This is a genomic window from Pseudomonas nitroreducens TX1 (assembly GCF_000313755.1).
In the GTDB taxonomy this organism is placed as follows: Bacteria; Pseudomonadota; Gammaproteobacteria; order Pseudomonadales; family Pseudomonadaceae; genus Pseudomonas; species Pseudomonas nitroreducens_A.
On the sequence record NZ_AMZB01000126.1, the window covers coordinates 1 to 111,981 of the forward strand.

The following is a 111,981-nucleotide window of genomic DNA, read 5'->3' on the forward strand; positions in this document are numbered from 1 at the left end:
CCTCTTCCTAAAGGTAGAGGGGACCCTTCGGTGCAGTGTTGAAACCGAAGTGCCAGCCGGTACAGACAGCTCCCTCTCCCTAAAGGGAGAGGGGACCCTTCGGTGCAGATTGAAACCGAATTGCTAGCCGGTACAGACAGCTCCCTCTCCCTTCAGGGAGAGGGCGGGGGAGAGGGGCGACCCGGCAGACCCGGAGCGATCAGGACAAAACCCAAAAGACACCGATGAGGACACCATGGATCAAGCCCACGACAACGACCAGGCCATCACCCGCGACAGCCTTTACGGCACCGCTGCCGAATCCACCTACGCCGGCATCACCAGCTTCATGCGCCGCCGCTATAGCCGCGACCTGCGCGGCGTCGACCTGGTGGTCAGCGGCGTACCCTTCGATACCGCCACCACCAACCGCCCCGGCAGCCGCTTCGGGCCGCGGGCGATCCGCGCCGCCTCGGTGCAGATGGCCTGGGCGCGGCATTTCCCCTGGGAGTTCGACCCCTTCGATCACCTGGCGGTGATCGACTACGGCGACTGCTCCTTCGACCACGGCGTGCCGCAGGAAACCCCGGACGTCATCGAAGCCCACGCCGCGCACATCCTCGATGCCGGTTGCGCGCTGCTGACGCTGGGCGGCGACCACTTCATCAGCTATCCACTGCTCAAGGCCCATGCCAGGAAGCACGGGCCACTGTCGCTGATCCACTTCGACGCCCACAGCGACACCTGGCCGGACGAGGACTGCCAGCGCATCGACCACGGCACCATGTTCTATCACGCCGCCCGCGAGGGGCTGGTCGACCCGTCGCGCTCGGTACAGGTCGGCCTGCGCACCACCAACGACGACGTGATGGGTTTCCAGGTACTCGATGCCCGCGAGGTGCACCGCCATACGCCGCAGGCCATCGCCGAGCGTATTCGCGCGCGGGTGGGCGACCACCCGGTATACCTGACCTTCGACATCGACTGCCTCGACCCGGCCTTCGCCCCGGGCACCGGCACGCCGGTCTGTGGCGGGCTGAGTTCGCACCAGGCGCTGGAGATCCTCCGCGCGCTGCGCGGCATCAACCTGGTGGGGATGGACGTGGTGGAAGTCGCGCCGCCCTACGACAGCGCCGAGATCACCGCCCTGGCCGGCGCGACCCTGGCGATGGAGATGATTTGCCTGTACGCGGCGCGGCACAAGCTGGGCGAGCGCTGAGCGCCGCCTGAACGGCGTTCGCGAGCGAGCTCGCTCCTACAATCCGAGCACCCTGTAGGGGCGAGGGGGACGCCATCGTTGTTGCTCGAGAATTGCTCCTGCACGGAATTGGCATTGTGCCGGGGCATGCCCTCACCCCAGCCCTCTCCCAGAGGGACAAGGAGTCGTCCGTGCCGGCTGAGGCTGAGGTGTCGTCCTGCACCGCACGGTCTTCTCTCCCGCTTGCGGGAGAGGGTTAGGGTGAGGGGCTCTTGATCTTCAAGGACGGGGCATGGCCCTGTTCGCGCAGGGAGCGCTCCTACAGGTTGGGTCCGTCACACCCGAAACGCCCGCACGGCGGTGTGCAACGCGCCGCCCAGCTCCTGCAGTTGCTCGCCCTGGCTACGCCCCTGGCCGATCAGGCGCAGGTTCTGGCTGCCCAGTTCATGGATGCGCTCGCTGTGGCAGCGGATCTCGCTGACTGCGCCGCTCTGCTGAGCGGAGCTCTCGGCGATGCGCTGGGCCATGCTGGCGATGGTGCGGATGGCACCGACCACCTCGTCCAGCGCACCCTCGGCGGCGCCGGCCTGGTTGGCGGTGACTTCGGCGTGCTCGACCTGGCTGCGCATCGCCTCCACGGACTGCCGCGCCGCTTGCTGCAGGCGCGCGGTGAGCTGCTGGATTTCCTCGGTGGCGCCGGCGGTGCGCAGGGCCAGCGAGCGCACCTCCTCGGCAACCACGGCAAACCCGCGGCCTTGCTCGCCGGCTCGTGCGGCCTCGATGGCGGCGTTGAGCGCCAGCAGATTGGTCTGCTCGGCGATGGAGCGGATCACCCCCAGTACGTTGGCGATGGTGGCCGACTCTTCCGCCAGGTTCTCGATGGCCTGGGCGTTGCTCTGCACTTCGTCCACCAGCGCGCGCATGCCGCTCAAGCTGTTGCCGATCACCTGCTGGCCCTGCTCGACGGCCATGCCGGCGGCGTGGCTGGCCGAAGCCGCCTGGCTGGCATCGCCGGCCACTTGCTGGATCGCCGCTTCCATATGGCCCAGCGCGTCGCGGATTTCCCCGGTATCGCTGGCCTGGCGTTCCGCACCGGCGTGCAGGCCCCCGCTCAACTCGGCCAGGGCGCGGCTGCTGCCGGCCACTTCCTCGGCGCGCTGGTGGATGGTGCCGACCAGGGTTCCGAGGAAGTCGCGCAGGCGATTCAGGGATTCCTGCAGTTCCAGCAGATCGCGGGTGCGGGTGGCCAGGGCAATGGGTTGGGCGAAATCGCCACGGGCCCAGGTCGAGAGCGCCGGGACCAGTTGGCCGAGCACGCGCGCCAGGCGGCGCTGCAGGGTGTCGATAAGCAGCGCGGTAGCCAGGATCAGGGCGATCAGCGCGCCCTGGATGACGCGCACCTGCGCCTGGATCTTCGAACGCTCCTCGCGCACCTGTGGCTCCAGGGTCGCCAGTGCCTGCTGCACGGCGCCCACGCGCTGGGCAGTGGCGCTGGCCAGTTGCTGGCGCTGGGCGATCAACTGGCGGGTGCGATCGAGTTCGTCCGGATAGCGGCGCAGCACGCTGGCGAGATCGCGCTTGAGGGTGACGCCGCGGTCCTCGCTCTGGGCCTCGGCGGTTGGCTGGGATTCCAGGCCCATCATCGCGGCGAAGTCATCGGAGGCGGAGGCCTGTTGTTCGAGTACGCCGAGCAGTGGCAGGGCATCGATGCGTACGGCCAGCTGGCGCAGGGTTTCCAGCTCGCGCTGGATGTCTTCGGCCAATGCCGGATTGCCACTTTCCACCAGCTTGGCGCGGGCATGGGCCAGGCGCGTCAGGTGCAGGCCGGCTTGCAGCAGCGGGGGGCGGTACGCGGTGGCGGCGGGATTCTGGCTGGAGTCGGCATAGGCGCCGAGCTGGTCCAGCGCGGCCAGCAGCTCGCGCTCGGCCTGCAGCAGCAGGCCTTGCGGGTCGCCAGCCAGCTTGCCGGCGGCGAGCAACTGGTTGCCGCTGAACTGGTGCAGTTCGTCGAGACTCTGGCCGAGCAGCTGGCTGAGGCTGTCCGGCAGTTGCGGCAGCTCCCGGGCGAGTTCGTCCAGGCCTTGCTGGGCGGCCTTCTGCTTGAGCGCGTCACCGCTGGCGAGGTAGGCCTGGATGTTCTGCGCGACCTGTCGCTCGAAGCCCTGGGAGAGTTCCAGGTAGCGATCCATCAGGGTGAAGGGACGCTCCAGGGCGCGCTGCGACCACCACAGGGTGGCGCCCAGCGCGAGACACACGAGCAGGAGCAGGACGGTATTGAGGTTGGTGAGCAGCTTGAGGCGCATGGCAGGTCTCGACCGACAGCGAAAATACGGCGAGCCCTGAACCTATTGCAGTTTCGTTACTGCCTGATGACACGGTGCCAGCATTCGGTCGGAAAATCGCGCGGCAGAGCGCCGCGCCAGACCGGCGGCGGGTGTTACCTGTAGACCTCGACGCGGTTGCGGCCGCCGTGCTTGGCGGTGTACAGCGCCTCGTCCGCCTGCTTGGCGAGGGTCTTGATGTCCATGTCATCGCCCAGCTCGGCGATGCCGCAGCTGAAGGTGCAGGAAAGGTCATGGGGTTGCGCCGGATAGCGGATTTCGGCGAAGCGCTGACGAATTTCCTCGAGCACCTTGTGTGCCGAGGCGGCGTCGGTGTCCGGCAGTACCACGGCGAACTCCTCGCCCCCGTAACGGCCGATGTGGTCGGTCTTGCGCAGGCGCTGCTTGAGGAACAGCGCCAGGCTCTTGATCACCCGGTCGCCCATGGGATGGCCGTAGGTGTCGTTGACCCGCTTGAAGTGGTCGATATCGAGCATCGCGAAGGTCAGCGGGCGCTCCTCGCGGCGCGCACGGAAGCGGGCATCGTCGAGCAGTTGCAAGGTGTGGGTGTGGTTGTACAGGCCGGTAAGGCTGTCGCGCACCATCCGCGCCTTCAGGCTGCGGGCGCGGGCGGCGCGGTTGCGCACAGTGGCGATCAGGTGGCGCGGCTTGATCGGCTTGGTGAGGAAGTCGTCGCCGCCTTCGCTCATCGCGTCGAGTTGCTTGTCCAGGTCGTCCTCGGCGGACAGGTAGATGATCGGCACGCTCACATGGCGCTCGTGCTGGCGGATCACCTTGGCCAGCTCCGTGCCCAGGCACTCGGGCATGTACATGTCGAGGATGATCAGGTCCGGCTGGAACTCGGCCAGTTCGGCCATGACCGACAGCGGCGCGGTGAGCGCGCGGGTGACGATGCCGGCGCTGTTGAGGACCATCTCGGTGTGCGCAGCCTGGGCGCGGGAGTCGTCGACGATCAGCACGCGGAAAGGCTCGTAATGGGCCACGCGGGTCAGCGTTTCGATCTTCTCCAGAAGGCCGGAGGCGTCCAGTGCGCCGCTGAAGAAGTCCTGGCCACCGGCGCGGGCAGCGGCCAGGCGGGTCGGGGTGTCAGTTTCCTCATGGCTGAAGAACAGGACCGGCAGCTTGTGCTTGAGGCCGGCCTGGGCCTCGTCGGCCAGCGCCAGGCCCTGGCCGCCGGCGAAGTCGATTTCCATGACGATGGCCGCCGGATGGCGGTCGGCCATGGCGGCGCGAAAAGCGTTGGCGTGTTCGCACGGCTGCGCAGCCATGCCGAAGAATTCCAGCTGCTGGGCCAGGCGTTCGGCGCGTTCGAGATCCTGCAGGGCGAGATAAACCGGCTTGCGCAGTGGCGGCAGGTGGGTCTGTTCGAACTGGTCGCCGTGGCGCAGGCCGGTGCGCGAAAGGCGTTGCATCAGGCGGTTGAGTTCGGTGATCAGCTCGCTGGAGAGGCGCCCGCGGTTATCCTGCACGGCGCGCAGGCAGTGGTCGATGGCCTTGGCCAGGTCCGCGTGCTCGGCCTGCTCGAAGCGTTCGGCGTAGCGCTGCAGGCGCAGGCAGGCCTCGGCAAGCTCAGCCATCCCCGCGCTGTTCCATTCCGAGCGCGACAGGCGTTGCCAGACTTCCAGCAGGTGACGGGCCTGGTGGATTACCCGCTGGGCGAAGTGATGCTTGAGGCGGTCGAGGGATGGATCATCGAGCTCGGTCATCGCGCGCTTCTTCATGGAGCCGTACCGGCGGCCTGCGGGGCGAAGATGTTTCCGCCGTGATACACAGTGATGGCCCTATGCTACCAATCCTTGATGGCAATAACAGTGCCTTCGGTCAAACATCCGAAGCTTTGTAATTCGCAGCATTACCTAGCACCATGCGCAGGGTAGGCTGCGCTGACCCGCCTGCGTGCGGCATGCTTGCGCAGCGGGGCCTAAAATCCCGGCACCCTGGGGCCGGTTGTGGGTCCAAGCTATCTTCGAATTCGGGACATCAAGGAACTTGCCATGTGGAACTGGAAGAAACGCGGCTCCGTGCGTGATCGCGTGAACGACTCGGTGGACGACGCCCGCGCCTACTTCAGCGGCCCCTGGCTGGGCCGCGTGCTGGGCGGTCTGCTGGGCGTCTACCTGGTGGTCTGCGGGGCGATCGGCTGGTACTGGAGCCAGGAGCCGGACCTCTTCCCCGTGCAGCAGAACGCCCAGGCCGCCGCCGAGCGCGCCGGCCGCCAGATGGTGGTGGGCTACACCACCGTGGAAACCCTCAAGGAAGTGGTTGCCACGCTGCTCAACAAGCCGGGCGGCTACCTGTCCAACGACATCTTCCCGCCGGGCGTCTGGCTGGACAACATGCCCAGCTGGGAATACGGCGCCCTGGTCCAGGTGCGCGACCTGTCCCGCGCGCTGCGCAAGGACTTCGCCCGCTCGCAGTCGCAGTCCACCGAGGACGCCGACCTTGCACGCGCCGAGCCGCGCTTCAACTTCGACAACAAGAGCTGGGCGCTGCCGTCCTCCGAATCGGAGTATGCCGAGGGCATCAAGTCGCTGGACCGCTACCTTGCCCGTCTCTCCGCCGACCCGGCCGGCGCGCAGTTCTATGCTCGCGCCGACAGCCTGAACAACTGGCTGGGCGACGTTTCCACGCGCCTGGGCTCGCTGTCCCAGCGCCTCTCGGCCAGCGTCGGCCGGGTCAAGCTGAACACCAACATCACCCCGCTCAAGCCGGTCACCCCGGGCCAGGCGCCGGAAGTCGAGGAAGTGATCCAGGAAACCCCCTGGATGCAGATCGACAACGTGTTCTACGAAGCCCGCGGCCAGGCCTGGGCGCTGTCGCACATCCTGCGCGCCATCGAGGTGGACTTCGCCGACGTGCTGGCGAAGAAGAACGCCACCGTCAGCGTGCGCCAGATCATCCGTGAGCTGGAGGCCGCCGAGGCGCCGCTGTGGAGCCCGATGGTCCTCAACGGCAGTGGTTTCGGCGTACTGGCCAACCACTCGCTGGTGATGGCCAACTACATTTCCCGCGCCAACGCCGCGATCATCGATCTGCGCCAACTGCTGGCCCAGGGCTGATGGACGGCATCAGCGACAAGGAAGCCGCCCACCGGGCGGCTTCGGACGCCGAACTGGTCGCCTGGGTGAACCGCGACGACCAGCTCAAGGGCAGCCTGCCGCGTGCGCAATTGCGCGAGCGCGGGCTGATCGGCCGGGGCACCTTCGTCCTGCTGTTCAACTCTGCCGGCGAGCTGTGCGTGCACCGCCGCACGCTGAGCAAGGCGATCTACCCCGGCTACTGGGACCCGGCCGCCGGTGGCATGGTGCAGGCGGACGAGAGCTACGCCCAATCCGCCGCCCGTGAGCTGGAAGAAGAGCTGGGCATTTTTGGCGTCGAGTTGCGCGAGCACGGTTCGTTCTTCTTCGACCAGCCGGACAACCGCCTGTGGTGCGCAGTGTTCTCCGCCGTGTCCGATGCGCCGCTGAAGTTGCAACCCGAAGAAGTCATGGAAGCGCGCTTCATCGATCCGCATCAGGTGCTGGCCGAGGCCAGGGCGGGCACGCCGTACTGTCCGGATTCGCTGGCGGCGCTGCGCAAGTACCTGGTCAGCTTCTGACCCCGGCCTCGGGCTGGGCAGCTCTTCTGTAGGAGCGAGCTTGCTCGCGAACCGACTCCGCAGCGGGCCCGTTCGCGAGCAAGCTCGCTCCTACAACCGCCCTGCCGCGCAGGCATGTCGCCAAACCGCCGATCAATGACGCATTTTCGCTCTTAGCATTTGCCTCCAATGCTGCTAAATTGCGCGACCTTTCCGGCAGGGTCCTCCGCCGGGATTTGCGCAGCCCCTGCCTGAGTGGGGCGTCGCGGTCGGCGCCAGCCGGCCATTCGTTGACCTGGCCCGAAGAGGCCAATCCTGGGGATAAGCCCGGTGGTCAAGAAAGCCTCCTCCCTGTCCGCCCTCGGCGGGCTCGTCTACTCCACTGATACCGGCCGGCACTGCCCGGACTGCAATCAGCCCATTGGCGCGTGCATCTGCAAGCAGGCCGAGATTCCGGCCGGCGATGGCATCGCTCGCGTGCGTCGGGAAACCAAGGGCCGCGGTGGAAAGACCGTGACCACGGTGACCGGCGTGCCGCTGGCGGCCGATGCGCTGAAGGACCTGGCTACCGCGCTGAAGAAGCGCTGCGGTACAGGTGGCGCTTTGAAGGACGGCATCATCGAGATCCAGGGCGACCATGTCGACCTGCTGCTCGAGGAGCTGCAGAAGCGCGGCCTCAAGGCGAAGAAATCCGGCGGCTGAGCCGCCCTGCTGCTTGTCTGAAGGGGCAAGCGACTCTCCCCTGTCGAGAACGGGTTCCAGGCGATGTGCCTCCGCACATGGCCGGCAAGCCCTTTCCCTAGATGGGAGATTTATCGGCGCGCCCTGGGCGTGTCGTCGGATTTTCCTAAACTTACCGCCAAAGCCGGCGGTCAACACGGCAACGTCACGAGGCCCGGCTAGGTTTAACCACCAGGCTTGACGACTCACCCGCACGCCGGGCGGGCGCCTGCACACATTCGCGCAATCTGAGGAGACCACCCCGCATGGCCGCTAGACGGACCCGCAAAGACGACGGCAGCAACTGGACCGTGGCTGACAGCCGCAGCATCTACGGAATTCGCCACTGGGGCGCTGGCTACTACGCCATCAACGACGCCGGTAACGTGGAAGTTCGCCCGCAGGGCGCCGATGCCCAGCCGATCGATCTGCACGTGGTGGTCGAGCAGCTGCGCGAGGCGGGCCTGTCTCTGCCGCTGCTGGTGCGCTTCCCGGACATCCTCCAGGACCGCGTGCGCAAACTCACCGGCGCCTTCGACGCCAACATCGCGCGCCTGGAATACACCAGCCGCTACACCGCGCTGTACCCGATCAAGGTCAACCAGCAGGAAGCGGTGGTGGAAAGCATCATCGCCACCCAGAACGTTTCCATCGGCCTGGAAGCCGGCTCCAAGCCCGAGCTGATGGCCGTGCTGGCGCTGGCGCCCAAGGGCGGCACCATCGTCTGCAACGGCTACAAGGACCGCGAGTTCATCAAGCTGGCGCTGATGGGGCAGAAGCTCGGCCACAACGTGTTCATCGTGATCGAGAAGGAATCCGAGGTGCAGCTGGTGATCGAGGAGGCCGCCGTGATCGGCGTGCTGCCCCAGGTCGGCCTGCGCGTGCGCCTGTCCTCGCTGGCCTCCTCCAAGTGGGCCGATACCGGTGGCGAGAAGGCCAAGTTCGGCCTGTCCGCCGCGCAGCTGCTGTCGGTGGTCGAGCGCTTCCGCGCCGCCGGCCTGGACCAGGGCGTGCGCCTGCTGCACTTCCACATGGGGTCGCAGATCGCCAACCTGGCCGACTACCAGCACGGCTTCAAGGAAGCCATCCGCTACTACGGCGAACTGCGCGCCCTCGGCCTGCCGGTGGACCACGTGGACGTCGGCGGTGGCCTGGGCGTGGACTACGACGGCACCCACTCGCGCAACGCCAGCTCGATCAACTACGACATCGACGACTACGCCGGTGTGGTGGTGGGCATGCTGAAAGAGTTCTGCGACGCGCAGGGCCTGCCGCATCCGCACATCTTCTCCGAGAGCGGCCGCGCGCTGACCGCGCACCACGCGGTGCTGATCACCCAGGTCACCGACGTCGAGCGCCACAACGACGAAGTGCCGAAGATCACCGACCTGGCCGAACAGCCGGAAATCGTCCAGTGGCTGGCCGACCTGCTCGGCCCGACCGACGCCGAGATGGTCACCGAGACCTACTGGCGCGCCACCCACTACATGAGCGACGCCGCCGCGCAGTACGCCGAGGGCAAGATCAGCCTGGCGCAGAAGGCCCTGGCCGAGCAGTGCTACTTCGCCATCTGCCGCCGCCTGCACAACCAGCTCAAGGCGCACCAGCGCTCGCACCGCCAGGTGCTCGACGAGCTCAACGACAAGCTGGCCGACAAGTACATCTGCAACTTCTCGGTGTTCCAGAGCCTGCCCGACACCTGGGCCATCGGCCAGGTGCTGCCGATCCTGCCGATCCACCGCCTGGGCGAGGAACCGACCCGCCGCGCGGTGCTGCAGGACCTGACCTGCGATTCCGACGGCAAGATCACCCAGTACGTCGACGAGCAGAGCATCGAGACCAGCATGCCGGTGCACGACGTGAAGGAAGGCGAGGACTACCTGATCGGCACCTTCCTGGTCGGCGCCTACCAGGAGATCCTCGGCGACATGCACAACCTGTTCGGCGACACCGACTCGGTGAACGTCTACCAGAACGCCGACGGCAGCTACTACCACGCCGGCATCGAGACCCATGACACCATCGAGGACATGCTGCGCTATGTGCACCTGTCGCCCGAGGAGCTGATGACCCACTACCGCGACAAGGTCGCCGGGGCCAAGCTCACCGTGCGCGAGCGTACCCAGTATCTCGACGCGCTGCGCCTGGGACTGACCCGTTCGGCCTACCTGTCGTCCTGATGGATCGGCTGTCCGTGTGACGAAAGCCCCGCTTCGGCGGGGCTTTTTCATGCTCGCTCCTTCAGGGATACCCGGTGATGGTCAGATCGTAGGGCGGATAACGCGCCAGCGTTATCCGCCGTGAGGCAATCGGCGGATAACCCGTTCCGGGTTATGCGCCCTACGCTCCTGGTGTTCAGGCATCACGCAGTGCGAAGGATGGAAACAGCACATAAAGCTCCCGCCAGAGATCAGGTGCGCCATGGGGCGCCGGCGTGGCGATCAGCTCGGGATCGAGTTGCCGACCGCTGCGGGCCAGTTGCACGACGAAGTTATCCACACCCCTGTCGCGCAACCGCGTCGCCAGTCGGCGCAGGCGTTCCAGGTCGAACAACTGCCAGTGCACCGTGGTCCGGCACTCGTACTCCACGCCGCTGTCCAGTAACAGTTCCAGGCTGCGCCAGTTGGCCAGCCCGCTGCGTTTCACGCCGGTAATGGCATCCATGTCCTCGGCCAGCCCCTTCACGTCGAAGCCGATCCAGTCGGCATGGGGCAGCGCGCGGGCGAAGGCCTCCGGGCGGATGCCGGCACTGTGCAGCCCGGCGCGAAAACCCATCTCGCGCACGCTGGCCATGGCCTCCGGCAGCGCGTTCTGCAGCGTCGCCTCGCCGCCGCTGAACACCACCGCCTGTAGCAGGCCCTGGCGGCGTCGGAGGAAGTCGAGGATGGCGTCCCAGTGGATCTCGGCGTCGCCGCGCGGCGGAATCAGTTCCGGATTGTGGCAGTAGCGGCAGCGCCAGGCGCAGCCCTGGCAGAACAGCACGCAGGCGAGCAGGCCGGGATAGTCGAGGGTGGTCAGGGGCACCAGGCCCCCGACCCTGAGCGCGCTGCTCATCGCGTCTCGCGGAAGTGGCGGCGCTCGCGGTGCTCGGATTGCTTGCCGGCGTTGAACGCCGTCACCGGGCGGTGATAGCCCATTACGCGGGTCCACACCTCGCAGCGCTGGCGCTGGCTTTCGGGCAGTTGGTTCGCGGTCATCGGTGGTGCTCCTTTTTTGCGGGGATGAATTGGCGGGAATGAAGTGAATGAGCCTCAGCTGCCGCAGCAGCTCGTGGTCGCGGCTTTCTGCAACGCAGCTTCGTCGCACCGCGGGCAGAACTCATGCTCGCCGGCGAGGTAGCCGTGCACCGGGCAGATGGAGAAGGTCGGCGTCACCGTCAGGTAGGGCAGGCGGAAGCGCCCCAGGGCGGTGCGTACCAGGGTCTTGCAGGCCTCGGCGCTGGAGATGCGCTCGGCCATGTACAGGTGCAGCACGGTGCCGCCGGTGTATTTGCACTGCAGGCCGTCCTGCAGTTCCAGCGCCTCGAACGGATCGTCGGTGAGGCCCACCGGCAGCTGCGACGAGTTGGTGTAGTAGGGCGCTTCCGGCGTGCCGGCCTGGAGGATGCCCGGGTGGCGTTTCTGGTCCTCGCGGGCGAAGCGGTAGGTGGTGCCTTCGGCTGGCGTGGCTTCCAGGTTGTAGAGGTGCCCGCTGTCTTCCTGGAAGCGCACCAGCCGCGCCCGTACATGGTCCAGCAGCTCCAGCGCCATCTGCCGGCCGACCTCGGTGTGCAGGCCTTCGCGGTCATCGGTGAAGTTGCGCAGCATCTCGTGCAGGCCGTTCACGCCGATGGTGGAGAAGTGGTTGCGCAGGGTGCCCAGGTAGCGCTTGGTGTAGGGGTACAGCCCGGCGTCCATGTGCTGCTGGATGACCTTGCGCTTGACCTCCAGGCTGTCGAAGGCCAGCTCCAGCAGGTAGTCGAGTCGGGCGTAGAGGGCGGCAGCGTCGCCGCGATGACGGTAGCCCAGGCGTGCGCAGTTGATCGTCACCACGCCCAGCGAACCCGTCTGCTCCGCCGAGCCGAACAGGCCGTTGCCGCGCTTGAGCAGCTCGCGCACGTCCAGTTGCAGGCGGCAGCACATGGAGCGCACCTGGTTGGGCTGCATGTCCGAGTTGAGGAAGTTCTGGAAGTACGGCAGGCCGTAGCGCGCGGTCATCTCGAAGAGGCGCGTGGCGTTGTCGCTGTCCCAGGGGAAGTCGTGGGTGATGTTGTAGGTCGGGATCGGGAAGGTGAACACCCGGCCGTGGGCATCGCCGGCCTGCATCACCTCGATGTAGGCGCGGTTGATCAGGTCCATCTCGACCTGCAGCTCGCCGTAGGCGAAGGGCATTTCCACGCCGCCGACGTAGGGAACCTGCTCGCGCAGGTCTTCCGGACAGACCCAGTCGAAGGTCAGGTTGGTGAAGGGCGTCTGGGTGCCCCAGCGCGACGGTACGTTGAGGTTGTAGATGAACTCCTGCAGCGCCTGGCGCACCTGTTGATAGCTCAGGTTGTCCTTGCGTACGTAGGGCGCCAGGTAGGTGTCGAAGGAGCTGAAGGCCTGGGCGCCGGCCCACTCGTTCTGAAGGGTGCCGAGGAAGTTGACCATCTGCCCCAGCGCGCTGGACAGGTGCTTCGGCGGCCCGGCTTCGACGCGGCCCGGCACGCCGTTAAGGCCCTCGCTGAGTAGCGTGCGCAGCGACCAGCCGGCGCAGTAGCCGGCGAGCATGTCGAGGTCGTGGATATGCAGGTCGGCCTCGCGGTGGGCGACGGCGATGCCTTCGCTGTAGACCTCGTCCAGCCAGTAGTTGGCGGTGACCTTGCCGGACACATTGAGGATCAGCCCGCCCAGGGAATAGCCCTGGTTGGCGTTGGCGCGCACCCGCCAGTCTTCGCGCGAGAGGTATTCGTTCATCGACGCGGCGACGTCCACCAGCGTCTTGCGCTCGCGGCGCAAGCGCCCGTGGCGTTCGCGGTAGACGATGTAGGCGCGGGCGGTGGGGTAATGGCCGGCTTCCATCAGCGCGCGCTCGACCACGTCCTGCACGCGCTCCACGTCCAGGTCGTTCTGTGCCGGCAGGCGGGCCAGTACGCGACGGGTCAGCTCCTGCGCATGCGGCGCGGTGAACTCGCCGCAGGCTTCGCCGGCAGCGGCGATGGCACGTTCGATCTTGCTCGGGTCAAAGGCGGCGAAGCTGCCGTTACGCTTGCGCAGGCTGGTGGGAAGAGCGGCGGTTCGTGTCGGAGGCATTGGCTTTATTCCACTACATGCTGTGTCTCGATTGATTCGTGACAACAAGATGTTGTGGGAATCTAGCGGCTTCGTCTGTAGGAAAATTGACCTCGGTCAACGTCACCTGTCAGTCAATTTTTGTCATCGGAGGTATTGACCGCTGCACGCCCCGGCATCGGCTGACCCTGGGTGCGAGCCGCGTCGAACACGGCCCTGGGTGCGCGAGCAAGCTCGCTGCTACGGGGAGCATGTCGGCCCGGGCAGTAGGAGCGAGCTTGCTCGCGAACGGGACTGCGCACCGAACGTGCGCAGACTTCAGCCCAGCAGCGGTGCCAGCCGTTCTGCCAGGCGCCCGGCGAGTTGCTCGTCGCTGACATTGGTGAAACTCATGATCAGTGCCGGCTCGCGTCGGGCCTCCACACACCAGGCGTTCAGCGCTTGCAGGCCGAGGCCCTCGGCGTGGGCGCGGCGGGCGACGGCGAGGTCGTCCTGGTCCAGCGCGCCGATCAGGTGCAGTCCGCCGGGCGTGTCGGCGAAGCGCAGGCGCTCGCCGAGGCGTTCTTCCAGCGCGCTGCGCAACCACTGGCGGCGCTGGGCATAGAGCGTGCGGGTGCGCTTGAGGTGGCGGGCGAAGTGGCCGTCCTGCATGAAATCGCAGAGGGTCGCCTGCAGCAGCTCCGCGCACCCGGAGGAGAACACCTGCTGGGCGCGCACGAAGTCTTCCACCAACTCCGCCGGCACCACGAGATAGCCCAGGCGCAAGGCAGGAAAGAGCACCTTGCTGAAGGTGCCGGTGTAGAGCACGCGGCCGGCGCGGTCCAGGCTTTTCAGTGCCGGCAGCGGGAAGCCGGCGTAGCGGTATTCGCTGTCGTAGTCGTCCTCGACTATCCACGCGCCGCTGCCCGCCGCCCAGTCCAGCAGGGCCAGGCGGCGCGGCAGGCTCAAGGCAACGCCGGTGGGGCTCTGCTGCGACGGGGTGACCAGTGCGAAGCGGGCATCCGGCGCACGGGCGATACCGTCCTCCACGCACAGGCCATCGGCGTCCACCGCGACGGGTACCGGCACGCCGCCGGCACGGCGCAGCAGTTCGCGGCCGCGCGGGTAGCCAGGGTCCTCGTGCCAGAAGCGCTGGCCGGGTTCGAGCAGGGTGCGGCTGATGAGGTCCAGCGCGCCCTGGTAACCCGCGCAGATGAACACTTGCGCGGGGTCGCAGACGATGCCGCGCGAGATGCCCAGGTAAGCGGCGACCGCTTCGCGCAGCGGCCCATAACCGCAGGGTTCCGGATAAGCCAGCATGGACGCGCTCTGCTGGCGCAGCCGCCGCGCGCACAGGCGTGCCCAGAGTGCGCGAGGAAATGCGTCCAGCGCCGGTACGCCAAGCTGGAACGGCCGCAGGCTCGGGCCATGGGCTATCAGGCCGGGCAGGGTGCGCTCGACGGTATCCGGCGCGGCCGCCACGGCCGGCGCGCTGGCCGTGCGCCCCGCCAGCTGCGGAGAGACGACGGTGCCCGCCGGTCCGCGCGCCAGCAAATAGCCTTCGCTGGTCAGCAGTTGGTAGGCCAGCTCCACGGTGCCGCGCGCCACGCCCAGTTCGCCCGCCAGCCCGCGCACCGGCGGCACGCGCTCGCCCGGGCGCAGCGCGCCACGGGTGATGGCATCGCGGATGCGCTCGTAGAGCTGCCGGTAGATCGGCAACTCCTGGCTTGGGTCCAGCGGTTGGCGGAACGAATCGACGGGTGTGGTCATGGCCTATCCAGGGCGGGAAAAGTCCCGGAAGACGACTATGCCATGACCGGCATCAAGTCGTCCCGGCGGCCGCGATGCAGGATCAGCGTCTAGGCTTGCAGGCAGTGTTGAAAAGCAGGGCTCGCGACTCCATCTGTTGTTGCAGAACCCGCTTTTTTCCACCTGTTCGCCTCGCAGCGCGCGCAGCAGTTCCGGCTGCCCGCGCGAATCCCCGTGTCCCAGGCGCCGACAGGTCCAACGCATGTGAGGAGTGACCGCTACCGATGGAATTCAAGGACTATTACGCCGCGCTCGGGGTCGAGCCCGATGCCGACGAGAAGGCGATCAAGACCGCCTACCGCAAGCTCGCGCGCAAGTACCATCCGGACGTCAGCAAGGAGCCGGACGCCGAGGCAAAATTCAAGGACGTTTCCGAAGCCTACGAAGTGCTGAAAAGCCCGGAGAAGCGCGCTGAATATGACGAACTGCGCCGCTATGGCTCACAGGGGCCGCAGTTCGAGGCGCCGCCCGGCTGGCAGCCGCGTGGTGGTTTCGACGGCCCGTCGCCGGGGCACGAACAGGACTTCAGCGACTTCTTCGAGCAGATCTTCGGCAGCCGTGCCGGCGGCGCTCACGCAGGCTTCGGCGGTGCGCGCCAGCCGCAGGCCCATCGTGGCCAGGACGTGGAGATGGAGGTCCCGTTGTTCCTCGAGGAAACCCTCTCCGGCGACAGCCGGCCCATCAGCTTCAGCCTGCCCAGCTACGACGAATACGGCCGCAAGCTGCCGCCACAGAACAAGACGCTGAACGTGAAGATTCCCGTGGGCACCGCCGACGGCGAACGCATCCGCCTCAAGGGGCAGGGCGCACCGGGCATCAACGGCGGGCCGGCGGGCGACCTGTACCTGGCGATCCGCCTGGTGCCGCACCCGGTCTTCGACGTCGAGGGCCGCGACCTGATCGTCACCGTGCCGGTGGCGCCCTGGGAAGCGGCGCTCGGCGCCAAGGTGGAAGTGCCCACGCTGAGCGGGCGGATCAACCTCGGCATCCCGGCCAACAGCCAGGCCGGCCAGCGCCTGCGCATCAAGGGCAAGGGCCTGCCGAACAAGGGCGAGGCCGCTGCCGGCGACCTCTACGCGGTGCTCAAGGTGGTGATGCCGAAGACGGCGGACGAAGCGACCCGCAAACTCTGGGAAGAACTGGCTGCCAAGGCGGCCTTCGACCCCCGTGCCGATTGGGGTAAACGCGCATGACGACGACAGTGATGGTGGTGGACCTCGACGAGCTCTGCCAGTCGGTGAACCTCCCCCGCGACGTGCTCGTCGAGATCGTCGAGGTGGGGATCGTGGAACCTCGCGAGCAACGCGCAGGCCTATGGGTCTTCGATTACCAGGCGGTCAGCGTGGTGCGCCGTGCGGTGCGCCTGCGCCGCGAGTTCGAGCTGGACTGGCCGGGCATCGCCCTCGCGCTGCGCCTGCTGGACGAGGTGGATGAGCTGCGCGCGGAGAACCGTTACCTGCGCCAGCGCCTGGCGCGATTGCTGGAGGATTAACGGTTTACTGGGCGCTGGTCGCTGCGCTGGCTGCATCGAGCGGGATGAACTGCATCAGGCCCAGCAGCGGCGCGGCGAGAAGGCCCTGTACGTAGTTGATTCCGCTGCGCCGCAGGCTTTCATGGTTCATCTGCGCCAGCAGCTCCAGGCGGCCGATCATGCGGCCGAACTCCCGCTCGAACGACAGGTTGCGTCCGCTGCTGCTGATCTCATTGGAGAGCAGTAGCGGCTGGCCGTGGCTGTCGGTGCGACTGGCCAGCAGCCAGGCGGCCACCTCGATGTTCCAGGCCGCGTTGGCGGTCATCTGCGCGTTCAATCCACTGAGCAGATGCTGCGTGTCGGTTCCGCCGTAAAGCTCGAAGAGCATGCTGCCCATCCCGTAGATCAGCGTGCCGGCCCGGTCCCCCTGGAAGTCGGGGGCGAAGGCCAGGGGAAGCACGTCCACCGACTGCCTGCCGTCCAGCCCCGGCAGCGGCTGTTGATTGCGGATGGCGTCCATGACCCGTTGGTGAGCCTGTTCACGCGAAGTCGCGCCTGTTTTCTTCCATTGGCCGGGATTGCGCTTGTAGAGCTTGTCGAGCAGCAGTGACAGGCTATCGAGGTTGTCGCGCATCGCCAGGTTGGCGGCGCGGTTGGCGTCGTTCTGCAACATCTGCCCGGAGCTGAAGCCTTCGCCGTCGACATCCTTCTTTACCGGTGGCGAAGAGCAACCGGCGAGCAGGGTCAGAGCAAGCACACAGGATGAAATAGGGCGCAGCAGCATCGGAGGTCCGGGCGCGGGAGTCAGGCCTGAACCTTGGCTTTTGGGAGGATGTGGAGCCAGCCGGAAAGATGGCGAATGCCAGGCGCCGCAGCGACCTGCCAACGGTTACTCAGAATGACGGGGGAAGGGAACGCGCCGGCGGGCCGGCGCTACGGGAAATCAGCGGGGCTGGTTCTGTTCGATCCAGCCGGCGAAGGCGTCGATGATGCTTTGCAGGAAGGGCTGGGTTTTCTCCGACAGCTTGCCGGCTTCGTCGAAGAAGCCGCCGGCGCCACCCAGGTAGGCTTCGGGCTGTTGCAATACCGGCATGTTGAGGAATACCAGCGACTGGCGCAGGTGATGGTTGGCACCGAAGCCGCCGATGGCGCCCGGCGATGCGCTGACCACGGCGCAGGGCTTGGCATTCCACGCGCTCTTGCCATAGGGGCGCGAGCCGACGTCGATGGCGTTCTTCAGCACGCCGGGCACCGAGCGGTTGTATTCGGGGGTGACGAAAAGCACCGCGTCAGCGCGGGCGATGCGCTCGCGAAAGGCAGTGTAGCTGGCGGGTGGCGCACCGACGTCGAGCTCTTCGTTGTACAGCGGCAGGTCGCCGATCTCCACGATTTCCAGTTTAAGGTTGGCCGGCGCCAGGTTGGCAAATGCCTTGGCGATCTTGCGGTTCAGGGATTCCTTGCGCAGGCTGCCGACGACCACGGCAACATCGAAGACTTGGCTCATGACGACTCCTCTTGATCGGGGTATTGAGCCGTTTGTTATAGACGATGGACGTGACATTGCGTGGACATGGATCAAGCTTCGACCATCATGTCCCAGTCGTTCTGCATGATCTTGGCTCTGTGGGGTGGGGCATCGCGTGGCTAGAGTGGCGACAAGTTCCGCACTGTCCGATTCGAGGTCTCCATGTGCATGAAAGTCTTCTTCGCCGGCGCCAGTGGCGCCATCGGTCAGCGCCTGCTGCCGATGCTGCTGGAGCGCGGTTACCAGGTGCTGGCGATCAGTCGCTCCGCACAGCGGGCCGCCGTACTGGAGGCCGCCGGGGCGCGCGCGAAGGTACTGGACGTCTATGACGCGCCGGCCCTGCAGGCCGCCATGCTGGAGTTCCAGCCGCGCTGGGTGATTCACCAGCTCACCGATCTGCCAGCCGGTCTCGACCCGGTCCTGATGCCTGCCGCCCAGCCGCGCAATGCGCGTCTGCGTCGTGAGGGCACGGCCAACCTGGTTGCGGCAGCTCGTGCGGCCGGCGTGGAGCGCATGGTGGCGCAGAGCATCGCCTGGGCCTATGCGCCGGGGGAGTTGCCGCTGCACGAGGAGCAACCGCTGGACCTTGGCGCCGAAGGTCCGCGCGCCGTCAGTGTCGGCGGCGTGGCGGCGCTGGAAGAGGCGGTGCTCGGTGCCCGGCCGGTGGAGGGCATCGTGTTGCGCTACGGTCGGCTCTATGGGCCCGGTACGGGCGCAGATGCGGCTGATCCGCGGCTGGCCGTGCATGTCGACGATGCCGCCCGCGCCGCGCTGCTGGCGCTGGAGTGGGGCGCGCCCGGTGCCTACAACATCGCCGAACAGGACATCGAAGTCAGCTCGGCCAGGGCGCGCCATCGCCTGGGCTGGCAACCGGGGTTTCGCCTGGTGGGAGTACCGGCATGAACTTCGCGCTGACGCGAGAAGCGCGTACCGGCGTGGCGCTGGCTGCTGCCGTGGCCGCTGGCGCACTGCTATGGCAGCCTGGGGCGCGGCCGGTGCTGAGTCTTGCCCAGAGCCATGCCGGGCACACAGCTAGCACGCGCCCGGCCACGCAGGTGACGACCCTGTCCTGCGAGCCGCTGGCCGATATGCCCGGCAAGGTCGTGACCACGCTGCAGGTGGATTTCCCGCCCAACGGCTACACCCCGGCGCACCGCCATCCCGGCGCGGTGACCGCCATCGTGCTCAGCGGCCAGGTGCGCTCGCGGATGCAGGGCCTTCCGGCGCAGACCTACGGCGCGGGCCAGACCTGGTTCGAGCCCAGCCGCGAACTGCACCTGTTCGCTGAGAATCCCAGTGCCAGTGAGCCCGCGCGATTGCTGGCGGTCATCGTCAACGACGACGGCTGTGGTCCGCTGGTGATCCCCGAGCCGCCCCTTGAGCACCACTCTTGACCACTATCCTTGATACATCGCGAAAGGAGATTCGCATGACCCCGCTCACGCCCTTCAGTGCTGCCCAGCTCGATGCGACCCTGGCGCGCCTCGGCATGCCTGCGGAGCGCCCCGCGCCGACGCTGGCGAACCTCGACCTGCTGATCGTCGCGGCGCTGCATCACCTGCCTTTCGAGAACCTCGACGTGCTGCTGGACAAGCCCATCCGGATCGAGCCGGACGCGGTGTTCGCCAAGGTCGTCGAGCGTCAGCGCGGCGGCTACTGCTTCGAGCTGAACAGCCTGTTCGCCCGCCTGCTCGCCAGCCTGGATTACCGCGTGACGCTGCTGGTGGCGCGGGTACGCTGGGGATTGCCGGCGGATGCGCCGCTGACGCCGCAGACCCATCTGCTGCTGCGGGTCGATCTGGCCGAAGGGCCGCATCTGGTTGATATCGGCTTCGGCGGTCCGGCCTCGCCGCACGCGCTGCCTTTGCGGGTGAACCAGGAATTGGCCGGCGGCTGGCGCATTGCCGGTTCTCTCGACGGCGAGCTGGAGATGGCGACGCGCTCAACGTCGTCCTGGCAGACGCTGTATCGCTTCACCCTGGAGCCGCAAGAGTGGGCCGACTACACCATGCGCAACTGGTACACCTCGACCTACCCGCAGAGCGTGTTCCGCAACTCCCTGCGCGTGGCATTCAGCCAGGCGGGGGCGCGGCTGTCGCTGTTGAACGGGCACTTCACGCGACGCAACACAGACGGTTCGGTCGAGCAGCGCGCCATCGACAGCATCGATGAATTGTTGGACGTGCTGGACAGGCAGTTCCTTCTGAAAGCCGGCGATCTCGATGGCGGAGCGCTGCGCAGCCGGCTGGCTCAGTTGCTCGACTCCACGGCGCTCAGGGTCTGATCGTTGTCCCGCCCGGCGCTGGCAGGGACATCCGGCGCGACACCGATGGCCAGGCGCACGGTGCGGCCGGGCAGCTCGTCGCGCTGCAGCTCGCCTCCGGGCTTGCCGACGAACCAGCTGCCATTGATGTCCGAGGCGTGACATTGCAACTGGCGCTCGCCGCTCGTTGCGTCCGGCAGCAGCCAGCGGCAGCGGCCATCGAAGATGCGCGTTCCCTTTTTCGGCATCCCGCGGACGCCGGCGGGGAGGCGGTCGCGGATGGACAGGTGGGCGAAGCTGATGTCGGGCGCCACGGCGTCCTGGGGATGGGTGGCCGATTCGCCGTCCATCTCCAGACGGATATGGCTCAGCACACGTGTGCAACCTTCGCTGCGCAGGCTCAGGGGCACCGCGTAGCTGACCCGGTAGGGTCGTTCGCTGTGTCCAGGCGTGGCGAAGATGCGCCGGTTGAGGTCGTCGCCTGCGGAAGCGTCGCAGTGGTGGCCTTCGGGAGGGGAGTAGCGCGCGTCACCCACCAGGCTGAAATCACCGGGAAGGTCGGCTTCCAGGGTGAACTCGTTGCTGGCGCAACCGCCCAGGGCAAGGGCCGCCAGCGCGGGAAGCAGGCGCCGGGCAATGCGGCGGAGGGGGCGGGAAGGCATGGAGTGTCCTGCGGCAGCCGAAACTGCGCGGGAGCATCCGTCGATCGGTCAAGCAGCTGAATCGGATTACCCTGCTCTGGATGTAGGAATGCGGTCAGCCGGACGGGCGTTACGCAGTCGTTCAGCCGATCATCCCAAAGCCGCGCGCCATCAAGCTCGCCAGCAGCGGCAGGATCATCAGCGCCAGCAGCTCCACGCGGAGGGTCATGATCACCAGCTTCGCCTGGCGTTCGCTGGGCACCGGGACGCGCCCTGCCTTGAGCTCGTTGCGCCAGTTGAGGAAGGTCATGGTCGGCAGGATCGACAGCAATGCCACCAGCACGAACAGGCCGATCTTGGCGTGGAACAGGCTGTTGTGCAGGTAGTAATCCGCGCCTTTGGCGAACCAGACCACCCGCGCCGCGCCGGTCAGCAGCACGACGCCGGCGCAGGCGCCGTAGGCCAGGTCGACAATCACCAGGCTGCGCGCCCGCGACAAGTCCAGCGGCAGGCGGAACAGTTGGTGCTCCAGCACCAGCAGGGCGAACAGGATGAAGATCGACAGGTAGTGCAGGTACGCGGCGATGGCTTGGGCCATGGTTGGGTCCTCTGCTGGGGCCTTTGCGGATCAGGCTGAAGCTGGCGGCGAGCTGAAACTCACCCGGTCACGCCCGGCCTGCTTGGCACTGTAGAGCGCGGCATCGGCGCGTTCCAGTGCCTGGTCGACCTGTTCGTCCCCTGCCAGCAGCGTGCAACCGATACTCAGGCTGACCGGCAGCGGGCCGTCGGCCAATGCCACGGGTTCATTGGCGATCAGCTGGCGCACGCGCTCGGCGATCCGTTGCAGCTCCTTACTGTCCTTCACCCGCAACAGGGCGACGAATTCCTCGCCGCCCTGGCGCACCAGCAGGTCGTCCGGGCGCAAGGCGGCGCGCAGGCGCCGGGCGCATTCGCGCAGCACCTGGTCGCCGGCCGCATGGCCGTGCCTGTCATTGATGGATTTGAAATGGTCGAGGTCGGCGTAGATCACTCCGAGCTCGGCCTGATGCTCCCGCGCCAGGCGGCATTCGCGGTCCTGGAAAGTGTCCAGCGCGCCACGGTTCCACAACTGGGTCAGCGGGTCGAGCAGGGCCTTGCGCTGTTCGCGGTCCACTTCCACGCGCAGGTCGCGGTTGCTCTGGATCAGGCTGCGCAGTTGCAGGTAACCCTCGGCGAGCGTGGCGAGATCGCGGAAGTTCGCCTGCTGTGCGGCGCTGAGGGTGCGCGGCCGAGGGTCGACCATGCACAGTGTGCCGATGGCCTGGCCATTGCCGGCGCGCAGCGGGCGGCCGGCGTAGAAGCGGATATAGGGCGGGCCGAGCACCAGCGGATTGTCGGCAAAACGCGGGTCGCGCTTGGCGTCGGGCACCAGCAGGGTGCCTTCGCTGAGAATGGCGTAGCCGCAGAAGGAGACGTCACGCTTGGTCTCGCTGGCGTCCAGCCCGACCTTGGCCTTGAACCACTGACGGTCCTGGTCGATCAGGCTGATCAGTACGGTGTCGACCTGAGCCAGGTCCTGGGTGAGCTGCACCAGCGTATCCAGGTAATGCTCGGCCGGGGTGTCGAGCAGGTTCATCGCATCCAGAGTCTGCTGACGCAGGGACTCGTCAGTGGGAATGGGACAAGCCGGCATGGATTCTCCTCGAAAGATTCAGGGGCTGGCGGGCGCCTGCCAGGCGTCCTGACGCGTCAGTCGCCAGGCATAGGCTGCGAGGATCAGTCCGCGCAGCAACATGAAGCATAGGAAGGTTAGCCACAAACCGTGATTTCCCCAGCCCTGCAGCGCAAGGCCGAGCGGCAGGCTGGCGGCACAGGCGAGCAGCATGGCGTTGCGCATCTCGCGAGCCCGCGTGGCGCCAATGAACAGACCATCGAGCAGGTAACTCCACATGCCGACGAGCGGCAGGCAGGCGAGGTAGGGCAGGTAGTGGTCGGCGGTGGCGCGCACTTCCGGGATGTCGCTCTGCAGGGCGATGAACAGGTGGCCGAAGACGGAGAAGAAGACGACGAACAGCAGGCTGGCGATCAGCGACCAGCCACACGCGACCACCAGCGAGCGGCGCAGCGCGGTGCGGTCGCGACCGCCGATGGCGTGGCCGCACAGCGCCTCGACGGCGTGGGCCAGGCCGTCGAGGGCATAGGCCGTGACCATCAGGCCGTTGAGCAGCAGCGCGTTGGCCGCCACCGTGGCGTCGCCCAGACGTGTGCCCTGCACCGTTAGCAGGAAGAACACGCCCTGGAGCGCCAGGCTGCGGATGAAGATGTCGCGGTTGACCATCAGCAGCGGCCGCCAGCTGGCCCAGGCGCGCAGGCGCGACCAGTCCGGCTGGCCGGGGTAACGCCTGAGCGAGCCACGGGTCAGCGCCAGACCCAGCAGCGCGCCGCCCCATTCGGCGGTTACCGCGGCCTTTGCCGCGCCGGCGACCCCCCAGCCCAGGCCCATCACGAACCACAGGCTGAGCACGATGTTGATGAGGTTGGTGGTCAGCAGGATCGCCAGCGGCGCGCGGGCGTTCTGCGTGCCGAGGAACCAGCCGACCAGCGCATAGGTGGCCAGCGCTGCGGGCAGGCCGAACAGGCGGGTGTGGAAGAACTCGCGGGCCAGCACATCCAGCTCGGGGGACGGGCGCATCAGCTCCAGCGCGGGGCCGGTCAGCGGCACCGCCAGCAGGCCGAGCAGCAAGGCGAGGCCGAGAGCCAGCAGCAGGCCCTGGCCGAGAATGCGCCGCAGCGCTCCACCCTCTTCACGCCCGGCAGCCTGGGCGGCGAACCCGGTGGTGCCCATGCGCAGGAAACCCAGCACACCCACCAGCAGGGTGTAGAGCCCGCCACCGACCGCCACGGCGCCAAGCTGGTGCGCGTGCGGCAGGTGGCCGATCACCGCGCTGTCCACTAGGGTGACCAGCGGCACGGAAACGTTGGAGAGGATCATCGGCGCGGCCAGCGCCCAGACGCGGCGGTGGGTCGGCGAATGCCGCCAGGCTTCGAGTAGGAGGTTCATGAGGATATGAAAGGACGAATGGAATTAAATGTGTAGGAAGTTGCTGATGTTGTGCAGGGAAACTCCCTAAGGACAGGGTTGGGAGATGAGTCGTGCAGGTACATCTCGTAAAGTGCCGCCCCCAATATTTCCATATGCATCCAGGGCTCCCATGTCTCGCTACATAGACTCGGCAAGTAATCAAGGTGTGCTGTTTCGGGTTGTGCTGGGACTTGTGCTTGCGCTGTTCGCGCGGTCGGTCTGGGCGCAGTGTTCCTTCGACAGTGGTTACTCGTTGAATAACGCCACGGTGACACTGCCTAGCACCCTGACCGCCAGGCGTGACATGCCGGTGGGCACGATTCTGTTCGATTCTGGATGGGTCAATGGCGGCAGCACGCACATTCATTGCAATGCGGCGGATACAATCAGTTACGGCTATGCGAGCGCGGTCGCTCCCGTCAGCGGCATGTAGGCTGTCTACGAAACCGGTGTCCCGGGCATTGGTATCAAGGCCGCATACTCCAACAGCTACGCCTCCCAGCCGGCGAACATTGATAGCGTGAATCTTACTGCGGGTTCTGTACTGCTGGTATGGCCACGTGCGGTGAACTCCGATGTAAAAAATGCTGGGTACACTCCGGCAGGGCTGTACCGCATCCAATTGGTAGTAACGGGGCCGCTGGTGTCGGGGAGTCGTACCATGACATTGCCTAATCCGACAGCGCAGACGATCTACGGCAGTTTGCTGACTAACCAGGCCAGCTTCTCCACCCCAACGGTCATTGTGGAAACGCTCTCCTGCACGGTAAACACGCCGACCGTCGCAGTACCGTTGAAAGATGTTCTGGTCCGGCAGTTCCAGGGCGTTGGCAGTACGCTGGGGACTAAACCGTTCACCGTCGATGTCACGTGCCCTGGTGGAGTGGCGGTTGCCTATCAGCTTGATGGTACGAGCCCGTCCGGCGGAGGCGCAATGGGACTGATCCAGAACAGTTCTGGGACGGGTATGGCTACCGGTGTGGCAGTGCAAGTGCTGAAGTCTGATGGCAGTACACCGCTGCCGCTGGCCACTCAAACGAGTCTGGGCACTTCCGTCAGCGAGAACCAGGCGATGCCCATTTCACTCAATGCGCGGTATTACCAGACGGAGAGTAGCGTCTCACCGGGGCAGGTGAGCGCGACCGCCTATGTCACGATGTACTACCAGTAAGCGAGCAACTGAGTACCTGGCCGATGTGCGATCAACCCATTTTCTTGCGGTACGCGCAATAGCCGGGACGCGGGCCGACCTGGGGGTGGTTGCGGCAGGTGTCCGGGCGCTTGGCGTAGACGCTGCACAGGCGCGTCTTGCGGTCGAGGAAGTAGCAGTCGCCATTGCTGGTGCGGGTCAGGGTGAAGATGCCGCTCTTCTGGTTGAAGCGCTCGACGACGCCTTCCTTCAGCAGGCGCTTGGCGATGTTCTTCGCCGGCTCGTCGCGCTCGAACTCATCGACGACGCCGATGCGGATCAGGTCGTTGACGTTCACTTCCGCCGGCATGGTGCAGCAGGTGGCGTTGCAGTCCTTGCACAGGCCCGAGGTGTACTTGGCCCAGGTTTCCAGGCGGTCCAGTTCGGCGTTGGCAATCAGCGGCGGTTTTCTCATGGCGGCATTCGGCAGGGTGGAGCGAGGCGCGCATCATAGTGGCCGGCGCGCAGATTTGCTCGGGCTTTCGACGAACAGGGCGGCGACGAACAGTACGGCGCTCTACAGAACGGCGATTGCGCCGTTCTCGCGCAGGTACTCCTTGAAGGTCGGGTAGCAGATGAGGAACCAGGGCGTGAAATGCGCCGGGTGGGCAGCCATCTCGGCTTCCAGTTCGGGCAGGGCGACGTAGCGGAAGGCGTCGGCTTCTGCGGGATCGGGGCGCGGCGGCTGCTCGTCGACGGCGCCGAACAGGTGGCCGTATTCGTTCTCGACCATGCCGTTGGCCAGCTCCAGGCGGTAGCTGAACTCGAAAAGTTTGCGCAGCTCGACCTCCATGCCCATCTCTTCGCGCAGCCTGCGCTCGGCGGCGTGCTTCGCCGATTCATCAGGATAGGGATGGCCGCAGCAGGTGTTGCTCCACAGGCCGCCGCAATGGTATTTGCCTGCCGCGCGGCGCTGCAGCAGCAGCTCGCCGGCGCGGTTGAAGACGTAGACCGAGATGGCGCGGTGGCGTAGCCCGCGCCGATGGGCTTCGAGCTTCTCCATGGTGCCAGTCGGAGTGTCGTGTTCGTCGACCAGAATTACCTGGATCTCGGTCATCAAGTGCTCCCGCGAGAGTGCCTTCCATGCTCAGCGTAGACGGACGGACATCAGCCCTTGCGGATCATCCAGATACCGACGGCGATGGCGGCCATGCCGGCGATCTTCAGGGCGCTCACCGGGGCTTCCTTGAAACCGGCCCAGCCGAAGTGGTCCAGCGCCAGCGCCATGCCCAGCTGGCCGGCAAGCACCAGCACCATGAACATCAGCGCGCCGACGCGCGGTGCGGCGAAGGCGGCGATGAAGATGAAGAACATCCCCAGGAAGCCGCCACACCACTGCCACCAGGGCATCCCGCGCATTGCCGCGAGGCTGGGGAATTCGCGGTTGGCCAGGGTCAGCGCGAGCAGGCCGAGCATGCCGACGAAGAAGGAAATCAGCGCGGCGGCCAGCACGCTGGACACCTGCTTGGCCAACTGGCCGTTGATGCCGGCCTGAAGTGGCAGGCAGGCGCCGGCGATCAGCGGCAGAACGAACAACCACCAGGGCGGCGTAGGCATGGGAAACTCCGAAAAAGGTCTGAAGGCCGAGCCGCGATGTGCTGGCCCGCGGTCGATCGAGAATAGACAGCCGCGTAGTATGCACCAGACCGGCGCATCGCTCCCGCCCCGATGGAGACCCCGACCATGGCCACCCGCGCGTCCCGTACCCTGAGCGTCCGTATCGAGCGGCCTCGGGACATCGCCTACGACTTCCTCGCCGACCCGAAGAACTTCCCTTACTGGGCCTCCGGCCTGTGCAGCGCCATCGAGCCGCTGGAAGGCCAGCTCTGGCTCGCGCAGACACCCCAGGGGCCGATGCGGGTGCGCTTCTCCCCGCGCAATACCTTCGGCGTGCTCGACCACGACGTCCTGCCCGAGCAGGCGCCCGCCATCCACATTCCGCTGCGGCTGATCGCCAACGGCGACGGCTGCGAACTGCAACTCACCCTGCTGCGCCAGCCACAGATGGACGACGCCACCTTCGAGCGCGATGCGCAATGGGTGGAGCGCGATCTGCAGGCGATCAAGGTGTTGCTGGAGTCGTGATATTGCGCCGTTCCTACAGGTTTACAGAGGAATCGACCCTATAGGAGCGAGCTTGCTCGCGAACGAGTCAGCCTGCGGCTTCGGTGTCTGGCGGTTCGCGAGCAAGCTCGCTCCTACAAAAAGCCTCACAACCGGGCGGCGAGTTCCGCGCCTTCGCGGATCGCCTGTTTGGCATCCAGTTCGCGTGCCACGCTGGCGCCGCCGATGACGTGGTAGCGCAGGTTCTGCGCCGCCAGGGTCGGCTGCAGTTCCAGCAGCGGTTCCTGGCCGGCGCAGATCACCACGTTATCCACCGCCAGGCATTGTTCCTGGCCGTCGATGCGCACGTGCAGGCCGTCGTCGTCGATGCGCAGGTATTCCACGCCGCCGATCATCCGCACGCCGTGATGCTTGAGGTGCGCGCGGTGCACCCAGCCGCTCGTCTTGCCCAGCCCGGCGCCGGGTTGGCCTGCCTTGCGTTGCAGCAGCCAGAGTTGCCGGCGGGGTGCCGCGGCGACCGGCGGGATCAATCCGCCACCCGTGGCGTTGTCCAGGTCTATGCCCCACTGCCCGAGCCATTCCCCCAACGGTTGCGGACCTTCGCGCTCGGTCAGCAGAAAGGTGGCGACGTCGAAGCCGATCCCGCCGGCGCCGACCAGCGCGACCTTCTCGCCTACCTGCGCGCCGCGCAGTACTTCGAGGTAGCTGAGCACCTTGGCGTGGCCGATTCCGGGAATCGACGGCGTGCGCGGCTGGATGCCGGTGGCGACTATCACCTCGTCGTACTCGCCGGATAGTTCGCCGCGCCTGATCCGCCGGCCCAGTTGCACCTCGACGCCCAACTCGCCCAGGCGCGCAGCGAAGTAGCGCAGCGTTTCGTGGAACTCCTCCTTGCCAGGCACCCGCTTGGCCAGGTTGAACTGCCCGCCGATCTCGTCGGCGGCTTCGAACAGCGTCACCCGGTGGCCGCGCTCGGCGGCGACACAGGCGGCGGACAGCCCGGCCGGCCCGGCGCCGATCACCGCGATGCGCTTGTGCACGCGTGCCTTGCGGTAGCGCAGTTCGGTCTCGAATCCCGCACGGGGATTGACCAGGCAACTGGCGCGGCGGTTGGCGAAAGCGTGGTCCAGGCAGGCCTGGTTGCAGGCGATGCAGGTGTTGATCGATTCCGCGCGGCCGGCGGCGGCCTTTTCCACGAACTGTGGGTCGGCCAGCAGCGGCCGGGCCATGGAAACGAGATCGGCGTGGCCTTCGGCGAGCAACTGCTCGGCGACTTCCGGCGCGTTGATGCGGTTACTGGCTATCACCGGCACGCGCAGTTCGCCGCGTAGGCGTGCGGTGACGTCGACGAAGGCCGCGCGCGGTACCGAGGTGACGATGGTCGGCACCCGTGATTCGTGCCAGCCGACGCCGGTGTTGAGCAGGTCGATGCCGGCGCCTTCGAGGGCTCGCGCAACGGTGCGCACCTCGTCCCAGCTGTTGCCGCCTTCCACCAGGTCGAGCAGCGACAGGCGGTAGCTGATGAGGAAGCGCTCGCCCAGCGCGCGGCGGATGCGGCGGACGATCTCCAGCGGCAGGCGCATGCGGTTGCCCAGATCGCCCCCCCAGCGGTCTTCGCGCTGGTTGGTGCGCGGGCAGAGGAACTGGTTCAGCAGGTAGCCTTCGCTGCCCATGATCTCCACGCCGTCGTAACCGGCGGCGTGGGCGAGCCTCGCGCAGCGCACGAAGGCGGCAAGGGTGCGCAGGATGCCGCGTTCGGACAACTCGCGCGGGGTGAACCAGCTGATCGGCGATTTCACCGGCGAGGCCGAGACCACCAGCGGATGATAGCCGTAGCGCCCGGCGTGGAGAATTTGCAGCAGTATGCGCCCGCCCTCGCGGTGCACCGCCTGGGTCAGGCGCCGGTGTGCCGGCACCTGCAGGCCGCTGGTCAGGCTGCTGCCCAGCGGCAGCAGCCAGCCTTCGCGGTTGGGCGCAAAGCCGCCGGTGATGATCAGCCCGACGCCGCCGCGCGCCCGTTCGCGGTAATAAGCAGCGAGCTTGCCGAAATCCCACAGGCGGTCTTCCAGCCCGGTGTGCATCGAGCCCATCACCACGCGGTTGCGCAGTTGGAGGTGGCCCAGGTCGAGCGGAGCGAGCAGGTGAGGGTAGGGCGAGGCGGCAGACGACATGGCAACGCTCTTGGCAATCGGGTCATGCCACCCTAATAGGTAACGCGCGCCTCGGTTAACGGCCCGGCTGCCGGGCCGTTCGGGCATTTCGGTCAAGCGCATCGGGTTGACAGCTGCGCCACAGGTTCCAGACTGACTCCCATGGCAGGGCCTCGTGGCCCGAACGCTGGCTGAAGTGACGGAGGTCGTCATGAAAGCGATAAGAAAAAGACATGCGCGCCATTACCTGCTCGCTGCCCTCATCGGCGTGGCCCTGCTCGGGCTGCACGAATCCCTCCAGCCGGACCGCGCGCAATCCGCCTGCCGCAGGGACGGCCAGAGTATCTCCTGCGCCTACCCGCCCGTTGCCCATTTGGGGGTACTCGGCAGCACGTTCTGAGTGACGCACTGACGCGCGTCAATGCGCCGCAAAGCCTCCGCGTGCAAGGTCTGCCCCGCTCAAAGCTGGCGCATTGCGCCCGCTTGGCTATCTTTTAAGCGGCAAGGGTCCGGCCATGTACCGGACGTACGCTGCCTGATCAGGAGACGCACGATGGATATGAACCGTCGGCAATTTTTCAAGGTCTGCGCCGTGGGCCTTGGAGGATCGAGCCTGGCGGCACTCGGGGTTGCGCCCCCGGATGCCTTCGCCGACCAGATCCGCCACTTCAAGCTTGCGCGCACCGTCGAGACCCGCAACACCTGCCCCTACTGCTCGGTGGGCTGCGGCATCCTCATGTACAGCCAGGGTGATGCGGCGAAGAACGTCGCGCAGAACATCATCCACATCGAGGGTGACTCCGATCACCCGGTCAACCGTGGCACCCTCTGCCCCAAAGGCGCTGGTCTGCTCGACTTCGTACACAGCCCCAACCGCTTGAAGTATCCGGAAGTTCGCGAAGCCGGCTCTTCTGAGTGGAAGCGCGTCGGCTGGGACGAGGCGCTGGACCGCATCGCCAAGCTGGTGAAGGAAGACCGCGACGCCAACTTCATCGAGAAGAACGGCCAGGGCCAGACCGTGAACCGCTGGCTGACCACCGGCTTCCTGGCCGCATCGGCGTCTTCCAACGAAGCGGGCTACATCACCCACAAGGTGATGCGTTCCCTGGGACTGCTGGCGTTCGACAACCAAGCGCGTGTCTGACACGGCCCGACGGTGGCAAGTCTTGCCCCGACGTTTGGCCGTGGAGCCATGACCAACCACTGGACCGACATCAAGAATGCCGATCTGATCCTGATCATGGGCGGAAACGCCGCTGAAGCGCACCCGTGCGGCTTCAAGTGGGTGACCGAGGCCAAGGCGCACAACAAGGCGCGCCTGCTGGTGGTCGACCCGAGGTTCACCCGTTCCGCTTCGGTGGCCGACTACTACGCGCCCATCCGCACCGGCACGGACATCGCCTTCCTCGGCGGCCTGATCAACTACCTGCTGGAAAACGACAAGTACCAGAAGGAATACGTGCACAACTACACCGACGTCTCCTTCATCGTGAAGGAAGGCTTCGGCTTCGACGATGGGCTGTTCAACGGCTACGACGCCGAGAAACGCACCTACCCGGACAAATCCTCCTGGCAGTACGAACTGGGCGAGGACGGTTTCGCCAAGGTCGACCCGACCCTGACGCACCCACGCTGCGTGTTCAACCTGATGAAGCAGCACTACAGCCGCTATACGCCGGACGTGGTGAGCAACATCTGCGGCACGCCCAAGGACATGATGCTCAAGGTGTGGGAGGAAATTTCCACCACCGCGGCGCCGACCAAGGTCATGACCATCATGTACGCCCTGGGCTGGACGCAGCACTCGGTAGGCGCGCAGATGATCCGCACCGGTGCGATGGTCCAGCTGCTGCTGGGCAATATCGGCATGCCCGGCGGCGGCATGAACGCCCTGCGCGGCCACTCCAACATCCAGGGCCTGACCGACCTGGGATTGCTGTCCAACTCGCTGCCCGGTTACCTGACCTTGGCTGGCGATGGCGAACAGGACTACAACGCCTACATCACCAAGCGCACCAGCAAACCGCTGCGCCCGGGGCAGTTGTCCTACTGGCAGAACTACCCGAAGTTCCACGTCAGCCTGATGAAGGCGTGGTTCGGCAAGTCGGCCACCAAGGAGAACAACTGGTGCTACGACTGGCTGCCCAAGCTGGATATGCCCGGCGCCGGCTACGACGTGCTGCGCTACTTCGACATGATGTACCAGGGCAAGGTCAACGGTTACTTCTGCCAGGGCTTCAACCCCATCGCCTCCTTCCCCAACAAGGCCAAGGTCAGCGCCGCGCTGGCCAAGCTGAAGTGGATGGTGGTGATGGACCCGCTGGCGACCGAAACCTCCGAGTTCTGGCGCAATGCCGGCGAGCACAACGACGTCGACACCCAGGCCATCCAGACCACGGTGTTCCGCCTGCCCACCAGTTGCTTCGCCGAGGAAGACGGCTCCATCGTCAACTCCGGCCGCTGGCTGCAATGGCACTGGAAGGGTGCCGAGCCACCGGGCGAGGCACGCACCGACATCGCCATCATGAGCGGCCTGTTGCACCGCCTGCGCGAGGCCTATCGCAAGGACGGCGGCAAGTTCCCCGACCCGATCCTCGGGCTCGACTGGCCGTACCTGACGCCCGATGAGCCGACCCCCGAGGAAATCGCCAAGGAGTACAACGGCAAGGCGCTGGCGGACCTGGTCGACCCGAACAATGGCATGGTCCTGGCGAAAGCCGGCGAGCAGTTGCCCGGCTTCGCGCTGCTGCGCGACGACGGCAGCACCGCCAGCGGCTGCTGGATCTTCGCTGGCTCCTGGACGCAGACGGGCAACCAGATGGCCCGCCGCGACAACAGCGACCCCTACGCCATGGGCCAGACCCTGGGTTGGGCCTGGGCGTGGCCGGCCAACCGGCGCATCCTCTACAACCGCGCCTCGGCGGACGTCAGCGGCAAGCCGTGGGACCCGGTGAAGAAGCGCCTGGTGTGGTGGAACGGCAAGGCCTGGGGCGGCACCGACGTGCCCGACTACAAGGTCGACGTACCGCCGGAAGCCGGGATGAACCCCTTCATCATGAACCCCGAGGGCGTGGCGCGTTTCTTTGCCGTCGACAAGATGGCCGAAGGCCCGTTCCCCGAGCACTACGAGCCGTTCGAGACGCCGATCGGCGTCAACCCGCTGCACAAGAATCCGCAGGCGATCAGCAGCCCGGCGGCGCGGGTGTTCAAGAACGACATGGAGCTGTTCGGCACGGCGAAGGAGTTCCCCTATGCCGCGACCACCTACCGGCTCACCGAGCACTTCCACTTCTGGACCAAGCATTGCCGCCTGAATGCCATCGTCCAGCCGGAACAGTTCGTCGAGATCGGCGAGGCGCTGGCCAAGGAAATCGGCATCAAGGCCGGCGACCGCGTGAAGGTCTCCTCCAACCGCGGCTTCATCAAGGCGGTGGCGGTGGTGACCAAGCGCATTCGCCCGCTGCAGGTCAACGGCCAGACCGTGCACCACGTGGGCATCCCCTTGCACTGGGGATTCTCCGGGGTCGCCCGCAACGGCTACCTGACCAACACCCTGACCCCCTTCGTGGGCGACGGGAATACGCAGACGCCGGAGTTCAAGTCCTTCCTCGTCAACGTGGAAAAGGCGTGAGGTGAAGCATGAGTAGTCAAGACATCTACGCCCGCTCCGCCACGACCTTGCCGTCCCCCTCGGTGCGGCACGAGCAGGAAGTGGCCAAGCTGATCGACGTGTCCAAGTGCATCGGCTGCAAGGCCTGCCAGGTCGCCTGCTCGGAATGGAACGAGCTGCGCGACGAGGTGGGCCACAACCACGGCACCTACGATAACCCGATCGACCTCACGGACCAGTCCTGGACGGTCATGCGCTTCACCGAGCATGAGAACCCGGCCGGCAACCTGGAGTGGCTGATCCGCAAGGACGGCTGCATGCACTGCGAGGAGCCCGGCTGCCTCAAGGCCTGCCCGAGCCCCGGGGCGATCGTGAAGTACGCCAACGGCATCGTCGACTTCAATCAGGACCACTGCATCGGCTGCGGCTACTGCATCACCGGCTGCCCCTTCAACATCCCGCGCATCTCGCAGAAGGACCACAAGGCGTACAAGTGCACCCTGTGTTCCGACCGCGTGGCGGTGGGCATGGAGCCGGCCTGCGTGAAGACCTGCCCGACCGGCGCCATCGTCTTCGGCACCAAGGAGGACATGAAGGAGCACGCCGCCGAGCGCATCGAGGACCTGAAGTCCCGCGGCTTCGAGAATGCTGGTCTTTACGACCCTGAAGGGGTGGGCGGTACGCACGTCATGTACGTACTGCACCACAACGACCAGCCCTCGCTGTACGCCGGCCTGCCGGACAAGCCGGCCATCAGCCCGATGGTCAGCCTGTGGAAAGGCCTCACCAAGCCGCTGGGCCTGCTGGCCATGGCGGGTGTGGTGCTGGCCGGGTTCTTCCACTACACCCGCGTCGGCCCCAACCGGGTCGAAGAGAACGAGGAAGACGGGCCCGACCCGCAGGCGCCGGTGCACAAGGTCGACCCCTCGGTACATGACTATGATCCGCGTACTCCACGCTGACCTTTCTGCCCGAACTGCCCCCTCTCCCTTCGGAGCGGGGCGCGCAGCCAGGGTTGGGGAGAGGGCGCTTCCAAGCTCTCCCAGGAGCCCGACGACATGAAAAAAGATATCCAGCGATACAACGCCAACGAACGGAGCAACCACTGGATGGTGGCCATTCTGTTCATCCTTGCCGGCCTCTCGGGGCTGGCGCTGTTCCATCCGGCCATGTTCTGGCTGACCAACCTGTTCGGCGGCGGCCCGTGGACGCGCATCCTGCATCCCTTCCTCGGGGTGGCGATGTTCCTGTTCTTCCTTGGCCTGGTGATCCGCTTCGCCCACCATAACCGGGTGGAAAAGCGCGACGTGCAGTGGCTCAAGCAATGGCGCGACGTGGTGACCAACCGCGAGGAAAACCTCCCGGAAGTCGGCCGCTACAACGCCGGGCAGAAGCTGCTGTTCTGGACTCTGCTGCTGTGCATGCTGGTGCTGCTGGTGACCGGTTTCGTGATGTGGCGCGCCTACTTCAGCCATTTCTTCGGTATCGACCTCATCCGGATCGCCTCGCTGCTGCATGCATTCGCCGCCTTCGTGCTCATCTGCAGCATCCTGGTGCACATCTATGCCGGTATCTGGGTGAAGGGCTCGATGGGCGCCATGCTCTATGGCTGGGTCAGCCGTGGCTGGGCGCGCAAGCACCACTCCGCATGGCTCAAGGACGTGGACAAGGGCAAGGGCCACTGACCCACGCCGTCACCGCCGGCTGGCATTGAATCGCCAGCCGGCACGAATCATCCCCTCTCCCTTCAGGGAGAGGGTCAGGGAGAGGGGCTTTCACAGCCTCGCTCCGAACCCAACAAGGAGTCCTGCGTGTCAGGCCGAATTCTCGAACCCGGGCAGATCGAAGCTGCCGCCAACATCCCGCCGCTGTTCAACCTGCCGCCTCATGATCTGTTCTCCCGCCGCGCCGCACGCCTGCGCGAGCTGGCACCGGCTAATCCCCTGCAGGGCTACCTCGAACTGATCGCCGGCGTCTGCGAATCACAGCAAGCGCTGCTGGACCGCAAGCTGTTCCTGCCCTCGCCGGATGTCGCCGCACTGGCCCGCAGCCGCGAACACCGCATGCCGCCGCTGGCGTACGAGGTGCTGGTGCGCGAAGGGGCGTGGCTGCCGTTGCTGGACGCCTTCCTCGACGCATACGAACTCACCGCCAACCCTGCCGTGGTCGAGGCATTGAAGACCCTACGCAACGCCGACTCCGGCCAGCGCAAGGCCTGGGCCCTGGGCCTGCTCAACGGCCAGTTCGACCTGTTGCCGCCAGCATTGGTGCCCTTCCTCGGTGCCGTGTTGCAGGTCGCCTTCAGCCAGTGGCTGCTGCAGCTGCCCGACGACAGCCTGGCGGAAACCGACAGCCAAACCCTCTGCCCGGCCTGTGGCGCACCGCCGGTGGCGGGGATGATCCGTCAGGAAGGCAAGTTCGCCGGCCTGCGCTACCTGTCCTGCTCGCTGTGCTCCTGCGAATGGCATTACGTACGCGTGAAGTGCAGCCACTGCGCCGAGAGCAAGGGCCTGGCCTACTACTCGCTGCAGCGCGATGGCGTGGCCAGCGACCAGGCACCGCTCAAGGCCGAGACCTGCCCCGGCTGCCAGTCCTACCTCAAGCAGTTCTACCTGCAGCACGACAAGCACGCCGAGGCCCAGGCGGACGACCTGGCCAGCCTCGCGCTGGATATCCGCCTCGCCGAGGACGGCTACCTGCGCACTGCACCGAACCTCCTGCTCGCACCAGGCGGCTCTTCGTAGGATGTGGTGGAGCGCAGCGATACCCATGCTGTCGCGACACTGGGCTTGATGGGTATCGCTGCGCTCCACCCATCCTACAAAGGCCTAACCACGTAGGGCGTATAACGCGGAACGCGTTATTCCGCCGCCGCCTTTGCGTCGAGGCAGCCGGCGGATAACCGCGAGCGGTTATTCGCCCTACACTGATTCCAGCCATCGTCCCCCGCACAAGGCCCGTCCATGACCTCGGTACGTTTGCCCTCCATCGACCGCCTGTTGCGCAGCCCGGCCTGCCAGCCGCTGCAGCAACGCTATGGCCGCGAGGCCCTGCTCAAGACCCTGCGCGACCTGCTCGACGAGCTTCGCGATCCCGCACGCCACGGCCAACTGGCTGCCGTCGAGCTGGAAGAGTCCGTGCTCGCCGGCCGCGCCGGCGAGCGTCTCGCCGCGCATCACGCCAGCCGCGTGCGCCGGGTGTTCAACCTCACCGGCACCGTGTTGCACACCAATCTCGGCCGCGCCTTGCTGCCGGAGGAAGCCATCGAAGCGATCACGCTGGCCGCGCGCTACCCGCTCAATCTCGAATTCGACCTCGCCACCGGCAAGCGTGGCGACCGCGACGACCTCATCACCGGGCTGATCCGCGAGCTCACTGGCGCCGAGGCCGTCACCGTGGTCAACAACAACGCCGCCGCCGTGCTGCTGGCGCTCAACAGCCTGGGCGCGCGCAAGGAAGGCATCATTTCCCGTGGCGAGCTGATCGAGATCGGCGGCGCTTTTCGCATCCCCGACATCATGTCCCGCGCCGGCGTGAAGCTGGTCGAGGTCGGCACCACCAACCGCACCCACGCCAAGGACTACGAAGCCGTGATCGGCCCGCGTTCCGGCCTGCTGATGCGCGTGCACACCAGCAACTACAGCGTGCAGGGCTTCACCGCCAGCGTCGCCACCCCACAGCTGGCGCAGATCGCCCACGCCCACGGCCTGCCGCTGCTGGAGGACCTGGGCAGCGGCACCCTGGTCGACCTGACCCGCTGGGGCCTGCCCAAGGAACCTACCGTGCAGGAAGCCCTGCGCGACGGCGCCGACATCGTCACCTTCAGCGGCGACAAGCTGCTCGGCGGCCCACAGGCCGGCCTGATTCTCGGCAGCAAGGAACTGATCGGGCGGATCAAGAAGAACCCGCTCAAGCGAGCCCTGCGAGTGGACAAGCTGACCCTTGCCGCACTGGAGGCCGTGCTCAACCTTTACCGCGATCCCGATCGCCTCGCCGATCGTCTCACCAGCCTGCGCCTGCTCAGCCGCCCACAGGCCGACATCCGTGTCCAGGCCCAGCGCCTGGCTCCGGCCCTGGCAACGCTGCTGGGCGGGAGCTGGAGCGCCAGCGCCGTGGATGCCTTGGGAATGATCGGCAGCGGCGCCCAGCCGGTCGCGCGCCTGCCCAGTGCCGCGCTGTGCCTGCGCCCGAACCAGCCCAAGCGCCAGCGTGGCCGCGCGCTGCTGGACCTGGAAGAACGCCTGCGCTGCCTGCCGATCCCGGTGCTCGGCCGCATTGATGACGACGCGCTGTGGCTCGACCTGCGCCAGCTCGACGACGAGCCCGGCTTTGTCGCGCAACTGCCGCTGCTGGCCGAGGACGACGCGTGATAGTCGGAACCGCCGGCCACATCGACCACGGCAAGACCTCGCTGCTACGCGCCCTTACCGGTATCGAGGGCGACCGTCGCCCGGCCGAACGCGAGCGCGGCATCACTATCGACCTGGGCTACGTCTACGCCGATTTGGGAGACGGCGCGCTCACCGGCTTCATCGATGTGCCGGGCCACGAGCGTTTCGTCCACAACATGCTCGCCGGCGCCAGCGGCATCGACCTGCTGCTGCTGGTGGTGGCCGCCGACGACGGCGTTATGCCGCAGACCCGCGAGCATCTCGCCATCGTCGAGTTGCTCGGCATCCGCCGCGCCATGGTCGTGCTGACCAAGGCCGACCGCGTTGCCAGCGAACGGGTGGAACAGGTCGCCGTTGAAGTGCGTGAGCTGCTGGCGAACGGCCCACTGACCGGCGCGCCGACTTTTCCGGTTTCCAACGTCAGCGGCGAGGGAATCGATGCGCTGCGTAAAGCCCTCGCCGATGCCGCCGGTAAGACCCATCAGCGCGCCGCAACCGGTGGCTTCCGCCTGGCGGTGGACCGCGCTTTCAGCGTCAGCGGCGCAGGCGTCGTCGTCACCGGAACGGCATTTGCCGGCACCGTGAGCGTTGGCGATGAGCTGCTGCTGGGGCATGCCGGCCGCCGCGTTCGCGTGCGCGGCCTGCACGCGCAGAACCGCGAAGCGCAGCAGGCTCTCGCTGGGCAGCGCGTGGCGGTGAACATCGCTGGCGAGCGGCTGAACCTCGACCAGATTCACCGGGGCGACTGGCTGATTGCTGGCGAACTGCATGCGCCCACCACGCGCATCGATATCGATCTGAACCTGCTGCCCAGCGAAACCCGCGCCTTCGCCCACTGGACGCCGGTGCATGTGCACCTCGGCGCGCAGGACGTCACCGGCCGCGTCGCGCTGCTCGAAGGCGAGCGTCTGCAACCCGGCGAGCGTGCCTTCGCGCAGCTGGTGCTGAATGCGCCCAGCCACGCCGTGCATGGCGATCACCTGGTGCTGCGTGACCAGTCCGCGCAACGCACCCTCGGCGGCGGCCGCGTACTCGACCCATTCGCCCCGGCGCGCAACCGGCGTAGCCCGGAGCGTCTGGAGCAGCTCCGCGCCCTGCAGGGCGATAGCCTCGAAAGCGCCTTGGCGACCCTGCTGGCCCACGCCAGCAACGGCCTCGAACCCGCGCTGCTGGCGCGCCAGTTCAACCGCCCGCGCGAAGGCTGGCAGTTGCCTGGCGAGCTGGTCGAAATCCACACCCGGCTCGGCGCACGGCTGTTCGCCGCTGAACGCTGGTCCGCACTGCAACGGCACCTGCTCGATGCCCTGCAACGCTTCCACACCGAAGCCCCCGACGAACTCGGTCCCGACCGCGACCGCCTGCGCCGCTACGCCTTTTCGCCGCTCGAACGGCCGGTCTTCATCGCCTTGCTGGAAAGCCTGCTGGCGACTGGACTAGTCGATAGCAGCGGCCCCTGGCTGCACCTGCCCGATCATCGCGTACAGCTGGGCGAAGCCGACAAGCAATTGCGCGAGCGCCTGTGGCCATTGCTGGCGGCCGGCGCCTTCGACCCGCCCTGGGTGCGTGACCTCGCCCGTGAATTGAAGGCCGAGGAGGGCGACGTGCGCCTGCTGTTGCGCAAACTCGCCCGCCTGGGCCAACTGCACCAGGTAGTGAAAGACCTGTTCTACCCTGAACGGACGCTGCGCCAACTCGCCGGCCACGCCCTGCACCTGCGTGACGAAGCCGGCATCATCCGCGCCGCCGCCTTCCGCGACCGCATCGGCATAGGCCGCAAGCGCTGCATCCAGTTGTTGGAGTACTTCGACCGCATCGGCTTCACCCGCCGCTTCGGCAATGAGCGGCGGATCAGGGAGGATTCCGCGTTGGCCATTACCACCAGCGAGACGGATTACGATGATTACCGGCGGGCGAAAGTGGAGGCTGCCAGGGCTTCTGTGAATTCCGGGGAAGGGCGGCCGGCCGAGGACATCGAAGCGGAGTTTGCCGCTCGTCGAGCCGAGGCAACTCGCAAGCAATGAAAGAAAACGGCGGTGCTGAATGGCATCGCTGGCGACAGCACATCACTTGGCCGGAGCTTCGCTGTCGCCCGACCCGTCGCACCACTCAAGAAATTTTCTGAACTCCCCGCCCCCACGTCCCTCGATAGCCCTGTTCACTACCGGGGAGTGGGTCCAATGAGTTCCTGGCTGATTCTGCTGTTCATCGCCATCACCCTGATCGCCGTCGTGCTGGATCTGGGCAAGCGCTAACGCTCTGGTAATACCTGATCGACCCGTTGCACGAGGTAGTCGTAGAACGGGTTGGAGGTCACCCGCTGGAAGAGGTCCAGCCCGACGATCAGTACGCCGCGCTCGCCGCGGGGCGTCAGTGTGCCCAGGCGGATGCCGTAGTCTTCCAGGCTGTTCGGGTACTGCCCATAGAGCGCGTCGGTGGGCGGAAAGGGCAGCGCCACGTGGGAAAGGGAGAACAGGTCCGGCGGATAGCTGGCTGCCAGCGGCTGGCTCTCCTGCTGCTGGCTGTGGGCCGGCGTATGCAGCGCGGCGGTCTGGCTGCTCTGCGGACTGTTGGAGATCACCGTCAGGTCGTAGTTGCGCTCGCGCTCCGGCAGCAGACGATCGCCGAGCGTGGCCATTTCCGGGCGCAGCAGCGGGCCGTAATTCAGCGAGCGATTGAGGTCGAACAGCACCAGTTCGCTGCCGTTGGCCGGTAGTCGGTCGTAGAGGTTGCTGATCACCGCCGGGGTGCTGACGGTGCTGTCGGCAAGGGACTGGAAGGTGAGGACAGGCGGCAGGCGAGCGAGGCTGCCGCTGCGGCTTGCGCTCTCCAGGCTGGCCTGCACGGCGTCCGTCAGCTCCACCGTCTGGCGCGCCGCCGCGATGGGGAAGGAGTTGTACTTGAACGGGTTGAACTCCGGCAGCACGCTCAGCCAGGCTGCCTTGGCGAAGGCCGGCAGCAGCGCCGGAAGACCCGCCAGGCCGGCGAATTGCGCATAGCGGGTGACGCCGATCATCGGCGAGATCAGCACCAGCTGTTTCGGCATCGTCAGGCTCGTATCGCCCAGTGCATCCAGGCTGTACTTCATCGCCAGCGCGCCGCCGTTGGAAAAGCCCACCATCAGCAGCGGTGCACCCTTGGGCAGTTGCGCGGTGGCCTCGCGTACAGCCAGCCGGGTGGCGGCCATCCAGTCTTCCCAGTCCGCATCGGTGAGCCCGGCCGGCACAGTGCCGTGGCCCGGCATGCGGATCGCGATCACCACGAAGCCCCGCTGCCGCAGGTGCTCGCCCAGGTGGCGCAGGCTGTAGGGCGAATCGGTCAGCCCGTGCAGCAGCACCGCCGCGCCGCGCACGTCACCGGCCGGGCGCATCTCGTAGGAGCGATTCCAGTCGGTGGAGAAGTGGCCGGGGTAGACCTGGCTCTGGTCGAAGTAGCGGTTGTAGGCGACGCGCTCGAAGGGTTGCAGGCTGGCCGCCATTTCCTTGCGCATGGCTTGCATCAACCGGTCCTCGGCGGCCAGGTAGCCGGCCCAGTCGGTGCGGTCGATGGCGTCGCTGTGCAGGTCCTCGGGCACCCAGGTATGCCAGGGCTCCAGCGGTGGAATGTTGCGCAGCGCGGCGACCCGCAGCCCCAACGCCAGCACGGCGATGGCGAGAATGACAATGACCAGCCAGAGTAGCGCCCTGGTGAGTTTTGCGTTCAGCATGGAATTCCCTTGTCAGCGTGCGGGACAAGCATAGAGCCCCGGCGCCACAAAGTTCGCCTGTGGATCAAAGAGCCGAGACTGCCTCGACATAACGGGCGTTGCCGATACCCACTTGAGCCCAGACCGGACGCGTCTCGTTGCCTTGCCGGTCGTACTGCTCGTCCGCGCCCCACAGCGTGATGATCTGCCCCGGAAACAGGTATTCGCTGTCGTTGAACTCGTGTGCGCCGGAGCCGTCCGCCGAGGCGATCAGTGAAAACAACTCGCCGGCCGGCAGCGCAAACACATCCACGCCCCGGTAGCGGGCAAGGTAACGCTCACTCTGGGACAGGCCGATGAACCAGATGAACCCCTGTTCGTCGCACTCGGTCTGGATCGCGGCCTGACAGAAGTAATCCGTCGGCCCGTTGTACGACTCCAGCGGGAAACCAACCGCGGCCAGCGCATCCCGCGCCATGGCTCGCGTGTCGCCGAGACAGATCGGACCAATACACTGGTGAGGAGAAATTTCGAGGATGGGTAGAGTGGGCTTCATGCCGTGGTGCTCCCTGGGAGACTGCTAGCGAGGTTAGAGCACGGACCGACAATTTGCCGTCTTTACCTGGCCAATAAAGGGCATTGAGATAGTGTTTGGCCATGGTGACATTGTCGCGCTGTGTGGGGTTCATCGAGTGACCCGGTGCCCACTGCAGCGTGTGAACAATAAGCCTGTTCCTTTTTTGCTCCACACGACCATCGCCCGCATCAGAAGCATTTCCCCTGCATTGATGTTCATTACCGTGCGTCACCCCGACATTTCAGTGCATAGGACCAAAGCTCTTTATTTCGTAGGAAACAAGGGTTAAAAAGTACATAACCTTCCAAAGGTGCGCACACATAATCCCAGCTAATTAGCTGGGATTTTTTTTGCTCCTTTTCCAGGTGAAGGAAAACAAAACTGAACCGACCATGGAGATCCTCATCCATGAATACACTTAAATTTAACACCATATTGAAAACCGGATTCTCTACAGCAGCTCTATTCACTGCGACGTTAATTCCAACTGCGCAGAGCGCGGACTACTACTGGCAATCCTATACTTCAACAATACTCATCGCCAATAGCGGAAACATCCAATTAGTCAGTGTCCCATACCCTGACGCTGACTCTAATTGTGCTGCCATTGCAGATGCGTATAGGTATAACTCCAAGGAAATAGCATGGAGAGTAATAGGATATGAGGTCAAATTCACGAAACCTACTGCAGCAGATTGCAGAGTAAAATTAGCTAGCGTTAACGCACCACACCCCTCTACGTCGTCTGTACTTTATGCGCTGGGGCGTACTGGCAACTCCTGCCCAGATGGGCGTTCTTACGACACCACCGTAGGCGGCTGTGCCATGGGCGAGGATAAGGGCAACGCAGAAGCAACAAACTGTAGTGGCAGCGCAGGCCCCAGCCCAAGTGTGCTCAATCCGATCAATGCCGCCAACGGAAACAAACATCAAACTGAATTCGATCTCAAAGCCACCGGCAAATCGAGACTGAACTTCTACAGAACCTACAACAGCAAAGATGGCTACTGGACACACAACTACTCCAGCCACCTACGAATCAACGCTACATCGGTTGTAGTGGTGCAATCGGACGGCCGCGAATCACTTTTCACCATTGAAGGGAGTTCACTCACAAAACTTCCGACCGAGCTTGGCGAGCTGACTAAAATCGGCGAACTTTGGATTTACACGAAATCGACAAATGAAAAATACAGCTTTGACGCTACTGGCAAACTAATAAGCTGGTCTGACGGAGGTAGCTATGGCTACAGCCTGACCTACTCGGCCGATCAGATCACAGCCGAGAGCACGCTGGGGGAAAGGCTAACTTTTACTGAGGATTATCACCACCAACCTCTCACTGTGATATCGGGTAACACCTCCATCACCTATGAGTACAACGGATTCAAACGGCTCAGCAAAGTAAATCGCACTGTTTTGTCCCAGACAGACGTACGACAATATCATTATGAAGCAGCTAATAAGCTTACGCTGCTAACTGGCATCAGCGATGGCAACAACGTACGTATTGCCACTTGGGGGTATGACAGCCAAGGACGGGCGATCTCCAGCGAGCATGCTGGCGGTACCGAGCGGGGTGAAGTCACCTACAACGCAGATGGCAGCACCACCGTTAAGAATGAATACGGAAAGACAACCAAGCTCCGCTTCCAGGCGATACAAGGAGTTAAGCGCGTCACTTCTATTGAAGGCGAAGCCTCGCCAAATTGCCCATACAGTAATTCGAGCTTCACCTACAACGCCCAAGGCCTGCTGAAGACCCGTACCGACGCCAAAGGCAACGTTACCACCTACGACTAAAACGACCGCGGTCTTGAAACCAGCCGCACCGAAGCCTCCGGCACTCCGCAGGCTCGCACCGTCACCACCGAGTGGCACCCAACGCTGTTCCTGAAAACCAAGGTCACCGAACCGGACCGCATCACCGACTACCAGTATGACGCCCAGGGCCGCCAGACCGGCCAAACCGTCACGCCTCGCTAACGCCAAGAAAGTCATCATACAGGTAAATACATATACAGGCAGGGCGTACTCGCCTCTGTCTAAGGCATCACTTTATTCGCTAAGCGGGTAAACATTATTGGAGTTACATCTAAATCGTTACGGCTGCACTTGAAGCGAAGACCTCTCATATCCAACAAGAACAAGGACATTCTATGCGCAATTTATCCTATACAGTAGTAGCACTTGCCGTGCTCTACTCCCTCTCCGTACCGGCAGCTCAGACTCCTGGTTGGATATATGCAACATCCATCGTCAGCTTTTCTCCAGGTCCAAATACCACTGGTGAATACGCAAACCCCGCCAACGCACTGGGAGCTCCTGATTACAAGGTTGGCGGCGCACCTGAATACGTGTCACTCGGCAATGGCGGGACGCTTATCCTGAAGCTGGCTGAACCTGGTATTGCAGCATCTGGGGAGGCTTTTCCAGACATTAGGGTCGTTGAGATCGGCGAGCAGGGAGAACCCGTCGACGTTTACATCAGCCAGAACGGTGCTGATTGGATTCTCGTGGGGTCGACCATTTCCGCCAACAGCCTCGATATCGACCAGCCCACCAATGCCAACACCGAGACTTACTACAAGTATGTGAAGCTTATCGATCTGCCACCAGTACAAAGCGGAGCACCCTATGCCGGCGCGGACATCGACGCAGTTGTGGCCATACCCAGAACAGGTATGGAGCAGAAAGGTCCGCCTTCCAATTCCTGCTCTACACCGGGTCAATTGGAGCCCGAATCCTATGCAGGGAACCCGGTTAACTTCTCCATCGGTAACAAATCCCAAAGAGAAGTGGACTACACATTCCCCCATGGATCTCTTCAGTTTGCGCGCACATACAACAGCTTGGATGGGCTATGGAGGCATAATCACTCCACCTACCTTAGCTTTTCCCAGAATGATGTACGTCTTACGATGGCAGACGGGCGCGAACTGTTCTTTTCCGTCAGTGGCAGCATAGTTACTTCTGCTTCAAAGGATCTTGGTGTATTGACGAAGAGCGGAACAGGCTGGGAGTTTCTCTCAACCAGCAATGAACGTTTTACCTTCAACAGCACCGGCCGGCTGACCAAATGGTCTACACCTCAAGGGGCCATCCAGCAATTGGCTTATTCGGGAACGAAAGTCACAGTTACCGACAACCTCGGGAACACCCTTTCGTTCACGGAGGATGCGGCACATCAGCCTCTGACGCTCACCGCTTCTGGCGTAACGTTCACCTACACATATGATTCTGAAAAGCGCTTGCTATCTGTTACCCGAAGCGCGTCGGGAAAAAGCAGCCAGCGCATATATCACTACGAGTACACCAACAACAATGCATTGCTGAGTGGTGTCACAGATGAGCGTGGCGTGAGGTTTTCGACCTGGGGCTACGATGACCAGGGGCGCCCGACTTCCAGCGAGCATACAAACGGCGCTGACCGGGTGACGATAAAGTATGACAACGATGGCTCTGTGGCGGTGACCAATGAATTTGGCAGGGTCACGAAGTACAGCTTTCAGACCATCAGGGGAGTGAGGCTCATCTCCTCTATCGACGGCGAGCCCACGCCCAACTGCCCCAATAGCAATTCCACATTTACGTACGATGCCCGAGGCCTGCTAAAGACGAGAACCGACGCCAAGGGAAACCTCACTACATACGACTATAACGACCGCGGCCTAGAAACCAGTCGCACCGAAGCCTCCGGCACCCCTCAGGCTCGCATCGTCACCACCGAGTGGCACCCAACGCTGTTCCTGAAAACCAAAGTCACCGAACCCGATCGCATCACCACCTACCAGTACGACGCCCAAGGCCGGCAGACCAGCCAGATCGTCACCCCCCGCTAAATACCAAGGAAGTCATCATGCAGGTACATCTCATGTACAGGCTGGGCGCGCTCGCCCTTGCCTGCGGCATCGCTATGTCCGCGACAGCGGCAGAGCGTAGCTGGAACTACACCTATACCGCTCAGGGACTGATCGAAACAGCCGACGGCCCACGTACTGACGTGCAGGACGTCACCCACTACACCTACGACGCCAAGGGCAACGTCACCAAGGTCACCAACGCCCTTGGGCAGGAAACCCTGCTGGGTAATTACGATGATCGTGGCAACCCCGGCACCATCACCGATGCCAACGGAGTAGTCAGCACCCTGACCTACAGCGGCGTCGATCCCAAGCTCGCGAGCATCACCACCGCTGGCAGCACCACCAGCTTCGAGCACGACGCGGTCGGGCAGCTGACCAAGATCACCCGAGCTGACGGTAGCTGGCTGCAATACACCTACGACCCGGCACGTCGACTGACCGCGATCACCAACAACCTTGGCGAGCGTGTGGAGTATGACGTCGACGTGGCCGGCAAGCGCACTGCGCAGCGCCTGAAAGACGCCACCGGCACGCTGAAGCAGCAACAAAGCTGGGTCTACGACGAACTGGGCCGCCTGCTGCGTTCGGTCGGTGCCAGCGCGCAAACCGATCATTACCAGTACGACCTGAACGACAACCCTACTGGTCATACCAACCCGCGCCAGTTCAGCAGCTCCAGCAGCTTCGATGCTCTGGATCGAATGGTCAGCCAGACCGACGCCCTGAATGGCGTCACCCAACTGGGCTACGACGCACAGGACAACCTGACCAAGGTGCAGGATCCGCGCGGCGTCACCACGCGCTACGAATATGACGGCCTGGGTAACCTGATCAAGCTGATCAGCCCGGACAGCGGCACCAGCACCTTCGAGTACGATGCCGCCGGCAACATCGCCAAACAGACAGATGCTCGTGGTGTAGTCGTGACCTTCAGCTACGACGCGCTGAACCGACTGACAGCCCGTCACTATCCGGCCACACCGGCACTGGACGCCACCTACAGCTACGACGCCACAGCGGGTGGCAACGCTGGTATCGGCCGCTTGACCGCGATCCAGGACGGCAGCGGCACCCTCGCCTATCGCTATGACGCTCGCGGCAATTTGATCGAGCAGGCACGCAGCCTGAGCATCAACGGCCAGACGCTGGCAGACACCGTGACCTTCCAGTACGACTCTGCAGACCAACTGGTGGGCATCGGGTATCCGGGCGCTGTGCAGGTGGGTTATCCGCGCAATTCCGGCGGCCAGGTCGGCAGTGTGACCCTGGCTCTCGAAGGCGGCAGCGCTAGCAACCTTGCCAGCGGCATCAGCTACCTACCCTTCGGCCCGCTGCAGCAACTGACCTGGGCCAATGGTATCCAACTGAGCCGCACCTACGACCAGGACTATCAACTCACCCGCCAGGATGTCGGCCCGTGGCGCAACGACTACCAACGCGACGCCAACGGCAACATCACCGAACTGGCGAACAACCTCTGGGGCACGCTGAACTACGGCTACGACGCACTGGACCGCCTGACCAGTGAGAACGCCACCGGCAAGCAGGGCAGCTACAGCTATGACGCGGTGGACAACCGCACGCAGCGGCAAGTCACCGAGAACGGCACCACGGCGACCACCACTTATCAGTACGCCAGCGCCAGTAATCGCCTGACTGCCATCGACGGGCAAACAGTCACTGCTGACGCCGCTGGCAACCTTACCCAAGACCGCGCCAGCCGACTGCTCGGCTACGACGCGCAGAACCGCCTGGCCAACGTGAAGATCAACGGCCAGCAGGTGGCAGAGTATCGCTACAACAGCCTCGGCCAGCGTATCGCCAAGCTCACCGGCCAAGGCTTCACCACCTACCTGTACGGACCGGACGACCAATTGCTGGCGGAGACCGACTACAACAGTGCCGGCATTCAGCAGCGCCGCCAGGCGTACCTCTGGCTCGACAGCATGCCGCTGGCCAGCGTGGAGACCCAGGGCAACAACTCACCACGGGTGATCTACCTGCACAGCGACCACCTGAACACGCCGCGCTTGGCAACCTCAGCGACGCAGCAGATCGTCTGGCAGTGGCAGTCGGATGCCTTTGGCAATGGCGCGCCGAATCAGGATCCGCACGGGAGCGGGTTGCAGACGGTGCTGAATCTGCGGTTCCCGGGACAGTATTTTGATGGGGAGAGTGGGCTGCATTACAACTACTTCAGGGACTATGATCCAGAAATTGGACGGTACGCGGAAGGTGATCCTGTCGGGCTTAGGGGTGGTCTAAACACTTATGGATATGTCGAAGGAAATCCATTAAGGAAAATAGACATCTACGGTCTTGAACCTAACACTCCATATGAAACTTACAGTATTGCCGAACAAGAAATGCACATTGATCTTCGTGCCCGAGGCATTGCTACAGGATTTGAGTGGACCGCATACATTTACAAGCTCAAGGAAGACTGCTATACATTTTGGGCTTATACAGAACCTACAACCGACTTTAGCCCAGACAGTGTCAGAGTTCAAAAACCAATGGGCCCCGAATATCCTCCATACCAACATGCACACAACCACCCAAATAATACTCCACCTTCAGATGCAGATAGGGAACTTTCAGAAAATCGCAGAACCCCTATTTCTGTAGTAACTCACGACGGTAAGATCTACATTTACCAGCCACAGTCCGCTAACAAGGGATTTCATGGGACTCGAAATGGCCGTAGCCTTCCATAGGAAAAGCAATGAAAATAGTTAAATTCACCATTCCATTCATGGTACTGCTTGCCTTATCACTTCAAACTGCTTCTGCAGACACTGAGGAGAAACATGGAGAGAATACCCACATCCTGAATATACTTAAGAACCAGCCAGAAGGTGCAAGAGTTTACATGCTGCGTCGAATTGAAGGCGAAAGCAAAAAATTTTCAACCTTCACCTTAATACTAAATAACGGTAATTATGAGTCTTACCTAAACGTTCGTGAAAACTCATCTGGAGTGGAGAAAAATTATAAACTCAATCCTGGACAAGTTTCCAACCTGAAAAGATTTGAAGCATCCTCTCAATTTTGGCGTCTTCCTGAATATGCAGGGGAAAATGGGCTAGATGGCTCGAAGTGGCAGTTGGAGGGGGCGAAACTTAACGAATATCACAAAACCATAAGATGGTCGCCCCTGCCTCCATATTACAGCGGCATCATGGACAAAGGCGGAAATGTCGTTAAAGACCCCAACACGCCACCTGGCTCAGACGTTAAACAATCAGACGAGGTTGGTCTTGATATGTTCTGCATTCTTATCATGCTAACTCAGCCAAACTTTTCTGAAAGTCTTTTTTGAGGCCTCTTAACTTTTCGAACCAAGCCCGGGTGAGCCCGGGCTTCATCCTTCCGGCGATCTCTGGCCACGGCAAATCGTCGTTGCGACGGCGAGCTGCACGGATCCAAGCTTCGACTGATGCTCTCGTCTGAGCGGTGATTTCGAGCTGCACCGTGCGCTGGGTCTTCTGTTGCATCACGATCGCGCGCGTCGAAACGTGGTCACCATGGCTATGTCCCTGATGCGCAGCTTCGTTAAATCGCAGGCTCGAAGCTTGCTGTCGATGGCAAGGTTGAACAGTGCCAGATCACGATCCTTGTTTGCGATCTTAAGTCGCACTCTGATAGCCCAAATGTCCCGAAGTCGCAGCGGTGCTTTTTGACCGACCAGTTTGCCCTTGTTCCAAGGTTCGCGAGCTTTCGATGTGAGTGTGGCCATGATATGTCCTCCACATTTTATCTTTATATTGGAATCGCGACTCTCATATGTAGCCAATATTAGATTTGGGCTTTCTATGTTGGCAGGAAGGTCTGATATGGAAGTATTCATCCATCCGTTCTTGCCGTATTTGAAAGTCACGTACGAGGGGATTTGGTCTCTTCCATTCATTATATGAACCACAGCTTGTCCCTGTTGCCACTATGTAAGGAATTTTCTCTACAATATAAACCCCTATCGGCCTTAGGGCCACTTGCCCTGCGGCCTCTGAGTAGTCGCTCTTCCATGTAATATCTTCATTTTTATCCGGCATCACGAACTGTATCTTTTGACTTTTTACAGGAAGTTCCTGCCCAACCGCATGTCTCCCGCCTCTTACCTGGCTTCTTTCGACGACCATGCGCCGGCCATCGGGAAAAAGGACTTCCTCTTTCCACTCAACACCTCCACTTCCAGGGAGCCCCACACAAGAAATCGCAGCGGTGCATAGAGCAAACAGCACACCAAGTCTGGGTATCAGATTTGTAAGGCTCTTCATGACTCGTTTCCTTCCTGGATAACGATTGCTATTAGCTTAAGACGGCTTTGAGCATAGACATGGCGCCACCCTGACGCATCGGTACTGGTGGAGCGTCATTCGACTGGACAGTCAGCTTTGGGTCGGTAGCAGCCTGAGGCGGCAGACCGCTTAGGGGTTAGGTGGACCTTCCGGACAGGGGGAGTAGAACTCTTGAAATTACGACTCCGGAGCATCGCGATGTACTCGGTGAGCGGGTTTTCGCGGATGGAAAGCTAGTTCTGTTCTTGTCTGGACCTTTGTATTCGACAGGGAAAAGAAGCCCTCGTCGAAGGTGGATACCTTGGGAGTGCACTCGATCCTAAAGGATGACGGGCTCTTAGCGCGGCGTTACTGATGCGCATCGGCCGGCAGCAGTTCCTCGCGCAAAACTCGAATACAAGGCGGCGCGGCGATGACAAGTCTCACTTGTTTCTCCCAGACTCCGCCGATTCTGATCACCAGCTTTTGGCTGCGAAGTTGGCGGATGAGTTCTTCGTCGGAGCACTCCGGGTCGGCGAAGAGATGGATGGCTTCAAGGATATTGCGGCTCAACAACAGGTTGCCCATGGGGACTCCCGTGCTCGGTGGATGGTGGGGACTGGCTGTTTCATCGGCTGCTGCGGCATCACCGCGCTGGCATCCGTCACGGCAATAGTGGCAACATCCTGGCTCCCGCTTTCGCCGCTGCGCTCGCGCAGCTGGCTTCTGTCCAGGGAAGGCAATCACGCCCGGTGGCGTGGCCGGGCTTCAAACCCTCTAAATCGGTGCTTTGGTGCGTTGCTATACGTTCCAATGCCTCTGTTTTCGCCGTTCGGGCGTCTCACTCCGTAGCTTTTCGTGCCATTGATTTCGACACATTTTCGACAGGTGTCTGCTGTCTTCTAATTCAAGCGTCCCCTCAGTCGGGTTATAGGCCAATTCAAACAATCCAGGCAGCGAGCTCTCGCCATGAACCAATCCCCAAGCACACTGCTGAAAAAAGCTCGAGATAAGCAACTCCCTCATCCTGCTATGTTGAAGGAGTTCAAGTTATCGAGCTGGATTCAGGCATATGAATGGACTAGGGGCCAGGGAAGCGATGAGCGCGGATTCCTCAATGGTGTTGCCTGGCTCAATGACCACTTTCAGCGCGTAGAAAAAACACGTCAGCAATTCACTTTCTGTCGTGACAACCCGTTGAGTGCGAACGAACTGATCCAGGCGCATCTGGGGGCCGCTAATCACGCATTCCACCAGATGGCCTCTGAGCAGATGGAAATCATAGCCGGGCAGCCCGATGCGTCGATGGAGCAGTTCCTGGCTCTTAAGTCCACCCTGACTTATGGCGGAGTTGAGATCGATCCCAATGCTTTGAATATGTATCGACTGGACAGCTTGTGCGGGCCTTTTTGGGAATTGCTTCAGCCCCAGGGTGACCTCGACCGGCTCTTTCCTGAAGATCGTCCTCATCAAATGGACAAGCTTTCGTTCCTTCTGAATGAAAGCTCAATGGCGCAGCTCTATCACAACTTCTCGCGCATCTGGCAGGCGTTGCTCTATGGTGAAGCTCAGTTTTTCCCGCACCCACAGGGCATGGTTTTAGCCTCGACCACACCGGATCCGCATCTGCTCAAGGCTGTTTCCGAATATCGCCGGGACCACCACAATAGTACAAACGCAATGCAGATCATTCGAGATATGAGAAACGTGCGTTTGGTCTTTGAAACACTACTGGCCCCTAATCATTACCTGCACTATCAGGGCCCAGGTAGCAGCTTGTCTAGCGTTCCGTGGGGGGAGCTGTCGGAGCAGGTACAGTGGTCGGCTTTCTACCATCGCGCCGCGCCGCATTACATGATCGATCAACACTTGCACCCCATCTTGGACTCGGCATCCACCGACGCCAAAGACCAAGAGATGCGCAATGTATTGAAAGTCTGGTTTCATCTGGTAGTTCTTGCTGCCCAAGTGAAAGAGGCTACCGGACCCAATCCTAAGCCGGTGGAGTGGAGCGAGTTACTCGCCTTTGCTCCGAGGTTCCGATTGGACGAACTGGTCGAGCACCTAGCGCGCTGTGCGAATATGATTTCTGACGACGTGATGAAAATTATCAAGATGCTCTCCTATGGGGCTAGCAGCCATCAGCACGATCTTTGGACTCAGCCCCTACTGGTGCTCGATGAACATGTATGTTTCCCAATAAGTGCTCTGCTGACCGCTAGCATAAGTCGTAATTTCGATACTTGGCTTAATCGTATTGACAGAGACTCCAAGCGCCGTGGGGATTTGTTTGAGCGTGATATCGAAAATGTCTTAAAGGAGTGCCGATCAAATAACCCTATCCTAGCAGAGTACCTCAGCTGGACAGGGGGTATAAAGTTCAAGCACGAACCCAAGAGCTTTGAGCAAATCGACTTAACATTCGCTTTCGGTAACTTGATTGTTATCGCTGAGCTTAGGAGTCGCCGCGCGCCCATCACTGCATTGGATTACCACAACGATATATTTGATAAAAATGGTATAGAAAATAAAGTCGCCCAGGCCAGTAGAAAAGCAGATAGAGTTCGCGAGCGCCTGCAAGAGTTTTGCATGGAGTACTACCCGTCACTCGCTGGGCGCGAAGGTCTTACGGTGCTACCCCTTGTGATCGTAAATGGGCAATTTCACGCGGGCTACCCTCGGAATGGGGTGCCCGTACTGGACATTCATTTGCTCAAGCACTTTCTCAAGGATGCAGAAGGACGATTTTTCGGAAGTGTGGAAGAAAACACCGGAAATAGATATAGCATCCCCTTGTACGGCTCTTTAGAAGAGGCTGTTCGAGAGTTTCCTAAATACGCTGCCTGCCCCACGCTTATCAAGTTGTACAATGCTCTAATAACCCAGGTCTCCCAAAGGCACGATATTCCAGGAAAAGATTTACCTCCTCTTTACATGGCTGTACTTGAAATTCCTAAAGTAACGCCAGAACGTTATATCCAGGTCTTGGAGGAGATCGCCGAAGGTAGGCTTCGGAAAAACTTTTGAGTTCTATTGGCTAGCGATTCTCAGAGCGGGGAACTTTCGCCGGTCATCATCGGTGTCTAGGCAACCTATAGCACCTGTGAGCGACTTCTGTTGATGCGTAGGTATATTCAAGCTGCCGACAACCTATAGCGGAATGCCAGCCACGGCCGATTTGAGACAACAGCTCCACCGTCTATTGATAGCCATCAACGGACATGCACTCAGAACGTTGTTTCTGTGCGCTGCTATATGTTTAGGAGCGGAGGAAATAGAGTATGGAGTTGTCGTCTCTCATGCGTATTCGCCGTGCTCGGAGTTCATATTCAATTATCTGTCCGCCTCGCCGTTCGAGGTCGTACGTATTAGATCTGGCTCTACGGCAGATTGATCTCGATGCCAATTACGCCAAACTTCTTGTTCGCGCTTGAAAGTGTTTGCACATACAGTTCTAGGTCTCACCTCCGCTATATCGCCTTCGTTCACCGAAAATATGTAGCGATCTGCATGGTCAATGATCATTCTCCGGATCTGTTGGGCGGATACAGCGTCTAGCTCAAATCCCCTATATGGTGGGCGCCGCCCCATCCTGGTGTAGAGTAGATGTTTGGGGCTGAGTGGTAATAAAATCTCACCATCCTCAACACCCCATCCCCCGCGAAAGTCGTAGCTTCCCTCTCCATAATAATTAAGCCGGATTAGGGGGTTGTCAGAGGTAGGCCAAGTGTAGCCCCGAGGCGCATGAAGAATAGTCCATTTATGCTTTGGCAACTTCTTCAATGTACTCGATAAAATGTGTTTTATGTTCCAGAGCCACATCTGGCGGCCAATGAACGTTTCTGCCCGAACCCTCCCGCTACCGTCTGGTTGTCGCTCTACCATAACTCGTGCTGGAAAGTCATTTATTGCCACTTGCTTTGTCTGTGGCAATGGCCGATTCTCTCTCACTGCTCTCTCGAGACGACTTACTGACTTTTCTACGGTGTCGTTGAGTAGGTCGGGCAAGGTATCTTCCTGTCGTTTTATGAACTCTTTCATACGTGCAGGAGTGCGCACATCTTGAGCTACGGCAAAGCGCACCAGGTTTTTCCAGTGCTCCGGTGTCAGCGGCAGCTCTCGCACTACTCGGTCTATCGCGTCAGCAGCAGGCGACTCGAAATCGCGATCAAGCCAGCGCTCTAGTTCGTCTGTCTCACCTTGCGTTGCGATATAAGTGTAGAGATGCTGATGGAAACAGATACTCTTTAAAGAGTGTGTTTTCCATTTTGGGTAATTTTCGTTTGGGACCAGCAGTCGATAAGTTGGAATTTTTCCATTGGTTGCCCACTGTTTAAGATAAAGCTGTGGAATGTAGTGGTTGTCCTTCCTAAATTGCATGGTTAATCATGTCCGGGTCTGATGTTTTGCTATGAATAACAGTGAGCGTTGAAGTTCTGTCTTATATGCTATTGTCCTAGAATTCTTAAAGAGGTTAATGGATTTTTTTTCGTATATTAAATAGCATTCCGACAGGGGATTTTTTTACCCTGTTGTTTTCGTCCGCTAATTCGCGAATTGATTTTGGGATGTCCTTGAGCTTTGGAACGTCTAGGAGCTGATCGGCAGCAATAGTTGCCATACCCCATACAGGAAGACCAGTCACAGCTGCTGCGACCTCAAGAGAGCCGACTACAAGCCATGAGCCTATATCCTTTCCAGCAAATTTCCAGTTCTTTCCTCTTAGCTCATTTATTTTCTTCTGGTGCTCTTTGAAAGCTAGTTCGATGTTGTCGAATATTCTGTCCTTGCTTCTATGGAAATTCTTAGGATTGGACTCGATGATTTCAGTTATCCCGCTTCCCAGTATTTCTCGAATCTCGTCCATTGCTCCCTGACGACGAATTTCAATTAAAGCGTCAGGCGGGATGTTTCCTATCCATTCCATATCGCTGCGAGCAAGTTCAGATAACCCTTTGATGATATGAAGGTCTTGCGATTTTAGTGCGGACTCTGCTCTGTTTGCGTCATACTCCATTTTCCAAACTAAATACTGCCAGGACGTTGGTGCATCAATTATAGGAGTCCCATTTAAGCGGCGAGCCTTAATTAGAATTTCATTGCTGACGGACATTCTTCCTACTGATTGTGTTGCTAGGGCAAAACCAGGTGTTATTTGGCCGAGTGGCTTCATATGGTCGCTTTTCATTGCTCGCTCTATTTGCGATGCGACGTCATCATCCCAGTCGGTATCGAATAAGACTCTAGTCTTGTCAGCTATCTCAGCTACTGCTCTTTCTATGGTGTCTAGGCTGTTACAGAAATCCAGCAACTCTTCGAATGACTCGAAGTTTCGGCCAAATAATCTTCCCGAATGTATTAGTGAGTCTTCCTTTCCTAGTGTTTGGAAGAACTTGTGTTCCTCCTCTTGTAGCATGGAGAGGTCAGGTAATACTATAACTATAGGTGTTTCTGTGTCAGCGCAAACGAGGTCTTTATACTGCAGCAGATTCATTGCGTGTTTTACTAGGTAGTAAGCCTTATCTGCTTGGCTGTAGTGTTGGAATATGTGGTTTGATCTTAAAAAAGGGTCGGGGAGGATGATTGTGTCTGTATAAATTCCACATTTTGAAGCAATGTTCTCTTTGTGGGAGGGAAATAAATCGCCTCCAAAAACTCCTTTGATATTGCCATGCATATCTTCTGCATGTATGTGCGCAATTTCGCCGACGCCTTCCCAGAACTGATCTATCACATTAAGGAATTGATCTAGATTTCCGGTGATTTCTTGGGTGGCTGCTTCGGTGTTCGATACTGCCTTACCAACATCGTGAGGGGACAGGTTCTTCTGGATCATTATTTTGAAGAAATGCCCAAAGTTTTCCTCGATGAATCTGAAATACATCTCTTGTATTTCGCGTAGCGATGCCTCTTTTTTTAGCTCTTCTCGATCGTGCATGGCAGTTACGGCGAGAGCCATTGATCTTACAAGTCCATCGACTGTGTTGAGATCAATCTCCCCATCAGGACCTGTTCGAACAGCTAGTAGGCTATCCTCTACAGCTAGCCCTTCAGCGATATGCACTTTTCCAGCTTTAAATTGTTCTTGAAGAATTTTCAGTCTTCGACGAAGCCTCTTTTCGTATGCTTGTTGTTCATCCATATTTTCTTCAGTCATTTGAAATTCTCCATTTTCAGTTTGCTATTCGAAAATAATGTCTGAAAGTTAATTTCGATCTCGATGGTTCAAGCCTACCCAGGACTTACAATTTCGACGCTCTACGCTTCCTTCTTTATAAGGCCAGCAGATTCTATCCTTCAAACTTCGATTCTCGCCGACGATTGTGATTCTGGTGCGCTGTGGCTCGGATGGATTTGTAGGCTCTTGGGGGAGTGGATAAGGATGCAGTGGAACTACATTATCTACTCCCCGCGGAACGTAGTTTTGGTCGTGGTAGTCGGTTTGCTTCGGAACGGAGGGGGGGGCGGATTTGGTTGTAGCCCATATTGCAGCTGGAGGATTGTCTTGGCGAAACCGCTCTTCAACTAGTCGGTCCCACTTGTCTTGACCATTTTTCGAAGCTGGTTGGCTAATCTGGGCGAGAGGTGGACTTTGGTGCGGCTGTCGATTCGCTGTGCCATTTAATGCACTGGGGAGAAGTAATGAGCTGGTTAAATATAAGATGCCAAATACAACAGCGGTGCTTGCGAAAGCGGGAACCATCCACTTCCTGGCAGCGTACAGCCAGCCCTTTTGTCGGAGGTATACCGGTGCGTCGTCTCTATCGGCCCTCAATTCTTGCCTCCCATCCGTTGGGCGTACCAGCGCAGTGCTATTTTTTTAGTGATCGCTATCCCGCGTTTTGATTGGGCAATTTTGAATGGGCTTGATCGTAATCCGGGCTGGTTTGTCCTACCTCCGGCATCACTTCCCCGGTAATTAACCACCAACGATATTGGGGGTAAACCTCAGCAATCGCTAAGATTTCTTCTTCTTTGATTTCTCGATTACGCGCTGGGTTCTTCAGATTATTCCACGTGTAGCGGCTGATTCCTGTGCGCGCCTCAAGCTCAGGCAAACGAATGCCAGAGCTTTTCAGAATCTCTATAACGCGAGCCTTTATCATAATCAAATGATCTATAAGTGATCTATCCAAAATGGATAAATCCATTCACTATCCGCCTTGAGTCGATCCGATTTGGATTGCGTAACGACGAATCGCTTTATTGGAACGAATAGTGACGGAACGAGCATGGAACTGGAAGAGCTGAGCCCCAGCGCCCTGGTAGGGCCGCAGCAAGATTTGGAGCGCATCGAGAAGTGGGCTGACCGAAACGGCATCAGCTACGGCATTGCCCGAGCGTGGGTATATCGAGGCGTCCTGCCTTCGGTGAAGCTCGGCAAGCTGCGCGTAGTGAACAGCGCATTGCTCCGCGCTTGGCTGCTGGAACAGGAGTGGACGGCATGAACGACGGAATGGGAGAGCGACTGTGAGCAAGGAGAAATGGAATCTGGACCTGTGCGGCATCGCCCTCTTCGCGGAGATGTGTGGCGTGACATACGACGAAGCGGACCAGTGGGCGGAAGACGGCACAGTCCCCAGCATCCAGATGGGGAGTTTCCGCATGATCAACCTCGCCCGTTTCCGCGACGATATGGATCGCGGCAAAACCATCTTCAGAGCAGGGGGTTACGGCGATGACTAACTCTCCCATCACCCTGGATGCTCAGAGCGCAGTGCGCTACCTGGGGCAGACTGTACTGATGGAAATGGTGTGGGACGAGGAACCTGAACCCATCTGGCGTTGGGTCCGCGTTGTCGGTGTCGTTCTCCCTGCGGAGGGCCTTCGCGGCGGTCCGCACTTCCTCACTCTGAAGCTCGGCGCAGACAAAGCATTCGCGGATGAAGCCTTCTGGGAAAACATCCGCACGATTCGGGTGATGCGGTACCGCGACCGGCACGGTTCCGGCAACGTACTGGGTCGTGTCACCCACCCTGACGACTCGCGCTCAAGGGCCGCGCTCCCGGCTCGTCGGAACAGCCCCACCGTTCCGGCGAACGGAAGCACGGGCGGAGCGAACCCTTGAACGCGTGCTCCTCATCAGCCTCGGCCGGTGAGTGTGGGGCAGCTTCTCCGCCCCGCGCTCCCGAGCCCTCGGCGGCAAGAGCGGGATGACAAGGGCAGCGCCCTTGGTGTGTTGGTGGCGTCAGCCATCAACGGAATTGATGGCTCGGAACGTCTGCTTCTGACCTTGAATGTCGTTCCGTCACTATTCGTTCCAATACGTCTAGACCGGGCTTCTAGCCATCAAATCAAACAATTGGTCGCGCCGCCGGCTGTTTGATTCAATACCCATATCCCACTGCAAAACCTCAATAGCGCAGATGAACTGGCGAGCGCGCCTGTTTATCCGTGCCGGGCCAACTCACGCCTGCGAAAAGGCAAAGGAGGCAGCCAGATGCAACTACCCGATTGGACTTATGACCTTGTGCTGGTGGCGCTGGCCTACCTGCTGGGCGCGCTCGCGGCCCTGGGTTCTTCCTCGCCTGCGGTGGCGTTTCCTTACTGAGGAGCATGAGCCGGGCGTGGGCCGCGACGCCGGCCGGGAGCGCAAGGCACGAGCGGTAGGCCGAAGGCGCGGCCGACGCCCCTGTAACACGTCGGATAACCCACTGATCACTGTTTCATTACGTAGCTATTTGGAGCACTTCAATGACCAAGCCAAAGCATCAAGTCCGTGTCACGGTTAAGTCCGCTGGCGAGATTTACGAGTCGCCCGAGGGGCGCCTGTTCTTCGACGACAAGCTGGCCAAGTTCACTGATCTGTCCGGCGTGCGCCTGCTGCGCTGTGGCGTGGATACGGTCCGCCAGCTGTACAACGGCATGATCCGTCTCGAAGTGATGGCGCTGTTCGATGAGCCGGAAGACATCGTGGAGTTCGCTGGCTATCAGTGGGTCAAGGGCAGGGTAGGGCGCGACTCTGGCTACCAGTATCGCCTGCAGAACGCCGACACGGGCCTCATCCTGCTGATCAAGAATCACAACGTGAAGCTGGAGAACATCGGGCCGCACCTCAAGATCGAGGTGTCCCCACACGCCCTGGATGGTGCTGATCCTGCGATCCTGCAAGGCATGCTCGATGACCTGGCTAGTGCCGTGCTCGCTCACTGCGAAACGAACCAGTGCGCCGTGCATCTCGCGCTGGATGTGCAGGGCTGGACGCCGTCTGCGGACATCGTAGAGCGCATGCGCTGTCGTTCCACTCGCGTGCGGCAGATCAGCGGCATCGACCGTATCGAGTTCCATGGCAACGCCTCGGTGTATGGGCGTGGTGAGACCTTCATGTTCGGCTCGGCCAACGGCATGCAGCTCTGCATCTACAACAAGACGCTCCAGGCGCGCGCCACCGACAAGCTCGATTACTGGAGCAACGTATGGGCGTCACTGAATGGCGATCCCTTCGGTGATGGGGAACCCGCCTACAACCCAGAGGAAACGGTGTGGCGTATCGAGTTCCGCTTCCATCACTCGATAGTCCAGCAGTTCTCCGAAGGCTCCAAATTGTCCTCTGGAGAGGTGATCGGCTGCCGCACCTATGCCGGCCTATGCCCGCACCTGCAAGGCCTGTGGGAGTACGCCTGCGACAGCTTCCGCCTTCTGCTGAAAGACCCGAAGTGGTACGACCCGTTCTGGTCGCTGATCACCTTGGATACCAAGGTCCAGGTAGAGGCCGATCCGCTGATTGAGCGCACCGAGTATCGCCGCTACTACAAGACCGCACAGGGCTTCTCCGGCAAGAACTGCGAGATGTTCCTGGGCCAGTTCGCCAGCCTGATCGCGCGGGAGCGCATCCCCTCAAAAAAGGCACTTGAGGTCGGGAGAACGCTCCCTTTTTGGCATGTGATTGAGGACCACTACACGGCCAAGGGCTACAGCACTCGCGACCTCGAAAAGCACATCTGCGGGTTGATCAATGATCGGTACTTGAGACGGGGATACGCCATCTGATGAGCATCACCAAGCTCCCCGATGGCCGCTGGTTCGTCGATGTCGAGCCGATCAAGGGTAAGCGCTTTCGGAAGCGGTTTAGCACCAAAGGAGAGGCTCAGCCCTTCGAGGCTACAGTGCGTCAGAAGTGCATCGATAGCCCTGGTTGGAACCCCACTCCGAAGGATCAACGCCGGTTGTTGGAATTGCTCAATCGCTGGGGCGTTCTGCATGGTCATGCGCTAAGTGATTACGACGGGCGCGAGCTGCTGATGCGGCGAATGATCGAACGGCTCAAGAACCCTATTGGGCGGGCCTTCACGGCCATTCGGTTTGCGGAGTATCGAGCCAAGCGCCTTGCCGATGGTTACAGCCGAAAGACTCTCAACAATGAACTGTCGTACCTGCGCGCGATGTTCAATTGCCTGATCCAGTTTGGTGAGGTGGATTACCCGAACCCACTGGCCACTCTGAAGCCGCTGAAGCTGCAAGAGAATGAGTTGGCCTATCTGGATCATGACCAGATCGCGGTGTTGTTCGACACGTTGCGCCAGATGCCGCACGTCCACGTCGAGCTGATATCAGCCATTTGCCTTGCCACGGGTTGCCGATGGGGAGAGGCGCAGGGGCTGGTGCCATCCAGGGTGAAGGGGGCGGCCGTGCACTTCATCAACACCAAATCCAAGCGCAGACGGTCGATACCGATTTCACCCGAACTGGAGAGCCGGATCCTCGACCACTTCAAACGCTTCGGACCGTTCACCAACTGTCGCAATGCGTTTGATGAAGCTGTCACCAAGGCTGGTCTAGAGTTACCGCCAGGTCAGAAAGCACATGTCCTGCGACATACCTTCGCTAGCCACTTCATGGCGAACGGTGGCAACATCCTGTCCCTGCAAAAGATACTCGGCCATTCGACCCTGGCGATGACCATGCGCTATGCGCACCTCGCTCCAGGGCACATGCAGGACGTGCTAGCGTTCGGTCCCAGCAGAGATTTTCGACACTTCTTCGACACCCCACCGGAGTCGGTCACGGAAGCTGGAGAAAAAGCCTTGTAAATCAATATGGAAGGCAATCACGCCCGGTGGCGTGGCCGGGCTTCAAACCCGGTGGGGGACGGCAGCCGTTCCTGGGTGAGTTCGACTCTCACTGCCTTCCGCCAACTCTCCTTCAGCAGATCATGATCCCGTCCTGGGGAATCAGGTCCTTGCTGGCTCCCACTTCTTCCGGAGCGAGCACCTTCAGCGACTGGATGTTGTGCCAGAACATCTCCTGTGGATAAGGCCGGCGAAGCATCTGGTCCATGACCAGGAAGTACGGGCGGCTGATGATCTGATCCAGCGGAGGCACAACACCGACGATCTGGATGCAGTGCAGTTCCGGAGTCGGGTCGGCGTCGCAGGTGGTGGATACCAAGGCGTATTGGCCGAGCAGGGATACGGGGTTTTCCGATCCATATCGGGTCATGTCGACTCTCCTAAGAGCAAGTCGCTGGTTTTCAGTGTGTGAAATTGCCGAACTTCAACTGGTCCATTTCTGTGTCAGTAGCCAGCGCCTCAGGAGAGTGCTGTTGATCATGCGTCGATCACCAATGCGCACAGTGGGTAGTTGACCATTCACTGCCCACGCCAGGGCGAGCTGAAAATCGATACCGTTTCGTTCCGACCAGTGCTCGATGGTTTCCAGGTCCTGGCGAATGTTCGGAGGTGCGTTGGAGTGGTTGTGATCCGGTTCCATGAGGCTCTCCGGAGGTCTTTGTGGACCACCGTGATCCGTTTGATTTTGATGGGATCACGGTGGTTCCATTGTTGTCAAGACCACCGTGGTCCATCATCCGGCGATGAGCAGAGATGACCCCCAATTCAAACTTCGGATGCCGATTGAGCTGCGCTCGCAGGTCGATCAGGCTGCGCTCGCTTCTGGGCGATCTTTAAACGCAGAACTGGTTGCCCGGCTGGAAGCGAGCTTCCTCACTACAACTCCCGGCGACTCGTTGGTTTCCGCTGCGAGGGCTCGGGAGCTGATGGCGCTTGCTCGTGAAGGGCTTCCAACGATCATCAGGAATCGAGCTATCAGCGCGATAAATCGAGCCGTGTCATTGGGACATAGCGTGGCCAGTGTTTCTCTTCACGATCTCTCGCTGGCAGAAGGGCTGACGGAAAAAGAGCGTTCAGAGCTGGCCCTGCCGTTAACCCAGGAGCTTGAAGCTGAGGGATACGAGGTTGCATGGGATGGGGCTTCGGCGATTTTGATCCGCTTCTGAGGCAGGCCGTCCCGTGGGTGCAGAACCATCAAACACCCCATTCGTGAATTGGGGCAGGCATTCCCGAAAGGTCGAGACAAGCCATGGTCAGGCTGGATCACTTCACCGAAGAGCATCTGGAACTGAGCGACCTGTGGCGCTGGCAGGAAGGCGTTCGCGAGGATGCCTTTCTGGTGCCGCTGGCGACGGCAGCGGAGGTGCTGCCCGGTGTGTCGTTGCTGCTGGTGAGGGCGCTGTTCCGGCTGCCGGTGGGCATCGAGTTGCAAGGCCTGCTGGCCTACGATCCGGTCGGGCAGGACGTCTATGCGCTGCAGGTGCTGATCGGCCGCCACAGCTATTCCTTCAACAAGTACCTGCCGGAGGCTTCCTTCGAGGAGGTGCTGGCGCTGGCGGATCACTTGAAGGTCAGCACCGGCGGTGTGCTGCCGATGCGCTATAGCGTGGTGCGACAGGCGATGCCGATTCCCGATGGCAGCTTCACACTATGGCTGGGAGCTGGAGTCAACGCTGGGAACCGTTGAGACCGCGCACATTGGGTCCAATTGGCTGCCGCCGGAGTAGTTCAGAAATTCTCGCATGGCAGGAGTCAGCGTCTCCTCAGAAGCGATGCGCCAGAACGTCTTTTCCCCCAGGACCGCCGTGGCGCGCTGAATAAGAACTTGGGCTGCATTGTGGTGACCGGTACGGAGCCAATGTCGGACCAGTTGCCTGTTCTCATTGGCAGGAAGCTGTGCGGCCTGGAACAGCTCGAGAGCGTAGCGGTAGTTCAGCGGCCAGAGTTTCTTGAGGAAATCAACCCTTTCGGTAATGGGCACGCTGATGAGCCACTGGCGGACGTTCCTGTCCTGTTTCCCTTTGCCGGTACGACTGCATACCTGTTCGGCAGTGAATGTCGGTCGTTGCATTCACTGCGCCTTTCTATGGTCCATGGCGCGGCGCTTCCACTCATCCACCAGCGCCCCCATGTCCGCTGGTGCGCCGCTGCGTACCCAGGCCATGAAGGCGCGGTCGAAGTGGAAGCCGTCACCGCAATGCTGGGTCATGAAGCGGCGGACGTTCTGGGTGTTGCGGTAGTGGGCATCCAGCGGGGTTTGCCGGGTAATCGGGTCGCTGGGCCAGTCGAAGGCCATGGCGTCCATTCCTGTGGCTTGGGGAGCGCCCGTTATAGCGCAATCGGCAGCCGCTGGCGCGGCCTGCCGAGGGGCGGCGTCACTGGCCCCACATCATCCGCTGTTGCTGCGCGGAGTAGTCGTCGCTTTGCAGGCGCACACGGGTGGGCTGACGTTCGAGGTTGTCTTCGCCGAAGGATTCGCGCACAGGCGATTCGATGGCGCCGAAGTGGTTGTAGTGCGGGGCATCGGCACAGCCGACCAGGGTGACGCAGGCGAAGGTGACCACGGAGAGTTTGAGCATGGGACTTCCTCCTGAGAGTGAGCCCCGAGCTTCTGCCGGGTGGATTAACGGCGGATTAACGCGGACTGTCCGGGCCCTGGATTTCACCACCCTGGGGCGCATCGCCCGAACTGTCGCGGTGGTGTTCAGGTGGGTTGAGCGCACGTCCCAGTATCTGCGCAACCACCTCGTCCTTGCCCTCGGTGTAGGCGTCGCGGTCGGTGGGGAAGCGCCGGGCCATTTCGTGCTTCACCCGCGCATAGAGCCGGGCGTCTTCGGGGTGGCCGCGCAGCCAGTCGCGGAACAGCAGACGGCGCGAGGCTTCGTTCAGGTCCATGACGTGGACGTGGTGGGTGCGCCCTCTGCCCAGCGGCGGCATGCCTTTGACGAAGAACATCCGCGAAGTGTCGGGATTCTCGGCCCAGTACTGGTAGCCCAGGCCCTGCAGCGGTTCGATCAGGCGGTGCGGGTCGCTGCCCGGCGGCGGCAGCAGGAGGATGTCGATGATCGGCTTGGCGTCCAGCCCCGGTACGGCGGTGCTGCCGATGTGTTCGATGCCCAGGCCGGGAAGGTCGGCTGCCCGGGCGATGGCCTCGGCTTCTTCGGCAAAGCGCTGCGGCCAGTGGGGATCGGCGGTCACGACTTCGACGCGGTCTTCGTCGGCGTTGCTCCAGCGCTGGCCGTCGAATTCGGGGGTTTGCGGGGTCATGCGGAAACTCCAGCGGCAAGGCGATGGGGGCGAAGGTTGGAGGGGGATCGCAAGGGCGGAGTTCCAGGTAAAACCTGTAGGAGCGACCCGCTCCTACAGGTCAGGAAGGGTCAATCCAGCACGTTATGCAGCACTTCGTAGATGACGCCGGTGGCGATGGTCACCAGCAGCAGGTCGGTGCCGGCCTGTTGCCATTCGTAGCCGTCGTAGTGGGGCAGGCGGCCGACCAGGCGGCCGTCGAGCTTCTTGGCGATACCGGGAGGCAGTGGCTTGCCGCGTGCGAGGTTCTTCTGGATGCCCGGCGGCAGCGATGCGCCTGGGTTCCAGTAGTTGCGGTTGTCATTGAGGATGACCTGCACGCCGCCGATATCGATGCTCGGGCCGCCGCCCTGCCAGTTGTTGCCCTGATTGCCCTGATTGCCGTGTTGGCCGCTGTTACCATGCCCCTTGTTCTTGCCCGGATCGGCCAGCAAAAGGGGGCTGGCGCTTACCAAGGTCAGGCCGAGAGCGGCCGCGAGCAGCAGGTTGGGTCTGGACATATCCGTATAGCCTCCGAGGGAAAACTGCCGTTTCGCTCAGCTTAGCCGCTGCAGGCGTTTCGGCAGCAGGCATTTTGGCACCGGCGTGCTGGCATTTCGTCGGCAGGCCGCGAACCACGGGGGCTGTAGCGAGTCATAGTGATAATCTCAACCCCCGCCCATGGAGGCGATAACAAGATGAAAAAGTCCCTGGTTGTTGCAGTAGCCTGTGCATTCGCACTCGGCACGACAGCCTTGCTGCCTGCTGATCTTTCGCCGATCGGTTCGGTGTATGCCAAAGGTAACGGCGGCGGTGGCGGTGGTGGCAATGGCGGCGGTAACGGCGGCGGTCATGGTGGTGGCAATGCCGGCGGCAACGGTGGTGGCCATGGTGGTGGCAAGGGTGGCGCCGGTGGCAATCACGGCAGCAACAGCAACGGCGCCAACGACGGCGGCGAGCACGCCGGCAAGGCCACTCGCGATCATGGCCTGAGTGGCAACCATTACGGCAGCGAGAAGAACGACAGCAAGGGCCACGGCCAGACGACTTCTGCCGTGGCGAACTCCAAGGACACCCGTGGTCTGTCCAAGGCGACGGCGATTTCCGGCACGACTCGAGGCACCCACAACACCAAGGGCCTGGACAACGCCGGCGACAATTCGACGAAGAACGACGACTGATCCATCCTGCGGCCAGGGACGGCCGCGACGCTTTCACTGCACCGGGAAGTCGAAGTAGGTCTTGGGATAGGGCTCGGCTTTCAGGGTGTAGTGCCACCACTCGGCAGCGTAGGGTTCGAAGCCGTGCCGGAGCATGGCTTGGCGCAGGGTTTCGCGGTTGCGCGTCTGCTGTACGCTGACCAGCGCGGTGCCGTGATGGGAGATGGGCCCGAAGAAATCGAACGGGCTGCCCATGTCCAACTCTTTCCCGCTTTTCGCATCCACCAGCGTGAGGTCGACGGTGCTGCCGCGCGAGTGCCCGGAGTGCTTGGCGATGTAGCCGTCGCGGAACAGCGCGGGCTTGTCCAGTTGCGGGTAGTAGCGGGCCTTCTGGCGGATATCCTGCGAGTCGGCAGCCCAGCGGCGGAAGTCATCCACGGCGCGCTGCGGGCGATAGCCGTCGAAGAGTTTCAGCGCCAGGCCGCTCAGGGCGACGTCCTTTTCCACCGCTGCCAATGCGACGGCGGCGTCGCGGGTGAGGATGATCCGGGCTTTCTGATAGCCATCGATGGGCTGGCCGACGAAGTTGTCGGCGCCGGCGTAGCGCACGTCGTAGCGTGCGGACTTCAAAACCTGATCGAGATAGACGAAGCCGTCCTGCGTCGGTTGGTCGGCGCGCAGCGCCGGGCTGGTCAGCAGGCCGAGCAGCAGCGCGAGGCTCAGGCCTGCCCGGCTCATGGACGCAGGGCCTGGACCCCATCGTCGTCGGGATCGAAATTGTCCAGATGCATGCGTTGGGCGAAGGCCTCCAGTGCGGCGTCGCCCTGCAGGAAGTGGCCACGGGCAGCGGTCCAGTCATCGGGCTTCAGACGCACCATCCAGCCTTCGCCGTAGCAGTCCTGATTGATCAGGCCCGGTCGACGCACCACGGCTTCGTTGCTGGCGAGAACCGTGCCGTCCAGCGGGCTGCGTGCAGACGACGCGGCCTTGGCGAACTCCACCACGCCGAAGCTGCGGTCGCAGTCGATGTGCCAGCCGTCGCGCTTGGGAGTGAAGGCGAAGATCTGTCCGTAGACCGCGCAGCCGTAGGCGGTGAGCCCGAGGGTGACAGCGCCGCCTTGCTCCTCGCGCAGCCAGAGGTTGTAGTCGGGGGCATAGAGCAGGTCGTCGGGGAACTCCAGGCCGTGCAGCTTCACAGCGTCAGCACCCGGTCGTATTCGAGGATCATGCGGGCCAGCTCGCCGCCGCTGGCGATCTCGTCGACTTCCTCGATCAGCCGGCTTTCGTCGATGGCCACGCCCGGTGCGCGGCACATCAGCAGGCGTGCGCCGGCTTCCTTGGCCTGCTGGATGAAGTGGCTGATGGGCTCGCCACCCTCGGCGGCGTAGAGGTGGTCGGCGATGTCCTGGAAGGCCAGGCGCGTGCCTTCGCCGCTGAGGAACAGGGTGACCTTGGCGTCCATGCACGCCAGCAGTGTGGCGGTGTAGAAGGGCGCGGCGCAGCGCGCCGGGGTGCTCGGGCCGCTGCTGACGACGATCAGCACCCGCTGGGGCTCAGGCGAGGACAAGGGTTTTCTCCAGTTGGACCAGGGCAATGCGCCGGCCCTGCGGATCGGCGCGCTCGACTATGCCCTGCGGCTCGTAGCCCAGGCGTGCGTAAAGCAGCAGGCCGGCGGCGTTGGCGTTGAAGCAGGACACTTTCATGACCTGCGCCTTGTACTGGTCGCGGGCGAGATTCTCCATGACCTCGATCAGGTACTGCGCCACGCCATGCCGACGCGCCCAGGGCGCGACCATCATGTTGCCCAGCGCGCAGAACTCGTTGGGCTGCCACTGGTAGAAGTTGGCGAAACCGGCGAGGCGGCCATCGAGCAGCGCTACCGTGCTGCCGCGCCTTTCGGCGATGGCGGCGGCGAGTTGGCCGGTGGTCAGTGGCCAGCTCGCCTTGGGGTAGCAATAGAAGAGTTCGTCGGCATCCTGGGGAAAGCCGACCAGCTCGCCGAGGTCGTCGGCGAGGGCGGGGCGGTGTTGCAGGGCAGGCTGGTTCACGCGTTCTCCGATGTCTTTGCGGCGGTCAGTGCGGCGGGTATTGGGCGATGATCTTCTGCACCGTCTCGCGGATCGCCGCTTCGCGCTCGGCGGGCGTCGGCGGGCTGCTGCGCATGATCTGCTCGCCACTGCCACGCCAGACCAGCTTGCCGTCCTTGCCATCGAACATGTCGACCTGGATGGTGGCGACCTTGTAGGTCACGGTGCGGCTCTCGGCCATGGGCGGCGGGCCCCAGTAGCCACCCCAGTAACCGCCCCAGTAGCCGCCGCTGTAAGTGGTGACCTGGTCCTGGCGCTGATCGACGATCAGGTAGGCGCGCAGCTTCACGTCGCCGGGGTTGCCGCCCTGTGCCTGGCGCAGCCCGCGCTGGTCGAATTCGCCGGCGATGGCGTCGCTGATGCGCTGTTCGGTGAGGTCGCTCTTGATGCGCGGGTCGTCCGGGCGGTACTCGAAGGCCGGCTGCGCCCAGCTCCAGGTCAGGTAGCGGGAGAAGTCGCGGGTGGTGTCGTAGTCGCGACTGACGCTGGTGGTTTCGCAGGCGGCGAGGCCAAGCATCAGGCCCAGTAACAGTAAGCGGCGGATCATGGTTGGATTACTCCTGACAGAGCTTTCATCCAAGCGCAGAGTCCGCGCAAAGGCAAGCGGCAGACGGGCTGCGCAGCGTCGCAGCGGATAAATGCCTGGCAGGATTTCCCGCCAGCGGGCAGTCAGCCCGGCGGGTAACCGTCCATGGCCTTGCGTGCGGCTTCGCGCAACGCGCGGGCCTGGTCGCTCTGGTTGCTGCCGGCCTCATACTCGGCGCTACCGCTCCAGACCTGCTGGTTATTGCGCGCGTCGAACAGGGTGATGTGCACCACGCTGACGGTGACGACGTAGGTGCGGGTGACCGGGTAGGACGCGCCGTAGCCGCCATACCAGGGATCGTTCCAGCGGCTGTAGCCACCGTAGTAGCCGCCGTTGTAGTAATCGGTGGTTTGTCGTGTGCGCTGTTCGCTGGAGAGCTGTGCACTGACCGTCAGGTCTGCCGGTGCATTCGAGCGCGCGGGGCGCAGGCCGCGCTGGTCGAGGGCTTCGCTGACGGCGTCCTGCAAGGGGCCGCCGAAGCTGGCACCGTTGGCCCAGTTCCACGAACGGTACTGGCCGTAGTCCAGCGGCGGCGCGGGATAGCTGCCAGGATCGAGTCCCGGGTTGGCAGCCTGCGCGGGGGCGGGTGGGATCGGCAGCGAGGTATTGCTGTAGGGATTCGGGCTCTGGCACGCGGCCAGGGTGGCGAACAGCGGCAGAATCAGCAGGTAACGCGGCATGACGGACTCCCGCACGCTCACTTCAATTGGCGTGCGCTGACAAGACTATGCACCTGATCCTGCGGCCGGCACAGCCAGTGCAGGTAGCGGCCGAGACCGGCGAAGGCGGGGTGGCGACGGTATTGCAGTTCCATCTCCACCAGGTCCAGCGGTTCGGCCTTGTGCTGGAACTCCACCGGCATGTAGTCGTGGAACACCCGAACGCCACTGCGCGCGGCGATGTTCCAGTGGCCGGCCATCGCTGCTTCGAGTACGCGCGGGTCGAGCGGTTCCTGCGGAGTCAGGCTCTGTCCCTCGCCGGAGAAGCGGTTCTTGCGCAGTTTGCGGAAATGGCCCTTGAGCAGGTTGCGATAGATCAGTGCGTCGCGGTTGTAGAAGGCCAGGGACAGCCAGCCATCGGCACGGGTCAGTTGGTGCAGTACCGGCAGGATCGCCAGTGGCTCGGCCAGCCATTCCAGTACGGCGTGGCAGATCACCAGGTCATAGGGTTCGTTGAGCTGGCCGAGCAGGTCCTGCCAGGGCGCCTCGATGAAGGTGGCTGCAAGGCCGGCTTCCTCGAAGCGCTGGCGTGCGCCTTCGAGCATCGGCGCAGCGGGTTCGGCGAGGGTGACGTCGTGGCCGCGCCCGGCCAGCCACAGTGACATGTGCCCCAGGCCCGCGCCGATATCCAGCACGCGCAGCGGGCGGTCGGGCAGGGCTTCGGCAAGGTCGGCCTGGAGCACGGCGAGGCGGATGGCACCCTTGGCGCCGCCGTAGATCTTCTCGGCGAAGCGCGTGGCCAGTTCGTCGAAATGGCGGTCGCCGGTCTTCGGGGAATCGCTCACTTGGCGCCCCCTTCGATGAAGCGCCTTTCGCTGTCGGCCAGCTTGGCGAGCACCGCCTGGTCCATGTCGATGCCCAGTTCCGCGCACATCAGCAGCAGGTAAAGGACGATGTCACCGACTTCCTGCCCGGCGTGGGCGAGTTTCTCCGGGGGCAGCTGGCGCGATTCGTCCTCGCGCAGCCACTGGAAGATTTCCACCAGCTCGGCCATTTCCACGCTGGCCGCCATGGCCAGGTTCTTCGGGCTGTGGAAGCGGCTCCAGTCGTTGTGGTCGCGGATGGCGTGCAGGCGCGCGGTGATGGCTTCGAGGTTCATGCAGATGGGGCTCCAACGTGAGCCCCATAGCTTCAAGCCTGGCGCGTCAAACGTCCAGCGGGCTCCAACTGCCGGCCATGTGCGGCAGGCCGTCCTTGCCGCGCAGGCTGAACTGCCCGGAGGGCGCCGGCTCGCTGGCCAGCAGGTTGACCTGGGACGGCAGCAGCACCGGCTTCTGGAAGCGCACGTCGACCCGATAGCCGGACATCGGCAGGCGCTCGCCCAGGGCGGCCAGGCTGCGCGCCTTGTTCCACAGGCCGTGGGCAATGGCGCGGGGGAAGCCGAACAGCTTGGCGCTGGCGGCCGACAGGTGGATCGGGTTGTAGTCGCCGGCCACGCGGGCGTAGCGCCGGCCGATGTCCGCCGGGCAGTTCCAGGCGTCGATCTGTTCCAGCGGGAGCTCGGCCATTTCTTCGCGCGCAGGCGGTGTGCCGTCGAGGCGCATGCCGCGGAACAGGATGCGGCTGTCGCCTTCCCAGAGCAGCCCGAGCTGGTCGTGGAGCTGGGTGATGATGCTGAAGGTCACGCCCTTTTCGTGGGGTTGCAGGTCCTGCACTCGCACACTGACGTTGAACGGCCCCAGGCCGCCCAGCGGGCGCAACACGCTGATACGGTTTTCCAGGTGCACCAGGCCCAGTAGCGGGAAGGGGAAGCTCGGGTCGGTGAGCAGGCCCATCTGCAGGCCGAAGGCGAGGATGTGCGGATACGTCGGCGGCAACAGGTGGTTGTCGGTAAAGCCGCAGACCTTGCGGTAGCGCTCCAGGTGCTTCGGGTCCACCGTGACCGGGCAGCGTAGCCCGCGCGTCGGCAGGCTGCGGCCACGCACGCCGCGGCGCACGGCGGCGCGGGCGAACAGGCCGGTGAGGGCGGGTGGTGCGGACAGGTCAAGCCAATCGCGGGGCATCGGGAATCTCCTTGCGGTATTCAATCAGCTTAGCCGCCGCTCAGGCGCGGGCATTGGCCGTGGCAACGCGGCGCGCGGCAGGCAAGTCAATGTGACCGTTCGATTGCCCGGATATTTCCCTCAACCTGCTTCCTGATTCTCTTGAGGGGGGATGGGAAAGCTGCCTAAGATGGGCCCGCCCCATGGATAACTAGAAAAAACACCATGCGTGATCTGACCGACGATGTGGCGCTGATGCGCCCGGTGATCGACGCCCTGCGCGCCAGCGGCACCGACCCCGACCGTGTGCTGGCTCGCGTCGGCCTGCCTGCCGGCAGCCTGCCTGCCGGACGATTCCCCCACAGTGCGCAGAACCTGTTCTGGAAAGCGGCCGCCGAAGAATGTGGCGAAGAGCACGTCGGCCTGTACCTGGCTGGCCACCTGCCGGCGTTCCATGGCCTGCTGCTGGAGTACCTGTTCCTTTCCAGTGCCACCTTTGGCGAAGGCTTGCGCCACGCCCTGCGCTACGTGCGCCTGCTCTCCGACACCCTCAACGCCCGCCTGGAGGTGGAGGGCGAGAAGGCCGTGCTGTTGCTCGGCCATACTGCCGGGACCAATCGTCATTTCCCCGAGATGCTCGCCGGCGCGGTGGTGCGCCTGTTCCACGCGCTCACCGAGGGCGACTTCAAGCCCCATGAAGTGCAGCTGATGCACGAGGAAGGCGCGCCCGCCGCGCGTTACCGGGAAGTTTATGGCTGCCCTGCGGTGCTGGGCGCCGAGCGCTATGCGCTGGTGTTCGATGCCCGAGTGCTGGAGAAACCCTCGCGCCACGCCGCGCCGGAACTGCTGCGCATGCACGAGTCCCTGGCGCGCCGGCAACTGGCGGAGGTGGAGCGCCTGGACCTGGTGCGCAAGGTGCGCGAGCTGATCGGCGTGTTGCTGGTGGATGGCGGTGCGACGCTGGAGCAGGTCGCGGCCCGTCTCGACATGCCGGCCCGCCGGTTGCGCGAGCGCCTGGCCATGGCCGGGGTGCGCTTCAACGACCTGGTCACCGACTACCGTTGCCGCCTGGCCAAGGAGCTGCTGCTCAAGACCGACGAGCGAATCGAGGTCATCGTCGAGCGCACCGGCTTTTCCGAGCCGAGTACCTTCTACCGTGCCTTCAAGCGCTGGGTCGGCGAGACTCCGGTGGAGTTCCGCCGCCGCGGCCGGCCGCAACCGCCGGCGGAGTGATCGAACCGTTTCGAGTCCGACTCTGGATAGGCTTTGTCGGTCAATTCCCGCCAAGGTACGCCCGATGCAAAGCCGAATCCGCCAGACCCTGCTGCTGTCCACCGTCCTGCTGCTGAGCGCTCAGCAAGCCGTGGCGGGCGAAATGGGCGAGACGGCGTTTTCCCGACTGGACCGCGATGGCAGCGGCTTCATCGAGGCCGATGACCTGTCTGCCATGCGCGTGCGCATGTTCCACCGGCTGGACCGGAACCAGGATGGCCTGCTCACCCGCGAAGAAGTGACCCCGCCCAATCCCAGTGTGCAGGTCTCGCCCAACGCCATCGCCTGGCCGGACCAGGATGGCGACGGCAAGGTCAGCCAAGCGGAATTCCTGACCCAGGAGCCTGCGCTGATCGTGCGCGCCGACCGCAATGGCGATCACCGGGTGAGCGCGGAGGAGTTCCGCGAGCTGATCGCGGCGCGAAGCTGATCTTTTTCCCCGTTTCTGCGCCAACGCTACAGGGGAGTCCAGTCACGCCCTACGATGCTGTAGGGGCGCCCCATGGGCGCGATCGCGGGCATGGCCCGCTCCTACAGGGGAATGCGGTCAGGCGCCCAGCAGGCTCTGCCCGCAGACCCGTAGCACCTGCCCGCTCACCGCGCCCGAACCTGGCTGGGCGAACCAGGCCACGGTCTCGGCGACGTCCTGCGGCAAACCGCCCTGGCCCATGGAATTCATGCGCCGGCCGGCTTCGCGGATGGTCAGCGGGATGGCAGCGGTCATCTGGGTCTCGATGAAGCCCGGCGCCACCGCATTGATGCTGATGCCCTTCTTGCCCAGCGCCGGCGCCCAGGCCTGCGCCAGGCCGATCAGGCCTGCCTTGCTCACCGCATAGTTGGTCTGGCCCATGTTGCCGGCGATACCACTGATGGAGGCGAGCAGCACCACGCGGCCGTCGTCGTGCAGCTTGCCGGCGTCCAGTAGCGCCTGGGTCAGCACCTGCGGGGCCTGCAGGTTGACGTCGATGACCGAGGTCCAGAACGCTTCGCTCATCTTGGCGACCGTCTTGTCGCGGGTGATGCCGGCGTTGTGCACCACGATGTCGACGCCATCGGGTAGCGCCTCGACCAGTTGCGTACCGGCATCGGCGGCGCAGATGTCCAGCGCCACGCCACGTCCACCCAGGCGCGCGGCCAGCGCATCCAGGGCTTCCTTGGCTGGCGGCACGTCCAGCAGCACCACGTCGGCCCCGTCACGGGCGAGGGTCTCGGCGATGGCCGCGCCGATGCCGCGGGCGGCGCCAGTCACCAGCGCGCGCTTGCCCACCAGCGGACGACTCCAGTCCTGAACCTGCTTGTCGTAGGCGGCGAGGCGCACGACCTGTCCGGACACATAGGCGCTCTTGGGCGAGAGGAAGAAGCGCAGCGCGCCTTCGAGCTGGTCCTCGGCGCCCTTGCCGACGTAGACCAGTTGCACGTTACCGCCGCGACGGATTTCCTTGCCCAGGGAACGACTGAAGCCTTCCAGGCTGCGCTGAACGCTGGCGGCAATGGGGTCCTTGAGCGATTCCGGCGCGCGGCCGAGGATCACCACATGCGGGCATTTATCCAGGCCCTTGAGGGCACCCTGGAAGAAGGTGCGCAGCTCGAGGGTCTGCTCGAAGCGGGTCAGGCCGCTGGCGTCGAAGACGATGGCCTTGAGCTTGGGGCCATGCTCGGCGGTCCAACGCGGCAGGCCGTACTGGCCTTCGCTGAAGGAGAACACCGCATCGGTCAGGCGCTCGGCGAACGGCAGCACTGCCTCGTTCAGGTTGCCCTCGCCACCGAGCAGCAGCGCTCCGTCGACCGGCCGCGTGCGCCCGGCGCTCCAGCGCTCCAGGCGGACCGGCGCGGGCAGGCCGAGGGCTCCGACCAGGCGGCGGCCGACGTTGGAGTTGGCGAAGGCGATGTAGCGATCGGTCATGGAACGGGCTCCTGCACGGGTTCTCTAAAGTGCTGACCACTCTACGCAGCGGCGGGTTCGGCGCAATTGACCGCGCTGACCTGCGCAACGGCGGGGCGGCCAATGCGACACAAGCGGCTAAGGTTAGCCTTGACCGCACTTCAACGCTCACCCTTGTAGGAGCTCTGCATGACCCAACTGCGCCGGGTCGCCATCGTCGGCGGCAACCGAATTCCCTTCGCCCGCTCCAACACCGTGTATGCCACGGCGAGCAACCAGGAGATGCTGACCTGTGCGCTGGACGGCCTGATCGAGCGCTACAAGCTGCACGGCGAGCGCCTGGGCGAGGTGGTTGCCGGCGCCGTGCTCAAGCATTCGCGCGACTTCAACCTGACCCGCGAGTGCGTGCTGGGCACGCGCCTGGCGCCGGAAACCCAGGCCTACGACATCCAGCAGGCGTGCGGCACCGGTCTGGAGGCAGCGATCCTGGTGGCCAACAAGATCGCCCTCGGGCAGATCGACTGCGGCATCGCCGGCGGCGTGGATACCACCTCCGACGCGCCCATCGGCGTCAACGAGGGGCTGCGCAAGATTCTGCTGGAAGCCAACCGGGGCAAGTCCAACGGCGAGAAGATCAGGAGCCTGCTGAAGATCCGCCCGCGCCACCTGATGCCGCACATCCCGAAGAACGGCGAGCCGCGTACCGGGCTGTCGATGGGCGAGCACTGCGAGCTGATGGCGCAGACCTGGGCCATCCCGCGCGACGACCAGGACAAGCTGGCCTTCGAGAGTCACCACAAGCTGGCCGCCGCCTACGACGAAGGCTGGCAGAACGACCTGATGACGCCGTTCCGCGGCCTGGTGCGCGACCAGAACCTGCGCCCGGATATCAACCTGGAGAAGATCGGCACCCTCAAGCCGGTGTTCGAGAAGGGGCCGCGCGGCACCCTGACGGCGGCCAACTCCACGCCGCTGACCGATGGCGCCTCGGTGGTGCTGCTGGCCAGCGAAGAATGGGCGAAGGAGCGCGGCCTGCCGATCCTGGCGTATTTCAAGGATGGCGAAGCGGCGGCGGTGGATTTCGTTGGCGGCCACGAGGGCCTGCTGATGGCGCCGGTCTACGCGGTGCCGCGTCTGCTGGCACGCAACGGCCTGACCCTGCAGGACTTCGACTTCTACGAGATCCACGAAGCCTTCGCCGCCCAGGTGCTCTGCACCCTCAAGGCCTGGGAGGACGCGGACTACTGCAAGACCCGCCTCGGCCTCGACGCACCCCTGGGCTCCATCGACCGTAGCAAGCTCAATGTGAAAGGCAGCTCGCTGGCTGCCGGCCATCCGTTCGCCGCCACTGGCGGGCGCATCGTCGCCAACCTGGCCAAGCTGCTGGACGGTGCCGGCAAGGGGCGCGGATTGATCTCGATCTGTGCGGCAGGCGGCCAAGGTGTGACCGCGATCGTAGAACGGTAATCCAATACAGCGGGACGGATGTTTTCCTCCCCGATGTAAGCAACTCCGTGACTTCAGGCGGCACCGCGCGAGCGGCGCCGCCTTTTTTTATCCCCGCGTCGGGCGGGCGTTACCGGTAGGAGCGAGCTTGCTCGCGAACCGCCCCAGCGTCGGAGCCGACCGGTGTTCGCGAGCAAGCTCGCTCCTACAGCAAACCGGCAAGCGCGGGATTTACCGGTCGGAGCGCAATTTCCTTCTAGAAAGGCAACTCAACCGCCCTGCAACATCCCCGGATGGATTCGCTGCGAGAACGGCGTCGAGAGCACCAGCGAGGTCCTGCTGGTACCGAACTGGGCGAGGCGGTCGATCAGCTCTTCCAACTCCTGGGTGCAACTGACCGCCACCTTGAGCATCACGCAGGCCTCGCCGGTGATGCGAAAGCAGTCGATGATCTGCGGAATCTCCAGCAGCGGGTCGAGCATGCTCTTGCTGCGGTGGTCGTTCAGGCGCATCTCGATCAGGCACTGGATCGAGCGGCCCATCTTCGACAGGTCTACGCTGGCGTGGTAACCGGTGATCACCCCGTCCGCCTCCAGGCGCGCCACCCGGTCGGCCACCGCCGGCGGCGACAGGTTGATGCGCCGGGCCAGTTCGGCGAAGGACAGGCGGCCGTCTTCGAGCAGGGCGGCGAGCAGGGCGCGGTCGTATTTGTCCATGGTCCATCTCCGGTTTTCTGATTCAACGGAAAGGCGGCTGAAAATCCGTCGAATGAAAAGTGTTATGCCCGTATTGGCGTTGTCTGTGCCTTATCCCGGGCGATTGACCTACATAAAATGAAGCGCTCTGACTGCCTTGTCGAGCCCCTCCCATGACTACCCTGCCCATGCCCAGAGCCCGCATTTCACTGACCCTGATCGCCGCCTTCTTCGCCCTCTACTTCATCTGGGGTTCGACCTATCTGGTGATCCGCATCGGCGTCGAGTCCTGGCCGCCGATGCTGATGGCCGGCTGCCGCTTCATCATCGCCGGGGCCATCCTGTTCGGCTGGATGCTCTGGCGCGGGGCGCCGCTGCCGACGTTCCGGCAATGCCTGTCGGCGGGCGCCATCGGCATCCTCCTGCTCAGCTGCGGCAACGGCGGGGTCACGGTGGCCGAACACTGGGGCGTGGCCTCGGGCGTGGCGGCGCTGGCGGTGGCGACCGTGCCGCTGTTCACCCTGGTGTTCGGGCGCTTCTTCGGCAACCGCACCAATGCGCTGGAGTGGGCCGGCATCGCCCTGGGCCTGTTCGGTATCGTGCTGCTCAACCTCGGCTCGAACCTGCAGGGCAGCCCGGCGGGCGCGGCGCTGATTCTCTTCGCCGCGGCCACCTGGGCCTTCGGCTCGGTGTGGAGCCGGCGCCTGGATCTGCCCGCCGGCGCCATGGCCAGCGCAGTGGAGATGCTGGTGGGCGGCGGCGTGCTGCTGCTGGGCAGCTTCCTCAGCGGCGAGCGCATGGAACAGATGCCCACCGCCGCCGGTTGGGGCGCGCTGGCTTACCTGGTGGTGTTCGGTTCGATCATCGCCTTCAGTGCCTACATGTACCTACTGGCCAATGTGCGCCCGGCGGCGGCGACCAGCTACGCCTACGTCAACCCGGCAGTGGCGGTGATGCTCGGCGTGGTGTTCGCCGGCGAGCACATCGGCCTGGCGGAGTCCCTGGCGATGGCGGTGATCATCAGCGCCGTGGTGCTGATCGGCCTGCCGCAGTGGCGGCGCAAGGAAGCCGTCTGATCCGCGGCATGAGCTAAGCCCGAAAGGTTATTTCGCGCCCTTCGCGCGATTCGCTAGGGTATGAAACGGCCTCCATTCGGGGGCCGTTCTTCTTTCCCTTCAGTACACCCGCGCGCCATACGCCCAGGCCACTGATCCACCCTTCGAGCCGAGGTGTGCATGAGCCTGGTGGTACCGCTTTCCTCTCTGTCCCAACTCTCACCCACCCAGCGCTGGAGCGATGCCCTGCGCGCCTCCAGTCTGCTGGACCTGTCGGTGCCGCGCGAATATGGCGGGCGCGGTGCCGGCTGGGGCGAGGTGTTGCAGACCCTGCGCGATCTCTCCGAGCGCGACGGCACCCTGGCGCGGTTGTTCGCCCTGCATCACCTGCAACTGGCCAGCGTGTTGCTGCTGGGCAGCTCCGAGCAGCGCGAGCGCCTGCTGCCGCTCAGCGTGGAGCGCGAATGGCTGTGGGGCGAAGCGGTGGATCATCAGGAAAGCCGCCTGCTGGCGCGCGAGCATCGGCGCGGCGGTTTCCTGCTGCAGGGCGGGCGCCACGACTGCTTCGGGGCGGAGGCGGTGGACTGGCTGCTGATCTCGGCGCGCCATGCGCCCAGCGAAGGCCTGCTGATCGCCGCGCTGCCGGCGGACCGTGACGGGCTGGATCGCTTCGAGCCCAACGGCGGGGGGCTGCTGCGCTGCCATGAGGTGCGCCTGCATCCGGAAGATATCCTGCAGCCGCCCGGCCTGCCGTGGACGCCCCGTGCGCAGCTGCGCGGCAGCCTCGCCGGGCTGCTGCAGGCGAACATCGCCCTGGGCCTGGCCGTGCAGGCCTTCGAGAACCTGCCGGCGCGGGCGGCGGCGGGGGAGTTGCAGCGGCTGTTGGGGCTGGGGCTGCGGCTGTCGGAACAGTCGGCGGTGGCCTTCGAATCGGCCCAGGCGGCGGGCAGCGCCCTGAGCTTCAGCCGCAGCGCGGCGCTGGCGACCCTGGTGGCGGAAACCGCTGCCGTGGCGCAACACGCGGTGCAGGTTGGCTTGCGCCAGGAAGGCACCCGCGCCCGGTTGCTTGCCGGTGCCACCTGAGGCGCCGAACCACGCGGCCTGTAGCCGAATCGAGACAAGCGCTGGCGCTCATAAGTTAAGAACTAAAAAGTATTTATTCGAAGTTTTTTATATCGGTAATCTAGCTCTACCGGACCGCCGGACACCTGTTTCAACCCATCGAATCCCGTCCCGTGGTCCGTCCCCTCTGTGAGGCCGGCACCGCCGTCATCTTCAGAGGAACCACCATGAACAAGCCTCGTTTCGTACGCCGTGCCCTCGCCGGCGTCGCTGTTGCGGCTGCCCTGTCCTTCCAGGGCGCCGCGTTCGCCGACATCGTCCTGGGCTACCAGACCGGCATCGACCCGACCAAGGTCCCGCAAGCCGATGGCACCTACGAGAAAGTCATCGGCGAGAAACTCGACTGGCGCCGCTTCAACAGCGGCCCGGAAGTGGTCGCCGCCATTGCCTCGGGCGACGTGCAGCTGGGCAACCTCGGTTCCAGCCCGCTGGCCGCCGCCACTTCGCGCGGCCTGCCGATCGTCGCCTTCATCGTCTCCGCGCAGATCAACGCCGCCGAGGCCCTGGTGGTGCGTAACGGCAGCAAGATCGAAAAGCCCGAAGACCTCGTCGGCAAGACCATTGCCACGCCCTTCGTCTCCACCTCGCACTACAGCCTGCTGGGCGCACTCAAGCACTGGCAGATCGACCCGGCGAAGGTAAAGATCGTCAACCTCAACCCCACCGAGATCGCCGCCGCCTGGCGCCGTGGCGACATCGATGGCGCCTTCGTCTGGTCCCCCGCCCTGGGTGAGATCAAGAAGTCCGGCAAGGTGCTGACCGACGCCGCCGAAGTGGGCCAGTGGGGCGCACCGACCTTCGAGGTCTGGGTAGCCCGCAAGGACTTTGCCGAGAAGCACCCGGAAATCATCGCCAAGTTCGCCAAGGTGAGCCTGGATTCCTTCGCCGACTACAACGCCCACAAGGCCCAGTGGACCGCCGATTCCGAGCAGGTGAAGAAGATCGCCAAGCTGACCGGCGCCGATCCGCAGGACGTGCCTGAACTGCTGGCCGGCTCCGCCTTCCCCGAAGCCCAGGCCCAACTGTCGTCTGCCCTGCTGGGCGGCGGCACCGCCAAGGACATCGCCGGCACCGCCGCCTTCCTCAAGGAGCAGAAACGCGTGCCGTCGGTGCTCAAGGACTACTCGCCCTACGTCAGCGCCGACTACGTGCGCCAGGCGGAGAGCGTGCAGGTGGGGCAGCGCTAAGGGGTTGCTTTTCGTAGGAGCGAGCTTGCTCGCGAACACCGGCTGGATCTGAATCTCTAGTCGGTTCGCGAGCAAGCTCGCTCCTACGGAGGGCACCACGCATTTCTTCTCACCCTACGGAGGGCAGAACATGAGCCGTTTGACGGCCGAGGCGGTCAGCCTCACCTTCCAGCAGCGCGGACGCGAGCGCGTCGTGCTGCAGGACCTCACTCTCAGCCTGGCCAAGGGCGAATCCCTGGTGGTGCTCGGCCCGTCCGGCTGCGGCAAGTCCAGCCTGCTCAACGTGCTGGCGGGCTTCCAGGCGCCGGACAGCGGCCGCGTGCAGATCGACGGCCGCACCCTCAGCGGCCCCGGCGGCGAGCGCGGCGTGGTGTTCCAGGACGACGCGCTGATGCCCTGGCTGAGCGCGCTGGACAACGTCGCCCTGGGCCTGCGCATCCGTGGCGTCGGCGCTGCCGAGCGCAGCGCCCGCGCCCATGAAGTCCTCAAGCTGGTAGGCCTGGGCGAGCACGCGGACTACCGCATCTCGCAACTGTCCGGCGGCCAGCGGCAACGCCTGGGCCTGGCCCGCGCACTGGCGGTGGAGCCGGACTTCCTGCTGCTCGACGAGCCCTTCGGCGCCCTCGACGCGCTGACCCGCGAGCGCATGCAGGTGCTGACCCTCGACCTGTGGCGCAAGACCGGCAAGGGCCTGTTCCTGATCACCCACAGCGTCGATGAAGCGCTGTTCCTGGCCACCGACCTGGTGGTGATGGACGGCCCGCCGGCGCGCATCGTCAAGCGCCTGCCACTGGACTTCGCGCGCCGCTACGCCGCCGGCGAGCCGGTGCGTTCGATCAAGTCCGACCCGGAATTCGCGCGTCTGCGCCAACTGCTGCTGGATGAGTTCCTTGAGGAACCGGAGGCCGAGCATGCCCACTGATACCCTCGCCGCCAAACTTCCGGCCGCCGCGCCGCAATCCCGCAGTGTGCCGCGCGACTACCGACGCTGGGCCGCCGCCGGCAGCGTCGGCGGAATCTTCCTGCTCTGGTGGCTGGCCACGCACCTGGGCTGGGTCGACACCCTGTTCCTGCCGGCACCGGAGCAACTGGTGGAAGCCTTCCAGCGCCTGCTTGCCGAGGGCTACGTCGATGCATCGCTCTGGCAGCACATCGGCACCAGCCTGCTGCGTGTGCTGCTGGCGCTGGGCGCGGCGGTGCTGACGGCGATTCCGCTGGGCATCCTGATGGGCCTCAACCCGCTGGTGGGCGCAGCCTTCGATCCGCTGGTGGAGTTCTACCGCCCGGTGCCGCCGCTGGCCTACCTGCCGCTGATCGTCATCTGGTTCGGCATCGGCGAGCTGTCCAAGGTGCTGCTGATCTACCTCGCGCTGTTCGCCCCGCTGCTGATCGCCACCGCCGCCGGCGTGCGCCGTGTGGACAAGTCGCGCATCCAGGCCGTGCGCTGCCTGGGCGCCAACCGGCTGCAAGTGGTGCGCCACGTGATCCTGCCCAGCGCCCTGCCGGAGGTCCTCACCGGCCTGCGCATTGCCCTGGGCGTGGGCTGGTCGACTCTGGTCGCCGCCGAGCTGATCGCCGCCAACCGTGGCCTGGGCTTCATGGTGCAGTCCGCCGCGCAGTTTCTCGCCACCGATGTCGTGGTGCTGGGGATCCTGCTGATCGCCGCCATCGCGCTGGGCTTCGAGCTTGGGCTGCGCTGGCTGCAGAAGCGATTTGCTTCCTGGGAGTGACGCTCTGCCGGGCGGGGTAAAAGCCCCTCTCCCTAATCCTCTCCCGCAAGCGGGAGAGGGGACTGTCCTGAGGGGCTTCGATACCTCCGCCTCATGGATGAGTCTGCGCGGCTGAAGGGGTTGACCGTCCTTTGCGAATACACCGAACAAGCCCCCTCTCCCTTCAGGGGGGGACGCCTAGTCAGAAGGTTGGGGAGAGGGCGCCTTTCCCCGTGAACCTCACGAGAGAACACGAACATGACCACCCTGAGCATCGAACCCATCAGCCCGGCCCTCGGCGCCATCGTTTCCGGCGTGCGTCTGGCCGACCCGCTGGACGACGCGGCGCAGCGCCAGATCGAGCAGGCCCTGCTCGACCATCACGTGCTGTTCTTCCGCGACCAGCCGCTGACGCCGACCCAGCAGGCAAACTTCGCCACGCGCTTCGGCGACCTGCATATCCATCCGATCTACCCCAGCTCGCCCGAACAGCGCGAGGTCATCGTCCTCGACACCGCCGTCACCGACGTGCGCGACAACGCCATCTGGCACACCGATGTGACCTTCCTGGAAACCCCGGCGCTGGGCGCCGTGCTGGCTGCCAAACAGCTGCCGCCCTACGGTGGCGACACCCTGTGGGCCAGCGGCATCGCGGCTTTCGAGGCGCTGTCGAAACCGCTGCAGCGGTTGCTCGACGGACTCACCGCGACCCACGACATCAGCAAGTCCTTCCCCCAGGAACGCTTCGGCGCCACCGATGCCGACCTCGCGCGATTGGAGGAAGCTCGCAAGAAGAATCCGCCGCGCAGCCATCCGGTGATCCGTACCCACCCGGTCACCGGGCGCAAGGCGCTGTTCGTCAGCGATGGCTTCACCACTCGTATCAACGAGCTGGAGCCGGCGGAAAGCCGCGCCATCCTCGACCTGCTGTTCGCCCACTTCAGCCGCCCGGAATTCACCGTGCGCTGGCGTTGGAGGGAGAACGACGTGGCCTTCTGGGACAACCGCGTGACCCAGCACTATGCGGTGGACGACTACCGCCCGCAGCGGCGGGTGATGCACCGGGCGACGATCCTGGGCGACAAGCCGTTCTGACTTGATGGGCGGCACCTGTAGGACGCATAACCCGGAACGGGTTATCCGCCGCCGGGGCGGATAACGCCATAGGCGTTATGCGCCCTACGGAATTTTTGTGTAGGCGCGAGCTTGCTCGCGAAGCGCATAACGCCCAACCCGTCGGGGAATCCGTTCGCGAGCAAGCTCGCTCCTACAAGGCGGCAACAGCCTGGAATATCCCGTCATCCCCGTGACTTGCGGCAACAAAGCCGCACCGCAGACCGCATTCGTCGCCATTCTAGGTCGCGGCGGATGGCTCACTGTCCTACGCTTTGGCAGTTCCGCTTTATGAAGAGACTGCCTACATGCAAGAAAGGATTCCCGACGAGTCCAACCTCGCCGAGCTGACGGTTCGCGGCCTGATTCTCGGCGCGCTGATCACCGTGGTGTTCACCGCTTCCAACGTGTACCTCGGCCTCAAGGTCGGCCTGACCTTCGCATCGTCGATCCCCGCGGCGGTCATCTCCATGGCCGTGCTGCGCTACTTCTCCGGCTCCAACATCCTCGAGAACAACATGGTGCAGACCCAGGCTTCGGCCGCCGGCACCCTGTCCTCGATCATCTTCATCCTGCCCGGCCTCTTGATGATCGGCTACTGGAGCGGCTTCCCGTTCTGGCAGACCGCGGCGATCTGCTCCATCGGCGGCATCCTCGGCGTGCTGTACACCATTCCGCTGCGCCGGGTGATGGTGGTGCAGAGCAACTTGCCGTACCCCGAAGGCGTGGCGGCGGCGGAAATCCTGCGCGTCGGCAGCCAGGACGAAGAGGAAGAGAAGGCCGGCAAGCCCGCGAAAGCCGGTGGCCCGGGCCTGCGCGACATCCTCGCCGGTGGTGTGGTCGCCGCCGCCTTCAGCCTGCTCAGCAGCGGTTTCAAGGTGCTCGCCGAAGGCTTCAGCTTCTGGCTCACCGCCGGGCAAGCGGCGTTCCGCCTGTCCACCGGCTTCTCCCTGGCGCTGGTGGGTGCCGGTTACCTGATGGGCATCACCGCCGGCATCGCCATCCTGATCGGCGTGGTCATCGCCTGGGGCGTGGCGGTGCCGCTGCTCTCGGTCAACAGCGTGCTGGCCGCCGGGCAGAGCCTGCCGGAGCTGGCAAACAAGCTTTGGAGCAGCCAGGTGCGCTTCCTCGGCGCCGGCACCATCGGTATCGCCGCACTGTGGACCTTGGCCACTCTGTTCAAACCCATGGTGCAGGGCGTCTGGTCATCGCTCAGCGCCGTCAGCGGCCGTGGTGAAAGCAGCGACCTGCGCACCGAGCAGGACCTGTCGGCGAAGTGGATCGTCACCATTGCCGGCGTTCTCTTGCTGGCGCTGTTCGTGGTGTTCTCCTATTTCCTCGGTGAGGCCGCGCCGGACCTCCATGGCTTCGGCTTCTGGGGCCTGGTGGCGGTCTGCGTGATCTTTGCTTTCTTCTTCGGCTTCCTGATCGCCGCCGCCTGCGGCTACATGGCCGGCCTGGTCGGTTCGTCGAGCAGCCCGATCTCCGGTATCGGCATCATCGCGGTGATCCTGGTGTCGCTGCTGATCCTGGGCGTCGGCTCGCTGGAGGCCGGCTTCCTCGACCAGCAGGGCGGCAAGCTGGCCATCGCCCTGGCGTTGTTCACCACCTCGGTGGTGATCGCCATCGCGGCGATTTCCAACGACAACCTGCAGGACCTGAAGACCGGCTACCTGGTCGGCGCGACCCCGTGGCGCCAGCAGCTGGCGCTGATCGTCGGCTGCCTGGTGGGCGCCCTGGTGATCCCGCCGGTGCTGGAGTTGCTGTTCAACGCCTATGGCTTCACCGGTGCGCTGCCGCGCGAGGGCATGGACCCGAACGCCGCGCTGGCCGCACCGCAGGCGACGCTGATGACGGCGATTGCCAGTGGGATTTTCCACAACGCGCTGAACTGGAACATGATCCTGATCGGCGTGGCGCTGGGGATCGCGCTGATCCTCGTGGACGTGCTGCTGCGCCGCACCGGCAAGGCCAGCCTGCCGGTACTGGCAGTCGGCCTGGGCATCTACCTGCCGCCGACAATCGGCATGACCCTGGTGGTTGGCGCGGTGATCGGCTGGCTGCTGGAAACCGCCCTGGCCAAGCGCGCGGCGGCGGCTGGCAAGGATGTGGAGAAGTTCTCCGACGAGCCCAGGCGCCGGGGCGTGCTGCTGGCTTCCGGCCTGATTGTCGGCGAGAGCCTGATGGGCATCCTGCTCGCCGCCATCATCGGCGCCACCGGTTCCGCTACGCCTTTGGCACTGGTCGGCGAATCTTTCGAGGACACCGCGCAGTGGCTGGGGCTGGTGGTGTTCGTGGCAATCTGCGTGCTGTTCTACCGCAAGGTGCTGACCGGCACCCGCGCCTGATCCCTGGCCGTGATGCGAAAAAGGCGCCTGCGGGCGCCTTTTTCGTGGGGGTACGGGCTCAGCGCACCAGATGCAGGAACTGCAGGTGGCGCTCGTACTGGTCGAGCATGTCGTTGATGATCTGCTCCTTGCTGTAGCCCATCAGGTCATAGTCCTGGCTGCCTTCGGAGAGGTGCACCTCGGCGCGGAAGTAGCGGCGGTTCTTCAGGTGCAGGCCGCCCATGCCGGCACGGGCGAAGGAGGGGGTGAAGTAGCCGCGCATCGAGACCTGGTAGAGGAACGGATGCTGCGCGCCGTGGCCGATCTCCAGGCCGATCTCCAGGTTGCTCAGGTCCAGGTCGGAATCCACCTGCAGGCCCTTCTCGCGAAACACCTCGCAGACCTCGGTGATCGCCGGGGTGACCACGTCGACCATGTAGCGGTACACCTCGTCGCGGGTGGGGAAGTGCACCGCCTGGGAGATGCGCCGCTTCCAGCCGCCGGGCTTGGCCGAGGGCGGCGCCAGTGAATGGGTGCGCGCGCGCTGGCGCTGGGACTCCAGGTAGAAGGCCTTGTGCAGGCCCCACATCATCAGCAGCAGGATGAGCGAGAAGGGCAGCGAGGTCAGCACCACGGCTGACTTCAGCGCATCGATGCTGCCGGCGAACAGCAGGCCGCCGGTGACCAGTGCGGTGGCCACGCCCCAGAACACCCGCAGCCACTTAGGGCCATCGTCGTCGGCGCTGCCGCCTTGGGCGGAGAGGGTGGAGAGCACCACGGTGCCGGAGTCCGCCGAAGTGACGAAGAAGACGAAGCTCACCAGCACCGTCACCGCGATCACCACGCGGCTGGCCGGGTAGTTCTGCAGCATCTGGTAGAGCGCCATCGACGGGTCGGCGATGGCCACGCGGCCCAGCTCGCTGAAGCCGTGATTGAGCACCTGGTCCAGGGCGCTGTTGCCGAAGATCGACATCCAGGCGAGGGTGAAGCCGAGCGGGATGAACAGCACGCCGAAGACGAATTCCCGGATCGTTCGCCCGCGCGAGATGCGCGCGATGAACAGGCCGACGAAGGGCGCCCAGGCGATCCACCAGGCCCAGTAGAACACCGTCCAGCCGCCCAGCCAGTCACTGCCTTCCTGGCCGTAGGCATAGAGGTCGAAACTCTTGGTGGGCAGGGCGCCGAGGTAGTCGCCGATGTTCTGCACCAGGGTGTTGAGCAGGTGCTGGGTGGGGCCGGCGAACAGCACGAAGAGCAGCAGCGCGCAGGCCAGCAGCATGTTGATGTCCGACAGCAGGCGGATGCCCTTGTCGACGCCGGACACGGCGACCAGGATGGCCGCGCCCATCATCAGCGCGATCAGGGTCATCTGCACCGGATGGCTATGGGCGACGCCGAAGAGGAAGTCCAGCCCGGCGTTGAGCTGCAGCACGCCGAAGCCCATGTCCGCGCCCAGGCCGAACACCGTGGCGATGATGCCGAAGCAGTCCACCGTGTAGCCAATGGGGCCGTTGATGCGCTTGCCGATCAGCGGGTAGAGCGCCGAGCGCAGCGCCAGCGGCAGGTTATGGCGGTAGGCGAAATAGGCCAGCGCCATCGCCACCAGGGCGAACACGCCCCAGCCGTGCAGGCCCCAGTGTAGGAACAGCAGCTGCATGGCCTGGCGCGCCGCTTCCGGAGTCCCGGCTTCACCTTGCGGTGGCTGGGCGAAGTGGGTCAGTGGCTCGGACACGCAGAAAAAGAACAGGGTGATGCTGATGCCCGCGGCGAACAGCATGCCGGCCCAGGACAGGTAGCTGAATTCCGGCTCGTCGTGGTCGGCACCGAGCTTGATCTTTCCGTAGCCGGAAAGCGCGGTGACCACCACGAAGATCAGGTACAGCGTCATCGCCATCAGGTAGTACCAGCCGACAGTGTCGGCGGCCCAGGACTGTGCGGCGAGCAGCCATTCACCGGCCTGTTGCGGCTGGGCGATGACGATCAGGGCGAAGAGCAGGATCAGCGCGGCCGCACCGTAGAAGACCGGCGGGTTCATGCGCATGGCGGGGGAGGGTGATACGGACGGGGAGGATTGTGCAACGGACAAAACGGGCGGGGTCCCTCGAAATTTTCCTTGAACAAGCATTCAATGAAAACACGATTGAGCCCGAAAAGGCCAATCCGCGGGACCGATGGTCCCGCCGCCGGCCCTGTGTGAGGGCCGAGCGGAGCGGGTACTGCTTTACTTGCGACGGTTCTTTTTCGCCTCACGGATCTCACGGCGTTCCGGGTCGGCCTTCACGGGCGCGGTCAGGAAAGCGGTGGCGGCGAAGAAGTTGGCAAGAGCGGCAAAGCTGGTCACGGTAGTCTCCAATGGCGCCGGGGAAAATGGGTCCCGACCGCCTGTTAGCCATTTTCCCTGAAGATTGTGACAAAAAGAAGTGAATGGTCTTGATGGAAGGTATTGAGGCGGTCGATGAGACTGCTTTCATGTTGTTTTGCGGTAAATAGTCCTGTTTTTGACTTGTTGCTCAGGATTCCCTCTCGCAAACCTTCAGGTCGACGAAGCCTTTCACTGCGACCATTCGTCGCCAAAGGTGAAACGGTTCAGCGCCACGTCTGACTTCGACGCGATAAACGGCTGTCACCCGCGCGAAACAGGTTGCTGCATAGCACAGTTCCCGAACTAGAGCGTCCTCGAGTCTTAAAACTTGAACGGATGTGCAATATTTCGTGAAAAACATGTGAAATGACTATGGCGATTGACTCGCCGATTCCGTTAGTCTCCCCCGGCAGGACAAAAAACCACCAACAGGGAGCATCTCGAGATGGACTTCAAACGCATCGCCATTGCCACTGCACTCTTCGCTTCGCTGGCCGGTTGCCAGACCATGACCACCAACCAGGCCATCGTTCCGCTGCAGGCCGCTACCGCTCAGATGATCGGTCTGGCCTCCTCCGACGAGCTGGTAGTCAGCGACGTCAAAGCCGGCCAGCCGGATGCCCTGGGTGGCCAGGAACTCTCCTACGTCGCCACCACCACCAAAGGCCGTGTGTTCAACTGCACCTCGCGCATGATGCCGGGCCTGCTGACCGATCCGGCCAAGCTGACCAACCCGTCGTGCACTCCGGTGGTTGCTCACTCGAACACCGCTACCAAGTAAGCCCCAGCAGCATGCTGTCGCCCGTGCGCGCCCTTCGGGGCGCGCTGGCGACTACAGCGCGGCGACTCAGCCGCGCTCGTGCTCCAGGCGTTGCAGCAGCGCACGCAGCTGCGCCTCGACGCCGGGCTGGCGTGCCAGGCGCTCCAGCGTTTCCTCGCTGACTCCCGTTACGCCGCCTGACCCCGCCACTCCACCTGAAAAGTTAAGGTGCTCCGGGCGAATCTCCTCGTCCGGGCTGACCAGCAGGGCGAAGTGGATGACGTTTTCCAATTCGCGAATATTGCCCGGCCACGGATAGCCCTCCAGCGCGCGCTGGGTATCATTGGCGATCTGCGGCACCGGCAGTTCCAGGCGCTGCGCATGCACGCCGAGGAAGTACTCGGCCAGTGGCTGGATATCGCCGATGCGCTCGCGCAGCGGTGGTAGCGTAAGGTTGCCGTCGTGCAGGTACTGCTGCAGCCCTTCGAGGAATTTCCCTGCTTTCACTGCCTGCCCCAGGTCGATGCTGGTGGCGGCGACCAGGCGCACGTCCACCGGCACCGGCTCTCGGGCGCCGACGCGCAGTACCTCGCGCTCCTGCAGCACGCGCAGCAGCTTCTGTTGCAGCGACAGCGGCAGGTCGGCGATCTCGTCCAGATACAATGTCCCGCCGTTGGCCGAGCCGAACCAGCCGGCGCGGCTGCCTACCGGGCCGTTGTGCGCGCCCGGGGCATAGCCGAACAGCTCGGCCTCGGCGTAGTTGCGGCTCAGGGCGCTGCAGCTCACCGCGACGAACAGGCCCGGGCGTTCGCTGGCGCGGTGGATGTGACGGGCCAGCAGTTCCTTGCCGGTGCCCGTCTCGCCGTGGATCAGCACCGGTTGCGGCAGCGGCGCCAGGCGTTCCACTTCGTCGCGCACTTCGTGGGAGCGCGGATCGAAGAACACCAGCGCCTTGGCGCGGATGCTCAGCGGGCTCTTGTCGGCGTCGGGGAAGGTCAGCAGCGGCAGCGGCCCGTGGGGTGCGTTCATGGTGTTTCTCCTTCTGCTTCTACAGCGCGTCCAGCGCCTGCAGGAAATCCTGGACGATATCTTGGCTGTCCTCGATGCCCACCGAGACGCGAATGGTGCCGTCGTGGATGTCCAGCGCGGTCAGGGCCTCGGCGGATAGCGCGCGGTGCGAGGTCTTGCCGGGGTGGGTGATGCTGCTGGCGACGCCGGCCAGCGATGGAGCGAAAGCGGCCAATTGCAGCTCGCCGATCAGCGTGTCGACCTGATCAAGACCACCCTTCAAGGTGAAGCTCAACATGCCCGAATGGCCCTTGCGGAACAGCCGCTGCGCCAACTCGAAGTCCGGATGCGAAGGCAGGCCGGGGTAGAACACGCGGGCCACCTGCGGATGTGCTTCGAGGGCTTCGGCCAGCGCCTGGGCGTTCTGCGAGTGGGCCTTCATGCGCAGGGCCAGGGTCTTCGCGCCGCGGAAATTCAGCCAGCTCTCGAAGGGGCTGGCGCTGCCGCCGGCATTGATCTGGAAGCGTCGCGCGGCGGCAATCCACTGGGCGTCGCCCACCAGCGCGCCGCCCATGGCGTCGCTATGGCCGTTGAGGTACTTGGTGGTGCTGTGGACCACCAGGTCGGCGCCGTCGCGCAGCGGCTGGTAGAGCACCGGCGAGAGGAAGGTGTTGTCCACCAGCAGCTTGAGACCGTGGCGATGGGTGAGGGCGGCCAGCGCCGGCACGTCGCTCACGCGCACCAGCGGGTTGGAGGCGGTCTCGGTGTAGATCAGCTTGGTGCTCGGGGTGATCGCGGCTTCCACCGCCGCCAGGTCGTTGAGGTCGAGCAGGGTGGAGGCGATGCCGAAGCGGGTCAGCTCCCTCTCGATCAGGCTTTGGGTGGTGCCGTACAGCTCGCGGCTGGCGATCAGGTGGTCGCCGGCGCCCAGTACACCCAGCAGCGCAGCGGAAATGGCCGCCATGCCGGAGGCGGAGAACAGTGCGTCCTCGCCGCCCTCCAGTTCGCGCAGCAGCTCCTCCACGGCGCTGTGGTTGGGGTTGCCGATGCGCGTGTACATGTAGTTGTCGGGGTTGCCGGCAAGGAAGTCATCGACCTGTTCCAGGGAGTCGTAGACGAACACCGAGCTCTGGTAGATCGGCTGGCTCTTGGCGCGGGTGATCATGCGCCGGTCGGCATCGTGGCCGGCATGCACGGAGCGGGTGGAGGGGCCTTTGGCGTGGTCGCTCATGGCAGGTCCTTGGGAAAGAAAAACGCCGGTGGAACCTGCCCACCGGCGTCGAAGCGGGTGCGCCCAAGGCGCGCCCAGCGTGGGAGTCGTTGCGCCCGACAGTCGGCCGGGCGACGGATCAGAAGGCGGGCACCACGGCGCCGTTGTACTTCTTCTCGATGAAGGCTTTGACTTCCGGGCTGGTCAGGGCGGCGGAGAGCTTCTTCAGCGCATCGCTGTCCTTGTTGTCCGGGCGCGCCACCAGGTAGTTCACGTAGGGCGAGTTGCGGTCTTCGAGGACCAGCGCGTCCTTCACGGGGTTGAGCTTGGCTTCCAGCGCATAGTTGGTGTTGATCAGGTCCAGGTCGACCTGGTCCAGCACGCGTGGCAGCAGGGCCGATTCCAGCTCCTTGAACTTCAGGTGCTTGGGGTTCTCGGCGATGTCTTTGGGGGTGGCCAGGGCGTTGCTCGGGTCCTTGAGCTTGATCACGCCGGCCTTCTGCAGCAGGAGCAGCGCGCGGCCGCTGTTGCTGCCTTCGTTGGGGATGGCAACGGTGGCGCCGTCAGGCAGCTGGTCGATGGACTTGTACTTCTTCGAGTAGCCGCCGAAGGGCTCGACGTGCACGCCGGTCACGGTGACCAGGTGGGTGCCCTTGCCGGCATTGAAGTTGTCCAGGTACGGCTTGGTCTGGAAGTAGTTGGCGTCCAGGCGCTTCTCGGCGACCTGCACGTTGGGCTGCACGTAGTCGGTGAAGACCTTGATCTGAAGGTCCACGCCTTCCTTGGCCAGGGTCGGCTTGATCAGCTCGAGGATCTCGGCGTGGGGAATCGGGGTGGCAGCGACGACCAGCTTTTCGTTGGCGAAAGCGGAAGTGGTGAAGGCAGCGGCGAGGGCGGTCAGAAGCAGCAGCTTTTTCATTGCGGATGTCCTTGTGGGGCAGATGACCGCTGGCGTCCGGGCCGGCCGGGATGGGGCCTTCGTACGGGCGGTGGATTCTTTTCCGCGGCTCATTCGGCAGCGGTTGCAGTGAAAGCTACCCGGTCTTGTTATTCCAATAAAATATTAATTTTTCATTTTCATATTCGATTTTGTTCATATGGCGGCCAGTGTGCGTCCTGGGACAAGCTGTCGCGCGACACCCCGTCGCGCGGCAACCCACCACGCCGGATTGCGCGGGGCTGCGGCGTAATATCTCTTTGCTTCATTGAGCGGCGTCAATGCGCAATGCAGGCCATTCTGTCTGTAGCGAAATGAAGTCGAACCGGCAGCAGACCGGCGGGCTCGAAAACACGTCACGCAAGAACGCCCTGCGCATGCGCAAGGTACGGTGCCCGGCCCTTTACGTGAGGCCGGCGTCAGCCTGAAAGAGGAATCGTCATGTTCGGATTGGAGGCGCTCGACCTGGCTCGGATCCAGTTCGCCTTTACCGTGTCCTTCCACATCATCTTCCCGGCCATCACCATCGGCCTCGCCAGCTACCTGGCGGTGCTCGAAGGCTTGTGGCTGAAGACCGGCGATGAGGTCTACCGCGATCTCTATCACTTCTGGTCGAAGATATTCGCCGTCAACTTCGGCATGGGCGTGGTCTCCGGCCTCGTCATGGCCTACCAGTTCGGCACCAACTGGAGCGCATTCTCGGCGTTCGCCGGGAGCGTTACCGGCCCGCTGCTGACCTACGAAGTGCTCACGGCATTCTTCCTCGAAGCCGGCTTCCTCGGCGTCATGCTCTTCGGCTGGCACCGCGTCGGCCCGGGCCTGCATTTCTTCGCCACCGTCATGGTGGCGATCGGCACGCTGATCTCGACCTTCTGGATTCTCGCCTCCAACAGCTGGATGCAGACCCCGCAGGGCCACGAGATCATCAACGGCATCGTGGTGCCGGTGGACTGGCTGGCAATCATCTTCAACCCGTCCTTCCCCTATCGCCTGCTGCACATGGCGATCGCCTCGTTCGTTGCCACCGCCTTCTTCGTCGGCGCCTCGGCGGCCTGGCACCTGTTGCGCGGCCGCGACAACCCGGCGATCCGCAAGATGCTCTCGATGGCCATGTGGATGGCGCTGATCGTCGCGCCCATCCAGGCCATGGTGGGCGACGCCCATGGTTTGAACACGCTCCAGCACCAGCCGGCGAAGATCGCCGCCATCGAAGGCCACTGGGACAACAGTGAAGGCGGCCCGACGCCGCTGATCCTGGTCGGCTGGCCTGACATGGAGCGCGAGGAAACCCGCTTCAAGATCGAGATCCCGGTACTGGGCAGCCTGATCCTGAACCACAGCCTGACCGAGCCGATCCCGGCACTGAAAGACTTCCCGAAGGCTGACCGGCCCAACTCCACCATCATCTTCTGGTCGTTCCGCGTCATGGTCGGCCTGGGGCTGCTGATGATCCTGATCGGCGTGTGGAGCGTCTGGCTGCGCTGGCGCAAGCGGCTCTACGCGAACCGCGCGTTCCTGCACCTGGTGCTGTGGATGGGGCCGTCCGGCCTGATCGCGATCCTCGCCGGCTGGTTCACCACCGAGATCGGTCGCCAACCCTGGGTGGTGTACGGGCTGATGCGCACCTCCGATGCGGTGTCCAATCACAGCGTCACGCAGATGAGCCTGACCCTGGTGATGTTCGTGCTGGTGTATTTCACGCTGTTCGGCGTGGGCATCGGCTACATGATGCGCCTGGTGCGCAAAGGCCCGGTCACTCACGAAGGCCGCGAAACCAGCCACGGCGGTGCAGGCCAGAAACGCACCCCGGCCCGGCCGCTGTCGGCGGCCGAAGAGGGCCTGGAAGATGGCGACAGCGACAGCCTGGAAGGGAGGAACTGAATCATGGGCATCGATCTTCCGCTGATCTGGGCGATCATCATCATCTTCGGGATCATGATGTACGTGGTCATGGACGGGTTCGATCTGGGCATCGGCATGCTCTACCCGTTCTTCAAGGACGAGAGCGACCGCGACGTAATGATGAACACCGTCGCTCCGGTCTGGGACGGTAACGAGACCTGGCTGGTGCTGGGCGGTGCGGCACTGTTCGGCGCCTTCCCGGTGGCGTATTCGGCCGTGCTCTCGGCGCTTTACCTGCCGCTGATTCTGATGCTCGTCGGGCTGATCTTCCGCGGCGTGGCCTTCGAGTTCCGCTTCAAGGCGCGGGCCAACAAGCGTCACCTGTGGGACAAGTCGTTCATCGCCGGCTCCTTGGTCGCGACCTTCTTCCAGGGCGTGGCGCTGGGCGCCTTCATCGAAGGCATCCCGGTGCAGAACCGTGCGTTCGCTGGCGGCGCGCTGGACTGGCTGGCGCCGTTCCCGCTGTTCTGCGGCCTGGGCCTGGTGGTGGCCTACACCCTGCTGGGCTGCACCTGGCTGATCATGAAGACCGAAGGCAAGCTGCAGGAGCGCATGCACGACCTGGCGCGCCCTCTGGCGCTGGTACTGCTGGCCGTGATCGGTGTCGTCAGCCTGTGGACCCCGCTGGCCCATGGCGAGATTGCCCAGCGCTGGTTCAGCCTGCCCAACCTGTTCTGGTTCCTGCCGGTGCCGCTGCTGGTGCTGCTGACCTTCTACAGCCTGCTGCGTTCGGTGGCGAACAACGACCACGTGAAGCCTTTCGTGCTCACCCTGGTGCTGATCTTCCTGGGCTATAGCGGTTTGGGCATCAGCCTGTGGCCGAACATCGTGCCGCCGTCGCTGTCCATCTGGGACGCTGCCGCACCGCCGCAGAGCCAGGGTTTCATGCTGGTCGGCGCGCTGTTCATCATCCCCTTCATCCTCGGCTACACCGCCTGGAGCTACTACGTGTTCCGCGGCAAGGTGAAGCATGGCGATGGCTACCACTAGAGGTGCGCGCGATGACTCATGAAGAGCAGGAGAAAGCACCGCTGCGCAAGCGGCTGGGCTGGCTGGTGCTGATCTGGGTACTGAGCGTCGCCGCCCTTGGCGTGGCGGCCTGGCTGATGCGCCTGTTCATGAGCGCGGCGGGGCTGGGCACGCCGCACTAGCCCGCGCAATCGATCCCATCCGGGCGCCGTCCCCCGGCGCCCGTTCCCACCTCCCTCGCACGGTTTCGTGCGGGGGATTTTTTTGTCCAGATTCGGGATTGTTTTTTGTAGGAGCGAGCTTGCTCGCGAACAGGAATTGCCGGCTAACGCCGTCTTGCAGCCCTGCACCGAACGGTCCCCTCTCCCTTCAGGGGGAGGGCTAGGGAGGGGGCAGTCGCCCTAACATCGGGACATCGCTGTATTTCCCTCTCCCCAACCCTCTCCCTGAAGGGAGAGGGGGCGTCCGTGCCGGCTGATGCTGTCGTTCCATCCTGCGCCGATCGGTCCCCTCTCCCCTTGGGAGAGGGCTAGGGTGAGGACAATGCCTCGCACCAATGTTCGCGAGCAATCTCGCTCCTACAGAGGCGGCGCTCGGGAGCGATCAGTGCAACGTGTCGCGCTTGGCCAGACTTGGGAACAGCTTCATCCACGCGCCAGTGACGATCAGCGTGCCGACCCCACCCAGCACCACCGCCGGCACAGTGCCGAGCCAGTGGGCGGTAAGGCCGGATTCGAACTCGCCCAACTGGTTCGAGGCGCCGATGAACAGGCCATTCACTGCGCTGACCCGGCCGCGCATTTCATCCGGGGTCTCCAGCTGCACGAAGGCGCCGCGGATGACCATGCTGATCATGTCCGCCGCACCCAGCACCACCAGCACCGCCAGGGAGAACCAGAAGGAGGTCGACAGGCCGAAGGCGATGGTGGTGACGCCGAACACGCCCACGGCAGTGAACATGATCCGCCCGACGTTGCGCTCGATGGGGAAGCGCGCCAGCCAGAACGACATCAGCAACGCGCCCACCGCCGGGGCCGAGCGCAGCAGGCCCAGGCCCCACGGGCCGGTGAGCAGGATGTCCTTGGCGAACACCGGCAGCAGCGCGGTGGCGCCGCCCAGCAGCACGGCGAACAGGTCCAGGGAGATGGCGCCGAAGATGTCCGGGCGGCTACGGATGAAGCGAATGCCCGCCAGCAGCGATTCCAGCGTGGCCTTGCCTTGCGCGGCTGGCGCCTGGCGCGAGGGCAGGGTGAGCACCAGGGTGCAGGCGATGAAGTACAGCACTGCCGTGGGCGTGTAGACCCAGAAGGCACCAAACGCATAGAGGAAACCGCCGAAGGCTGGCGCCGCGATGGTCGCCGCCTGCATGGCCGAGGCGGATGCCGCCACGGCGCGGGGGAACAGCGCGGTGGGCACGATGTTCGGCAGCAGCGCCTGGGTGGTCGGCATCTCGAAGGCCCGTGCGGTACCGAGCAGGAAAGCCATCACGAAGATCATCTCTCGCGTCACGTTGTCGGTGCTGGCGCCCACCACCAGCGCCACCGCGATGAGGCCCTGGCCGATCTGGCAGAGCGAGGCGATGCGCCGGCGGTCGTAGCGGTCGGCGACGTGACCGGTGTGCAGCATGAACAGCACGCGCGGGGTGAACTCCACCAGTCCCACCAGGCCGAGATCGAGCACGTTGTGGGTCAGCTCGTAGATGTGCCAGCCGATGGCCACGGTGATCATCTGGAACGCGCTGGCGGTGCAGACGCGCGCCAGCCAGAAGGCGAGGAAGGGGCGGTGGCGCAGCAGGGACGTGGCTTCGGCGCTCATGTTCAGGGCTTTGTCCGGAGGGTTCGTTAGGGGGCTAAGCAAGGGCTGCGCAGCGTAGCACGGCGTAACACTTTTCTGCTGGTCGTCGGCGGATTGCGCTATTGGCGAATAGTCTCGACCCGTCGACTAAAATTTTCATCGCCGCGACAAGCTGCCCGATTGACTTTGCTTCGCACTATTGAGGTGCGTTAAAGTTGACAGAAGAGTCAGGTTTTACTGCAGGATCCTTTCTCCGGCGCCATCCCCGAGACGCCCGCGATTGTGCGGCCCCCGAACTCTCCCCAGCACAGAAAAAACACCATATGGGCGGCCTTCACCGTCCCAAGGATGAACCATGTCCAACCGTGATATTTCCCGGCGCGCCTTCCTGCAAGGCGGGCTGATTGCCGGTGTCAGCGTGACCATGGCGCCGCTCGGCAGCCGGGCCTTCGCTGCCCTGATGGAGAACTCCGTCACCGTCTCCCCCCAGCAGTGGATGGGCCACGACGGCAAGGCGCGCTTCCGTAACGACGCGCTGTCCAAGGTCTGCGGCAACAAGGTGTTCGCCCGCGACATCCGTTCCAAGGACATGCCCGGCTGGCCGCAGCAGCAGGGCCACGCCATGCTGCTCAAGACCATCAAGGCCGACCGCATCTTCGACGGTATCGACCTCGCCTGGTTGGGCGCCGACCTGCAGCCCGACCGCATCGTCACCGCCGAGGACCTGGACAAGGACGGCATCGTCTTCCCCGAAGCCCACGCCCCGGACCCGCTGCTGCCGCGTGGCAAGGTGCCGATGTTCATCGGCCACCCGGTGGCCATCCTGATCTGGAACGACTTCGAGCGCTTCCGTCAGGCCAAGCTCAAGATGAAGTTCAACGACAAGGCGATCCGCTACGGCGCGCAGGCGCCGCTGTACCAGGGCGATCCCTACGGCAGCTTCCGCTACGTGCGCGTCGGCGGCGCGACTTCGGCCGATCCGGACGAGTTCTCCAGCCTCAAGGACTCGATCCTGTTCCCGATGATCCGTGAGCGCAAACCAGTGTGGAACCAGCAGCCCAACCAGCACGGCGACCTCACCGAGCAAGGCCTGTTCTACGCGCAGAAGATCAAGGAGCAGATCGAAAACCCGCCGGAAAACTGGCTGGTCTTCGACGAACGCTACAAGACCCCGTCCATCGAGCCGGCCGCCATGGAGCCCGACAACGGCAACGGCTGGTACGACCCGGCGAGCAAGACCCTGCACTTCGTGGTCGCCACCCAGTGCCCGTTCGAGGCGGCCTACGAGACGGCGCACATGATCGCCCCGTCGCGCTTCGGCCTGGCCAGGCTGAACATGCACCCCGGCTACACCGTAGGTTACGGTTCCAAGGACCACAACATCTTCGTCTTCTACGCGGCCCTGGCTGCGCTGTACGGCAACGGTGTACCGGTGCGCTTGGCCAATGACCGCTACGAACAGTTCCAGAGCGGCATCAAGCGCCACCCGTTCGACATCCGCTACCAGCTCGCGGTGGACAAGAAGGACATGACCTTCAAGATCTTCCGCACCGAAATGAGCGTGGACGGCGGCGGCCGCATCAACTACAGCCCGTCCGTGGCCGCGGTGGGCGCCACCGCCGCGCAGTCGATCTACTACATGCCGCAGAACGACCTGCAGGTGACCGCCTACCATTCCCGCGCCGTCGAGGCCGGCTCCATGCGTGGCTACGGCACCCTGCAGAGCATGGCCGCCACCGAGATGATGGTGGACGAGATCGCCGGTCGCCTGGGCGTCGACGCCATCGAGCTGCGCCGTGTCAACGCGCTGAAGTCGGGCATGAAGAACACCCAGGGTGCGATTCCCGCCGGCGCCCTGCGCCTGCACGAGATCCTCGACAAGGCCGCCGCCCATGAGTGGTGGAAGACCCGCGACGCGCGCAAGCAGTCGATGGACGCCAAGGACCCGGACCACTGGTACGGCGTCGGTTTCGCCATCTGCCAGAAGGATTTCGGCACCGGTTCCGAAGCGCCCATGGCGAGCATCGAGTTCGATGCCCAGGGCAAGGTGCACATGCGCCACATCGGCATCGAGATCGGCACTGGCATGTCCACGTCCCAGGCGCTGGTGGCGGCCGATTTCCTTGGCAAGCCGGCGGACGAGATGAAGACCGCCGAGACCGAGTGGCCGGAGCTTCAGCTGCTCAGCGGCGAAGACCCCTACACCATGAGCCAGCCCACCCAGGACGAGAAGCTGCGCAACCCGCGCTGGGTCGGCAAGTACGCTTCGGCGTCGTCGGCGACCAACTCGGCCTACTACTTCAGCCACGCCACCCGCGAAGCGGCGCGCGTGCTGTTCAACCACGGCCTGTGGCCGGCGGCCCTGGAAATCTGGCGCCGTGGCCCGTTCAACGGCGCCGCCAACCCGCTGGTGGTGCGCCGCGAAGACGCCCATTGGGTCGATGGCAAGCTCACCGCCAACGGCCTGGAGCCGCTGTCGTTCGCCGAGCTGGCCCAGGTCGCTCACGAAAAGGGCCTGGTTACCGGGGCCACCGTCCACGGCTTCAACCGCTGGAGCTGGGCGGAGTGCGATTTCGTCATCGACGGCGTGCGTGACCGCCTGCCCCTGGACGCCCTGGCCGTGAAATACGGCGACGGCGCGCCAGGCGTGAAGAAGGCGCAGATGAACAGCGCCGGCTTCCACCTGCTGGATCGCCAGAACGTGGCCTACCCGCCGGTGCAACTGAACAATGCCGCCGTGACCTACTACAGCCCGGTGGCGACCATCGTCGAGCTGAAGGTGAACAAGGGCAACGGCGAAGTCACCGTGCTCAACCACCACAGCTGGATCGAGTGCGGTCGCGTACTGGTGCCGGAATTGGTGAAAGGCCAGATCGAAGGCGGCACCGCCATGGGCATCGGCCATGCGCTGCTGGAAGACATGCCGCTGTACGAGGGTGGGCCGGGCGAGGGCGACTGGAACTTCAACCGCTACCGTCTCCCGAAGGCGAAGGACGTGGCCGTCTGGCAGCAGAGCTCGGAAATCCTTCCGCCGCTCTCGCCCAGCGACCCGTCCAAGGGCATCGCCGAAGTGGTCATGATCCCGGTGGTCGGCGCCATCGGCAACGCCGTGGCCCATGCCATCGGCAAGCGTGTCCGCGACCTGCCCATAACCCCCGCTCGCATCAAGGAGGCCCTCAATGGCTAACCGTCCGCTCAACCTGACCCTCAATGGTCAAACCGTCGGTCCGGTCGAGGTTCCCGAGGACCTGCCGATGATCGACTACCTGCACGAATACCAGAACCTCACCGGCTCGCGCCTGGGCTGCGGCCAGGGCATCTGCCACGCCTGCGTGGTGATCGTCGACAACCCCGACGGCACCAGCGAGGAAGTGCGCACCTGCATCACCGGCGCGCACTACTTCGAAGGCAAGAAGGTGCGCACCATCGAGGGCCACGCCAAACGCGAGGCAGACGGTTCGGTGAAGGAACTGAATCCGATCCAGCAGAAGTTCGTCGACCGTTTCGCCTTCCAGTGCAGCTACTGCGCACCGGGCTTCGTCAACGCCGCCACGGTGCTGGTGGAAAAGGCCCAGCGCCAGCCGCTGAAGAAGAGCGAACTGGAGTCGACCATCGAAGCGAGCCTCGGCCACCACATCTGTCGCTGCACTGGGTACGTGCGTTACTACGACGCCACCCGCGAAGTGCTGACCGATCTCGGCCTGGTCAAGGAGGGCTAAGCATGCAGCGTATTCTTTCCGGCCTCGCGCTGGCTGCCGGCCTCGGCCTGGCGGTTAGCGCCCAGGCGGCCGACCAGGAGCTGGTCAAGCGCGGCGAGTACGTCTCCCGCGCCGCCGACTGCATGGCCTGCCACACCGCCGAGGGCGGCGCGCCGTTCGCCGGCGGGCTGCCGATCCACTCGCCATTCGGCACCATCTACGGCAGCAACATCACCCCGGACAAGGACTTTGGCATCGGCAACTACAGCGCCGACGACTTCTTCGCCGCCCTCACCGAGGGCAAGCGCAAGGACGGCGCCAACCTCTACCCGGCCATGCCCTACACCTCGTACCACCTCATCAAGCGCGAGGACAGCGATGCCCTCTACGCCTACCTGATGAGCCAGACGCCGGTGCACCGCGCCGCGCCCGAAACCCGCCTGGGCTTCCCGTTCAATGTGCGCCTGGGGCTGTCGGGCTGGAACATGCTCTACGGCAAGAGCGTCCAGCTGGAAAACACCGAGGGCAAGAGCGACGCCTACAAGCGCGGCCAATACCTGGTGGAAGTGCTCGGCCACTGCGGCGAGTGCCACACCCCGCGCAACCAGATCGGCGCCCTGCAGCAGGACAAGCGCCTTACCGGCGGCCTGCTCAACGGTTACAGCGCCCCGAGCCTGCTGGCCCAGGACCTGGCCGAGCGCGGCTGGACCAGCGCCGATCTCACCGGCTTTCTCAAGCACGGCATGAGCCCCCAGGGCAGCATGTTCAACGAGATGTTCCCGGTGATGCACCTGAGCACCCAGCACCTCGGGGACGAGGACCTGACCGCCATGTCCACCTACCTGCTGGGCGATCAGCCGCCGCAGGCCAAGGTGGTCCAGGCAGTCGCCCAGGACCAGCTCAGCGACAGCGCCAAGCGCGGCCGCCAGCAATACCTCAACGTCTGCGCCGGCTGTCATGGCAACGACGGCGAGGGCAAGCCGCACATCGCGGTGGCGATGCAGGGCAACACCACCCTGCGCCTGGCCGATTCGCGCAACCTGGCCAAGGTCATCGTCGAAGGCATCCGCGAGCAGCAGTTCACCGGTTTCGAGCGCATGCAGCCGATGCCGGGCTTCGCCGACAAGCTCAGCGACGAGCAGCTCGCCGACCTGATCAACTACCTGCGTCAGGCCTGGGGTGGCTTGCCGGGCGACATGGGCGTACAACAGGTGGCTCAACTGAAGTCGGAGTAAGCCGTGCAGCATCTTGATCTGCAAGTCGTCCGCCAGGCACTCAAGTGGTCCGCTGCCGGCCAGCGTGTCTGGCTATGCACCGTGCTCTTCACCTACGGCTCGGCGCCCCGCGCGCCGGGCTCGCTGCTGGCGGTCAACGCCAGCGGCCAGTGGGTGGGCTCGCTGTCCGGCGGCTGCGTCGAGGATGATTTCCTCGAACGCGTGGCCGAGGGTGAGTTCAACGAGCCGGTGGTCGTGGTGCGCTACGGCGACGGCACCGATACCCGCACGAACATCCGCCTGCCCTGCGGCGGTATCCTCGACGTACTGGTGGAAAACCTCGCCCCCGATTGCGACGTCCAGGCCCACCTGCGCGAGCTGGAGTCGGCGCTGCTCGGCCAGCGCCGTCTACTGCGCGAAGTGAGCCTGGTCGACGGTTCTCGCCGCCTGAGCGATGACCATGAGCACGGCCCGCGCGTCGAGCGTGACGAAGCCCGCGTGCTGCTGCGCGTGGGGGCTGCACAGCGCTTGCTGCTGGCGGGCTACTCCAGCGTCGCGCATTTCTGCGCGGAGTTCGGCAAGGGCCTGGGCTTCGAGGTGATCCTCTGCGACCCCCGCGAAGAGGCGCTGGATGGCGTCGTGCTCGATGGCATCGAAATCCGTCGCGAACTGCCCTCGGTGTTCATCGCCAACGGCGGCTGTCACGCGGATACCGCCGTGGTCGCCCTGACCCACGACCCGAAGATCGATGACCTGGCGATGCTCGAAGCCGTGCGCACCGAGGCTTTCTACATCGGCGTGATGGGCTCGCGCACCACGTCCGAGAAGCGCCGGGAGCGCCTGCACCGCATCGGCGGTCTGAACGAGGCCGAGCTGGCGCGCATCCACGCCCCTATCGGCCTCAACCTGGGCAGCAAGACCCCGGCGGAAATCGCCCTGGCCGTGCTGGCCGATATCCTGCGCACCCGCAGCGGGATTGCCCGCGAGGCACTGTGACGGTCGTCGCGCTGGTCCTGGCCGCCGGCCAGGGTTCGCGCTTCGGCGCCGACAAACGCAGCGCGAGCCTGCCCGACGGCCGCAGCCTGCTGGCCCACAGCATGGAGCGTGCGCTGGCGGTATTCGATGAAGTGCGGGTGGTACTGCGTGACGGCGAGCGGGCGGAGGATTTCGGCCTGCCCTCCGGCTGCCGGGTTATCCACAGCCCGGAGGCGGTGCTCGGCATGGGACACAGCCTGGCGGCCGGCGCGGCGTCGCTGATCGATTCCCAGGCTCAGGCGGTTGCCATCCTGCTGGGCGACATGCCGTGGATCGCCCCTGAGACCCTGCGTGCGCTGAGCGATGTGGCCAGCGCATCGAGCATTCTTTTTCCGACTTTCGACGGCCAGCGCGGGCACCCTGTGTTGTTTGGCCGCCAATTCTGGCCGGCGCTGACACAGCTCACCGGCGACGAAGGCGCTCGCGCCGTGGTGCAGGCGAATCGGGACCGTTGCATCATGCTGGATGTAAACGACGCTGGCGTGCTGCGGGACGTCGACACGCCGGAAGCCTTGCGCTTGTAAGTGCAATCGTGAATTCCGGTATTCCATGCCGAGGATGCCCCTCTCCCTAACCCTGGCTACGCGCCCCGCTCCGAAGGGAGAGGGGACTGGTCCGGCGTGGCACGACCATTTGGAGCCGGTCGGCTGACTCGGCGCATTCCTGCAACGCCGAACGGCTCCCTCTCCCTGCCGGGAGGGGCCGATTCTGCGCGGCATGACGATTCGGAGCCTGTCGGCTGACTCGGCGACTTCCCATGATGCCGAAAGGCCCTCTCTCCCTTCAGGGAACGGGACTGATTCGGCGCGGCACGACCATTTGGAGCCAGTCGGCTGACTCGGCGCATTCCTGCAACGCCGAACGGCCCCCTCTCCCTTCAGGGAGAGGGCTGGGGAGAGGGTCTGCGGCGACACGATATTTCAGGGCAAGAGCGGACCTTGTCCGCCATCGTGCGCTTGGCGCGCTCCTACAAGGGAATGCCGGCGCCAAGCGGTAGGAGCGAGCTTGCTCGCGAACCGCCCAGCGATGCTCATTGTTGCGCCAGCCACTGCCCGATGCGCGGCCAGACTTCCAGGCTGGCATTGCGCGACAGCAGCAGGCGATTGTGGCTGTAATCCTCCCGCGCCCCCGTCGCCAGTCCGAACAGTTCGAGCTTCGCCTGCGTCCCGCCAAACGCCTTCACCAGCGCCTCGCAACCCGTGAGCGGCGCGATGAAGGTGTCCCCGCTGCCCGCCACCCCGAGCACGGGCAATTCAACGCTGGCCAGTCCTTGCAGGTAGTCGAAGCCGTCCAGCGAATCGAAACGTCGACGGAAATTCCACTGGCACCACTGGCGCATCAGCCGCGCGCTCTCCGCCTCGGGGCCGACGCTTTTCGCGCGGCTGGGGGCAATGCGCCTCCAGCGCAACATCCAGTCGAACGTCTGGAGCGCGAGCCAGTGTCGCGGGCTGTTCCCGGCTGCCGTGGCCTGGGAGCCGATCAATACTGTCGAGCGCAACCGACGTTTCGCCAACTCCGGGTTGCGCGCCGCCCACATGGAAACGATCAGCCCGCCACCGGAATGGCCGACCCAGTGCAGCGCCGTCTGTCCGGTGCGCTGGCTCACCGCGTCGAGAATCGCTGGCACATCCTGCTCGGCCACGTCGTCGAAGCTATGCAGGAAGTCGTTGCGCTCGCTGTCTCCGTGCCCGCGCCAGTCGAACAGCCAGCAGGCGAAGCCCTGGCTGGCCAGGTAATTGGCCAGTCCCAGGCAGCTGCGGTGATTGGAGAAGGTGCCGTGGGTCAGCACCACCGGCACGCCATCTGCCGGGCCTACGCGACGCAGGGCAAGGTCGACGCCGTCGGCGGTGCGGATCAGTTCAGGCAGGGCGGCTTCTTGTGCGGTCATGGCGCGCATCCGGGGGGGCGGCGATCCATGCTGCTCCGGCGCGCCGGCCGGAGCAACCTCGACAGCTTATTTGGTCGCTTTCAGCACCACGAATTTCGGATTTGCCGCCACCTGCTCGACGCCCCGGAACAAGCGCTTGAGCTTGGCGTGGTAGCCCAGGTGGCGGTTGCCGACGATCCACAGCTCGCCGCCGGTGACCAGCGCCGCGCGGGCCTGCTGGAACATGCGCCAGGCGAGGAAGTCGCCGACCACCTGCTGCTGGTGGAAAGGCGGGTTGCACAGCACCAGGTCCAGCGAGTCCGCCGGCTGGCTGGCGAGGCCGTCGTCCGGATGGATATTCACAGGGCGATCGCCGAACGCGGCCTGCCAGTTTTCCCGCGCGGATTGCACGGCCATGTAGGACTCGTCCACCAGCGTGAGTTCCGCCTGCGGATTCTGCTGGGCGAAGGCGATGCCCAGTACGCCGTTGCCGCAGCCCAGGTCGGCGGCGCGCACGGCATGGTGGTAGTGCGGCAGGTGCGGGAGGAAGGCGCGGGTGCCGATGTCCAGGCCTTCGCGGCAGAACACGTTGGCGTGGTTGACCAGCGTCAGCGCCGGTTTGTCCAGGCGGTAGCGGGTAGGGTAGGGCGACGCCGGCGCCGGACGTTGCTCGGCAGTGGCGACCAGCAGGCGGGCCTTCTTCACCGCCAGCGAGGCCTGCATCGGGCCGATGTACTTTTCCAGCAGATCGCCGGCGGCACGCGGCAGATGCTTGATCATGCCGGCCGCGACCACTTTTGCGCCGGGCGCGAGTTGGCCGTGCAGGCGGATCAACTGCTCTTCCAGCAGCGCCAGGGCCTTGGGCACGCGCACCAGTACGTGGTCGAACGGGCCTTGCGGGGTTTCACTGGCGGGGACGAAGGTGAGCGGCGCTTCGGCCAGGCCGTTGCGTTCGAGGTTGCGCTCAAGGGCGATGAAACCCAGGTGCGAATCGCCGCTGCTGGTCAGGCGCACATGGTGCGCGAGACTGGCGGCGAGGGCGCCGAAGCTGTCGTTGAGCACCAGCACGCGGCTGTCTGCGCCGACACCTTGCTCGTGCAGATGAGCGAGCAGGTACTCGTCGGCCGCATCGAAGGCCTGCAGCGGATCTTCGCGCTGTTCAGGATGGCGGACCAGATCGAGCTGGGCGAAGGGGCTGGCGAGGACGGGCATGGGACTCTCGAACGAAGATGGGCTGAGAACAGGTGGCGCTGGAAGTCGCAATGAGACGAGGCTGATTGCAATGAGATTGTCATCAAACTGCGAAGCAGTCGGCCATCATCGGCTTGTGCAGGGCGACGTTATACCGAAAAATTATGACCTATCCGTCTTTCGTCGTCTTTCCGACGATGCGCGGCGGCTCCCAATAATAACCGGGCGGTCCATGCGACCCGGTAGGGCCCGATCCCGGAGCAGTGCTCCGCCGACCGACGGCCACCCCTCCAAGTCTTCACGAATCCTCGACACGCGACGCCTGTTCGCGCGCCGGGCTATTGCCATTGCATAAGGATGTCGATGTACAAGTCGTTGCTCGGGGTGGCCCTGTCCGCCCTTTTCCTCGTGGCTCAACCGGCCTTCGCCGATGCGCCGATCGTGATCAAGTTCTCCCACGTCGTCGCCGACGACACGCCCAAGGGCCGTGGCGCGCTGCTGTTCAAGAAGCTGGTGGAAGAGCGCCTGGCCGGCCAGGTGAAGGTCGAGGTGTTCCCCAACTCCACGCTGTTCGGTGATGCCGACGAACTGCAGGCGCTGCAGGACGGCAAGGTACAGATGCTGGCGCCGTCGCTGTCGAAGTTCGAGGGCTATACCAAGCAGCTGGAGGTCTTCGACCTGCCGTTCCTGTTCGATGACCTGGAGGCGGTGAAGCGCTTCCAGAAGCGTGACAAGAGCCGTGAACTGCTGCACTCCATGGCGCGCTCGGGTATCTACGGCCTGGGCTACTGGAACAACGGCATGAAGCAGCTCTCCGCCAACCGCGAGCTGCGTGCGCCTGCCGATGCCAAGGGACTGACCTTCCGTATCCAGCCTTCGTCGGTGCTCAACGCGCAGTTCGGCCTGCTGGAAGCCACGGCGGTGAAGATGCCTTTCGCCGAAACCCTCAAGGCGCTGCAGGACGGCAAGGTGCAGGGCACCGAGAACACCTGGTCGAACATCGGCAGCCAGAAACTCGACACAGCGCAGCCGTTCATCACCGAGACCAACCACGGTGTGCTCAGCTACATGGTGATCAGCAACCAGAAGTTCTGGAACAGCATGCCATACCCGGTGCGCACCCAGCTGGAGAGCATCATCGAAGAGGTCACCGTCGAGGTGAACAAGGACGCCGAGGCGCTGAACCAGAAGGAACGTGACCATGTGGTGGCCAACGGCAAGGCACGTATCGTTGCCCTGACCCCGGCCGAACGCGAGGCCTGGCGCACCGCCATGCAGCCGCTGTGGAAGCAGTTCGAGGGCGAGATCGGTCCCGACGTGCTGCGCGCCGCCCAGGTGGTGAACCGCAAGCACTGATCCGTCAGCACTGATCTGGGACAGGCTTGTGGCGATCTCGCCGGATAGCCACAAGCCTTGCGGGTGTTTCTTCGCGCGCCAATACGGGAAAATGGGCCGTTCTTGAGAAAGGAGCGGACGATGACCGCCAGCGAAGAGAAGTTCACCCGCCAGACCCTGGTGGAGGTGCAGACGCTCACCCCGAGCCTGTTCACCCTGCGCACCACCCGCGACAGCGGCTACCGCTTCCGTGCCGGGCAATTCGCCCGCCTGGGCGTGTACAAGCCCAGCGGCAGCATCGTCTGGCGTGCCTACTCGATGGTTTCGGCGCCCCACGACGACTTCCTCGAGTTCTTCTCCATCGTCGTTCCCGGCGGCGAATTCACCAGTGAGCTCAGCCGCCTGCGCGTCGGCGACCAGTTGCTGGTGGACCGCCAGGCCTTCGGCTTCCTCACCCTCGATCGTTTCCCCGATGGCCGCGACCTCTGGCTGCTGGCCACTGGCACTGGCCTTGCGCCATTCCTGTCGATCCTGCAGGACTTCGAGGTATGGGAGCGCTTCGAAACCATCAAGCTGGTCTACAGCGCCCGCGAGGAGAAGGAACTGGCCTACCGTGACCTGATCGCCAACTTCGGCGCGATGGAGCACCTGGCCGAGCATATCCACAAGCTGCAGTTCATCCCGGTGGTCACCCGCGAACAGGTGCCCGGCTGCCTGAACGCGCGCATCACCACGCTGATCGAGAACGGCGAGCTGGAACGCGCCGCTGGTCTGGAACTCACCCCGGAGCACTCGCGGGTGATGCTCTGTGGCAACCCGCAGATGATCGAGGACACCCGTGCCGTGCTGAAGGCCCGTGGCATGAGCCTGGCGCTGACGCGCAAGCCCGGCCAGATTGCCGTGGAAAACTATTGGTAAGGCAAGCTCGATAGATTTTGAAAAGATTGTCTCCTCAGGTCGGTCCGGCTTTGCCCTTAGGATGAGCGTCCGTTTCCCTTTTTTCGGACCTTATGGACAGTCAAAGTACGACGCCGACCCCGCTATCTACCCTTGTAGAGCCGGCGGTCGGCGAACCTCCCCCGGCATCCGCGTTCGCGGATAAACCTTCCCAGCCTGCCATGGCGCGCACCCAGCGAGGTGAGTCGACATGGAATGGTTGATGGACCCCACGGCCTGGCTCGGCCTGCTGACCCTGATCCTGCTCGAGCTGGTGCTCGGCATCGATAACCTGGTCTTCATCGCGATCCTTGCGGACAAGCTGCCGCCGCACCTGCGCGACCGCGCACGGCTGATCGGCCTGTCGCTGGCGCTGCTGATGCGCCTGGGTCTGCTGGCGAGCATCTCCTGGCTGGTCACGCTCACCGAGCCGTTGATCGAAGTGCTGGGCAAGTCCTTCTCCGGCCGCGACCTGATCATGCTGTTCGGTGGTCTGTTCCTGTTGTTCAAGGCCACGCTGGAACTGCATGAGCGCCTGGAAGGCCGCGTGCACACCTCCAACGGCAAGCGTGTCTATGCGGCCTTCTGGCCGGTGGTCGCGCAGATCGTGGTGCTGGACGCCGTGTTCTCCCTCGACGCGGTGATCACCGCCGTGGGCATCGTCGAACAGCTGGAAGTGATGATGATCGCGGTGATCTTCTCCATCGGCCTGATGATGGTGGCCAGCAAGCCGCTGACCCGCTTCGTCAACGAGCACCCCACGGTGATCATGCTGTGCCTGGGCTTCCTGCTCATGATCGGTTTCAGCCTGACCGCCGAAGGCCTGGGCTTCCACATCCCGAAAGGCTACCTGTACGCGGCCATCGGCTTCAGCCTGCTGATCGAGATGGCCAACCAGCTGGTGCGCTGGAAGCGCCAGAAGAGCCAGCGCGGTCAGCGCGGTCTGCGCCAGCGCACTGCGCACGCCGTGCTGCGCCTGATGGGCGGCAAGGTCGATGCCGACGAGGTGGGTGAGGAGATCGCCGACCTGGTGGGTCCGGACGATGGCACTGACGCGCCGTTCGACCGCCGCGAACGGGTGATGATCAGCGGCGTGCTGGGCCTGGCCGAGCGTCCGGTGAAGGCCGTGATGATCGACCGCCAGCGCGTGCACCGGGTGGACGTGGCCGACAGCCCGGAGAATATCCGCCGCGCGCTGCTGGAATCGCCGTATTCGCGCCTGCTGGTGATCCGCGAAGGCAACATCGACGAGCCGCTGGGCTATGTGCACAAGAAGGAGCTGTTCTCCGCCCTGTTGCAGGGTCGCGAGCTGGACATCCTGCCACTGCTGCGCGAGCCGCTGAGCCTGCCGGACAGCAGCTCGGTGCTGGGCGCACTGGAGCAGATGCGCGAGGCCTCGACGCACCTGGCCTTCGTGGTCAACGAGTTCGGTGGCTTCGAGGGCATGCTGAGCATGACCGACGTGCTGGAGGCCATCGCCGGTGAGCTGCCAGACGCCAGCGAGGTGTCCGGTACGGACATCGAGGCAGAGGCGGGCGCCTACCGGGTGGACGGTGCCGTGACGCTGTCGGCGCTGGCCGAGCGGGTCGGCTTCCATGCCCGCCCGACGGCGGAGTACCAGACCCTCGGCGGGCTGGCGCTCAAGCACCTTGGCCGCTTGCCGGCCAAGGGTGACACGCTGGAACTGGGCGGCTGGCGCCTGGAGGTGACGGACGTCAGCGAGCGGCGCATCGGCCGCGTGCTGCTGACGCCGCCGGGCTGACGTCCAGCCGGATCAGCGATCTGCTCAAGGCGCGCGGTTGTTCTGCTGCTTGAGCAGGTCGCGGATCTCGGTCAGCAGGGTTTCTTCGGGAGTCGGTACCGGCGGCGCGGTGGGAGCGACGGCTTCTTCGCGCTTGAGGCGGTTGATGGCCTTCACGCCCATGAAGATGGCGAAGGCGACGATGATGAAGTCCAGGCAGGTCTGAATGAATTTGCCGTAGGCCAGCACCACTGCCGGTGTCTGGCCTTCAGCGGCCTTGAGCGTGATGGCGAGGTCCGAGAAGTCCACGCCGCCGATCAGCAGGCCGATGGGCGGCATGATCACGTCGCCGACGAAGGACGAGACGATCTTGCCGAACGCGGCACCGATGATGATACCGACGGCCATGTCGACCACGTTGCCCTTGACCGCGAAGGCCTTGAATTCGCTAAGCAGACTCATGCACTGACTCCTTGTTACGCAAGAAAGAGGGGACAGGCGCAGTTTAGCGGCCTGTCGCCGTCTGAACACCCCGCAGCGGGGCAATTCCACTGGAATGACCGGCGGCGGTGGGCGGTGTCGCGGCGTGGTCTAGGCTTATCGGGCAATCCATCCACAGAAGGAGGTCCGCCATGCCACTCGAGCATCATCCCCTTTCCCGCGAATTCCCCGACCAGAAGGCCCTGATGGCCCGGTTGCACGGGAAGGACGCGAACTTCACCCGCATGGCTGCCAGCTACGAGGAGCTGGACAAGAAGATCTACGACATCGAGGACGGCCGCCAGGCAATGGACGACCTCGCGCTCAACTCCCTCAAACTGCAACGCGTGGCGCTGAAAGACGAGATTTCCGACCTGCTGAAGCGATCCGGTTGAGCTTGACCAGAGTCAAGGGTGTGGGGCGGAGCGAGGCGTAGGCTCCCGTCATCTCTTTCCAACCGGTGCCACCGCCATGCGTAAAGCCATTTCGTCCTCTGGCAAGTCCGTCACCAAGCTCCCCAATCGCAACGTCGAAGCCTTGCGCGCGCAGGAACGACTGGTTCGCCTGAAGCTGCAGTACGAGCTGCTGGACCAGCGCATCGGCCGCGTGGAGGAGGGCATCGAACGCCCCGATTGCACCCTGGCCTCGCTGCTGATGCGTCGCGAGAGCCTCAAGCACGATATGGAAAGCCAGTACCGCCGCCTCGCGAGCTGAAGCGTCTGGCTCGATTGGCTATGATGCGGACTTTGTATTCGACGGAAGTCCCTCATGGCCAAGGCCAAGCGCATGTACGGCTGCACCGAGTGCGGCGCCACCTACCCGAAATGGGCCGGTCAGTGTCCGGATTGCGGTGCCTGGAACACCCTGGTCGAAACCGTCATCGACACCACCCCCACGGGGGGTTCGGGCAGCAGTGCTTCCGGCCGTGGTGGCTGGGCCGGCCAGCAGGCCAATATCAAGACCCTCGCCGAAGTCAGCGTCGAGGAAATGCCGCGTTTCTCCACCGCCTCGGCGGAGCTGGACCGCGCCCTGGGCGGCGGCCTGGTCGACGGCTCGGTGGTGCTGATCGGCGGCGATCCCGGCATCGGCAAGTCCACCATTCTCCTGCAGACCCTCTGCAACATTGCCACGCGCCGGCCGGCGCTCTATGTCACCGGTGAGGAATCCCAGCAGCAGGTCGCCATGCGCGCCCGCCGCCTGGGCCTGCCCGAAGACAAGCTTAAGGTCATGACCGAGACCTGCATCGAGACCATCATCGCCACGGCGCGCCAGGAGCAGCCCAAGGTGATGGTGATCGACTCGATCCAGACCATCTTCACCGAACAACTGCAATCCGCGCCGGGCGGCGTCGCCCAGGTGCGCGAAAGCGCGGCACTGCTGGTGCGTTTCGCCAAGCAGAGCGGTACGGCGATCTTCCTGGTCGGCCATGTCACCAAAGAGGGTTCCCTGGCGGGGCCGCGCGTGTTGGAGCACATGGTCGATACCGTGCTGTATTTCGAGGGCGAGTCCGATGGCCGCCTGCGTTTGCTGCGGGCGGTGAAGAACCGTTTCGGCGCGGTCAACGAGCTGGGCGTGTTCGCCATGACCGACCGTGGCTTGAAGGAAGTGTCCAACCCGTCGGCAATTTTCCTCACTCGCGCCCAGGAATCGGTACCGGGCAGCGTGGTCATGGCCACCTGGGAAGGTTCACGGCCGATGCTGGTGGAAGTGCAGGCGCTGGTGGACACCAGCCACCTGGCCAACCCGCGCCGCGTCACCCTGGGCCTGGACCAGAACCGACTGGCCATGCTGCTGGCGGTGCTGCACCGCCACGGCGGCATCCCGACCTATGACCAGGACGTGTTCCTCAACGTGGTTGGCGGCGTGAAAGTGCTGGAAACGGCGTCGGACCTGGCGCTGATGGCGGCGGTAATGTCCAGCCTGCGCAATCGGCCGCTGGATCACCAGTTGCTGGTGTTCGGCGAGGTCGGGCTGTCCGGCGAGGTGCGGCCGGTGCCCAGTGGCCAGGAACGTCTGAAGGAAGCGGCCAAGCATGGCTTCAAGCGTGCCATCGTGCCCAAGGGCAACGCGCCGAAGGAAGCGCCGCCGGGTCTTCAGGTGATCGCCGTGACACGCCTGGAGCAGGCGCTGGATGCGTTGTTCGAGTAAAGCTGCATTGGCGATGCGGATAAGCGATCGCGGACTTCGTCCGCGATCGGGTTCAGGGTGGCACGCGATCTCAATGTTCGCTGAGCAGCGTCAGCTCCCGCTCCAGCAGCGATTCATCCCCCAGGTTCAGCTCCACCAGGCGCCGCAGGTGGCTGATGGAGTCCAGGTCGATGTGCCGGCAGTTGAAGCCCAGCAGGCCTTCACGCTCCCAGGCGAGGTCCGCCTCCATGTAGACGTTGACGTCGAAGCCCAGGTAGATGCGCACCTGCACCGGTTCCTCTGCAACGATGCTCCAGTGTTCCGGCCGTTGCACCAGCAGCCCCTGCAGTGACAGGTCCAGCAGCGTCACCTTCCAGCGCAGGTCGCCCTGGCTGATCTCGGTGCCGGCGTCGAAGGCGATGCGTTGGAAGCGCCGGCGCTCGTCGTGGTCGTCAGTCATGTCGTGGCTCTCCGCCCGTTTCTGCTTCGCCTCACTATAGACGCAAGGCACTGCTGACGCGTCGTACACCGATTGCTGACGTTTCGTCCGTCAGACGCAACCCGCGGGGGTTTGACAGCCTGCGGACCCTCGCCAAAGCTCCATATGCGTTAAACCACCAATACTGCGGAGTGCAGAACATGGACAAGAAGCTCATCAAGGGTCTGATTTTCGGGGTTATCAGCGTTGCCAGCCTGGCAGCGCACGCGGATGAAGCCGGCCAGAGCGGCAAGGGTTGCGGCTGGGGCAACATGGTCTTCGACGGCCAGCGCGGCCTGTTCCCGCACCTGCTTGCCACCACCACCAACGGCACCTCGGGCAACGCCACCTTCGGCCTGACCTCCGGCACCAACGGTTGCGACGCCAGCCAACGCATTTCCTATGGCGGCCGTTCGATCTTCGCCATGAACGGCATGCTCGACAATATCGCCGAGAACATGGCCCAGGGACATGGCGAGGCGCTGGATGCCTACGCCGTCCTGCTCGGCATTCCGACCCAGGACCGCGCGCACTTCGCCCAGGTCACCCAGCAGCACTTCGGTGAGATTTTCACGTCGCAGAACGCCACCGGCGAGCAGGTGCTGAACAACACCCTGGCCG

108 protein-coding genes, 1 tRNA gene and 2 pseudogenes (1 of these 111 only partly in view) are annotated in these 111,981 nt (G+C 63.8%); 61 read left to right on the forward strand and 50 right to left on the reverse strand.

What is annotated here, in order from left to right; translation table 11 throughout:
* Positions 1–235: 235 nt before the first annotated feature.
* The gene (gene speB / locus C167_RS0122530) at positions 236–1,198 is read left to right on the forward strand and encodes an agmatinase (protein ID WP_017520572.1); all 963 of its coding nucleotides are present in this window, start codon (positions 236–238) and stop codon (positions 1,196–1,198) included.
* A gap of 314 nt (positions 1,199–1,512) precedes the next feature.
* Here speB and C167_RS0122535 read toward each other — a convergent pair whose 3' ends face one another.
* Both C167_RS0122535 and C167_RS0122540 read right to left on the reverse strand, forming a co-directional pair.
* Positions 1,513–3,480, reverse strand: a complete 1,968-nt coding sequence (locus C167_RS0122535; RefSeq protein WP_017520573.1) for a methyl-accepting chemotaxis protein — start codon at positions 3,478–3,480, stop codon at positions 1,513–1,515.
* Positions 3,481–3,614: 134 nt separating this feature from the next.
* The gene (locus C167_RS0122540) at positions 3,615–5,225 is read right to left on the reverse strand and encodes a response regulator (protein WP_026079219.1); all 1,611 of its coding nucleotides are present in this window, start codon (positions 5,223–5,225) and stop codon (positions 3,615–3,617) included.
* Between the two features lie 288 nt (positions 5,226–5,513).
* On the opposite strand from C167_RS0122540, the gene C167_RS0122545 reads away from it, so the two are divergent.
* From C167_RS0122545 to speA, 4 genes are all read left to right on the forward strand, one after another.
* A complete protein-coding gene (locus C167_RS0122545; protein WP_017520575.1) occupies positions 5,514–6,578 on the forward strand; it encodes a DUF2333 family protein in 1,065 nt (354 codons plus the stop codon).
* Complete coding sequence (locus tag C167_RS0122550; protein ID WP_017520576.1) at positions 6,578–7,117, forward strand: NUDIX hydrolase; 540 nt, start codon at positions 6,578–6,580, stop codon at positions 7,115–7,117. The genes C167_RS0122545 and C167_RS0122550 overlap by 1 nt, the downstream gene beginning before the upstream one ends.
* Positions 7,118–7,426: 309 nt before the next feature.
* Entirely contained in the window at positions 7,427–7,798 is a 372-nt protein-coding gene (locus C167_RS0122555; protein WP_017520577.1) for a translation initiation factor Sui1, read from the forward strand.
* Between the two features lie 284 nt (positions 7,799–8,082).
* Complete coding sequence (gene speA / locus C167_RS0122560; RefSeq protein ID WP_017520578.1) at positions 8,083–9,996, forward strand: arginine decarboxylase; 1,914 nt, start codon at positions 8,083–8,085, stop codon at positions 9,994–9,996.
* A gap of 175 nt (positions 9,997–10,171) precedes the next feature.
* Here speA and C167_RS0122565 read toward each other — a convergent pair whose 3' ends face one another.
* The 3 genes and pseudogenes from C167_RS0122565 to C167_RS0122580 form a co-directional block, all read right to left on the reverse strand.
* A complete protein-coding gene (locus C167_RS0122565; protein WP_017520579.1) occupies positions 10,172–10,870 on the reverse strand; it encodes an anaerobic ribonucleoside-triphosphate reductase activating protein in 699 nt (232 codons plus the stop codon).
* Positions 10,867–13,086, reverse strand: a pseudogene (locus tag C167_RS0122575) (ribonucleoside triphosphate reductase). Before C167_RS0122575 ends, C167_RS0122565 begins: the two are co-directional and overlap by 4 nt.
* Before the next feature lie 297 nt (positions 13,087–13,383).
* Positions 13,384–14,814, reverse strand: a complete 1,431-nt coding sequence (locus tag C167_RS0122580; protein ID WP_017520581.1) for a PLP-dependent aminotransferase family protein — start codon at positions 14,812–14,814, stop codon at positions 13,384–13,386.
* Positions 14,815–15,077: 263 nt separating this feature from the next.
* On the opposite strand from C167_RS0122580, the gene cbpA reads away from it, so the two are divergent.
* Together cbpA and C167_RS0122590 are read left to right on the forward strand one after the other, a co-directional pair.
* Positions 15,078–16,046, forward strand: coding sequence for a curved DNA-binding protein (cbpA, locus tag C167_RS0122585; protein WP_017520582.1), 969 nt, complete (start codon positions 15,078–15,080; stop codon positions 16,044–16,046).
* Entirely contained in the window at positions 16,043–16,345 is a 303-nt protein-coding gene (locus tag C167_RS0122590; protein ID WP_026079220.1) for a chaperone modulator CbpM, read from the forward strand. The genes cbpA and C167_RS0122590 overlap by 4 nt, the downstream gene beginning before the upstream one ends.
* 4 nt (positions 16,346–16,349) lie before the next feature.
* Here the strand turns inward: C167_RS0122590 and C167_RS0122595 are convergent, their stop codons facing one another.
* Together C167_RS0122595 and C167_RS0122600 are read right to left on the reverse strand one after the other, a co-directional pair.
* Positions 16,350–17,108, reverse strand: coding sequence for a hypothetical protein (locus C167_RS0122595; RefSeq protein WP_017520584.1), 759 nt, complete (start codon positions 17,106–17,108; stop codon positions 16,350–16,352).
* A 159-nt stretch (positions 17,109–17,267) separates the two neighbouring features.
* On the reverse strand, positions 17,268–17,828 hold the full coding sequence (locus C167_RS0122600) for an NADPH-dependent FMN reductase (protein ID WP_017520585.1): 561 nt from the start codon (positions 17,826–17,828) through the stop codon (positions 17,268–17,270).
* 183 nt (positions 17,829–18,011) lie between these two features.
* Here C167_RS0122600 and C167_RS0122605 point away from each other — a divergent pair, with 183 nt between their 5' ends.
* Genes C167_RS0122605 through C167_RS0122615 form a run of 3 tightly spaced genes read left to right on the forward strand, consistent with a single transcriptional unit; the run spans position 18,012 to position 20,133 of the window.
* Positions 18,012–18,752 (forward strand): NAD-dependent epimerase/dehydratase family protein, encoded by a 741-nt coding sequence (locus C167_RS0122605; RefSeq protein ID WP_017520586.1) that lies wholly within the window; start codon positions 18,012–18,014, stop codon positions 18,750–18,752.
* Positions 18,749–19,243: a cupin domain-containing protein gene (locus C167_RS0122610; RefSeq protein ID WP_017520587.1), complete on the forward strand. Its 495-nt coding sequence runs from the start codon at positions 18,749–18,751 to the stop codon at positions 19,241–19,243. Before C167_RS0122605 ends, C167_RS0122610 begins: the two co-directional genes overlap by 4 nt.
* Before the next feature lie 35 nt (positions 19,244–19,278).
* Positions 19,279–20,133, forward strand: coding sequence for an arylamine N-acetyltransferase family protein (locus C167_RS0122615; RefSeq protein WP_017520588.1), 855 nt, complete (start codon positions 19,279–19,281; stop codon positions 20,131–20,133).
* Here C167_RS0122615 and C167_RS0122620 read toward each other — a convergent pair.
* The 4 genes from C167_RS0122620 to C167_RS0122635 all read right to left on the reverse strand — a co-directional run bounded on the left by C167_RS0122620 (position 20,100) and on the right by C167_RS0122635 (position 23,793).
* A complete protein-coding gene (locus C167_RS0122620) occupies positions 20,100–20,774 on the reverse strand; it encodes a hypothetical protein (RefSeq protein ID WP_026079222.1) in 675 nt (224 codons plus the stop codon). The two genes, C167_RS0122615 and C167_RS0122620, sit on opposite strands and share 34 nt — an antisense overlap.
* A 121-nt stretch (positions 20,775–20,895) precedes the next feature.
* Positions 20,896–21,351 (reverse strand): DUF2214 family protein, encoded by a 456-nt coding sequence (locus C167_RS0122625; protein WP_017520589.1) that lies wholly within the window; start codon positions 21,349–21,351, stop codon positions 20,896–20,898.
* A 30-nt stretch (positions 21,352–21,381) separates the two neighbouring features.
* On the reverse strand, positions 21,382–22,425 hold the full coding sequence (locus C167_RS0122630) for a sensor domain-containing diguanylate cyclase (protein ID WP_017520590.1): 1,044 nt from the start codon (positions 22,423–22,425) through the stop codon (positions 21,382–21,384).
* An 18-nt stretch (positions 22,426–22,443) separates the two neighbouring features.
* Entirely contained in the window at positions 22,444–23,793 is a 1,350-nt protein-coding gene (locus C167_RS0122635; protein WP_017520591.1) for an MATE family efflux transporter, read from the reverse strand.
* Positions 23,794–23,944: 151 nt separating this feature from the next.
* Here C167_RS0122635 and C167_RS34600 point away from each other — a divergent pair, with 151 nt between their 5' ends.
* Positions 23,945–24,247 (forward strand): hypothetical protein, encoded by a 303-nt coding sequence (locus C167_RS34600; RefSeq protein WP_157791865.1) that lies wholly within the window; start codon positions 23,945–23,947, stop codon positions 24,245–24,247.
* 228 nt (positions 24,248–24,475) lie between these two features.
* Positions 24,476–24,985, forward strand: coding sequence for a fimbrial protein (locus C167_RS0122640; RefSeq protein WP_017520593.1), 510 nt, complete (start codon positions 24,476–24,478; stop codon positions 24,983–24,985).
* A 31-nt stretch (positions 24,986–25,016) separates the two neighbouring features.
* Here the strand turns inward: C167_RS0122640 and C167_RS0122645 are convergent, their stop codons facing one another.
* The 3 genes from C167_RS0122645 to C167_RS0122655 all read right to left on the reverse strand — a co-directional run bounded on the left by C167_RS0122645 (position 25,017) and on the right by C167_RS0122655 (position 26,560).
* The gene (locus tag C167_RS0122645; protein ID WP_017520594.1) at positions 25,017–25,418 is read right to left on the reverse strand and encodes a YkgJ family cysteine cluster protein; all 402 of its coding nucleotides are present in this window, start codon (positions 25,416–25,418) and stop codon (positions 25,017–25,019) included.
* A gap of 102 nt (positions 25,419–25,520) precedes the next feature.
* Entirely contained in the window at positions 25,521–26,060 is a 540-nt protein-coding gene (gene idi / locus C167_RS0122650; RefSeq protein WP_017520595.1) for an isopentenyl-diphosphate Delta-isomerase, read from the reverse strand.
* A gap of 50 nt (positions 26,061–26,110) precedes the next feature.
* Positions 26,111–26,560, reverse strand: a complete 450-nt coding sequence (locus C167_RS0122655) for a DMT family transporter (protein ID WP_017520596.1) — start codon at positions 26,558–26,560, stop codon at positions 26,111–26,113.
* A gap of 126 nt (positions 26,561–26,686) precedes the next feature.
* Between C167_RS0122655 and C167_RS0122660 the strand changes: the two genes are divergently transcribed.
* Positions 26,687–27,088, forward strand: coding sequence for a hypothetical protein (locus C167_RS0122660; RefSeq protein ID WP_017520597.1), 402 nt, complete (start codon positions 26,687–26,689; stop codon positions 27,086–27,088).
* A 125-nt stretch (positions 27,089–27,213) separates the two neighbouring features.
* Here C167_RS0122660 and C167_RS0122665 read toward each other — a convergent pair whose 3' ends face one another.
* Positions 27,214–29,238 (reverse strand): NADPH-dependent 2,4-dienoyl-CoA reductase, encoded by a 2,025-nt coding sequence (locus C167_RS0122665; RefSeq protein ID WP_017520598.1) that lies wholly within the window; start codon positions 29,236–29,238, stop codon positions 27,214–27,216.
* A gap of 190 nt (positions 29,239–29,428) precedes the next feature.
* Between C167_RS0122665 and C167_RS0122670 the strand changes: the two genes are divergently transcribed.
* From C167_RS0122670 to C167_RS34605, 8 genes are all read left to right on the forward strand, one after another.
* Positions 29,429–29,617 (forward strand): hypothetical protein, encoded by a 189-nt coding sequence (locus C167_RS0122670; RefSeq protein ID WP_017520599.1) that lies wholly within the window; start codon positions 29,429–29,431, stop codon positions 29,615–29,617.
* Between the two features lie 153 nt (positions 29,618–29,770).
* Entirely contained in the window at positions 29,771–32,848 is a 3,078-nt protein-coding gene (gene fdnG, locus C167_RS0122680) for a formate dehydrogenase-N subunit alpha (RefSeq protein WP_157791866.1), read from the forward strand.
* Between the two features lie 8 nt (positions 32,849–32,856).
* Positions 32,857–33,789: a formate dehydrogenase subunit beta gene (fdxH, locus tag C167_RS0122685; RefSeq protein WP_026079223.1), complete on the forward strand. Its 933-nt coding sequence runs from the start codon at positions 32,857–32,859 to the stop codon at positions 33,787–33,789.
* 96 nt (positions 33,790–33,885) lie between these two features.
* Complete coding sequence (locus C167_RS0122690) at positions 33,886–34,512, forward strand: formate dehydrogenase subunit gamma (RefSeq protein ID WP_017520603.1); 627 nt, start codon at positions 33,886–33,888, stop codon at positions 34,510–34,512.
* Between the two features lie 126 nt (positions 34,513–34,638).
* Complete coding sequence (fdhE, locus tag C167_RS0122695; protein ID WP_017520604.1) at positions 34,639–35,571, forward strand: formate dehydrogenase accessory protein FdhE; 933 nt, start codon at positions 34,639–34,641, stop codon at positions 35,569–35,571.
* A gap of 219 nt (positions 35,572–35,790) precedes the next feature.
* Positions 35,791–37,197 (forward strand): L-seryl-tRNA(Sec) selenium transferase, encoded by a 1,407-nt coding sequence (selA, locus tag C167_RS0122700; RefSeq protein ID WP_017520605.1) that lies wholly within the window; start codon positions 35,791–35,793, stop codon positions 37,195–37,197.
* The gene (selB, locus tag C167_RS0122705) at positions 37,194–39,239 is read left to right on the forward strand and encodes a selenocysteine-specific translation elongation factor (RefSeq protein WP_017520606.1); all 2,046 of its coding nucleotides are present in this window, start codon (positions 37,194–37,196) and stop codon (positions 39,237–39,239) included. The genes selA and selB overlap by 4 nt, the downstream gene beginning before the upstream one ends.
* A 12-nt stretch (positions 39,240–39,251) precedes the next feature.
* Positions 39,252–39,470 (forward strand): hypothetical protein, encoded by a 219-nt coding sequence (locus C167_RS34605; protein ID WP_157791867.1) that lies wholly within the window; start codon positions 39,252–39,254, stop codon positions 39,468–39,470.
* Here the strand turns inward: C167_RS34605 and C167_RS0122715 are convergent.
* Both C167_RS0122715 and C167_RS0122720 read right to left on the reverse strand, forming a co-directional pair.
* Positions 39,467–40,921, reverse strand: coding sequence for an alpha/beta hydrolase (locus C167_RS0122715; protein WP_017520607.1), 1,455 nt, complete (start codon positions 40,919–40,921; stop codon positions 39,467–39,469). The two genes, C167_RS34605 and C167_RS0122715, sit on opposite strands and share 4 nt — an antisense overlap.
* 64 nt (positions 40,922–40,985) lie before the next feature.
* The gene (locus C167_RS0122720; RefSeq protein WP_017520608.1) at positions 40,986–41,456 is read right to left on the reverse strand and encodes a hypothetical protein; all 471 of its coding nucleotides are present in this window, start codon (positions 41,454–41,456) and stop codon (positions 40,986–40,988) included.
* Positions 41,457–41,885: 429 nt separating this feature from the next.
* On the opposite strand from C167_RS0122720, the gene C167_RS34610 reads away from it, so the two are divergent.
* The 4 genes from C167_RS34610 (at position 41,886) to C167_RS34615 (ending at position 48,665) form a co-directional block, all read left to right on the forward strand.
* Positions 41,886–43,280, forward strand: a complete 1,395-nt coding sequence (locus tag C167_RS34610; protein ID WP_235154351.1) for a DUF6531 domain-containing protein — start codon at positions 41,886–41,888, stop codon at positions 43,278–43,280.
* Positions 43,281–43,636: 356 nt separating this feature from the next.
* On the forward strand, positions 43,637–45,319 hold the full coding sequence (locus C167_RS0122730) for a DUF6531 domain-containing protein (protein ID WP_100227308.1): 1,683 nt from the start codon (positions 43,637–43,639) through the stop codon (positions 45,317–45,319).
* A gap of 17 nt (positions 45,320–45,336) precedes the next feature.
* Positions 45,337–48,060, forward strand: a complete 2,724-nt coding sequence (locus C167_RS0122735) for an RHS repeat-associated core domain-containing protein (protein ID WP_017520611.1) — start codon at positions 45,337–45,339, stop codon at positions 48,058–48,060.
* An 8-nt stretch (positions 48,061–48,068) separates the two neighbouring features.
* Positions 48,069–48,665 carry a hypothetical protein gene (locus C167_RS34615; protein ID WP_157791868.1) on the forward strand — a complete coding sequence of 199 codons (597 nt, stop codon included), beginning with the start codon at positions 48,069–48,071 and terminating at the stop codon, positions 48,663–48,665.
* Positions 48,666–48,752: 87 nt separating this feature from the next.
* Here the strand turns inward: C167_RS34615 and C167_RS32885 are convergent.
* The 3 genes and pseudogenes from C167_RS32885 to C167_RS0122750 form a co-directional block, all read right to left on the reverse strand.
* Positions 48,753–49,082, reverse strand: a pseudogene (locus C167_RS32885) (integrase); the annotation flags it as partial.
* Positions 49,083–49,125: 43 nt separating this feature from the next.
* The gene (locus C167_RS34620; protein ID WP_157791869.1) at positions 49,126–49,620 is read right to left on the reverse strand and encodes a hypothetical protein; all 495 of its coding nucleotides are present in this window, start codon (positions 49,618–49,620) and stop codon (positions 49,126–49,128) included.
* Between the two features lie 369 nt (positions 49,621–49,989).
* A complete protein-coding gene (locus tag C167_RS0122750; protein ID WP_017520612.1) occupies positions 49,990–50,208 on the reverse strand; it encodes a carbon storage regulator in 219 nt (72 codons plus the stop codon).
* Between the two features lie 381 nt (positions 50,209–50,589).
* Between C167_RS0122750 and C167_RS0122755 the strand changes: the two genes are divergently transcribed.
* Entirely contained in the window at positions 50,590–52,647 is a 2,058-nt protein-coding gene (locus C167_RS0122755; protein ID WP_026079225.1) for a hypothetical protein, read from the forward strand.
* 306 nt (positions 52,648–52,953) lie between these two features.
* Here the strand turns inward: C167_RS0122755 and C167_RS33915 are convergent, their stop codons facing one another.
* From C167_RS33915 to C167_RS33920, 3 genes are all read right to left on the reverse strand, one after another.
* Positions 52,954–54,000, reverse strand: a complete 1,047-nt coding sequence (locus C167_RS33915; protein WP_081596709.1) for a DUF4238 domain-containing protein — start codon at positions 53,998–54,000, stop codon at positions 52,954–52,956.
* Positions 54,001–54,094: 94 nt separating this feature from the next.
* The gene (locus tag C167_RS0122760) at positions 54,095–55,777 is read right to left on the reverse strand and encodes a hypothetical protein (protein WP_026079226.1); all 1,683 of its coding nucleotides are present in this window, start codon (positions 55,775–55,777) and stop codon (positions 54,095–54,097) included.
* A gap of 673 nt (positions 55,778–56,450) precedes the next feature.
* A complete protein-coding gene (locus C167_RS33920) occupies positions 56,451–56,771 on the reverse strand; it encodes a helix-turn-helix domain-containing protein (protein ID WP_416774247.1) in 321 nt (106 codons plus the stop codon).
* An 81-nt stretch (positions 56,772–56,852) separates the two neighbouring features.
* On the opposite strand from C167_RS33920, the gene C167_RS0122765 reads away from it, so the two are divergent.
* The 6 genes from C167_RS0122765 to C167_RS0122795 all read left to right on the forward strand — a co-directional run bounded on the left by C167_RS0122765 (position 56,853) and on the right by C167_RS0122795 (position 60,754).
* Positions 56,853–57,068, forward strand: a complete 216-nt coding sequence (locus C167_RS0122765; RefSeq protein ID WP_017520615.1) for a hypothetical protein — start codon at positions 56,853–56,855, stop codon at positions 57,066–57,068.
* Positions 57,069–57,090: 22 nt separating this feature from the next.
* The gene (locus C167_RS0122770; protein ID WP_017520616.1) at positions 57,091–57,306 is read left to right on the forward strand and encodes a hypothetical protein; all 216 of its coding nucleotides are present in this window, start codon (positions 57,091–57,093) and stop codon (positions 57,304–57,306) included.
* The gene (locus C167_RS0122775; RefSeq protein ID WP_017520617.1) at positions 57,299–57,688 is read left to right on the forward strand and encodes a hypothetical protein; all 390 of its coding nucleotides are present in this window, start codon (positions 57,299–57,301) and stop codon (positions 57,686–57,688) included. Before C167_RS0122770 ends, C167_RS0122775 begins: the two co-directional genes overlap by 8 nt.
* Positions 57,689–58,314: 626 nt before the next feature.
* On the forward strand, positions 58,315–59,610 hold the full coding sequence (locus tag C167_RS0122785; RefSeq protein ID WP_017520619.1) for a hypothetical protein: 1,296 nt from the start codon (positions 58,315–58,317) through the stop codon (positions 59,608–59,610).
* On the forward strand, positions 59,610–60,650 hold the full coding sequence (locus C167_RS0122790) for a tyrosine-type recombinase/integrase (RefSeq protein ID WP_017520620.1): 1,041 nt from the start codon (positions 59,610–59,612) through the stop codon (positions 60,648–60,650). The genes C167_RS0122785 and C167_RS0122790 overlap by 1 nt, the downstream gene beginning before the upstream one ends.
* Positions 60,651–60,658: 8 nt before the next feature.
* Positions 60,659–60,754: transfer RNA gene (locus tag C167_RS0122795), tRNA-Sec, on the forward strand.
* Positions 60,755–60,762: 8 nt separating this feature from the next.
* Here the strand turns inward: C167_RS0122795 and C167_RS32890 are convergent.
* Together C167_RS32890 and C167_RS33930 are read right to left on the reverse strand one after the other, a co-directional pair.
* Positions 60,763–61,059 carry a hypothetical protein gene (locus tag C167_RS32890; protein ID WP_017520621.1) on the reverse strand — a complete coding sequence of 99 codons (297 nt, stop codon included), beginning with the start codon at positions 61,057–61,059 and terminating at the stop codon, positions 60,763–60,765.
* 54 nt (positions 61,060–61,113) lie between these two features.
* Positions 61,114–61,329 (reverse strand): hypothetical protein, encoded by a 216-nt coding sequence (locus tag C167_RS33930; protein WP_017520622.1) that lies wholly within the window; start codon positions 61,327–61,329, stop codon positions 61,114–61,116.
* A gap of 103 nt (positions 61,330–61,432) precedes the next feature.
* On the opposite strand from C167_RS33930, the gene C167_RS32895 reads away from it, so the two are divergent.
* Both C167_RS32895 and C167_RS0122815 read left to right on the forward strand, forming a co-directional pair.
* Positions 61,433–61,855 carry an Arc family DNA-binding protein gene (locus tag C167_RS32895; protein ID WP_017520623.1) on the forward strand — a complete coding sequence of 141 codons (423 nt, stop codon included), beginning with the start codon at positions 61,433–61,435 and terminating at the stop codon, positions 61,853–61,855.
* Positions 61,856–61,938: 83 nt separating this feature from the next.
* Positions 61,939–62,376, forward strand: a complete 438-nt coding sequence (locus tag C167_RS0122815) for a hypothetical protein (protein ID WP_017520624.1) — start codon at positions 61,939–61,941, stop codon at positions 62,374–62,376.
* Here C167_RS0122815 and C167_RS0122820 read toward each other — a convergent pair.
* The 5 genes from C167_RS0122820 to C167_RS0122840 all read right to left on the reverse strand — a co-directional run bounded on the left by C167_RS0122820 (position 62,338) and on the right by C167_RS0122840 (position 64,495).
* Complete coding sequence (locus tag C167_RS0122820) at positions 62,338–62,760, reverse strand: hypothetical protein (RefSeq protein WP_017520625.1); 423 nt, start codon at positions 62,758–62,760, stop codon at positions 62,338–62,340. The two genes, C167_RS0122815 and C167_RS0122820, sit on opposite strands and share 39 nt — an antisense overlap.
* On the reverse strand, positions 62,761–62,985 hold the full coding sequence (locus C167_RS0122825; protein ID WP_017520626.1) for a DUF6434 domain-containing protein: 225 nt from the start codon (positions 62,983–62,985) through the stop codon (positions 62,761–62,763).
* A gap of 79 nt (positions 62,986–63,064) precedes the next feature.
* Positions 63,065–63,268, reverse strand: coding sequence for a hypothetical protein (locus C167_RS0122830; protein ID WP_017520627.1), 204 nt, complete (start codon positions 63,266–63,268; stop codon positions 63,065–63,067).
* A 55-nt stretch (positions 63,269–63,323) separates the two neighbouring features.
* Positions 63,324–63,956: a GrpB family protein gene (locus C167_RS0122835; RefSeq protein WP_017520628.1), complete on the reverse strand. Its 633-nt coding sequence runs from the start codon at positions 63,954–63,956 to the stop codon at positions 63,324–63,326.
* Positions 63,957–64,066: 110 nt separating this feature from the next.
* Entirely contained in the window at positions 64,067–64,495 is a 429-nt protein-coding gene (locus C167_RS0122840; RefSeq protein ID WP_017520629.1) for an anti-virulence regulator CigR family protein, read from the reverse strand.
* Positions 64,496–64,672: 177 nt separating this feature from the next.
* Here C167_RS0122840 and C167_RS0122845 point away from each other — a divergent pair, with 177 nt between their 5' ends.
* Complete coding sequence (locus C167_RS0122845) at positions 64,673–65,155, forward strand: hypothetical protein (RefSeq protein WP_017520630.1); 483 nt, start codon at positions 64,673–64,675, stop codon at positions 65,153–65,155.
* A 33-nt stretch (positions 65,156–65,188) separates the two neighbouring features.
* Here C167_RS0122845 and C167_RS0122850 read toward each other — a convergent pair whose 3' ends face one another.
* The 9 genes from C167_RS0122850 to C167_RS0122890 all read right to left on the reverse strand — a co-directional run bounded on the left by C167_RS0122850 (position 65,189) and on the right by C167_RS0122890 (position 70,529).
* Positions 65,189–65,872: a M15 family metallopeptidase gene (locus C167_RS0122850; RefSeq protein WP_017520631.1), complete on the reverse strand. Its 684-nt coding sequence runs from the start codon at positions 65,870–65,872 to the stop codon at positions 65,189–65,191.
* A complete protein-coding gene (locus tag C167_RS0122855) occupies positions 65,869–66,351 on the reverse strand; it encodes a glycine cleavage system protein H (protein ID WP_410478130.1) in 483 nt (160 codons plus the stop codon). The genes C167_RS0122850 and C167_RS0122855 overlap by 4 nt, the downstream gene beginning before the upstream one ends.
* Positions 66,327–66,701, reverse strand: coding sequence for a DsrE family protein (locus C167_RS0122860; RefSeq protein WP_081596710.1), 375 nt, complete (start codon positions 66,699–66,701; stop codon positions 66,327–66,329). Before C167_RS0122860 ends, C167_RS0122855 begins: the two co-directional genes overlap by 25 nt.
* Positions 66,688–67,182, reverse strand: a complete 495-nt coding sequence (locus C167_RS0122865) for a GNAT family N-acetyltransferase (RefSeq protein WP_017520634.1) — start codon at positions 67,180–67,182, stop codon at positions 66,688–66,690. The genes C167_RS0122860 and C167_RS0122865 overlap by 14 nt, the downstream gene beginning before the upstream one ends.
* 25 nt (positions 67,183–67,207) lie before the next feature.
* Positions 67,208–67,768: a DUF4136 domain-containing protein gene (locus tag C167_RS0122870; protein WP_017520635.1), complete on the reverse strand. Its 561-nt coding sequence runs from the start codon at positions 67,766–67,768 to the stop codon at positions 67,208–67,210.
* Positions 67,769–67,890: 122 nt separating this feature from the next.
* Complete coding sequence (locus C167_RS0122875) at positions 67,891–68,487, reverse strand: DUF4136 domain-containing protein (protein ID WP_017520636.1); 597 nt, start codon at positions 68,485–68,487, stop codon at positions 67,891–67,893.
* Positions 68,488–68,504: 17 nt separating this feature from the next.
* Positions 68,505–69,311 (reverse strand): methyltransferase domain-containing protein, encoded by an 807-nt coding sequence (locus C167_RS0122880; protein ID WP_017520637.1) that lies wholly within the window; start codon positions 69,309–69,311, stop codon positions 68,505–68,507.
* Positions 69,308–69,625, reverse strand: a complete 318-nt coding sequence (locus tag C167_RS0122885; RefSeq protein ID WP_017520638.1) for a nucleotide pyrophosphohydrolase — start codon at positions 69,623–69,625, stop codon at positions 69,308–69,310. Before C167_RS0122885 ends, C167_RS0122880 begins: the two co-directional genes overlap by 4 nt.
* 46 nt (positions 69,626–69,671) lie before the next feature.
* Complete coding sequence (locus C167_RS0122890; protein ID WP_017520639.1) at positions 69,672–70,529, reverse strand: MaoC family dehydratase; 858 nt, start codon at positions 70,527–70,529, stop codon at positions 69,672–69,674.
* Positions 70,530–70,733: 204 nt separating this feature from the next.
* On the opposite strand from C167_RS0122890, the gene C167_RS0122895 reads away from it, so the two are divergent.
* Both C167_RS0122895 and C167_RS0122900 read left to right on the forward strand, forming a co-directional pair.
* Positions 70,734–71,741, forward strand: a complete 1,008-nt coding sequence (locus C167_RS0122895; protein ID WP_017520640.1) for an AraC family transcriptional regulator — start codon at positions 70,734–70,736, stop codon at positions 71,739–71,741.
* Positions 71,742–71,805: 64 nt separating this feature from the next.
* Positions 71,806–72,210 carry an EF-hand domain-containing protein gene (locus C167_RS0122900; RefSeq protein ID WP_017520641.1) on the forward strand — a complete coding sequence of 135 codons (405 nt, stop codon included), beginning with the start codon at positions 71,806–71,808 and terminating at the stop codon, positions 72,208–72,210.
* Between the two features lie 117 nt (positions 72,211–72,327).
* On the opposite strand, the gene C167_RS0122905 is transcribed toward C167_RS0122900, so the two are convergent.
* The gene (locus C167_RS0122905; RefSeq protein ID WP_017520642.1) at positions 72,328–73,683 is read right to left on the reverse strand and encodes a 3-oxoacyl-ACP reductase; all 1,356 of its coding nucleotides are present in this window, start codon (positions 73,681–73,683) and stop codon (positions 72,328–72,330) included.
* A gap of 168 nt (positions 73,684–73,851) precedes the next feature.
* Here C167_RS0122905 and C167_RS0122910 point away from each other — a divergent pair, with 168 nt between their 5' ends.
* Positions 73,852–75,129 (forward strand): acetyl-CoA C-acetyltransferase, encoded by a 1,278-nt coding sequence (locus C167_RS0122910; RefSeq protein ID WP_017520643.1) that lies wholly within the window; start codon positions 73,852–73,854, stop codon positions 75,127–75,129.
* A gap of 248 nt (positions 75,130–75,377) precedes the next feature.
* Here the strand turns inward: C167_RS0122910 and C167_RS0122915 are convergent, their stop codons facing one another.
* Positions 75,378–75,824, reverse strand: a complete 447-nt coding sequence (locus C167_RS0122915; protein WP_017520644.1) for an Lrp/AsnC family transcriptional regulator — start codon at positions 75,822–75,824, stop codon at positions 75,378–75,380.
* A 167-nt stretch (positions 75,825–75,991) separates the two neighbouring features.
* Between C167_RS0122915 and yedA the strand changes: the two genes are divergently transcribed.
* The 7 genes from yedA to C167_RS0122950 all read left to right on the forward strand — a co-directional run bounded on the left by yedA (position 75,992) and on the right by C167_RS0122950 (position 84,337).
* Positions 75,992–76,879 carry a drug/metabolite exporter YedA gene (gene yedA / locus C167_RS0122920; protein WP_026079227.1) on the forward strand — a complete coding sequence of 296 codons (888 nt, stop codon included), beginning with the start codon at positions 75,992–75,994 and terminating at the stop codon, positions 76,877–76,879.
* A gap of 159 nt (positions 76,880–77,038) precedes the next feature.
* A complete protein-coding gene (locus C167_RS0122925; protein ID WP_017520646.1) occupies positions 77,039–77,941 on the forward strand; it encodes an acyl-CoA dehydrogenase family protein in 903 nt (300 codons plus the stop codon).
* 206 nt (positions 77,942–78,147) lie between these two features.
* Positions 78,148–79,167, forward strand: coding sequence for a taurine ABC transporter substrate-binding protein (tauA, locus tag C167_RS0122930; protein ID WP_017520647.1), 1,020 nt, complete (start codon positions 78,148–78,150; stop codon positions 79,165–79,167).
* 130 nt (positions 79,168–79,297) lie between these two features.
* Positions 79,298–80,089, forward strand: a complete 792-nt coding sequence (locus C167_RS0122935) for a taurine ABC transporter ATP-binding protein (protein ID WP_017520648.1) — start codon at positions 79,298–79,300, stop codon at positions 80,087–80,089.
* On the forward strand, positions 80,079–80,897 hold the full coding sequence (locus C167_RS0122940) for an ABC transporter permease subunit (protein WP_017520649.1): 819 nt from the start codon (positions 80,079–80,081) through the stop codon (positions 80,895–80,897). The genes C167_RS0122935 and C167_RS0122940 overlap by 11 nt, the downstream gene beginning before the upstream one ends.
* Before the next feature lie 237 nt (positions 80,898–81,134).
* Positions 81,135–81,971, forward strand: coding sequence for a taurine dioxygenase (gene tauD, locus C167_RS0122945; protein WP_017520650.1), 837 nt, complete (start codon positions 81,135–81,137; stop codon positions 81,969–81,971).
* Positions 81,972–82,297: 326 nt separating this feature from the next.
* A complete protein-coding gene (locus C167_RS0122950; RefSeq protein WP_017520651.1) occupies positions 82,298–84,337 on the forward strand; it encodes an OPT family oligopeptide transporter in 2,040 nt (679 codons plus the stop codon).
* Positions 84,338–84,395: 58 nt separating this feature from the next.
* On the opposite strand, the gene betT is transcribed toward C167_RS0122950, so the two are convergent.
* Positions 84,396–86,351 carry a choline transporter BetT gene (gene betT / locus C167_RS0122955; protein ID WP_051167991.1) on the reverse strand — a complete coding sequence of 652 codons (1,956 nt, stop codon included), beginning with the start codon at positions 86,349–86,351 and terminating at the stop codon, positions 84,396–84,398.
* A gap of 772 nt (positions 86,352–87,123) precedes the next feature.
* Here betT and C167_RS0122965 point away from each other — a divergent pair.
* Positions 87,124–87,459, forward strand: a complete 336-nt coding sequence (locus C167_RS0122965) for a hypothetical protein (RefSeq protein ID WP_015478994.1) — start codon at positions 87,124–87,126, stop codon at positions 87,457–87,459.
* 66 nt (positions 87,460–87,525) lie between these two features.
* On the opposite strand, the gene C167_RS0122970 is transcribed toward C167_RS0122965, so the two are convergent.
* The 3 genes from C167_RS0122970 to C167_RS0122980 form a co-directional block, all read right to left on the reverse strand.
* Positions 87,526–88,467: a sigma 54-interacting transcriptional regulator gene (locus C167_RS0122970; protein WP_017520654.1), complete on the reverse strand. Its 942-nt coding sequence runs from the start codon at positions 88,465–88,467 to the stop codon at positions 87,526–87,528.
* A gap of 19 nt (positions 88,468–88,486) precedes the next feature.
* The gene (locus C167_RS0122975; RefSeq protein ID WP_017520655.1) at positions 88,487–89,677 is read right to left on the reverse strand and encodes a trans-sulfuration enzyme family protein; all 1,191 of its coding nucleotides are present in this window, start codon (positions 89,675–89,677) and stop codon (positions 88,487–88,489) included.
* Positions 89,678–89,795: 118 nt separating this feature from the next.
* Positions 89,796–90,575 carry a MetQ/NlpA family ABC transporter substrate-binding protein gene (locus C167_RS0122980; protein WP_017520656.1) on the reverse strand — a complete coding sequence of 260 codons (780 nt, stop codon included), beginning with the start codon at positions 90,573–90,575 and terminating at the stop codon, positions 89,796–89,798.
* Between the two features lie 459 nt (positions 90,576–91,034).
* Here C167_RS0122980 and C167_RS0122985 point away from each other — a divergent pair, with 459 nt between their 5' ends.
* Genes C167_RS0122985 through C167_RS32900 form a run of 3 tightly spaced genes read left to right on the forward strand, consistent with a single transcriptional unit; the run spans position 91,035 to position 93,646 of the window.
* Positions 91,035–92,474, forward strand: coding sequence for a cytochrome ubiquinol oxidase subunit I (locus tag C167_RS0122985; RefSeq protein WP_017520657.1), 1,440 nt, complete (start codon positions 91,035–91,037; stop codon positions 92,472–92,474).
* A gap of 3 nt (positions 92,475–92,477) precedes the next feature.
* Positions 92,478–93,485 (forward strand): cytochrome d ubiquinol oxidase subunit II, encoded by a 1,008-nt coding sequence (gene cydB / locus C167_RS0122990; RefSeq protein WP_017520658.1) that lies wholly within the window; start codon positions 92,478–92,480, stop codon positions 93,483–93,485.
* Positions 93,486–93,496: 11 nt separating this feature from the next.
* Positions 93,497–93,646: a DUF2474 domain-containing protein gene (locus tag C167_RS32900; RefSeq protein ID WP_017520659.1), complete on the forward strand. Its 150-nt coding sequence runs from the start codon at positions 93,497–93,499 to the stop codon at positions 93,644–93,646.
* 421 nt (positions 93,647–94,067) lie between these two features.
* Here the strand turns inward: C167_RS32900 and C167_RS0123000 are convergent, their stop codons facing one another.
* On the reverse strand, positions 94,068–95,279 hold the full coding sequence (locus tag C167_RS0123000; RefSeq protein ID WP_017520660.1) for an MFS transporter: 1,212 nt from the start codon (positions 95,277–95,279) through the stop codon (positions 94,068–94,070).
* A 334-nt stretch (positions 95,280–95,613) separates the two neighbouring features.
* Here C167_RS0123000 and C167_RS0123005 point away from each other — a divergent pair, with 334 nt between their 5' ends.
* From C167_RS0123005 to C167_RS0123025, 5 genes are read left to right on the forward strand one after another with little or no spacing between them, the layout of a single operon-like run.
* Positions 95,614–98,445, forward strand: coding sequence for a xanthine dehydrogenase family protein molybdopterin-binding subunit (locus C167_RS0123005; RefSeq protein WP_017520661.1), 2,832 nt, complete (start codon positions 95,614–95,616; stop codon positions 98,443–98,445).
* On the forward strand, positions 98,438–98,977 hold the full coding sequence (locus C167_RS0123010; RefSeq protein ID WP_017520662.1) for a (2Fe-2S)-binding protein: 540 nt from the start codon (positions 98,438–98,440) through the stop codon (positions 98,975–98,977). Before C167_RS0123005 ends, C167_RS0123010 begins: the two co-directional genes overlap by 8 nt.
* 2 nt (positions 98,978–98,979) lie before the next feature.
* Positions 98,980–100,191 (forward strand): cytochrome c, encoded by a 1,212-nt coding sequence (locus tag C167_RS0123015; protein WP_017520663.1) that lies wholly within the window; start codon positions 98,980–98,982, stop codon positions 100,189–100,191.
* Positions 100,192–100,194: 3 nt separating this feature from the next.
* Entirely contained in the window at positions 100,195–101,166 is a 972-nt protein-coding gene (locus C167_RS0123020; protein ID WP_017520664.1) for an XdhC family protein, read from the forward strand.
* Entirely contained in the window at positions 101,163–101,729 is a 567-nt protein-coding gene (locus tag C167_RS0123025) for a nucleotidyltransferase family protein (RefSeq protein ID WP_017520665.1), read from the forward strand. Before C167_RS0123020 ends, C167_RS0123025 begins: the two co-directional genes overlap by 4 nt.
* A gap of 506 nt (positions 101,730–102,235) precedes the next feature.
* On the opposite strand, the gene C167_RS0123030 is transcribed toward C167_RS0123025, so the two are convergent.
* Complete coding sequence (locus C167_RS0123030; RefSeq protein ID WP_037006317.1) at positions 102,236–103,093, reverse strand: alpha/beta fold hydrolase; 858 nt, start codon at positions 103,091–103,093, stop codon at positions 102,236–102,238.
* Between the two features lie 66 nt (positions 103,094–103,159).
* A complete protein-coding gene (locus C167_RS0123035) occupies positions 103,160–104,284 on the reverse strand; it encodes a methyltransferase (RefSeq protein ID WP_017520667.1) in 1,125 nt (374 codons plus the stop codon).
* Positions 104,285–104,626: 342 nt separating this feature from the next.
* Between C167_RS0123035 and C167_RS0123040 the strand changes: the two genes are divergently transcribed.
* The 3 genes from C167_RS0123040 (at position 104,627) to C167_RS0123050 (ending at position 108,296) form a co-directional block, all read left to right on the forward strand.
* Positions 104,627–105,619, forward strand: a complete 993-nt coding sequence (locus tag C167_RS0123040; protein WP_017520668.1) for a TRAP transporter substrate-binding protein — start codon at positions 104,627–104,629, stop codon at positions 105,617–105,619.
* Positions 105,620–105,739: 120 nt separating this feature from the next.
* Entirely contained in the window at positions 105,740–106,516 is a 777-nt protein-coding gene (locus C167_RS0123045) for a ferredoxin--NADP reductase (protein ID WP_017520669.1), read from the forward strand.
* 229 nt (positions 106,517–106,745) lie between these two features.
* Entirely contained in the window at positions 106,746–108,296 is a 1,551-nt protein-coding gene (locus C167_RS0123050) for a TerC family protein (RefSeq protein ID WP_026079230.1), read from the forward strand.
* Positions 108,297–108,320: 24 nt separating this feature from the next.
* Here the strand turns inward: C167_RS0123050 and mscL are convergent, their stop codons facing one another.
* Entirely contained in the window at positions 108,321–108,737 is a 417-nt protein-coding gene (mscL, locus tag C167_RS0123055) for a large-conductance mechanosensitive channel protein MscL (protein WP_017520671.1), read from the reverse strand.
* Positions 108,738–108,907: 170 nt separating this feature from the next.
* Between mscL and C167_RS0123060 the strand changes: the two genes are divergently transcribed.
* The 3 genes from C167_RS0123060 (at position 108,908) to radA (ending at position 110,903) form a co-directional block, all read left to right on the forward strand.
* A complete protein-coding gene (locus C167_RS0123060; protein ID WP_017520672.1) occupies positions 108,908–109,150 on the forward strand; it encodes a YdcH family protein in 243 nt (80 codons plus the stop codon).
* A gap of 76 nt (positions 109,151–109,226) precedes the next feature.
* Entirely contained in the window at positions 109,227–109,469 is a 243-nt protein-coding gene (locus tag C167_RS0123065; RefSeq protein ID WP_017520673.1) for a hypothetical protein, read from the forward strand.
* A gap of 54 nt (positions 109,470–109,523) precedes the next feature.
* Positions 109,524–110,903, forward strand: coding sequence for a DNA repair protein RadA (gene radA, locus C167_RS0123070; protein ID WP_017520674.1), 1,380 nt, complete (start codon positions 109,524–109,526; stop codon positions 110,901–110,903).
* Between the two features lie 70 nt (positions 110,904–110,973).
* On the opposite strand, the gene C167_RS0123075 is transcribed toward radA, so the two are convergent.
* The gene (locus C167_RS0123075) at positions 110,974–111,342 is read right to left on the reverse strand and encodes a PilZ domain-containing protein (RefSeq protein ID WP_017520675.1); all 369 of its coding nucleotides are present in this window, start codon (positions 111,340–111,342) and stop codon (positions 110,974–110,976) included.
* Between the two features lie 179 nt (positions 111,343–111,521).
* On the opposite strand from C167_RS0123075, the gene C167_RS0123080 reads away from it, so the two are divergent.
* Positions 111,522–111,981, forward strand: the 5' portion of a protein-coding gene (locus C167_RS0123080) for a DUF3015 domain-containing protein (RefSeq protein WP_017520676.1). The gene runs 50 nt beyond the window's last position; only the first 460 of its 510 coding nucleotides appear in the window; its start codon is at positions 111,522–111,524; its stop codon lies off the right edge, out of view.

Bases quoted from the DNA above. Each gene is read 5' to 3' on its own strand.
- tauD (WP_017520650.1), top strand. From the start codon at position 81,135: ATGACCACCCTGAGCATCGAACCCATCAGCCCGGCCCTCGGCGCCATC.
- mscL (WP_017520671.1), bottom strand. From the start codon at position 108,737: ATGAGTCTGCTTAGCGAATTCAAGGCCTTCGCGGTCAAGGGCAACGTG.
- betT (WP_051167991.1), bottom strand. From the start codon at position 86,351: ATGAACCCGCCGGTCTTCTACGGTGCGGCCGCGCTGATCCTGCTCTTC.
- C167_RS0122610 (WP_017520587.1), top strand. From the start codon at position 18,749: ATGAACTTCGCGCTGACGCGAGAAGCGCGTACCGGCGTGGCGCTGGCT.
- C167_RS0122915 (WP_017520644.1), bottom strand. From the start codon at position 75,824: ATGGACAAATACGACCGCGCCCTGCTCGCCGCCCTGCTCGAAGACGGC.
- C167_RS32895 (WP_017520623.1), top strand. From the start codon at position 61,433: ATGAGCAGAGATGACCCCCAATTCAAACTTCGGATGCCGATTGAGCTG.
- C167_RS0123015 (WP_017520663.1), top strand. From the start codon at position 98,980: ATGCAGCGTATTCTTTCCGGCCTCGCGCTGGCTGCCGGCCTCGGCCTG.
- C167_RS0122910 (WP_017520643.1), top strand. From the start codon at position 73,852: ATGACCCAACTGCGCCGGGTCGCCATCGTCGGCGGCAACCGAATTCCC.
- C167_RS32900 (WP_017520659.1), top strand. From the start codon at position 93,497: ATGACTCATGAAGAGCAGGAGAAAGCACCGCTGCGCAAGCGGCTGGGC.
- C167_RS0122635 (WP_017520591.1), bottom strand. From the start codon at position 23,793: ATGAACCTCCTACTCGAAGCCTGGCGGCATTCGCCGACCCACCGCCGC.
- C167_RS0122975 (WP_017520655.1), bottom strand. From the start codon at position 89,677: ATGAGCGACCACGCCAAAGGCCCCTCCACCCGCTCCGTGCATGCCGGC.
- C167_RS0122840 (WP_017520629.1), bottom strand. From the start codon at position 64,495: ATGTCCAGACCCAACCTGCTGCTCGCGGCCGCTCTCGGCCTGACCTTG.
- C167_RS0123030 (WP_037006317.1), bottom strand. From the start codon at position 103,093: ATGACCGCACAAGAAGCCGCCCTGCCTGAACTGATCCGCACCGCCGAC.
- C167_RS0122785 (WP_017520619.1), top strand. From the start codon at position 58,315: ATGACCAAGCCAAAGCATCAAGTCCGTGTCACGGTTAAGTCCGCTGGC.
- C167_RS0122900 (WP_017520641.1), top strand. From the start codon at position 71,806: ATGCAAAGCCGAATCCGCCAGACCCTGCTGCTGTCCACCGTCCTGCTG.
- C167_RS0122535 (WP_017520573.1), bottom strand. From the start codon at position 3,480: ATGCGCCTCAAGCTGCTCACCAACCTCAATACCGTCCTGCTCCTGCTC.
- C167_RS32890 (WP_017520621.1), bottom strand. From the start codon at position 61,059: ATGACCCGATATGGATCGGAAAACCCCGTATCCCTGCTCGGCCAATAC.
- C167_RS0122885 (WP_017520638.1), bottom strand. From the start codon at position 69,625: ATGAACCTCGAAGCCATCACCGCGCGCCTGCACGCCATCCGCGACCAC.
- C167_RS0122870 (WP_017520635.1), bottom strand. From the start codon at position 67,768: ATGATCCGCCGCTTACTGTTACTGGGCCTGATGCTTGGCCTCGCCGCC.
- C167_RS33930 (WP_017520622.1), bottom strand. From the start codon at position 61,329: ATGGAACCGGATCACAACCACTCCAACGCACCTCCGAACATTCGCCAG.
- C167_RS0122720 (WP_017520608.1), bottom strand. From the start codon at position 41,456: ATGAAGCCCACTCTACCCATCCTCGAAATTTCTCCTCACCAGTGTATT.
- C167_RS0122670 (WP_017520599.1), top strand. From the start codon at position 29,429: ATGAAAGCGATAAGAAAAAGACATGCGCGCCATTACCTGCTCGCTGCC.
- C167_RS0122905 (WP_017520642.1), bottom strand. From the start codon at position 73,683: ATGACCGATCGCTACATCGCCTTCGCCAACTCCAACGTCGGCCGCCGC.
- C167_RS0122655 (WP_017520596.1), bottom strand. From the start codon at position 26,560: ATGCCTACGCCGCCCTGGTGGTTGTTCGTTCTGCCGCTGATCGCCGGC.
- C167_RS0122825 (WP_017520626.1), bottom strand. From the start codon at position 62,985: ATGGCCTTCGACTGGCCCAGCGACCCGATTACCCGGCAAACCCCGCTG.
- C167_RS0122625 (WP_017520589.1), bottom strand. From the start codon at position 21,351: ATGGCCCAAGCCATCGCCGCGTACCTGCACTACCTGTCGATCTTCATC.
- C167_RS0122660 (WP_017520597.1), top strand. From the start codon at position 26,687: ATGGCCACCCGCGCGTCCCGTACCCTGAGCGTCCGTATCGAGCGGCCT.
- C167_RS0122645 (WP_017520594.1), bottom strand. From the start codon at position 25,418: ATGAGAAAACCGCCGCTGATTGCCAACGCCGAACTGGACCGCCTGGAA.
- C167_RS0122715 (WP_017520607.1), bottom strand. From the start codon at position 40,921: ATGCTGAACGCAAAACTCACCAGGGCGCTACTCTGGCTGGTCATTGTC.
- C167_RS0123050 (WP_026079230.1), top strand. From the start codon at position 106,746: ATGGAATGGTTGATGGACCCCACGGCCTGGCTCGGCCTGCTGACCCTG.
- C167_RS0122755 (WP_026079225.1), top strand. From the start codon at position 50,590: ATGAACCAATCCCCAAGCACACTGCTGAAAAAAGCTCGAGATAAGCAA.
- C167_RS0122600 (WP_017520585.1), bottom strand. From the start codon at position 17,828: ATGAGCCAAGTCTTCGATGTTGCCGTGGTCGTCGGCAGCCTGCGCAAG.
- C167_RS33920 (WP_416774247.1), bottom strand. From the start codon at position 56,771: ATGGATTTATCCATTTTGGATAGATCACTTATAGATCATTTGATTATG.
- C167_RS0123045 (WP_017520669.1), top strand. From the start codon at position 105,740: ATGACCGCCAGCGAAGAGAAGTTCACCCGCCAGACCCTGGTGGAGGTG.
- C167_RS34600 (WP_157791865.1), top strand. From the start codon at position 23,945: ATGTCTCGCTACATAGACTCGGCAAGTAATCAAGGTGTGCTGTTTCGG.
- C167_RS0122750 (WP_017520612.1), bottom strand. From the start codon at position 50,208: ATGGGCAACCTGTTGTTGAGCCGCAATATCCTTGAAGCCATCCATCTC.
- C167_RS0122775 (WP_017520617.1), top strand. From the start codon at position 57,299: ATGACTAACTCTCCCATCACCCTGGATGCTCAGAGCGCAGTGCGCTAC.
- C167_RS0123060 (WP_017520672.1), top strand. From the start codon at position 108,908: ATGCCACTCGAGCATCATCCCCTTTCCCGCGAATTCCCCGACCAGAAG.
- C167_RS0122970 (WP_017520654.1), bottom strand. From the start codon at position 88,467: ATGAACGCACCCCACGGGCCGCTGCCGCTGCTGACCTTCCCCGACGCC.
- C167_RS0122925 (WP_017520646.1), top strand. From the start codon at position 77,039: ATGAGCCTGGTGGTACCGCTTTCCTCTCTGTCCCAACTCTCACCCACC.
- C167_RS0122590 (WP_026079220.1), top strand. From the start codon at position 16,043: ATGACGACGACAGTGATGGTGGTGGACCTCGACGAGCTCTGCCAGTCG.
- C167_RS0122565 (WP_017520579.1), bottom strand. From the start codon at position 10,870: ATGAGCAGCGCGCTCAGGGTCGGGGGCCTGGTGCCCCTGACCACCCTC.
- C167_RS33915 (WP_081596709.1), bottom strand. From the start codon at position 54,000: ATGCAATTTAGGAAGGACAACCACTACATTCCACAGCTTTATCTTAAA.
- C167_RS0122765 (WP_017520615.1), top strand. From the start codon at position 56,853: ATGGAACTGGAAGAGCTGAGCCCCAGCGCCCTGGTAGGGCCGCAGCAA.
- C167_RS0122875 (WP_017520636.1), bottom strand. From the start codon at position 68,487: ATGCCGCGTTACCTGCTGATTCTGCCGCTGTTCGCCACCCTGGCCGCG.
- C167_RS0122845 (WP_017520630.1), top strand. From the start codon at position 64,673: ATGAAAAAGTCCCTGGTTGTTGCAGTAGCCTGTGCATTCGCACTCGGC.
- C167_RS0122665 (WP_017520598.1), bottom strand. From the start codon at position 29,238: ATGTCGTCTGCCGCCTCGCCCTACCCTCACCTGCTCGCTCCGCTCGAC.
- C167_RS0122735 (WP_017520611.1), top strand. From the start codon at position 45,337: ATGCAGGTACATCTCATGTACAGGCTGGGCGCGCTCGCCCTTGCCTGC.
- C167_RS34620 (WP_157791869.1), bottom strand. From the start codon at position 49,620: ATGAAGAGCCTTACAAATCTGATACCCAGACTTGGTGTGCTGTTTGCT.
- C167_RS34615 (WP_157791868.1), top strand. From the start codon at position 48,069: ATGAAAATAGTTAAATTCACCATTCCATTCATGGTACTGCTTGCCTTA.
- tauA (WP_017520647.1), top strand. From the start codon at position 78,148: ATGAACAAGCCTCGTTTCGTACGCCGTGCCCTCGCCGGCGTCGCTGTT.
- C167_RS0122545 (WP_017520575.1), top strand. From the start codon at position 5,514: ATGTGGAACTGGAAGAAACGCGGCTCCGTGCGTGATCGCGTGAACGAC.
- C167_RS0122595 (WP_017520584.1), bottom strand. From the start codon at position 17,108: ATGCTGCTGCGCCCTATTTCATCCTGTGTGCTTGCTCTGACCCTGCTC.
- C167_RS34610 (WP_235154351.1), top strand. From the start codon at position 41,886: ATGAATACACTTAAATTTAACACCATATTGAAAACCGGATTCTCTACA.
- C167_RS0122965 (WP_015478994.1), top strand. From the start codon at position 87,124: ATGGACTTCAAACGCATCGCCATTGCCACTGCACTCTTCGCTTCGCTG.
- idi (WP_017520595.1), bottom strand. From the start codon at position 26,060: ATGACCGAGATCCAGGTAATTCTGGTCGACGAACACGACACTCCGACT.
- C167_RS0122730 (WP_100227308.1), top strand. From the start codon at position 43,637: ATGCGCAATTTATCCTATACAGTAGTAGCACTTGCCGTGCTCTACTCC.
- C167_RS0122935 (WP_017520648.1), top strand. From the start codon at position 79,298: ATGAGCCGTTTGACGGCCGAGGCGGTCAGCCTCACCTTCCAGCAGCGC.
- C167_RS0122890 (WP_017520639.1), bottom strand. From the start codon at position 70,529: ATGCCCCGCGATTGGCTTGACCTGTCCGCACCACCCGCCCTCACCGGC.
- C167_RS0122980 (WP_017520656.1), bottom strand. From the start codon at position 90,575: ATGAAAAAGCTGCTGCTTCTGACCGCCCTCGCCGCTGCCTTCACCACT.
- C167_RS0122790 (WP_017520620.1), top strand. From the start codon at position 59,610: ATGAGCATCACCAAGCTCCCCGATGGCCGCTGGTTCGTCGATGTCGAG.
- C167_RS0122615 (WP_017520588.1), top strand. From the start codon at position 19,279: ATGACCCCGCTCACGCCCTTCAGTGCTGCCCAGCTCGATGCGACCCTG.
- yedA (WP_026079227.1), top strand. From the start codon at position 75,992: ATGCCCAGAGCCCGCATTTCACTGACCCTGATCGCCGCCTTCTTCGCC.
- C167_RS0122690 (WP_017520603.1), top strand. From the start codon at position 33,886: ATGAAAAAAGATATCCAGCGATACAACGCCAACGAACGGAGCAACCAC.
- C167_RS0122985 (WP_017520657.1), top strand. From the start codon at position 91,035: ATGTTCGGATTGGAGGCGCTCGACCTGGCTCGGATCCAGTTCGCCTTT.
- C167_RS0122550 (WP_017520576.1), top strand. From the start codon at position 6,578: ATGGACGGCATCAGCGACAAGGAAGCCGCCCACCGGGCGGCTTCGGAC.
- C167_RS0122895 (WP_017520640.1), top strand. From the start codon at position 70,734: ATGCGTGATCTGACCGACGATGTGGCGCTGATGCGCCCGGTGATCGAC.
- C167_RS0123040 (WP_017520668.1), top strand. From the start codon at position 104,627: ATGTACAAGTCGTTGCTCGGGGTGGCCCTGTCCGCCCTTTTCCTCGTG.
- C167_RS0122630 (WP_017520590.1), bottom strand. From the start codon at position 22,425: ATGCCGGCTTGTCCCATTCCCACTGACGAGTCCCTGCGTCAGCAGACT.
- C167_RS0123010 (WP_017520662.1), top strand. From the start codon at position 98,438: ATGGCTAACCGTCCGCTCAACCTGACCCTCAATGGTCAAACCGTCGGT.
- C167_RS0122940 (WP_017520649.1), top strand. From the start codon at position 80,079: ATGCCCACTGATACCCTCGCCGCCAAACTTCCGGCCGCCGCGCCGCAA.
- C167_RS0122760 (WP_026079226.1), bottom strand. From the start codon at position 55,777: ATGACTGAAGAAAATATGGATGAACAACAAGCATACGAAAAGAGGCTT.
- C167_RS0122620 (WP_026079222.1), bottom strand. From the start codon at position 20,774: ATGCCTTCCCGCCCCCTCCGCCGCATTGCCCGGCGCCTGCTTCCCGCG.
- C167_RS0122580 (WP_017520581.1), bottom strand. From the start codon at position 14,814: ATGACCACACCCGTCGATTCGTTCCGCCAACCGCTGGACCCAAGCCAG.
- cbpA (WP_017520582.1), top strand. From the start codon at position 15,078: ATGGAATTCAAGGACTATTACGCCGCGCTCGGGGTCGAGCCCGATGCC.
- radA (WP_017520674.1), top strand. From the start codon at position 109,524: ATGGCCAAGGCCAAGCGCATGTACGGCTGCACCGAGTGCGGCGCCACC.
- C167_RS0122830 (WP_017520627.1), bottom strand. From the start codon at position 63,268: ATGCTCAAACTCTCCGTGGTCACCTTCGCCTGCGTCACCCTGGTCGGC.
- C167_RS0123075 (WP_017520675.1), bottom strand. From the start codon at position 111,342: ATGACTGACGACCACGACGAGCGCCGGCGCTTCCAACGCATCGCCTTC.
- C167_RS0123005 (WP_017520661.1), top strand. From the start codon at position 95,614: ATGTCCAACCGTGATATTTCCCGGCGCGCCTTCCTGCAAGGCGGGCTG.
- C167_RS0122820 (WP_017520625.1), bottom strand. From the start codon at position 62,760: ATGCAACGACCGACATTCACTGCCGAACAGGTATGCAGTCGTACCGGC.
- C167_RS0122640 (WP_017520593.1), top strand. From the start codon at position 24,476: ATGACATTGCCTAATCCGACAGCGCAGACGATCTACGGCAGTTTGCTG.
- speB (WP_017520572.1), top strand. From the start codon at position 236: ATGGATCAAGCCCACGACAACGACCAGGCCATCACCCGCGACAGCCTT.
- C167_RS0122850 (WP_017520631.1), bottom strand. From the start codon at position 65,872: ATGAGCCGGGCAGGCCTGAGCCTCGCGCTGCTGCTCGGCCTGCTGACC.
- C167_RS0123000 (WP_017520660.1), bottom strand. From the start codon at position 95,279: ATGAGCGCCGAAGCCACGTCCCTGCTGCGCCACCGCCCCTTCCTCGCC.
- C167_RS0122950 (WP_017520651.1), top strand. From the start codon at position 82,298: ATGCAAGAAAGGATTCCCGACGAGTCCAACCTCGCCGAGCTGACGGTT.
- C167_RS0122835 (WP_017520628.1), bottom strand. From the start codon at position 63,956: ATGACCCCGCAAACCCCCGAATTCGACGGCCAGCGCTGGAGCAACGCC.
- speA (WP_017520578.1), top strand. From the start codon at position 8,083: ATGGCCGCTAGACGGACCCGCAAAGACGACGGCAGCAACTGGACCGTG.
- C167_RS0123065 (WP_017520673.1), top strand. From the start codon at position 109,227: ATGCGTAAAGCCATTTCGTCCTCTGGCAAGTCCGTCACCAAGCTCCCC.
- selA (WP_017520605.1), top strand. From the start codon at position 35,791: ATGACCTCGGTACGTTTGCCCTCCATCGACCGCCTGTTGCGCAGCCCG.
- C167_RS0122815 (WP_017520624.1), top strand. From the start codon at position 61,939: ATGGTCAGGCTGGATCACTTCACCGAAGAGCATCTGGAACTGAGCGAC.
- fdxH (WP_026079223.1), top strand. From the start codon at position 32,857: ATGAGTAGTCAAGACATCTACGCCCGCTCCGCCACGACCTTGCCGTCC.
- C167_RS0122540 (WP_026079219.1), bottom strand. From the start codon at position 5,225: ATGACCGAGCTCGATGATCCATCCCTCGACCGCCTCAAGCATCACTTC.
- C167_RS0123035 (WP_017520667.1), bottom strand. From the start codon at position 104,284: ATGCCCGTCCTCGCCAGCCCCTTCGCCCAGCTCGATCTGGTCCGCCAT.
- cydB (WP_017520658.1), top strand. From the start codon at position 92,478: ATGGGCATCGATCTTCCGCTGATCTGGGCGATCATCATCATCTTCGGG.
- C167_RS0122605 (WP_017520586.1), top strand. From the start codon at position 18,012: ATGTGCATGAAAGTCTTCTTCGCCGGCGCCAGTGGCGCCATCGGTCAG.